The sequence below is a fragment of the Psychrobacillus sp. FSL K6-4615 genome (assembly GCF_038008225.1).
In the GTDB taxonomy this organism is placed as follows: domain Bacteria; phylum Bacillota; class Bacilli; order Bacillales_A; family Planococcaceae; genus Psychrobacillus; species Psychrobacillus psychrotolerans.
This window is the reverse complement of the sequence record NZ_JBBOYQ010000001.1, coordinates 3,114,262-3,229,604: the sequence shown is the minus strand read 5'-3', so window position 1 is coordinate 3,229,604 and position 115,343 is coordinate 3,114,262. Positions and strand designations below refer to the sequence as shown.

Below are 115,343 nucleotides of genomic sequence, written 5' to 3'. Positions count from 1 at the left end.
TATTGCAAAAAGATTTGCTATAAGTACAAGTCATCTTTCTCGTATTTTTAGAGAGCATACAGGAGTGACGCTTGTAGAATACTTAAATGTTCGAAAAGTAGAGGAATGCCAATACTTTTTAAGAACAACAAATAAAGCTATTTCCGATATTTCCAGTAGTTTTCACTTTTGCAATCAAAGCTATTTCACTCGCATATTCAAAAAGTATACCGGAATAACACCGAAGCAATACCGCGATAACCAGGAATATCCTAGTTTTAAATATAATTTTCCTAATGAACAACAATCAGTTTAAATATTTTGGATTAAATTTGATAAATAGCTTCATAGTAAGGTATACTTCTTTATAGTTTGATGAGTGAAGGTGAATAGAGTGAAAAAGAAGATTAGTTTATTTTCTATTCTTGTATTTGCAGCACTAGTGCTTAGTGGATGTTCTGGAGTAGAAAACAAAGAAGGTACTTTTTATAATATTTTTGTTCGACCTTTTGAATTTCTTATACATTTCTTTGGAGAAATGTTCAATGGTAGTTATGGGCTGGCGATTATCGCTATTACCGTACTTATCCGTCTTATTCTGATGCCTTTGATGCTTAAAAATTATAAAAATCAACAAGGCATGAAACAGAAAATGGATAAATTGAAACCAGAAATGGACGATATCCAAAAGAGATTAAAGGAAACAAAAGATAAAGAACAGCAAATGGCTCTACAACAAGAAATGATGGGATTATACCGTAAGCATGGAGTAAATCCGCTGAACATGGGTTGTCTACCGATGATTATTCAGATGCCTATTGTAATGGGATTGTATTTTGCGATTCTCTATTCTGCGGATATTAAAGCGCATCCATTTTTATGGTTTAACTTAGGATCTCCTGATATTGCAATGACACTTATTGCTGGAGCGGTTTATTTCATTCAAGCAAAAGTTTCATTATGGACAGTACCTGAGCAGCAACAGAAACAAATGAAAATGATGATTTATATTTCGCCAATTATGATTATGTTTATTTCCTTCAGTTCTATGGCGGCACTGCCAGTTTATTGGGCTGTCGGTGGACTATTGCTAATATTCCAAACGTATTTGGGGCGTAAATTCTACTCGAATCATCCAGAAAAAGCAGAGGAATCTGTATAACACAAAAACGAAGCGATTGTTGCTTCGTTTTTTTCTTGAGAGGTAAGGTGTTTATGAATAGAAATTGGATATTTGGACTACTGATTGCAGCAGTTAGTATTTCTGCGTTGGTATTTATCATTAAAGGAAATATTAATATGGCTGTATTGTTTATGACAGCAATCTTTGCTCTAAGTAATGGTTTCCGAGCAATAAGTTTTAAAGAAAAAGGATTTGCCAAAGAGGCGAAATGGATGAAAGGTATGTCCATTTTGTTTGCAGTATTATTTTTTGTCGTGTTAATTTTGCTAATTTTTTAATAAAAGAGAGCGTATTTACCTATCATGGGTAGATACGCTTTTACTTATTTAGGAGGATTCATTTATCGTTCAGGATGGTTATAATTATTTTGGCGAAGTTGAATTTCAATAAGAGAATAGTTATTAGAAAAATGGTAAACTAGAAATAACGTAATAAGAAAGAAGGAAGTCCGAAGATATGCAGTCAAGATATAGCTTTTTACAAGAAAAAAAGAAGAAAAAATGGCCATATATTATTTCTGGAATCATTGCAGGAATACTTGTAGCCACAGCGGTAGTGTGGGTAGGAATGAATGAATGGAATATAGATAAAAGTATAGAGGAACTCCGTGATTTGACAGGTGTTAAGCAAATAGTCGATGTTGATAAAACAGAAGAAGCTAATGTGGATAAACCAGTTATAGAAGAACCAAAACAGGAAATTCCTATTGTGGAGGAGCCGGTAGTGGAAGAGGTAGATATGTCTGGCGCAAAAGGCTATATTGGTAACGAAGTTTTACCCCAGGAGCCTACAATAGTAAAAGGTGTATTAATTGCTAGTAAAAAGTATCCCCTGCCATCTACTTATGCACCTGGTGAAAGCAAAGAGGCTAGAACAGCATTTCAAGAAATGGCTGCTGAGGCAATTTTATCTGGGTATGACCTTGTAGCTTTCAGTACGTATCGATCTTTTGACTATCAAACTCAGTTATATGAACGTTATGTAACAAATGACGGACAAGAGGCTGCGGATCGTTATAGTGCACGCCCGGGCTATTCCGAACATCAAACAGGGCTAGCTTTTGACATCGGAGAGCAGCATTTTGAACAACATTTCGCTAGAGAAAGCTTCGGAGAAACAGAAGCAGGCAAATGGGTTGCAGCCAATGCCCATAAGTATGGATTTATTATGCGTTATCCGAATGGCTCAGAAAAAATTACAGGTTATATGTATGAGCCGTGGCATTTTAGGTACATCGGAAAAGAACTTGCGCCTCAAGTATACGAAGCAAACGTGACTTTAGAAGAATTCCTAAATCTTTAGTAGACAGGATTAGAATACAAAAAGAGGTTTCCAGAAATGAACTAACCTATTTCTAAAAGATGTAAGAGGGCTACGGACAGTAAAAAGCCATAAGAATACCGAGAAAAAAGAGGCTAGTTGTGACGTCAGTCACGACTAGCCTCTTAAAAAAATCAAACGGTAATCTTATAGCAATAAATCTGTCCAAAGCCCTTCGAAAACAATATTAAAGTATCGGTGAAATTAGACGAGCTAATGACTCTTTGAATTTAATCATGGTTGATCTTTCTTCATATATTTCTGCCGTCATCTCGGTAGATAACTTCATATCCTCTTCAAATAACTCTGCTAACTGATGAGAAGTTTCGCGATCATATATAAAGGCATTTACTTCAAAATTCAATTTAAAACTACGCACATCAATATTTGCCGTTCCCACTGTAGAAGCTTCGTCATCAATTACAATCATTTTTGTATGCAAGAATCCATTCTGGTAAATATATACTTTAGCTCCAGCTCTTATTAACTCGCCAACATAGGAGTAAGTCGCCCAGTAGACAAAAATATGATCGGGTTTATTTGGAATCATAATTCGTACATCAATACCTGAGAGGCATGCAATACGTAACGTATCCATGAAACTAGCATCTGGGATGAAGTATGGAGATTGAATATAAATATACTTTTTAGCCATCATAATTAACTTAAGGTAGCCATTTTTTATTTGCTCCCATTCGGAATCGGGTCCACTAGAAACAATTTGCAAGCCAACAGAACCTTTCATCGGAATGGCTGGGAAAAATCTATCAGAATACTCGATATCATGCTCTGCGGAGGCTTGGTTCCAATCGAGAATGAATCGGGTTTGAAGAGGATGAACAGAACTACCTTCGATACGTAAATGCGTGTCGCGCCAGTATCCAAATTTCTTTTTTAGTCCAAGATATTCATCTCCAACATTAAATCCTCCGATATAACCGATTCGTCCGTCTATTACAACGATTTTTCTGTGGTTCCGGTAATTCATCCGGGGATTGATAAGTGGAAAGATAGAAGGGAAAAATGCCTCTACACGACCACCTAACTCAATCAGTTCGTTAAAATGTCTTTTTCTTAAGGAACGTGATCCAGTATCATCGTATAAAACTCTTACTTTAACCCCTTGTTTTGCTTTGGCTAACACTGCCTGGTAAATCTCCTGCCCTAAGGAATCTAATCGGAATATATAGTATTGAATATGGATATGATCCTTTGCATTTCCGATATCGTGAAGGAGAGCATCAAACTTTTCTCGTCCATCAGTGAAAATTTCGACTTTATTGTCTTGAGTTAAGACTGCTTGGTTATTATGTAAGTGCATAACGATTAACTCTTTATAATGCATTGCATCATCTAAACGAAAATCAAATGAGTCATCTTCGATAGCTTCCATTTGAAATTCAATGAGATTATCGATACCTATCTTGTTTTTTCCTTCCCAACGGAATAACGTTTTTTTACGTAGCTTTCGTCCAAACAATAAATAAATACCAAATCCTAAAATAGGTATAAAGAATAGGACTAGAATCCACGCCCAAGTAGCGGAAGCATCTCGACGTTCTAAAAATATTAGGGCTATTGCCAAAGAAATATTTAAAATGAGGATGCCAGAAACAATAATACCATAAAAGCTTGCTATCAAATTTTCACCCCCGGTGCATGTCTATATAATCATTTGCTATTAAATTCTAGTATAGCTGATTTGTCTCAAAGAAAGTAGGGAAGACATATATTAAATAGAAAGTAATTCCTACTTGACCGATAGGGATAAAAGTATTAATATATGATGAGCACAAAAAATGGAGGTTTTTATATGAATTTATTATTTATTATTCTAAACATAGTTGCCTTACTCCTTTTAGTTGGAGTACTAATCATAATGCAAAAGAAACATGTTTCATTCTCGAAGCGTGTATTCACGGCTCTAGGACTAGGTATTTTACTAGGTTTAGTATTGAATTTAGCCTATGGGGTAGATTCGGAAGTGTTGGCAGAAACTGTACCTTGGTATAACCTTATCGGTACTGGTTATGTAAAATTACTACAAATGATTGTAATGCCATTAGTATTCATCTCAATATTAGGGGCGTTTACAAAAATTACAATCGGTAAAAACTTTGGTAAAATGGCAGCAATTATTTTGAGTTTCTTAATCGGAACTACTGCCATTGCTGCTGTTATTGGTATTGGCTCTGCAGCAATATTCGATTTGAATGCAGAACAAATCATTCAAGGAGATGCTGAAACTGAACGTGCAGAATACTATGAAGGTCGCTCTGCAGAAGTTGCAGACAAAGCACTTCCAGACCAAATACTAGAATTATTACCTGCAAATCCATTTTTAGATTTTACAGGAGCTAGACCAACGTCCACTATTGGGGTAGTTATCTTCGCAGCGTTTTTAGGATTCGCTTATTTAGGAATAGCACGTAAAGAGAAAGAAACTGCAGCAACCATTAAAACAGGCATTGATGCGATTTACGCATTAATCATGCGAGTAGTTAAGCTAGTACTTCGTTTAACTCCATACGGAATTTTAGCAATTATTGCAAGAACCGTTGCAACATCAGATTTTAGTGCCATATACAATTTAGGTAAGTTTGTTCTCGCTTCTTATGTAGCATTGGCAGTAGTATTTGCGATACATTTATTAATCATTACTTTATCTGGATTAAATCCAATAACTTATGTTAAAAAGGCAGCAGAACCATTAATCTTTGCGTTCACTTCACGTTCAAGTGCAGGAACTCTACCTATTAACATTAATGCACAAACAACTAAAATGGGTGTATCAGAAGGAGTTGCTAACTTCTCTGGATCGTTCGGACTATCTATTGGTCAAAATGGTTGTGCAGGTATTTACCCAGCGATGCTAGCGTTCATGATTGCTCCATCAGCAGGCATCAATCCATTAGACCCGATGTTCATCTTAACTGTTGTCGGAGTAGTAGCAATTAGTTCGTTTGGTGTAGCAGGAGTTGGTGGCGGTGCAACATTTGCTGCAATTCTAGTTCTATCTGCATTAAATTTACCAGTTGCTTTAGCGGGTCTCCTAGTATCGGTTGAACCGTTAATCGATATGGGACGTACAGCAGTAAACGTTAGTGGTTCAATGACCGCTGGTGTTGCTACTGCAAAACTAACTGGTGAATTAGATAAAGATTTATACAATACACCATTAAACCAAATTGCAACAGACGAAGTTTAATATGTCTCGCAAAAAAACTGTCCTTTCATCAAAGGGCAGTTTTTTTATGGTTCTACAGAAATTTAAAGAATGAATAATACTACTGCTTTCTGTTATGTGGATCGGAGCGGGTATCAACGGCATATGCACATTTTATTTTTAAGGGACCGGGCATTTTTTGCTCGGTTTTTCTCATGTTTAGAAATATACTTTCAGATAAATTATCGAAATACTAAATATTAAAAATATTTCTACATAAACTAATCTAGTAGTTTGCTATAATCGAAATAACTAGGTTGTAAGGAGATGGAGAAATGCTTCAAGCCATAAATCTTTCTAAGAAATTTAAAACCAAAGTAGTTGTAAAAGAAGTCAATGTGGAACTGTTCGCGGGAGAGTCGGTCGGATTACTAGGTCCCAATGGGGCGGGCAAATCAACGACTATTTCTATGTTATCTTCCTTAGTTCAACCGACAAGCGGGGACGTCTTATGGAATGAAAAATCCATTGCAAAAAATCCAGACCCATTGCGTAAAGCATTAGGAGTAGTTCCACAAGAAATTGCCTTATATCCAGAGCTTTCTGCTAGGGAAAATCTCGCTTTTTTCGGTAGAGTTAATGGATTAAAAGGGCAACTTTTGGCAACGAGGATCACAGAAGTCCTAACAAAGATTGGGCTGTTGGATAGACAAAAGGATATAGTTAAAACATTTTCAGGTGGGATGAAACGACGTCTGAATATTGGTGCTGCACTTTTACATAAACCTTCGATTTTAATAATGGATGAGCCGACCGTCGGAATTGATCCACAATCGAGAGCGTATATTTTAGAAACTGTTAAGCAGTTTGTGGCAGATGGAATGACTCTTTTATATACGAGTCACTATATGGAAGAAGTAGAAATGCTGTGTGACAAAATATATATTATGGATCAAGGAAAAATAATTGCACACGGTACAAAAGAAGAGCTTAAAGAACTGGTCTCCGACAATCAAACAATTGAATTGAAAACTAATTTACTTACGGAGAACTTTGAAAAGAACTTGAAAGAGCAGTTCCCACAAGCAACTTTTCGTATAGATGAAGAGATACTAACGATTTCAATGTCCAAAAGTGAAGAGCCACTAGCTAATATTTTTGCGATTGCTGCGGCAAGTAATGTAGTGATTACCTCTGCGATTGTCAAAGTGCCATCCCTAGAAGATGTGTTCTTGCATTTGACTGGAAAAGCACTAAGGGATTAAGAGGGGAGATGAAGTGATGCTGTTTAGTTTAATTGCGAAACAAATGAAAATGCTGATTCGAAATAAGCAACCGTTAATTATTTTATTGGTCATGCCACTCGTTTTAATAACCATACTTTCAAATGCGTTAGGAAGCATAATGGACGGTGGAGAAGAAGCGGCGATTCAAGCAAATTTACTCATCCTAGATAATTCATCATGGGTTCAAGAGGAAAAAGAAATTAAGCTATTTTTAGAAGGAGAAGGGGTAACAGGCGTAGCCTTGGATGCTTTGCTCACTCAGTTTAAAAGTGGTGATCCAGTAGAATTATTAAACAGCACCGTTCTAGCTGCTGACGAAATGAAGAAGTATATTGCTGTGGAATATAAAAAGGAAGTAGATTTAAAGACCGCTCGACAGGATGAAAATATAGATGGCATCCTAACTATCCCTTCTAACTTCCGATTGAATTATATAAAATCTGCCTATTTTAATAATCCCGATTTTCCTAGTGTATCCTTATATCTAAATCAAGATAATGAAATTCGTGCATCCATAATTGATGCTGTTCTAACAGACTGGCAAAGTGGATATTCCCAATCCGCGGCACTTTTAGCGGCAAACTTATCACCTCAGGAAATTATGAGTAACGTCAGTAGTGTAGAGAAGGTAGAACAGGTTTTAGAGGCAAGTGGGCGGAAAATACCTGCAACTATTTACTACACAGTTGGAATGATGGTGATGTTCGCATTATATATCCCTGCTTTCCTAGCAGGCTTTGCACTGCAAGAAGTACAATGGAAAGTATATGACCGGATATTACTTGCAGGGGTGTCTCCTGTTTTATATACACTTTCTATTTTCTTTACAGGAACATTTGTAGCCTTTATCCAGCAAGCCATTATGCTTTCATTTGGAATGCTTGTATTAGGTATAGAATGGATCACTCTAGAGGGAATGGGCCTTATAATTATTAGTTATAGTGTATTTGTTGGTGCATTGTCTGCTTTGATAACTACTCTCCAATTTCGAACAAAAACAGAAGGTATTGCGAATGTGTTTAATGGATTGTTTATAACGGTATTTTCTTTCTTAGGTGGATCTTTCTTTAATATTCGTGATATTTCGGAAACACTCGGAAAGATTGGTGACTTTACTCCCAATGGTGCAACAATGTCTGCCATACTCTCTATACAAAAAGGGCAGGATTTATCAGTTATTTGGCCTTTTATGTTGGCTATATATGTTCTAGTAGCTGTGTGCGTGCTATTTGCCATTGTTTTCTTTCCGAGAAGAGGTGTAGCAGGATGAAGGGGATATGGATTGCTAGATTTTTAAATTTAAAACGAAAGCCTGTCGTTTTAATCATGATGACAGTAATGACCTTAGTAATGGCATACGTAGTAGGCAGCTCTAGTAATGGAAAGATGAGTGTATCGGTGGCTGTCGACGGTACTGAAACGACTCAAGCAGTACTAGAGAAGTTGAAGGAAGAGGACGGATATTCCCTTATAGAAATTACAGACGAAGAGTTGCAGCAAAAAGCGAAAAAAGATATTCGAATGGTCGGTATTGGGTTGAAGGAAAATTCCTATACTATTTATTCTGCCTCAGATTCTGATAATGTGAGAAACCTATCTTTGAGAATTGAATCGGCTTATAGCGATATTAGTTTTAAAAAGCAAGTTATACAGGTAGGTGGTGTGGAAGCTTGGGAAGACATTCAAATAAGTTTGCAAGAAGACCAAGCATTCCATATTCAAACAGAAGCAATGGATGAGTCAGAAGTATTTCGTTACGATAATGCACTTCAAAGTTTGTTTGGGTTTACGCTATTCTTTGTTTTTTATACGGTATCAATTAATGTTCAATTTATATTAGAAGACAAGCGCACGGGAGTATGGAATCGATTAAAGTTAGCATCAGTAAGTAAATTTCAACTTTATGTCGGGCATCTGTCTTTTAGTTACATTATCGGGCTTCTCCAAGTGATGCTTGTTTTATTTGTCTTCAGGTATGTGTTAGGTACCAATATGTACGGTGGATTTTGGAAAGTAGGGATTATTGCTGCTATCTATGTTTTGCTTGTACTGGCATTTTCTGTTTTTGTTATTTCATTAGTAAAAACAGTAAGTCAAAGCAGTATTATCATTTCTCTTGTAGCGGTAGCATTTGCAATGATTGGCGGGGCTTACTGGCCATTAGAAATAGTTCAGTCGGAAGCATTACTGGCGATGAAATGGATTTCTCCAATATATTATGCAATGGAGTCTATGAAACAAGTGACGGTATATGAGGGAACTTTTGGTAGTATTTGGACGTATGTAAGTATGATGGTGGTTATTGCAATAGTTCTATTGATGGTAGGGATTAGTTTATTGGAAAAAAGAACGGAACGCTATCATTCCAGTGAATAGATAGGGGAGATAGGGATGTATTGGTGTAAAATTGCACGAACAGAAAAAGAGTTTGAAGCGATAGCGCGATTAAATTATGAAACATTTGTGGAGGAGATTCCACAGCACGAGCCGGATCCTAGTGGGATGCGGGTCGATGCGTTTCACCATGAGAATGTGTATGTCATTGTTTTAAAGGATCAGGAGTTAGCAGGAATGGTAGCATTTCGAGCTGCCCGTCCTTTTTCTCTAGATTTAAAGCTTGGGCAAGTGGAGGAGTATCTGCCGAAGGATGCATTAGGTGGACTGTTATGTGAGGTTCGATTAATGGCTGTAGATAAGGCTCACCGGAATGGACGAGTGTTTTATTACTTAGCACGTGCTCTTTCCGATTATGCGTATGAAAATGGATATGGAGCAGCGCTAATATCGGGAACGGTACGGGAACAAAAGTTGTATAATCAGCTTGGTTTTGAACCTTTTGCTGATCCAGTGGGTACAGAAGAAGCTAAATTTATCCCGATGGTACTAACTAGGGATCGTTTTGACCAGTCAGTGGCCTCTCGGTTTAAACAAAAAAGATATTCATTTTATCCTGGGCCTGTACAACAGTCGGACGCCATACAACGAGCGTTTTCTGCCAGTCCATTGTCTCATCGAACGCATGAGTTCGAGGTCATGCTAGAGCGAGTGAAGAACAATCTATTATCGATGAGTGGTGCAGCATATGCCCACTTGCTTTTAGGGAGTGGGACGCTTGCAAATGAAGCGATGATAGCGCAGTTACACGTATTAGGAGAGAAAGGCTTAATCGTTAAAAATGGAGCCTTTGGAGACCGCTTGGAAAAACAAGCGGAACGTTGGCAGTTATCTTTTGATGTTGCATCTTTTGAATGGGGAAGCCCTTATAATCTATCGCTAATCGAAGAAAAACTTGCCACCGGAGCTTATAGTTGGCTCTTAATGGTCCACGGTGAAACGTCCACTGGAATGTTAAATAACCTGGAAGAAATAAAGTTATTATGTAACCGTTATAGTGTGCTGCTTTGTATGGATTGTGTGAGTTCATTTGGAGCACTTCCATTTAGCTTAGAAGGAGTATATCTTGCAACTGGTGTAAGTGGTAAAGCTATCGGGACTATGAGTGGATTAGCTTTTGTATTCGCTAACACAGAAGTAACATCGAGTAATAATATCCCTTCATATTTAGATCTGGGATTGAGCGTGAATAATGCAATACCTTTTACGATTCCTTCTCAGTTTGTACATAGCCTAGAGGTAGCTTTAAAAGCTTATGAAAATGGAGAGAGGTACAATCTGTTACATCGTCGCATGCGATTTATCGAAGACGAAGTGTCCAAGCATGGGATCGAATTGCTCTCAGATAATCACTATCCAATGATTTTCACATGGAAAGAGGTTAAGTTTCCTTACTTAGCAGAAGATGCAAGAATGTCTGGTTTTGACCTTCACTATAAAAGTGATTATTTAATCGTAAAAAATTTGCTACAAGTATCTTGTATTCAACCAGATTTTGAAGACGCATGGGTGAAGTTTATGAATTGGTTAGGGAACTATCGAAGGTATCATGACTAATAAACGCATACTGCTTTTCTCTAGGTTCCGACTAATATTATAAGATTATTGAAAAATGGGATGCTAGTTGGTTGTGACGGATATCACAACCAATTAGCATCCCTGAAATTTTACTCACTTGGTAATCACTATAATTAAAACGTCTGTCTAAAACCCTTCAAAATTATACCGTCCTTAGGAAACTGTTTTTGTAAGTTACGTAAGTAAAAAAGAAATGAAATTTCGATAATAAAAGAAGAAACATTGATTTCCCCCTAAGAACGTATCATTACTTGCTCATACGTAGTGTAAATAAAAACTTTATACGGCGTGTCGGGCATTTTTCCGACGTTGTTTATTGCGACATTTACAGCATCAACAGCCTTCTTAACCTGGTTTAGTTCTAGATAACATAATGCAATGTATGCATCCTTTTCATAGAAAATAGATAGATCGATTGGATGGTGAACGATGTCAGGAATTTTCACCTCATCAAATATCTTCAATGCTTCAAAAACTCTACCTAATCCGTATAAAGTCTTAGCTCTTTCCAGTTGGAAGTAGGGGGTAAATAATTTCGTATTAATCTTATCAAGAGAGAATTTATGGTATAGAGCATCCGCCTCCATATACATCTTTTGATAGGTATTTAAGTAATGCAAATTAGCATAGTGGATAAAAGCTTTGGAATCCTCATCATCAGCAAATTCACTATAGGCTTCTAGTTTTTTTAAATAATGCGCCATTTTCCCCGCGTCCTCTTCCATCATCGCATGAACTGCTGCTAGCCTAAATAAATTATCTATTTGTTTAAAAATTTTATGTTCACTGGAATATTGAATAGCTTCGTTCATCATTTGAATGGCATCTGTATTTCTTCCTACTGCAAAGTAAAGTACAGCTTCCAAATAGTCGAAATCCATCCGCGATAATGGATCAATCCATAGAGGGTTTGCTTCCAGTTTTTTTCGTTCTTCTAACAATACATCTAGTGCGATTTGATACTGGTGATTCATAAATGGAATGATCGCAAGATTTCTCCCTATGTCAGCTGCTTTAGTTATCAAGTGTAAGTCTTCATACATTTTTGCAACCTTTTTCAGCAGCGTGACAGATTCTTCGGGAGCAGAGTAAGCTAAGCATCGACCGTATATATCTAGTAACCGCGTTGCCTCGTAGCCTTGAGTTAGTCTTGGTATATACGGTTCTATTAGATTTTTCACCTGCTCAAGTTCATTTAGAAAGTCATAATCCTTTGTGTTGAACAGTAATTCTGCTTGATCTAATACCTCTCGTACCTCTTGTCCGCTTATTTCCTCCAGTAACTCACTTACTTCAACACCTAGCTGTGACGCGATGTAATTCAAGCTTTCCATAGAAGGATTTGCTTTGTTGTTTTCTATTAAACTGAGCATGCCTTTTGTTAATTCTGTACCTGCTAAAGCTTCAAGTGTCATTTTCTGTTGTTTACGTAATGTTCGAATGCGTTCGCCTAATGTGGACAACTTTTTCACCTCTTTACAGTAGTTTAATTATATTAAACTTTTTGTTGAAATGAAAGTATATTCATGATATTATTTGTTTAATCATATTAAACTTTTTGATAATTCACAAAACGAAGGGGTTAGAGAAATGGAAGAAGCACTAAAACTTAAGAAGGCGACATATCATTTGTGGACGTTCACAGTAAGTAAATTAGTTTCCACTTTTGGAGCACAGGTCTATGCATTTGCAATTAGTTTTTATATTTTACAGTTAACAGGATCTGCATCAAGCTTTGCACTAAATTTGATTTGTAGTATTTTACCGAGAACGATAGTTGCACCTTTTGCGGGATATGCTGCTGATAAATATTCTCGTAAAATGATTGTTATTGTGGCACAGATTGCAACAACAATCGCAATTGGTGGGCTACTCGTTGTGAGTTTGACGATGGGATTATCTTTATTCGCGATTTATAGTACGACCGTGATCTTATCGTTAACTTCTTTATTCTCTGGAGTTACTTTTAGTTCATCTATTACAGGATTAGTCGATGAGGGACGAATTCAAAAAGCAATGTCGCTCAACCAAATGTCCATTTCTTTTGCAGCCATTGGAAGCCCAGCTGTAGGTGGACTTCTTTACGGAGCAGTGTCTATGCCGGTATTCCTAATTATGTATATGGTTGCTTCCGTTATTGCGGTTCTTTTGGAATCTACGATGGACTTTAAATTGTTTGCGAAGCGAAAAGAAGTAGTTGAAGGGGAACCGAAGGAACCAATGCTAGAGAGTATGAAAGCTGGTTTACGTTACTTGATGAAGCAACCTATTTTAAAAACAATGGTTGTCATCTCTTTATTTATCAACTTTTTGTTTGGTGCCTATCAGGTAGGATACTCATTTATCCTCATTGAAAAATTAAAGATTAATGCACAACATTTTGGTTTTACAGAGGGGGCATTTGCGATTGGGATGCTTCTATTGTCTATTTACTTCTCTACACGAAAAGAATTGAAATTTCCGTTTCTCGTATCCAAATGGGGAATCGTTGTATTAGGAGTTCTTATGGGGACAGTGGCTTTGCCCTTGTTAATAACTATGTCTTCCACAATGTTAGTAGTATTTTATATTGTACTAATGTTCTTCTTTGGAGCAACAATGATGGTAACTAATACTCCGATACAGGTAATGATGCAGAAAATGATAGAGGATGATTATAAGGGGCGTGTATTTTCTATCATAGAAACCTGCGCAATGGCGCTTATGCCACTTGGAATGGTATTGTTCGGTTTCTTATACGATATATTCCCGGCAGAAGGTATTTTAATTGTCTCTAGTATGTTGTTGATATTAGTAACTCTATTCTTGGCAAGACCTTCTGTAGTTAGAGCTGCACATCCGGAGTTAGGGCAGAAAAAAGTGGCGTATTTAAAGACGGAAAGTTAGTCTGGCTTGGTTATACGAGAGCGAAATTATACTATACGAGAAAGTTCGATTTGAACGATAGTAATCTGGCTCTATCCGAGAGAGGTTAACTGTTATCCGAGAAAGCTCCTTACTTATACGGGCATACGAGACAGACCACCAGCTATCCGAGAGGAACTAACTCGTATAGACCACCATCTTGATACAAGGAAGCTCAACCACATAAAAATACAGGTGAAGGAATTGTTTTCTTCACCTGTATTAATAGTTAAATGCTATGCCGCATTCTTTAATGATTTCGTTGATTTGCGATACGCAAAGATTAAAACAATAGAGAGCACCGCAAGTACCCCAGATAGCATATAAATATTATCTGGTTGTTTTGTAAATAGCCAAGCGAATAATAATGGACCGATAATACGACCTAGGTTATCCATCGAATAAGACATCCCTGCTGCTGTCCCATAGCGTCCACCCGATTCTTTCGTTGTGAGAGAAACAATCGTTGTTCGTGCTAACGCATTTCCTGCAGTAAACACACATAAAGATAGTCCTGCCCAGAAAATACTTTGAGTGAAGACAGTCATAAACAATCCAATTGCTGTAACAATTTGTGCGTACAAAAGCCATTTTGTTTCAGTACCATTTTTAATACGTCTAACGACACCACCCTGGATTGCCGCATCGACAAATCCGCTGAACATGAACAAATAGCCTATTTGTAGCGGGGTAATCTCAATTCTTTCGATTTGGAACAATTGGAACGTGGCCTCAAGACCCGCTAGTAAAAACGTGACCATGAACGAAAATAGGAATAGATATTTAATGCGGTAGCTCCACAAACTCATAGCTCCCTTAGGAAGGAGTGCACGTTTATTTGCTTCACCTGTACGCTCTGGTTCTTTTAAAATGATCAAAGCATACACGAAAATCACCAGTAACAAGATAGCTGAAGCTGTAAATGGAAGAGCTAAATCTATATGTCCGAGAACTCCGCCAATTGCTGGACCGAATATAAAGCCTAAACCAATCGACATACCGAGGAATCCCATATACTTATTACGGTTTTCTTCCGTTGATAAGTCAGCTGCAAAACCTGTAACTGCTGCATACAATGCCCCAGAAAATAATCCTCCAACTACACGAGATAAGTAAAGCATAAAGAGCGAATCAAAAAACAAGGAAAACAACCAAAAACTTAAACTGAATCCTACCAATCCGACTAAAATAAGTGTTTTACGGCCAATACGATCGGATAGCATTCCCCAAAGTGGAGCAGTGAAGAAGGAAGCTAACGAGTAAATCGTCAATAAACCACCAACGTGAATTTCATTATAATTTTGCTCTAAAATAACCTCTGGCAGCACGGGAATAATAATTCCAAAGCCGAGATAAACTAAAAATTGGATAGACATCAATATGAGTAGAATCTTTTTCACGCATCAAACCCGCTTTCTGCAATCTTCTAATCTCTATATTACACGTTTTTAATCAGTTTGCCACGTTGTAATCGATATCCTAGTAGATAATAAAAAAAGAGCTAAATGCTACAAAGTAAGGTATAACCAAGTGGAATGTAATAAAAAAAACCGTCCTAATTAGGACAGCTTTTATGTTTAGAAATCCCTTGGCTCGGATATACTTTCCATAGCATTAGAAATTTCTTGGACATGTGGAAAAGGAAAAGCTAAGTCAGCTAAAGAGACAAATCCTACAAGGACACCATCCTCTACTACGGGAAGTCTTCGAACTTGATGGCGTGCCATAACAATGGATGCATCGGATGTAGAATCTTCTGGGGTGACAGAGATAACAGATTTAGTCATAACCTCTTCTACTTTGCTTTTCATGTCTTTGGCAACCGCCCTTGTCACAATATCTCGATCAGTAATCATTCCAACTAATTTTTTATTGCTGACTACGGGTAAACAGCCGATATCCAAAGTGCGCATCTGTTCTGCAACTTCGCTCACATAGTCCTGTGGGTTGCACGTTACTACTTGTTTACTCATTACATTTCTTATGTTCAAACCATTCACTCCTTTAAGAAATAGCATGGTTTACAAGACCATAATATATGTAATAAAAATGAAAGATTAAACTTAGGTAAAAAGTGGTATAATAAAATATATTAATTAGACAAACAAGAAACTTTTACGAAAGAAAATCGTAATTATTATAGAAGGACGAGGTGGATTCAATGGTAAAGGAAGTTGATTTGAAGAAAATTGTAAGTAATCTTTCTAAGCTTGGTGTTACTGTTACAATGACTAAATCTAGACTTGACCTACTTAAAGCTTTAGCACCACCAGCACAAACTCCTCATGCGCAAAACTAAAAAGAAGGTGACTCTACAATTTCGTTAACAAACGATTAGAGTCACCTTCTTTTTCTTAGAAGAAAATAATCTAGAATTTGGTGTCTTTTATTTAGGCACCTAGACAATGATACTGCTGATTTCCGCTTCAGGTGAACGCTTTCCGCGGGCACGGCTTCAATCTCCTCGTCACAAAGACATTGATCAAACAAAGTTTGACCAATGTCTTCCTTGTGGGGGACAAACGCCATAAAACTACCAATCAGTATCCCTAAAAATCCACTCGGTAATAATATAGCAAAATGTCTGTTCAAAGCCCTTCGGAAACGTTAGAAATATGTTTTGAACTTTTTTTTAACCTGTCCAACAAACCAAAAAACGTGCAGAGGTCGGGCGTTAATCCCTTTATCTACACGCTTTAATTGATTAATCGTCTTCATTTTTTGAAAACATATAAGTTCGATGATGAAATTTCATACTAAACACTAAACCAATGGCTAACATATTCCCCATGAGTGAACTACCACCATAACTTATAAAAGGAAGGGGTATACCAGTAATTGGTAATAACTGAATCGTCATGCCGACATTTTCAAATACATGGAATGTAATCATTGCAATGATACCTGCGCATACATACGTACTATAAGCATCCTTTAACTGAAGGGTAATTTTCGTCAAATGAAAAATAAGTAAGAAGTAAAGGCTAACCACAATACTTGCTCCTACAAAACCATACTCTTCGCCAATGACAGCAAATATAAAGTCGGTATGATTTTCTGGGACATACACAATACGTTCTCCGTAGCCTTTACCGAAAATTTCTCCAGAGCCAATTGCATTTAATGAAGTGATTAAATGCATTCCTTCATCAGATGCGTATGAGTAGGGATCCAACCATGAGTATATACGTGCAAATTGGTACGGGTTAAATCCAAAATTATCCGATAAGAAATCCTGCATATAAACCGCCATCCAAAGTAGTAAACCGCCCATTCCCAACCCACCTAAAAAGATGGGGAGAATTATTTTCCATGTAATTCCTGCGACTATGATTAAGGCTACAGTAATTGCAAGGAACACTAACGATGTCCCTAAATCTGGTTGTTGCATGATAAATGCTAAAGGAATAATTAAAGTTACACCCATTTTACCTAGCAAAATTAAATCAGTTTTAACCGTTTTAATAAGATTTTGCTCATGATGCATAGTGATTAATCGGGCCAGTCCTAGTATATAAAAAGTTTTCATAAATTCGGCAGGTTGAATATCACCTATAGGTAAGTGAAACCAACTTTTTGCGCCATTCATCGGTTTTACTAAAGCTAAACTGTCAGGGAGTACGAAAAGGATAAATAGTAAAAATACTCCAATACCATAAATATACCAAGACAATTTTTTATATTGTTCTGGTTCAAAAAACATGACAATTCCAATAATAATAGAACCAATAATATACCAAACAAGCTGTTTAGGTATAAAGTTTATGCCATATTGTCCAGTCGTTTGTGCTGATGAAATAGCAAACAAACTAATGATTAGAAATAGTAATATAATAAAAGCAAGTGTCCAATCGAAACGATCAGCAAAGCCTTTTTTGTTTTCCATGTAAGTCACCTATATTTCTTTCGAATTTCATTCATTTATTATAGCGTATATTGATATTTTTTGCTTGATGGTTTAATAGAGACGTGAGAGGTAATAAAGATGTTTCCTTGTATTAATCGTGCTATTATTAAGAACAGATAAAGGAGTGATTTTCAGTGGCAAAAAAAGAAGTGAGAGATATGGATGAGTACTTAACTCATTTGTATGTTCACGTTAATGAGGTAGAGCACTTTGCTCTGTTTAGTGGGATTACGATTCAGCAATTTATAAGGAATTTCACTGATTTGTCAGCTCTTTTATTACTAAAACATGGTTATGATGATGCTTCATTTAATATGCATACACAGCTTGAATTTATAGTTCCTGAACAATACAACCATTTTATCAAGGAATTTGCTGAAGGCCCATTTGAATTATGCTTTATGGATTTTGAAGATGAGCGGAAATTGAATATGCTCTCTCCTCAAGAACAAGCAGAGCTACTATACATAGCACATAAAAAAGAAGCTATTCGATCACCGTTTTATCATCATCTACAAAATAGATTTGTCTACCTTTCAGACGAAGGGCAGAAAATTACTAAAATTTACTTCCGTGATATGGAGGATTTAAATCATTTAGTTGCAAACGTTTTTACCGGGTTGATTGGTGAAAAGTCTAAGTCGAGTGCTTTTTGGCGTAAAAAGAATAATATCGTTCTACCTAGATTGTCTGCGGAGAAAGTAACAGAGCATAACGAATTGTTTGAAGATGGAGTGTTAATGTCCTTGTTCAAAACAGATAAACTAAATTATGGTATTGAGATTCGCATTCTCCCAGAAAATATTTTCCCAGATGAAGTTTTGGAAGATCTAAACTTACATATGGCTAAGCCATCAGACGTCTTAATAGAAGTATAAATAGAACGCTTTTGCTACGGGAAAGTGGCGAGAGCGTTTATTGTAATGAGGTGAACTAAGTGGCGTGGATCTTATTGATAATAGCAGGGTTAACAGAAATCGTCTGGGCGATTGGTTTAAAGGAGGCACATGGCTTTACGGAGCTTGTTCCTTCTATTGTAACGATTATATTTTTAATCGTAAGTTTTTTCCTGTTCGCTAAAGCGATGAAGACGATTCCGATCGGTACAGCATATGCTATATTCACGGGTATTGGAGCAGCAGGCACGGCTATTGTTGGCATTATTTGGTTTAGTGAAGAAGTAAGTGCAGGGAAACTACTCTTTTTGTTTGTCCTACTTTTTGGAATCATCGGTCTTAAACTAGTAGATGATGAAGATGAAGAGGAGGCGATCTAATGGCGTGGTTTTTAATAGTAATTGCTGGTGTATTTGAAGTTGCCTTCGTTATTAGCATGAAGTTATCGGATGGATTCAAAAACATAAAATTTACGATTCTAACAGTGATCTCTGCTGCTTTAAGTTTTTTCTTATTGTCTTTAGCATTAAAAGAAATTGCGGTTGGTACTGGTTACGCTGTATGGACAGGAATTGGTGCTGCAGGAAGTGTTCTATTAGGGATGTATTTATTTAAAGAGAAAAGAAGTAGAAAGAAGTTGTTCTTTTTAAGCTGTATAATTATGGGTGTAGTGGGTCTTAAATTGTTTGGTTAAATACTCAACTATTGAGGCTGTCCGTGATAAAATAATGAATATCCAAAACGTGGAGGAATATAACTTATGAAAATAAAAGTGGGCTTATTATACGGTGGGAAATCTGCAGAGCATGAAGTATCTTTACTTACTGCAAGAGCGGTCTCTCAAGCGATTAACTTTGATAAATATGAAGTGTATCCAATTTTCATCACAAAAACAGGTGAATGGAGAAAAGAAGGTCAGCTCACTGCAGCAGTTGAGTCAATTGAATCTCTGCAATTTGGCAGTGAAATAACAAATCCAAATACGATTACTAGTTTTCTACCGCAACAAGGGGACGATACAACTCAACTAGATGTTATTTTTCCTCTTTTGCATGGTCCGAACGGGGAAGATGGAACGGTACAAGGATTGTTAGAAGTATTAAACTTACCCTATGTTGGTAATGGTGTATTAGCATCTGCGGCAGGTATGGATAAAGTAGTGATGAAGCAGTTATTTGCACAAGCTGGCTTATCACAGGTTCCATATATCTATTTCATAAATAGAGAATGGAAAAAAAATCAGAATGATTTACTTCAAAAAATGGAAGAAAGCCTACATTGGCCTCTATTTGTAAAACCAGCCAATCTAGGTTCTAGTGTAGGGATTAGTCGAGTTACAAACCGCCAAGAACTTATCAAAGCAATAGAGTATGCCTTTAAATATGACCGTAAAATTATTGTGGAGCAAGGAATTATGGCGCGTGAAATTGAAATGAGCGTACTTGGTAATGATGAGCCTAGATGTTCCGTTGCGGGGGAAGTACTACCGACGAAGGACTTTTATGACTATGAGGCAAAATATGAGGATGGCACAACCAATTATGCAATCCCTGCCCAAGTTTCTGTAGAGCTTCAAGGGAAATTAGAGGATGCTGCTATTCGTGCTTTCAAAATCTTGGATTGTTCGGGTCTTGTACGGGCAGACTTTTTTGTAACAGATGAAGAAGAAGTCATTATCAATGAAGTAAATACAATGCCAGGATTTACACCTATAAGCATGTATCCTAAACTTTGGATGGAATCAGGTCTCTCGTATTCGTATTTAATAGAAGAACTTATCCAATTAGCGCTTGAACGTCATGAAGAAAAGCAACAGTTGGAACACTCGAAAGACGGGGAGTGACCAAGTGAAAAAGACATTAGCACATATAGCAGAGTGGTTACACATTGAAGAGAAAATTGATGAGAATCCTGTTATTACAGGAGTTTCGATCAATACAAGAACGATTCAACCAGGTGATTTGTTTATACCATTTCGCGGAGAGCAAGTAAATGGTCATCGATTTGTTCAGGATGCTTTTGCTAAAGGAGCAGCAGCATCCCTTTGGTTGAAAGACGAACCGAATCCACCCCAAAACGTTCCCCTTTTGTTTGTAGAAAGCGGAGAAGGAGCACTTCAGCAAATGGCGAAGGCTTATCGGGCTGAATTGCATTCAGTGTTCATCGGAATTACTGGATCTAATGGTAAAACATCGACTAAAGATTTGGTGGCAGGTATGCTTTCGCCATATTTCCGCGTGAAAAAGACAGAGGGTAATTTTAATAATGAGTTAGGCTTACCTTTAACAATCCTTTCTCTTGAAGAAGATACGGAATTTGCAGTGCTTGAAATGGGAATGAGCTCTTTTGGCGAAATTGAATTTTTATCCAATTTGGCAAAGCCAAAATATGTAGTTATTACGAATATTGGCGAAGCGCACATGCAGGATCTCGGCTCTCGTGAAGGTATTGCAAAAGCAAAATTTGAAATTATTGCAGGGCTAGAGGCAACTGGCCAATTATTCTATGATGGAGATGAACCATTGCTACGTCCGTTTGTTGAAGGTAATCCTCATATAATGACTAAATCATTCGGTATTCAGGAACACAATAATTTACGTATTGCTGAAGTGAACTTTACGGAACAAGGAAGCACCTTCCGTGTAGAAGGAGAGTTAAACGAAGAAATGTCTATTCCTGTATTAGGAGAGCATCAAGTGAAAAATACGCTTGCTGCACTATTAATCGGAAAAGAAGTGGGATTAACTTCCGAACAAATGCGTAAAGCGTTAAAACAAATAGTCTTAACAGATATGCGAATGCAAGTAATAGAAGGGGAAAATGGGGCAGTTTTCATCAATGATGCTTATAATGCGGCTCCGACTTCCATGCGTGCAGCAATTTCGTTCATTGAAAAATCCTCTATAAAGCCAGAAAAATGGTTAGTTTTAGGAGATATGCTCGAGCTTGGTAACAAAGAGCAGCAATACCATGAAGAGATGAGCAAATCGATTTCGAGTGAAGTCTTTAACGGAGTTTGTTTATACGGTCCACGGATGGAATGGCTGTATAACAAGTTGGCAGAACAATTTGCTGACAAACAAATTATTTGGGTTAATGATGACATAGAAAAACTTGTGGCTTTCTTAGCAAATAAAATAAATGATCAATCTATTGTTTTAGTAAAGGGCTCAAGGGGAATGCAGTTAGAAAGAGTAATTGAGCCATTTCAAAAATAATGTGATAGGTGTGGGGACGATGAAAACAGGAGTATTAGGTATTCACGGTTTTACAGGTGGACCATATGAGATACAGCCATTTGTAGACTATTTACAAACGCATACAAACTGGAACATCGTTGTCCCTACTTTACCTGGTCATGGTGAAACGTTGGAGCTAAAAAATGTAACAGCAGAATCATGGATGATGGCGGCGGAACAGTCGCTTCGCCAGTTACAAAAAGAAGTAGACCGTGTAATTATAGTGGGATTTTCCATGGGTGGTATTATTGGGATGTACTTGGCGAATCGTTATCCAATTCACAAACTTGTATTGTTGAGTGCTGCTGCAAAGTATATATATCCATCCCAACTTCTACAAGATATAAAGGATATAGCTAAAGAGGCAGTTGTTGGTAAGCTTGCAGAAAATACTTTATATAAACAATACAGTTATAAAGTGAAAGGAACTCCTATACCGGCAACATTAGAATTTATCCGTTTAGTACGTATAGTTCAACCTTATTATGGTCAAATTACAGTACCAGTCTATATAGTCCAAGGTAAAAAAGATGGTATTGTACCTTATGCCACTGCCCAGTATATCTACGATGAAATTGGTTCTTTGAAAAAAGAAATAGTCTATTCGGAATTAGGGAAACACCATATTTGCCATAGTGAAGACTGTCAAGATTGGTTTAATACCGCACTCAATTTTTTGAAGGAGGAAGAAGAGGAGGGAAATATTGCGAGTAATTAATTAATAATTATAACAGTTGCTTATTCATTGCAACTGAGTTTGTTGCATGATATACTACGTTTAGAGCAATGGATACATTTTGTGTGGAGACTCTTCAGCGTTTATTGAAGAGTACTTTTTTTTGAACATAACGGTTTGTTGAAGTAGTATGGCACGATCACTCATTAACAGACCGCTCGGCAAAAGACCGGGCTTTCCCTTTATATAAGACCCCTCTGATCTAAAACCACAGAGAATTTTAAGTAACGGAAACGTTCCTCGTATAGGCTCGAATTTGCCGCAATTTCATCTGAAAATGTAACCATTTGTCGAAAAAGGACAAAAAGGAGATTAAAATTTTGACAAACTTTTCAGAATTAAATATTAGCGCTTCTACATTAAAATCCGTACAACGTATGGGGTTTGAAGAAGCAACACCAATCCAAGAAGGTACTATTACACATGCTATGAGTGGACGCGACGTTATCGGTCAAGCACAGACTGGTACAGGTAAAACTGCTGCATTTGGTATCCCAATGATTGAAAAAATCGATATTAAAAATCCGAATATCCAAGCGTTAATCATCGCTCCAACTCGTGAACTTGCAATTCAAGTTTCGGAAGAGCTTTATAAATTAGGATATGACAAAAAGGTTCGTCTATTATCAGTATACGGTGGGCAAGAAATTAGCCGTCAAATCCGTGCACTTAAAAACAAACCACAAGTTATCGTAGGTACACCTGGTCGTATTCTTGACCATATTAACCGTCGTACGTTAAAACTTGACCAAGTTCAAACACTTATCTTAGACGAAGCAGATGAAATGCTTAACATGGGATTCATTGAAGATATTAACACAATTTTAGAAAGTGTACCTCCTGAGCGTCAAACATTATTGTTCTCAGCTACAATGCCAGGACCAATTCGTAAAATTGCAGAACGCTTCATGAAAGATCCAGTGGAAGTAAAAATCAAGTCTAAAGAAATGACTGTTGAAAATATTGAACAGTTTTACGTAAAAGCTACTGAACGTGAGAAATTTGATGTTCTTTCAAGAATTTTAAATGTACAACAACCAGAACTTGCGATTATCTTTGGTCGTACAAAACGTAGAGTAGACGAATTAGCGCATGCTCTAAGCATTCGTGGATATCTTGCAGAAGGTATTCATGGTGATTTAAGCCAAGCGAAACGTATGTCTGTATTAAAACAATTCAAGGCTGGTAAAATCGATATTCTTGTTGCAACAGATGTAGCGGCACGTGGATTAGATATCTCTGGCGTAACACATGTGTATAACTTTGATATCCCACAAGATCCTGAAAGCTATGTTCACCGTATCGGTCGTACAGGGCGTGCAGGTAAAAGTGGTATCGCAACTACATTCGTAACACCGAGAGAAATGGGTTACTTACGTATCGTTGAGAATACAACGAAAAAACGTATGGAAGCTTTAATCCCTCCAAGCTCTGATGAAGCACTAGTTGGACTTAAACGTGTTGCAGTAGAATCTTTAGCTGAAATTGTAAACAAAAATGATTTAGGCGATTATCGTCCATTAGCACAAGAAATGCTTGAAAAATTTGAAGCAGTAGATGTAATTGCTGCAGCTTTAAAATCAATGACGAAAGAACCGGATGATACTCCGATTTCTCTTTCTGAAGAACGTCCATTACCTTCTCGTGGAGAACGTGGTGGCGGCGGACGCAGTGGCGGCGGTGGTTACAAAGGTAACCGTAGCGGCGGTGGCGGACGTAGTTCATCAGGTGGTCGTAGTGGAAGCAGCGATCGCGGACCTCGTTCATCATCAGCTGGCGGTTCACGTCCAAGTTCAGGCGCACGTCGTAGCAGTGGTCCCCGTGACGGCTCTACACAACGTAGCACAAGAACTCGCTCACCACGTAGCGAAAAATAATTTAAGACAAGAACTTATAAAGGGTGAACTTACATTTCGATGTAAGTTCATCCTTTTTTCTTTTGGAAGAATTTTTAAATGGAAGTTGCCATTTATTGAAACATTTTATCCTTTGTTTCGTATACAATGATGGAAGAGGGGGTTTCATATGAGACAAGAACCAATCAATCAATTATCAGAAAGTGGATTACGTGTCTGGAGAATTTACGGGTTATTTCAAACGTTAATTGTCCTTTTAGTAGGTATTGGAGTAGGAGTTATCAATTATTTTACAGGACAATTTATATGGTTATACATAGTAGATGTAGTAGTGATATTACTCATAGGATATTTATTAATTTATTTGTTCCCCAAAATTAGATGGACTCGTTGGAGATATGAAGTGCGTGAACAAGAAATTGAATTACAGCATGGTTTGTTTATCGTGAAAAGAACTTTAGTGCCAATGGTGAGAGTACAGCATGTTGATACGGAACAGGGACCTATTTTGAGAAAGTATGATCTATCTTCTATTACTATTTCAACTGCTGCGACGAGTCATACTATTCCTGCACTCGTAACTGGGGAAGCGGATGAACTTCGAGGCAGGATTTCTGTACTTGCAAGGGTGGCGGAAGATGATGTCTAAAGAAAAGTTTACTCTACATCCTATTTCAGCGGTTATTAACTTTGTAAAAGTATTAAAAGAAATGATTATTCCATTAGTCGTAGTTATTGCCGTTAATGGATTTGGGGGAGGCTCTGGTAGTTGGACCTCCTATATTATCTATATTATTTATGCCGTACTATTAATCGCAATGTTAGTTAGTGGCATCATTGAATGGAAAAGGTTTCGTTATTGGTTTGAAGAAGAAGAGCTTCGCATCGAATATGGTCTCTTCGTAAAGAAAAAAAGGTATATCCCATTTGAACGAATCCAAAGTTTAAATTATACAGAGGGCATATTTCATCGACCATTTGGTTTAATAAAGGTGAAAGTAGAAACAGCTGGCGGGGGCGCGACAAAAGAAGCGGATGCTGAATTGACCGCAATTACCAAAGAAGCAGCAGAGCAAATAAAAAAAGAGATGAATCTAGCTAAACATAAAGAATCAACTTTATCTGATGGAAATCTTCAACAAGAAGAGCTAGCGAAAGAGCAAAGGAAGCCCTTGTTTCGTATGTCTCGAAAAGATTTATTCATTCTTGCTAGTACATCAGGCGGGGTAGGTGTATTTTTCTCAGGTTTAGCAGTGTTCGTTTCGCAATTCTCGGAATTGATCCCATACGAAACAATTTATAATGAGATTATTATGTTTATCCGTTTTGGAGCTCTACTAATTGCATTATTGGTATTCTTTGCGCTGCTAGTAGCATGGATTGTATCAGTAGCTATTACTTTTATAAATTACTATGAGTTTACTATTTTGGTTGAAGATCAGGAGATTATTATTACTAGGGGATTATTAGAAAAGAAAAAAATAACTATTCCTTTATCTCGCATTCAGGCAGTACGTATAGTGGAAAATCCTTTAAGGCAGCTTACGGGACATGCGACCGTCATCGTGGATAGTGCGGGGGGATCACTAGCAGAGAAGGATGAGAAAATTAGGTTAATCCCTCTCATTAAAAAGGATAAAATAAACCCGATTCTCGTTCAAATTTTCCCTAACTATGAATTTGAAGCTAACTTTACAAGAGTTCCGAAGCGGTCGAGAAAGTTTTTCTATCGTTTAGATTTTTTATGGATGATTCCAGTTGCGGCATGTGTAAGTTATTTCTTCTTTCCATTTGGACTATTCTCCTTCTTACTATTTCCGCTGAGTTTCCTTTGGGGAGCATGGCAGCATAAGACGGCTGGATATTGGATGGATGAAAAGCAACTTGTTGTGCAATATCGTCTATTTAGTAGAGTATCTATTTGGATGGAAAAGAAACGTATTCAAGCAATGACAGCTCGCACTACGTATTTTCAAAAAAAAGCCAATGTATCTTCTATTATGACTACTATTAAGTCAGGCGTGTCTGGATCATCAACTACTATTCCTCATATTGAAAAAGCTGATGCAGAGAGCTTAATGAAATGGTATGAACCTACTAGGATAGAGCCTATAGATAGAGAGAAGGAACAGCCTTTGTAAGGGCTGTTCTTTTTTTATGAAGTGTGAGCCCAGGAATAAGATTAATGAAAAAAGAGAGACTGATTGCGACGACAGTCACAATCAGTCTCTCAAAAAATTAACGGTTAATAAAATAGCTGTAAATCTGTCCGAAGCACTTCGGAAACGATAGAATCTGGTTTTGATCCTTAAACAGATTTAAGCTTACGCTGTCTTTTCTTCCAAGCAGCTATTCGCTTCGGATGGAAGTAAACCATTCCTAGTACAAAACCAGTTACCAGCCCAGCTATGTGAGCAGTAACATTAATCTGCGGTTGCAGGAATGTCATAATTACTCCAATTACAATAATCGGAATAATAATTTGTTTTAGCTGTGGCATGAAATTTCTCGTATAATAAACCAAAGCGCCAAAAGCTCCGAATATCCCGTAAATAGCACCACTTGCCCCAACACTTGTATAATTCCAATCGTGTATTAGATAGGTAGCGACATTACCAACTAATCCTGCTAGCATATAAATAGTTAGGAAACGAGCCTTACCAGCTAGTTGCTCCAACTCTGGCCCAAATATGTACAAAGAGAACATATTGAATAATAAATGAGCGAAGTTTGCATGCAAGAATATCGGAGTTATCAAACGCCAGTATTCACCCTCACTAATTAATAAGTTAAAGTGAACACCGTAATTAAATAATTGTGATCCAAATATAGGGACTAAAGTTAACAAATGAATAACAATATTCAATGCGAGCAAAGAAGAAACAACTGGATATAGTTTTATGTATTGTTTAAAATTTTCTGTTCTACTAAACATTATTTCACCTCAATTTATCTACTATTAGTATATCCTGTAAGGAGGATATTTGGAAAGGAGAAACATTCATGATTACTGGAATAGGATTAGATATAACTGAAATAGAAAGAATCCAATCCATTTCTGCTAAAACACGTAAGTTTGAAGAGCGGGTACTTTCCGAAAAAGAAAGAGTTCAATTAAATGAGTTATCCGGGACAAGACGAATCGAATACTTAGCAGGGAGATTTGCAGCCAAAGAAGCATTTTCTAAAGCTCGAGGAACTGGAATAGGGAAAGATTGTAGTTTTCAAGATATTGAAATTTTAAAAGAACCTTCAGGTAAGCCTGTTTTATATTTTAAAGGAATAGAAGTTAATGGATTTGTATCTATAACCCATACAAAAGATTATGTGGCTGCTCAAGTAATTCTACAATCATAACCGGTCGTCCATCTACATACAATGAATGAACGCAGTGATAATAGAAAGGATGGACTGATTGAAGAGCCGCGTGGCTAAACTATTTTTTTTAATTGTAACAATCTTAGTACTTTCCGCATGTGGAGCCGATTCGAAAGAAGATGTTGTGAAAAAACTTAGTAACAAGTGGGTGGATGCAAAGGGGTATGAGCTCGAAGCAGAGATGAGCATCATGACTGGGGAAGAACCAAGAGTATATGGTGTGGAAGTTTGGCACACTAAACCAGATTTTTACCGAGTACAGGTGTCGGATACAAATGCAGAGAATACCCAAATGATCATCCGTAACACAGAAGGTGTATTTGTCGTAACACCAGCGCTGAACAAAACGTATAAGTTCCAAAGTAAATGGCCAACTGAAAATAGCCAAGCATATTTAATCGGTTCACTAGCCAACGACATAAAAAAAGACAAAACGGCAACCTTCAAAGAAGAAGGTGACAAATATGTCTTTGAAACAAAAACTAGTAACAACCATAAAACTATGCTGCCAACTCAAAAGATTTACATCAATAAAAAGACATTACTACCAACAGATGTTTCTATCATGAATGAGAACAAAGAAGAGCAAATTCATATTACATTTAAAAAAGTATCGCTAGGAAAAACACATGCAGCAGCAGAATATAAAATAGAGCAAACGCCTACAGGTAAAGCTGAAGGCACGGAAGAAACCGTAGAGGCATCGGCAGAGATTGATAATGCTGAAATGGAAACTTATTATCCAATGTTAAAATGGGATCAAGTGCACAATATTGACGAAAAAGTGGTGGAAGTCGACGGAGCAAAAAGAGTTATTTTAACATATAGTGGAGACAAAGAGTTTACGATAATTCAACATCGAAGCGAACCGGGGGACTCCTCTATTATTCCTGTATTCTCACCTGGAGATCCGGTTGATCTAGGAGTTGCAATTGGTGCAATTACTGACCAGTCTCTTTCTTGGGAGCAAGATGGTATGTCATTCTTTATTGCATCCTCTACATTGACGAAAGAAGAAATGATTGAAGTTGCTGCATCTATGACAACTAGTGGTTTAAAGTAATTAGGGTTGACTACTTCAGTACACTAGTAGGATAATCGGTTTAAACTGATTAAAAGAGGGAACTATATGTCTCAACAGCTATACCGACCTACATTCATCAAAGTAAACTTACAAGCTATACAAAATAATATTAAACGGCTCATGGAAATACTTCCAGAACATACTGCCGTGATTGCTGTAGTTAAAGCGAATGGCTACGGTCATGGAGATATTGAAGTTGCGCAAGCAGCATTAAAAGCAGGAGCCAATCTTTTGGCGGTTGCCACGCCAGAAGAAGCATTACATTTAAGGGAAGCGGGTATTGAAGCGGAAATACTTCTAATAGGTACATCTCCGCTCTCTTTTTTAGAGGAAGCTTCTAAACAAAACATTACACTTACAGCATATTCATATGAGTGGTTACTTGCTACTAAGGATCTTCAAGTTCCGCTAAAGCTTCATATAAAAATCGATAGTGGAATGGGTAGAATTGGTTTTACAGAAGTGACAGAGCTACAGCAGGCACTTGCCTTCATAAGCAAAAGAGATTGGTTGCAAATTACGGGCGTTTTTACTCATTTTGCAACTGCTGATGAAGAGGAGCAAACACTATTCCGAAAACAAGTTTCCAGATTCGAACAATTATTAAATGTATTTGAGCAAAGACCCGCAATGGTTCATACTTCTAATAGTGCAGCGGCTTTACTATACCCTGACCAGCACTGGAATGCGGTGCGTTTTGGTATATCTATGTATGGAATAGCGCCGTCTTCTTGGGTTAATGGAGAACTTCCGTTTCCCTTAGAAAAAGCTCTTTCGTTACACACTGAGGTTGCATATGTTAAAAAGGTAACGAAGGGTTCTACCATTGGTTACGGAGCTACATATGTAGCTCCAACAAATGAGTGGATTGCAACAATACCGATTGGATATGCAGATGGGCTATTAAGGAAACTTCATAACCAGTCTGTTTTGATAAAAGGTAAAAAGATGCCAATCGTCGGGAAAATTTGTATGGATCAATGCATGATTCGTCTCGATGAAAAAGTAGAGGTTGGCGAAAAAGTTACATTACTAGGTTTACAGGAAAATGAAGAGATTCTAATAGAAGAATGGGCGGAAGCATTGGAAACTATCCCTTATGAAGTTTGCTGCACTTTCTCTAACAGAATCCCCAGAATATATAGCAAGTAGATTTTCGACAAAACTTAAAGTTATATGCATAAATTGTCTAACCATTTCTCTTAATGTCTTTTATTTAAGCTATAGAAATGGTAAGATGAAGTATATTGTCATATAGGGAAATGTTTTGTCGGAGGTGTTTGCTGTGGTAAGTGATAAAAAGAAAAAGGAAGCGATTATTCAGCTTCCAAATCAATTGGTTAATGAAGGAGTAAAAACCGTAAAACAATCATTAACTGGCGTAGAAAGTTTCGTTCGTGTCCAAGCAAATGAATATGTAAAAAATGGTCAGGCAAATCTTATAAGAGAAGCGATGAAGAAAGGCTATGTTGAGATGTCTCATATAAATCTATCCATTTGCACGGAGTGTTTACATGCAGAGTATGAAGCTCAACATACGACAGAGCGACTCGTAAGTGGAGGATGAAAATTTGATCGTAAAACGTGGAGACGTTTTTTTTGCGGATTTATCACCAGTAATCGGGTCTGAGCAAGGTGGAACCAGACCCGTTTTGGTGATACAAAATGATATCGGTAATAGATTCAGTCCAACTGTCATCGTGGCAGCTATCACAGCTCAAATTCAAAAAGCAAAGTTACCAACACATGTAGAAATAAATGCAAAAGAATATGATTTTGAACGAGATTCCGTTATTTTGTTGGAGCAGTTAAGAACAATTGATAAATCCAGACTTACGGATAAAATCACCCACCTTGATGAAGACGTGATGGAAGACGTAGATCATGCATTAGGGATTAGTTTAGGGATTGTTAAATTTTAATACATAGTAAAAACACAATGTGGAACCGACAAAAACACATTGTGTTTTTTAATAGGAATTTTTTTAACTAAGTTAGAGTTGAAGGTAAAACTAACTCACTTTGATTGGTTTGCAAAATACTATATTACAGGGTAGTGTCACTAATCAGGTAAAACATGGACAAGTATAAAAGATGTAATGTTAGATGAAATTCTGTACAATATAATTACTAATATTTAACGAGGAGATGTATGTAAAACAATGAATAGCAGAATTGCTTCGTATATTCACGATAATATTGATGAAATTTTAGAAAAGTGGAGAATAAAAATGGAGGAAGAGAAGGATGATCGTTTTTTCCAGATTATGTCTAATAGAATAGTGGATAATACAGTTCGTGAATTCGGAGAGTTAATGATTTCAAGTCTAACGGAAGATCGCGATACATATACGGCCAAGTTAAATGATTTTTCCGTTCAAATTGTACATTATGGATGGTCGATCTCTTTTGTTTTAAAAGCCTTAACCAACTTCACAGAAATTATCTATGAAAAAATGGACGATGTAGAGAACTTAGATGAAGGTAATTTCCAATCATATAGAGAAATATTAAATAATTGGATTATTCCTTTGAATCACAGTATTGTAGATGCCTATTCGGTAGTGTGGGAAAAAACGGTGAGTCTACAAAAGATTGCTCTACAAGAACTGTCTGCTTCCTTAATACCTGTCTTCGAAAAAATTTCCGTAATGCCTTTAGTAGGTACAATTGATACGGAACGAGCAAAGCTAATAATGGAAAATCTTCTACAGGGAGTTGTAAAGCATCGTGCAGAAGTTGTGTTGCTAGACATTACAGGCGTCCCAGTAGTAGATACGATGGTTGCGCATCATATTATTCAAGCAGCAGATGCCGTCCGATTAGTCGGAGCTAAATGTATGCTAGTTGGAATCCGTCCGGAAATTGCGCAAACTATTGTTACACTAGGTATAAACTTAAATGATTTTACAACAACAAGTACTTTACAAAAAGGCGTTGAACAAGCCCTGGCTTTAACAAATCGAGCAATAGTAGAGGTGGAAGCATTATGATGACAAGAATACCTATTTTAAAATTGAGAGATTGTTTAATCGTTTCCATTCAGTGGGAGTTAGATGATCAAACTGCTCTTTCTTTTCAAGAAGATTTACTTGATAAGCTTCATACAACATCTGCAAGAGGAGTAGTACTTGATCTTACACCAATAGATTTTATAGACTCATTCATCGCAAAAGTATTGGGAGATGTAATCAGTATGTCGGGTCTAATGGGTGCGAAGGTAGTAATTACAGGTATTCAACCTGCGGTAGCTATTACTCTCATAGAATTAGGCATTAGACTCGAAAATGTAGTTACGGCCCTAGACTTAGAAAATGGATTGGAAAAATTAGAACGAGAATTGGAGGACTAGTCCATGAACTTAAGGTCTTCTGTTGATATAATAACTGAGTGGGATATCGTTGCTGCAAGGCAACTTGGTAGAAATGAAGCGAAGGATGTAGGCTTCGGTACAGTTGACCAAGCAAGAATTACAACAGCGATTAGTGAACTCGCTCGGAATATATACTTATATGCTGGTAAAGGTAAAATAGAAATTAGACAAATTACTGATGGCAACCTAAAAGGTCTGCTTGTCATTGCATCTGATAAAGGACCAGGAATTGCAGATGTTCGTAAAGTCATGGAAGATGGATATACGACATCAGGTGGTTTAGGTGCCGGCCTTCCAGGAGTAAAGCGACTAATGGACGATTTCAAAATTGAAACTGTCCTAGGAGAAGGTACCACTATTAGTGCATCTAAGTTATTAAGATAGGAGGTAATTCAAAGTATGCCTCAAGAATTTAAGAGACAATACAGAGAGATTTTAGAGCAATATATACAAAGACAAACAGAACATAATTTGTATGAAGGTCAAAACTTCAGTAGACAACTTATCCAAAAGAATATTTCTCCAGAGGAAGTTATAAGTATACATAAGGCTTCTTTAGAAGAGCTTATGCCTGAATTGCCAAATAATGTTTGGCATTCTTTTGATTTATTAATAGAAGTGATGATTAGATATGGACTTGCACTAAAAGAACACCAGACCCTAATTAAAAAACAGGAAAACTTTAGAATGGAAATGGAGCTGGCTTCTAATGTTCAACAAACGTTGTTGAAAACTAAAGTGCCAGAGATGAACAGTTTAGATATAGGGATGATCTCTGTTCCTGCAAAAGAAATGAATGGGGATTACACGCATTTTCTAAATGATGATACTACAGTAGGTATTGCCGTTGCAGATGTAATCGGTAAAGGGATTCCAGCTGCCCTATGCATGTCCATGATTAAGTATGGGATGGATAGTTTAAATGGAGCAGAAACCGAACCCATTGTTGTACTAGATGTCATCAATCGAATTGTTGAGAAAAGTGTAAGTGATTCGATGTTCATCTCCATGTTTTATGGAACTTATGATACCTCTACAAGTGTATTTACATATGCCTCTGCAGGACATGAGCCACCTTTATTTTATTGTGCTAAGTCTAATAGTTTTTCAGAACTACAAGCAAAGGGATTATTGTTAGGTGTAATTCCCAATGTTAAATACGAACAACACTCTATTTCTTTAGGAAAAGACGATTTTGTCGTTATGATGACTGATGGTGTAACTGAATGCCGTTCAAAAGAGGGATTCATTGACCAAAAAACCGTGATGAATATTATTGAAAGCGTAAGAGATCAATCTGCTCAAGATATGGTGGAATATGTGTTTCATAAGCTTGAGGAATTACAGGAGTTTGAACAACGAGATGATTTCACGCTCGTTATTTTCAAAAAGAAGTAATTTGAGGTTTATTAATAACTGCTTTGTGGTATAGAGACTATAGACAATAGATAATAGACTATATATAGCGAAAACGGGGGAATAAAAATGAATATTTCAGTTGAATTACAAACGATAGCTGAATTGCATATTAAAGGATTAATTGGTGGTGAAATCGATGCTTTTACAGCGCCGATTTTAAGAGAGAAACTTGCAGAGGTAACCTTACAGGATAATATACATGTTGAATTGAATTTACAAGATGTTTCCTATATGGATAGTACGGGACTAGGTGTTTTTGTGGGCTTTTATAAGAGCGTCATAGCTGCAAATGGTCATATGGAGTTAACGGGACTTTCATCTAGATTGAAGCGCTTATTTGATATTACTGGTTTAGTGGAAATTATGGATATACAGGCTAGAGATGAAGAGGTGAAAATAGATGAAACCGTTTGATTATGTTGAAATTCGGGTGCCTGCAAAGCCTCAATATGTTAGCGTTGCTCGCCTCACAATTTCTGGTTTGGCCAATCGTATCGGATTTACGTATGATGATATCGAAGACTTAAAAATAGCTGCAAGTGAAGCGATTACAAATGCAGTCCAACATGCATATGCGGATAATGAGGAAGGCGAAGTGGTTATTGGCTGTGCATTATACGATGAAAAAATAGAAATCATGGTAGCGGATCATGGTAAAAGTTTTGACTTTGAAGAAACGAAAGCAAAAGTCGGCCCTTATCATGATTTAGAGGAAGGATCTTTCTTGAGAGAAGGAGGTCTTGGTTTATATTTGATCGAGACATTAATGGATGAGGTTAAAGTACATCACCAAGAAGGCGTTACTGTATTTATGACGAAACATGTCAGAGTAGAGCAGGTGGATGAAAATGTCGAACACGTCCCTTCCTAATAAAGAATCGAAAGAGAAAATATTGGGATGGATCAAAGAATATCAAGAGACAGAAAGTGAAGAGGCGCAAACTAACTTAGTACTGAATTACACTAGGTTGGTAGAATCCATTGCTCGAAAATATTCTAATGGTAAATCGCATCATGAGGATATCGCCCAAGTCGGCATGCTTGGTCTTCTTGGAGCTATCCGAAGATATGATCCATCATTCGGAAAAAACTTTGAAGCTTTTGCTATCCCTACCATTATCGGAGAGATAAAACGCTTTTTAAGAGATAAAACTTGGGCTGTACATGTTCCGAGAAGGATAAAAGAACTTGGACCACGAATCCGAGTAGCAGTGGAAACACTAACAGTGGAATTCCAACGTTCTCCTATTATTCCAGAAATCGCTGATTATCTAGGTGTAGAAGTAGAAGACGTTCTTGAAGCCATGGAAATGGGTAAAAGTTATCAGGCATTATCTATGGATCATTCACTTGAATCTGACTCAGACGGTAGTACCATTACGTTATTTGATGTTATTGGTAAAGCAGATGGCGAATACGAGAAAACAGATCAACGCTTACTTGTTGCTAATGCACTAAATGTATTATCAGATCGAGAGAAAGAAATCATTCAACTTACATACATGGAGCAGCTTAGTCAAAAAGAAACAGGAGATCGTCTAGGTATATCCCAAATGCATGTATCTAGGATTCAACGAAAGGCTATAAAGAAATTACAGGAGGCCATTTTATTGTCAGGTGAAGTAGTTAAATGATGAATTTTTCAGATGACAAAGTAGATTTGTTTGTATACCAAGAAGCCAAAAGTGGAAATCTAGAATCTGGAGATACTTATTATATTACAAAGACAGATGAGTTTATGCTTTGTGCTATAGCAGATGGGTTGGGAAATGGACCTGTGGCTAAAGAGTCTGCAGATATTATCCCGAAGATTCTAGAGGAATATAAAGAAGAAACATTAGATGAATTACTACTACGTTGCAACGAGTTAATGGTTAGTAAGAGAGGTGCAGCAGTAGCGATAGTTAAAATAGATTATAAACATCAAACTATATCCTATAGCTGTGTTGGTAATGTGAAGTTTTATATGTATAAACGCTCTACCGATAAAATGATTTATCCTCTACCCGTGATGGGCTACTTATCAGGCAGAAAGCAAAAGATTAATACCCAAACATATGCCTGTGAAAAAAATGATTTGTTCATGCTTCACTCAGACGGGGTTGTGATGAAAAGTCCGAAATCCACTATAAAAAATGCCTCGAATGCGGAATGTCTCTATGAAACGATTTTTAAAGAAATTGAACATGGCGACGACTCAACGTTTATAGTAGGAAGCTTACTCTAATATAGGGTAAGCTTTTTTGTTTGGCTTTTTCTAGAAGGTAACAAATATGATAAACTGAGTACTATAAAGAAAGGACGTGTTCATATTGGAAATAAAGAAAATGCTCCAACTTGTTTCAAAAGATACAGGTGTTAAATCATCGCAAGCTGAACAGGTTATAAAATTACTAGAAGAGGGAAATACGGTTCCTTTTATAGCTAGATATAGAAAAGAACAAACAGGCTCTTTAGATGAAGTCCAAATTAAAGCCGTTGAAGATCGGTATAATTACATACAGCAGTTGGAACAAAGAAAAGAAGAGATCCTTCGCTTAATTGAAGAGCAAGGTAAACTAACCGAAGAGTTAACTGCTTCTATTAATAATGCGACGGTATTGCAACGATTAGAAGATTTATATCGACCATATAAGCAAAAACGTAGAACAAAGGCTACTATTGCAAAGGAAAAAGGATTAGAACCTTTGGCGGCTCTCATCATGACTTTCCCTAAAGAATCCATTTCTAAGTTAGCAGAAGGCTATTTAAATGAAGAACTAGAAGTTCTTTCAGTAGAGGATGCGTTACTTGGAGCTAGAGATATCCTAGCTGAGCAATTTGCTGACGATGCGAAAATAAGAGAGCAAATCCGTAATATTACCCGTGCGGACGGTAAAATTATTACATCGGTCAAAAAGGCAGAGCTAGATGAAAAGAATGTGTTTGAAATGTATTATGAGTACGAAGAACCTGTTAAAAAGATAGTTCCTCATCGTATATTAGCGGTAAACCGAGGGGAAAAAGAAGATATCTTAAAAGTTGCTCTTCAAGTTCCTATGGAGAAAGCAGCTAATGTGATGAAAACACATTGGATTAAACCATCCTCTAGTGATGCAGTGGAACAAATTGAATTGGCGGTAGAAGACTCATACAAACGATTAATTCAGCCTTCTGTTGAACGAGAGATTCGAGCAGAGCTTACAGAAAAAGCAGAAGCTCAGGCTATTCACATATTCTCCGAAAACCTAAGGAACCTACTATTGCAACAACCATTAAAGGGAAAAGTAATTCTAGGTGTCGATCCAGCTTATCGTACTGGGTGTAAATTAGCGGTTGTAGATGATACAGGAAAACTGCTAGAAGTATCGGCTATTTATCCACATGCGCCTAAAATGGATGTGGAGGGTTCCAAGAAAAAAGTACTTGCTTACTTAAAAAACTATCCTATTTCTTTAATAGCTATCGGAAATGGTACCGCTTCTCGCGAAACAGAACAATTCATTGTGGACTGTTTGAAAGAGGTAGAGGGCGAGGTAGCGTATGTAATAGTAAATGAAGCGGGTGCCAGTGTGTATTCAGCATCTGAAACAGCACGTAATGAGTTTCCTGACTTACAAGTAGAGCAGAGAAGTGCGGTATCTATTGCAAGAAGATTGCAGGATCCTTTGGCGGAATTAGTGAAGATAGATCCAAAAGCAGTAGGAGTAGGACAATACCAACATGACGTTTCGCAAAAGAAATTATCCGATTCCTTATCCTTTATAGTAGAAACTGCGGTTAACCAAGTTGGAGTAAATGTAAATACTGCATCTGCTTCCCTTTTACAATACGTCTCAGGGTTGTCAAAAACAGTTGCAGAAAACGTGGTGAATATGAGAAACGAGCAAGGGAGGTTTACTTCGCGAGCACAACTTAAGAAAATTCCACGCCTTGGAGCCAAAACTTATGAACAAGCAATTGGGTTTTTACGCGTACCAGATGCAAAAAATCCGTTTGATGCAACAGGAATCCACCCTGAAAGTTATAAGGGAGCGGAGCAGGTACTGGAAATTGCAGGACTTAAGAAGACGCAAATAGGCACAAAAGAAGCAGAAGAGGCATTAAAGAAAATTTCTATAGAAGAAGTAAGTAGAGAGTTAGAAATAGGGGAGATCACATTAAAGGATATTGTAGATACATTGATCAAACCAGCGCGTGACCCTCGTGAAGCATTCCCGCAGCCAATCCTGAAAAAAGATGTACTCAAATTAGAGGACTTAAAAACAGGAATGGAGTTACAAGGAACAGTAAGAAATGTAGTAGACTTCGGTGCATTTGTAGATATTGGTGTAAAACAAGATGGCCTAGTTCATATTTCTAAACTAAAAAAAGGCTTTGTCAAACATCCCTTAGATGTTGTCTCCCTTGGAGATATAGTTACTGTCTGGGTAGAACAGTTTGATGCCAACAAAGGAAGGATTGCATTAACGATGCTTCCTCCAGAACAACAAGTGTAAAGAATAGAGTTGTCCAATGGAGATATGCCACTGGACAACCCTCTTTAAATACGGGGGAGATAATATGTCTGATGAAAAATTACACGAACTAGTAAGTCATGTATCAAACGAAGTCTTTGGGAAACAATTTCAACATAAAGCATATTTCAACAAAAGACTTAGAACAACTGGTGGAAGGTATATGTTGAGATCGCACAATATAGAAGTGAATCCGCTAGTTTTCGAAAAGTATGGAATGGATGAATTGCTAGGCGTGATCAAACATGAGCTTTGTCATTATCACTTACATATAGAAGGAAAAGGCTATCAGCATAGAGATACTGACTTTAGGGAATTACTTAAAATAACAAACTCACCTAGATTTTGTTCTACTTTAGTAGAGAGAAATGTCCGGAAAAGTAAAAAGAGATATACGTATAAATGCGTTAAATGCTCTCTTTCATATAATCGGAAAATTCGTTTAAATACAAGGAAATACCGTTGTGGCAAGTGTTTTGGAGACCTAATGTTAGTTTCTTTTGAAAATCTTAAATAAATTATCAAAAAGTAGTTGACGTTTTGCAAAACCCTCTCTATAATAGAAAAAGTCGAGTAAAACAAAACGACAAAAGTTATTCCGAAGTAGCTCAGTGGTAGAGCAATCGACTGTTAATCGATCGGTCGTAGGTTCGAGTCCTACCTTCGGAGCCATTATGGCCCCTTGGTCAAGCGGTTAAGACACCGCCCTTTCACGGCGGTAACACGGGTTCGAATCCCGTAGGGGTCATTACCATTTATATTTATTACTTTGTATTTTCAACGGTCCCGTGGTGTAGCGGTTAACATGCCTGCCTGTCACGCAGGAGATCGCCGGTTCGATCCCGGTCGGGACCGCCATGTTGGGGTATAGCCAAGCGGTAAGGCAATGGATTTTGATTCCATCATGCCCTGGTTCGAATCCAGGTACCCCAGCCATTTTTGAGCCATTAGCTCAGTTGGTAGAGCATCTGACTTTTAATCAGAGGGTCGTAGGTTCGAATCCTACATGGCTCATCAAATTGTTGTTGACATTTAAGGTGTTCGAGAGTATAATCAACCTTGTTCTGTTAAGTACTAAGCGGTCGTGGCGGAACGGCAGACGCGCTAGGTTGAGGGCCTAGTGGGGGATAACCCCGTGGAGGTTCAAGTCCTCTCGGCCGCACCAGTCACATAACAATTTAACAAAATTTAATGCGGGTGTAGTTTAGTGGTAAAACCTCAGCCTTCCAAGCTGATGATGAGAGTTCGATTCTCTTCACCCGCTCCATTATTTAATATCATTGAATATTGAACATTGAAAACTGAACATGCAAAACGTTAAGAAACATAGCTTTCAACTAACTTAGTTAGTATGATAGCAAAACAATTTTTGACATCATTTAATGATGATGCCAGCAAAACAAATTGAGCTTTTTAAGTTCTCTATTATGGAGAGTTTGATCCTGGCTCAGGACGAACGCTGGCGGCATGCCTAATACATGCAAGTCGAGCGAATGACGAAGAAGCTTGCTTCTTCTGATTTAGCGGCGGACGGGTGAGTAACACGTGGGCAACCTGCCCTGTAGATTGGGATAACTCCGGGAAACCGGGGCTAATACCGAATAATCCATTTCCTCTCATGGGGAGATGTTAAAAGACGGTTTCGGCTGTCACTACAGGATGGGCCCGCGGCGCATTAGCTAGTTGGTGAGGTAACGGCTCACCAAGGCGACGATGCGTAGCCGACCTGAGAGGGTGATCGGCCACACTGGGACTGAGACACGGCCCAGACTCCTACGGGAGGCAGCAGTAGGGAATCTTCCACAATGGACGAAAGTCTGATGGAGCAATGCCGCGTGAGTGAAGAAGGTTTTCGGATCGTAAAACTCTGTTGTGAGGGAAGAACAAGTATGAGAGTAACTGCTCGTACCTTGACGGTACCTCATTAGAAAGCCACGGCTAACTACGTGCCAGCAGCCGCGGTAATACGTAGGTGGCAAGCGTTGTCCGGAATTATTGGGCGTAAAGCGCGCGCAGGCGGTCCTTTAAGTCTGATGTGAAATCCCACGGCTCAACCGTGGAAGGTCATTGGAAACTGGGGGACTTGAGTACAGAAGAGGAAAGCGGAATTCCAAGTGTAGCGGTGAAATGCGTAGAGATTTGGAGGAACACCAGTGGCGAAGGCGGCTTTCTGGTCTGTAACTGACGCTGAGGCGCGAAAGCGTGGGGAGCAAACAGGATTAGATACCCTGGTAGTCCACGCCGTAAACGATGAGTGCTAAGTGTTAGGGGGTTTCCGCCCCTTAGTGCTGCAGCTAACGCATTAAGCACTCCGCCTGGGGAGTACGGTCGCAAGACTGAAACTCAAAGGAATTGACGGGGGCCCGCACAAGCGGTGGAGCATGTGGTTTAATTCGAAGCAACGCGAAGAACCTTACCAGGTCTTGACATCCCGCTGACCGGCCTAGAGATAGGCTTTTCCCTTCGGGGACAGCGGTGACAGGTGGTGCATGGTTGTCGTCAGCTCGTGTCGTGAGATGTTGGGTTAAGTCCCGCAACGAGCGCAACCCTTGATCTTAGTTGCCAGCATTTAGTTGGGCACTCTAAGGTGACTGCCGGTGATAAACCGGAGGAAGGTGGGGATGACGTCAAATCATCATGCCCCTTATGACCTGGGCTACACACGTGCTACAATGGACGGTACAGAGGGTCGCAACCCCGCGAGGGTGAGCAAATCCCATAAAACCGTTCTCAGTTCGGATTGTAGGCTGCAACTCGCCTACATGAAGCCGGAATCGCTAGTAATCGTGGATCAGCATGCCACGGTGAATACGTTCCCGGGCCTTGTACACACCGCCCGTCACACCACGAGAGTTTGTAACACCCGAAGTCGGTGGGGTAACCCTTACGGGAGCCAGCCGCCGAAGGTGGGACAGATGATTGGGGTGAAGTCGTAACAAGGTAGCCGTATCGGAAGGTGCGGCTGGATCACCTCCTTTCTAAGGATAATATCGGAATACGAATCTTTATTCGTATCTTAACGTTTTGCAGTTCAGTTTTGAATGTTCATTTTATATGAAGATTCAACTCTTGTTCTTTGAAAACTGGATAAAACGACATTGAAACAATAAACAACAAGAAATTCTGTTGTGATTATTTACGTAATCACGACGTGTAAGACTTTTTAACTTTTAGGTTAAGTTAATAAGGGCGCACGGTGAATGCCTTGGCACTAGGAGTCGACGAAGGACGGCACTAACACCGATATGCTTCGGGGAGCTGTAAGTGAGCTTTGATCCGGAGATTTCCGAATGGGGAAACCCACTGTTCGTAATGGAGCAGTACATTTGCGTGAATACATAGCGCATCTGAGACACACCCAGGGAACTGAAACATCTAAGTACCTGGAGGAAGAGAAAGAAAATTCGATTCCCTGAGTAGCGGCGAGCGAAACGGGAATAGCCCAAACCAAAAGGCTTGCCTTTTGGGGTTGTAGGACACTCTACATAGAGTTACAAAGGAATGAGTTAGACGAAGCGATCTGGAAAGGTCCGCAGGATAGGGTAAAAGCCCCGTAGTCTAAAATTCATTCTCTCTTGAGTGTATCCTGAGTACGGCGGAACACGTGAAATTCCGTCGGAATCTGGGAGGACCATCTCCCAAGGCTAAATACTACCTAGTGACCGATAGTGAACCAGTACCGTGAGGGAAAGGTGAAAAGCACCCCGGAAGGGGAGTGAAATAGATCCTGAAACCGTGTGCCTACAAGTAGTTAGAGCCCGTTAATGGGTGATAGCGTGCCTTTTGTAGAATGAACCGGCGAGTTACGATCCCATGCAAGGTTAAGTCGAGAAGACGGAGCCGCAGCGAAAGCGAGTCTGAATAGGGCGAATGAGTATGTGGTCGTAGACCCGAAACCAGGTGATCTACCCATGTCCAGGATGAAGGTAAGGTAACACTTACTGGAGGTCCGAACCCACGCACGTTGAAAAGTGCGGGGATGAGGTGTGGGTAGCGGAGAAATTCCAATCGAACCTGGAGATAGCTGGTTCTCTCCGAAATAGCTTTAGGGCTAGCCTCAAACGTTAGAATCTTGGAGGTAGAGCACTGTTTGGACTAGGGGCCCATCCCGGGTTACCGAATTCAGACAAACTCCGAATGCCAATGATTTATGTTTGGGAGTCAGACTGCGAGTGATAAGATCCGTAGTCAAGAGGGAAACAGCCCAGACCACCAGCTAAGGTCCCAAAGTATTTGTTAAGTGGAAAAGGATGTGGCGTTGCTTAGACAACCAGGATGTTGGCTTAGAAGCAGCCATCATTTAAAGAGTGCGTAATAGCTCACTGGTCGAGTGACGCTGCGCCGAAAATGTATCGGGGCTAAACAAATCACCGAAGCTGTGGATTGATACCTTTGGTATCAGTGGTAGGAGAGCGTTCTAAGGGCGTTGAAGTCAGACCGGAAGGACTGGTGGAGCGCTTAGAAGTGAGAATGCCGGTATGAGTAGCGAAAGACGGGTGAGAATCCCGTCCACCGTATGACTAAGGTTTCCTGAGGAAGGCTCGTCCGCTCAGGGTTAGTCGGGACCTAAGCCGAGGCCGATAGGCGTAGGCGATGGATAACAGGTTGATATTCCTGTACCACCAAACCACCGTTTGAGTAATGGGGGGACGCAGAAGGATAGGGTAAGCATGCTGTTGGTTATGCATGTCCAAGCAGTAAGGTGTGAATGTAGGCAAATCCGCATTCTTTAACATTGAGCTGTGATGGCGAGGACGTATGTCTAGAGTTCCTGATTTCACACTGCCAAGAAAAGCCTCTAGCGAGGTGAAAGGTGCCCGTACCGCAAACCGACACAGGTAGTCGAGGAGAGAATCCTAAGGTGAGCGAGAGAACTCTCGTTAAGGAACTCGGCAAAATGACCCCGTAACTTCGGGAGAAGGGGTGCTCTTTTGGGTTCATAGCCTAGAAGAGCCGCAGTGAATAGGCCCAGGCGACTGTTTAGCAAAAACACAGGTCTATGCAAAACCGTAAGGTGAAGTATATGGGCTGACGCCTGCCCGGTGCTGGAAGGTTAAGAGGAGTGCTTAGCGCAAGCGAAGGTGCGAATTGAAGCCCCAGTAAACGGCGGCCGTAACTATAACGGTCCTAAGGTAGCGAAATTCCTTGTCGGGTAAGTTCCGACCCGCACGAAAGGCGTAACGATCTGGGCACTGTCTCAACGAGAGACTCGGTGAAATTATAGTACCTGTGAAGATGCAGGTTACCCGCGACAGGACGGAAAGACCCCGTGGAGCTTTACTATAGCTTGATATTGAATTTTGGTGCAACTTGTACAGGATAGGCAGGAGCCTTAGAGCCCGGAGCGCCAGCTTCGGAGGAGGCGTCGGTGGGATACTGCCCTGGTTGTATTGAAATTCTAACCCATACCCGTAACCCGGGTAGGAGACAGTGTCAGGCGGGTAGTTTGACTGGGGCGGTCGCCTCCTAAAGTGTAACGGAGGCGCCCAAAGGTTCCCTCAGAATGGTTGGAAATCATTCGAAGAGTGTAAAGGCAGAAGGGAGCTTGACTGCGAGACCTACAAGTCGAGCAGGGTCGAAAGACGGGCTTAGTGATCCGGTGGTTCCGCATGGAAGGGCCATCGCTCAACGGATAAAAGCTACCCCGGGGATAACAGGCTTATCTCCCCCAAGAGTCCACATCGACGGGGAGGTTTGGCACCTCGATGTCGGCTCATCGCATCCTGGGGCTGTAGTCGGTCCCAAGGGTTGGGCTGTTCGCCCATTAAAGCGGTACGCGAGCTGGGTTCAGAACGTCGTGAGACAGTTCGGTCCCTATCCGTCGTGGGCGTAGGAAATTTGAGAGGAGCTGTCCTTAGTACGAGAGGACCGGGATGGACACACCGCTGGTGTACCAGTTGTTCTGCCAAGAGCATCGCTGGGTAGCTATGTGTGGACGGGATAAGTGCTGAAAGCATCTAAGCACGAAGCCCCCCTCAAGATGAGATTTCCCATTACGCAAGTAAGTAAGATCCCTCAAAGACGATGAGGTAGATAGGTTCGGGGTGGAAGCGTGGCGACACGTGCAGCTGACGAATACTAATCGATCGAGGACTTAACCAAATTTGTTTAACGTAACAATGTCGTTTATCCAGTTTTGAGTGAACAAGCACTCTATTTTATAAGGATTTCAAGATACAACGCAATGCGCTGTAAATTGGAAGCCGAAGAGTCTAGTGATGATGGCGAAGAGGTCACACCCGTTCCCATACCGAACACGGAAGTTAAGCTCTTCAGCGCCGATGGTAGTTGGGGGTTTCCCCCTGTGAGAGTAGGACGTCGCTGGGCACCAAAAAGAAGTCGTTACCGAGTTATATCGGTGACGACTTCTTTTTTTGTTTTTGAAAAAATAAGCCGAAGGCAGTTACTATATAAGAAAGTGTACGAGCAAGTTGAGAGACGAAGAGTTCGAGTGCAGCTGCCGGAGAAATCTGTCAGGAACAGAAGTTAAGATCTAGCGCCAATGGTAGTTGGAGGTTTCTACCAGTGAGAATAGGGCGTCACGGGGTTCTAAAAGATTTGTTGCAGAGTCAGACATTAAGGAATTTTTTTGTATAAGAATTTGGAATAAATATGATTAATTTGGGTTAAGACTCTAGTGTTAATTAAATGAAAAAGTAAGGGATTAAATAAACCTAATTTAAACCTTAAAGGATCTATTGGTATTTAACTATTGGGGATTAATTTTATTCAATATACGAAAGTAGAAGACTGTTTAACTCTATAAGAAGGTATGTAAGATGATCTGCAAAAAGGAAATAGAAAAAGCTACGGACGGAGAGTATACCTTTCGTTAACTGGAGATGATATAACAGTTGGAAATGAAAAGGAGGGTAGTTCCCTTAAATAAACCCCTTTTATATAGTAGGAACAGGAGTGAAACATAGCTGTTCTTGTATAAAATATAGAATTCTAAAAGAAAATACGAAAAGACCTTGCCAACTACCATTATAAGTGGTATACTTATCAAGTTGTCACTTTAACCAGTGACGTTAAACAAACAAAAATAATTTAAAAAAGTTGTTGACAATCACATCGGGATTTGATATGATATATAAGTTGTCAAAAAGACATCACAACAACATGAACATTGAAAACTGAACATGCAAAACGTTAAGAAACATAGCTTTCAACTAACTTAGTTAGTATGATAGTAAAACAATTATGGACATCATTTAATGGTGATGCCAGCAAAACAAAATGAGCTTTTAAACTAGTTCTAATTTGTTCGCTTTCAATGTGCTCTGTATACTGGAAGTGAACTATTATGGAGAGTTTGATCCTGGCTCAGGACGAACGCTGGCGGCATGCCTAATACATGCAAGTCGAGCGAATGACGAAGAAGCTTGCTTCTTCTGATTTAGCGGCGGACGGGTGAGTAACACGTGGGCAACCTGCCCTGTAGATTGGGATAACTCCGGGAAACCGGGGCTAATACCGAATAATCCATTTCCTCACATGGGGAGATGTTAAAAGACGGTTTCGGCTGTCACTACAGGATGGGCCCGCGGCGCATTAGCTAGTTGGTGAGGTAACGGCTCACCAAGGCGACGATGCGTAGCCGACCTGAGAGGGTGATCGGCCACACTGGGACTGAGACACGGCCCAGACTCCTACGGGAGGCAGCAGTAGGGAATCTTCCACAATGGACGAAAGTCTGATGGAGCAATGCCGCGTGAGTGAAGAAGGTTTTCGGATCGTAAAACTCTGTTGTGAGGGAAGAACAAGTATGAGAGTAACTGCTCGTACCTTGACGGTACCTCATTAGAAAGCCACGGCTAACTACGTGCCAGCAGCCGCGGTAATACGTAGGTGGCAAGCGTTGTCCGGAATTATTGGGCGTAAAGCGCGCGCAGGCGGTCCTTTAAGTCTGATGTGAAATCCCACGGCTCAACCGTGGAAGGTCATTGGAAACTGGGGGACTTGAGTACAGAAGAGGAAAGCGGAATTCCAAGTGTAGCGGTGAAATGCGTAGAGATTTGGAGGAACACCAGTGGCGAAGGCGGCTTTCTGGTCTGTAACTGACGCTGAGGCGCGAAAGCGTGGGGAGCAAACAGGATTAGATACCCTGGTAGTCCACGCCGTAAACGATGAGTGCTAAGTGTTAGGGGGTTTCCGCCCCTTAGTGCTGCAGCTAACGCATTAAGCACTCCGCCTGGGGAGTACGGTCGCAAGACTGAAACTCAAAGGAATTGACGGGGGCCCGCACAAGCGGTGGAGCATGTGGTTTAATTCGAAGCAACGCGAAGAACCTTACCAGGTCTTGACATCCCGCTGACCGGCCTAGAGATAGGCTTTTCCCTTCGGGGACAGCGGTGACAGGTGGTGCATGGTTGTCGTCAGCTCGTGTCGTGAGATGTTGGGTTAAGTCCCGCAACGAGCGCAACCCTTGATCTTAGTTGCCAGCATTTAGTTGGGCACTCTAAGGTGACTGCCGGTGATAAACCGGAGGAAGGTGGGGATGACGTCAAATCATCATGCCCCTTATGACCTGGGCTACACACGTGCTACAATGGACGGTACAGAGGGTCGCAACCCCGCGAGGGTGAGCAAATCCCATAAAACCGTTCTCAGTTCGGATTGTAGGCTGCAACTCGCCTACATGAAGCCGGAATCGCTAGTAATCGTGGATCAGCATGCCACGGTGAATACGTTCCCGGGCCTTGTACACACCGCCCGTCACACCACGAGAGTTTGTAACACCCGAAGTCGGTGGGGTAACCCTTACGGGAGCCAGCCGCCGAAGGTGGGACAGATGATTGGGGTGAAGTCGTAACAAGGTAGCCGTATCGGAAGGTGCGGCTGGATCACCTCCTTTCTAAGGATAATATCGGAATACGAATATTTATTCGTATCTTAACGTTTTGCAGTTCAGTTTTGAATGTTCATTTTATATGAAGATTCAACGCTTGTTCTTTGAAAACTGGATAAAACGACATTGAAACAATAAACAACAAGAAATTCTGTTGTGATTATTTACGTAATCATGACGTGTAAGACTTTTTAACTTTTAGGTTAAGTTAATAAGGGCGCACGGTGAATGCCTTGGCACTAGGAGTCGACGAAGGACGGCACTAACACCGATATGCTTCGGGGAGCTGTAAGTGAGCTTTGATCCGGAGATTTCCGAATGGGGAAACCCACTGTTCGTAATGGAGCAGTACATTTGCGTGAATACATAGCGCATCTGAGACACACCCAGGGAACTGAAACATCTAAGTACCTGGAGGAAGAGAAAGAAAATTCGATTCCCTGAGTAGCGGCGAGCGAAACGGGAATAGCCCAAACCAAAAGGCTTGCCTTTTGGGGTTGTAGGACACTCTACATAGAGTTACAAAGGAATGAGTTAGACGAAGCGATCTGGAAAGGTCCGCAGGATAGGGTAAAAGCCCCGTAGTCTAAAATTCATTCTCTCTTGAGTGTATCCTGAGTACGGCGGAACACGTGAAATTCCGTCGGAATCTGGGAGGACCATCTCCCAAGGCTAAATACTACCTAGTGACCGATAGTGAACCAGTACCGTGAGGGAAAGGTGAAAAGCACCCCGGAAGGGGAGTGAAATAGATCCTGAAACCGTGTGCCTACAAGTAGTTAGAGCCCGTTAATGGGTGATAGCGTGCCTTTTGTAGAATGAACCGGCGAGTTACGATCCCATGCAAGGTTAAGTCGAGAAGACGGAGCCGCAGCGAAAGCGAGTCTGAATAGGGCGAATGAGTATGTGGTCGTAGACCCGAAACCAGGTGATCTACCCATGTCCAGGATGAAGGTAAGGTAACACTTACTGGAGGTCCGAACCCACGCACGTTGAAAAGTGCGGGGATGAGGTGTGGGTAGCGGAGAAATTCCAATCGAACCTGGAGATAGCTGGTTCTCTCCGAAATAGCTTTAGGGCTAGCCTCAAACGTTAGAATCTTGGAGGTAGAGCACTGTTTGGACTAGGGGCCCATCCCGGGTTACCGAATTCAGACAAACTCCGAATGCCAATGATTTATGTTTGGGAGTCAGACTGCGAGTGATAAGATCCGTAGTCAAGAGGGAAACAGCCCAGACCACCAGCTAAGGTCCCAAAGTATTTGTTAAGTGGAAAAGGATGTGGCGTTGCTTAGACAACCAGGATGTTGGCTTAGAAGCAGCCATCATTTAAAGAGTGCGTAATAGCTCACTGGTCGAGTGACGCTGCGCCGAAAATGTATCGGGGCTAAACAAATCACCGAAGCTGTGGATTGATACCTTTGGTATCAGTGGTAGGAGAGCGTTCTAAGGGCGTTGAAGTCAGACCGGAAGGACTGGTGGAGCGCTTAGAAGTGAGAATGCCGGTATGAGTAGCGAAAGACGGGTGAGAATCCCGTCCACCGTATGACTAAGGTTTCCTGAGGAAGGCTCGTCCGCTCAGGGTTAGTCGGGACCTAAGCCGAGGCCGATAGGCGTAGGCGATGGATAACAGGTTGATATTCCTGTACCACCAAACCACCGTTTGAGTAATGGGGGGACGCAGAAGGATAGGGTAAGCATGCTGTTGGTTATGCATGTCCAAGCAGTAAGGTGTGAATGTAGGCAAATCCGCATTCTTTAACATTGAGCTGTGATGGCGAGGACGTATGTCTAGAGTTCCTGATTTCACACTGCCAAGAAAAGCCTCTAGCGAGGTGAAAGGTGCCCGTACCGCAAACCGACACAGGTAGTCGAGGAGAGAATCCTAAGGTGAGCGAGAGAACTCTCGTTAAGGAACTCGGCAAAATGACCCCGTAACTTCGGGAGAAGGGGTGCTCTTTTGGGTTCATAGCCTAGAAGAGCCGCAGTGAATAGGCCCAGGCGACTGTTTAGCAAAAACACAGGTCTATGCAAAACCGTAAGGTGAAGTATATGGGCTGACGCCTGCCCGGTGCTGGAAGGTTAAGAGGAGTGCTTAGCGCAAGCGAAGGTGCGAATTGAAGCCCCAGTAAACGGCGGCCGTAACTATAACGGTCCTAAGGTAGCGAAATTCCTTGTCGGGTAAGTTCCGACCCGCACGAAAGGCGTAACGATCTGGGCACTGTCTCAACGAGAGACTCGGTGAAATTATAGTACCTGTGAAGATGCAGGTTACCCGCGACAGGACGGAAAGACCCCGTGGAGCTTTACTATAGCTTGATATTGAATTTTGGTGCAACTTGTACAGGATAGGCAGGAGCCTTAGAGCCCGGAGCGCCAGCTTCGGAGGAGGCGTCGGTGGGATACTGCCCTGGTTGTATTGAAATTCTAACCCATACCCGTAACCCGGGTAGGAGACAGTGTCAGGCGGGTAGTTTGACTGGGGCGGTCGCCTCCTAAAGTGTAACGGAGGCGCCCAAAGGTTCCCTCAGAATGGTTGGAAATCATTCGAAGAGTGTAAAGGCAGAAGGGAGCTTGACTGCGAGACCTACAAGTCGAGCAGGGTCGAAAGACGGGCTTAGTGATCCGGTGGTTCCGCATGGAAGGGCCATCGCTCAACGGATAAAAGCTACCCCGGGGATAACAGGCTTATCTCCCCCAAGAGTCCACATCGACGGGGAGGTTTGGCACCTCGATGTCGGCTCATCGCATCCTGGGGCTGTAGTCGGTCCCAAGGGTTGGGCTGTTCGCCCATTAAAGCGGTACGCGAGCTGGGTTCAGAACGTCGTGAGACAGTTCGGTCCCTATCCGTCGTGGGCGTAGGAAATTTGAGAGGAGCTGTCCTTAGTACGAGAGGACCGGGATGGACACACCGCTGGTGTACCAGTTGTTCTGCCAAGAGCATCGCTGGGTAGCTATGTGTGGACGGGATAAGTGCTGAAAGCATCTAAGCACGAAGCCCCCCTCAAGATGAGATTTCCCATTACGCAAGTAAGTAAGATCCCTCAAAGACGATGAGGTAGATAGGTTCGGGGTGGAAGCGTGGCGACACGTGCAGCTGACGAATACTAATCGATCGAGGACTTAACCAAATTTTGTTTAACGTAACAATGTCGTTTATCCAGTTTTGAGTGAACAAGCACTCTAGTTTACATTAGGGTTTCAAGATACAAGCAGTGCTAGGAAACGAGTGAGAGAAGGAAGGAACGTACTAACGTACGTGACTGACAGATCGAATGAAGTTGACAACGCAATGCGCCGTATATTGGAAGCCGAATAAGTCTAGTGATGATGGCGAAGAGGTCACACCCGTTCCCATACCGAACACGGAAGTTAAGCTCTTCAGCGCCGATGGTAGTTGGGGGTTTCCCCCTGTGAGAGTAGGACGTCGCTGGGCACCAAAAAGAAGTCGTTACCGAGTTATATCGGTAACGACTTCTTTTTTTGTTTTTGAAAAAATAAGCCGAAGGCAGTTACTATATAAGAAAGTGTACGAGCAAGTTGAGAGACGATGAGTTCGAGTGCGGCTGTCGAAAAAATCTGTCGGCTATTTACTTTCGTGCTCTGGAGTATTAATGAATTAAAACGGAGAATGTAGTTTCCTTAAGCTATGTTAATTAAAGATGCAGGTTGATTCGTAGTTTGTGAAGTGTTCACGTTCAACTAACACCGCAGGTGAGTTGAACAAGGAATGATTGTAACTGAGCAGGATAAACTAACCCTAAATATAATTAAGGGTGATGAAATATTGGATAAAAGTCCTCTGTTGGTTTTAATTAGTATACTAATTTGTGGGTTGTATTATGGGACAGTAAATGCAAAACTGAACGATACTCCACCTTCTTTTGAGGAAACACTTGCTGGAGTAGGGTACAAATCGGTAGCTGATGCATTAGACGATTTTGAACATCATTTTAACCAAGAACTTGAGTTACCGACAAGAGTACCACCAATTAGCTTTACTCACTACTTTGGTAGGTTTAGTAATCTAGATGGCGAGATAAACGATACTTTGGAAGTTAAATTTATAAGTGACCAATTACCTGATAATCATTTCAAAATAGATATTCGACCTATTCAGCATAAAATCACATTTGAAAAATATAAATTAAAAGTCTTTAAGTTAAAAAATGGAACCAATGCAACATATATTAACGACCTAAAATTTGGATTTAATTTGTTAGTCTTCGAAAGTGATAATTGGCAGTATATGTTTAGTATTGATGCAGACGTATCTGATAAAGTAACACCCGAAATACTCGTTCAGATAGCAAATTCTATTGATTTCTAAATAATCCTTATTCAGCTAACGCATCCTTTAGCAAAAGATAATAGGTTGCTTTGGCAACTCTTTTTTCTTTTTGAATGAAAGCCGCAGGTTAGTTGAAGAAGTACATATAAAAAGACCAATAAGTGGTCTTTTTTAAAGGGGAGAATCAAAAGTTTTTAGTAACGTATCAATTTCTGTTTTAAAGGTAAAAAAATGAGGCCTTTTTTCATCATCAAATATGAGTAAATAAGGCTTTTCATTTTCGGGAATAATAATGATAACTTCATCAATCAAAGTATTCACCCATTTATTTTCTAATCGAAGAGATGGCGTTAAGGGGATTTTTACTATATAACCTTTGTCTGGAATAGGATTGAATTTTTTAACAATATTATCAATTTCTTTAATAATTCTTTTAGTCTCGAGTTGTATTTTAGGATTTGTTGGCATTGTTATTATCTTGTTTTTTTCAATATCAAGTAGTTCAATTTCCGTAATGCCTTGAGCACTTACTGTGAGTAGATTAAAAAGGAAAAGTATAGGAATTGACGAAAATAAAATTTTGCGAATCACATTTATCACCTCAAAATTATTCTTACCAAAGATAATTTTGTTATACCTTATGCTTATTTAACCAACGGGTGCCTTAGTGAAATATAGAGTTGGATAGTACAGCTCTTTTTTTGTTCAACTAACGCCGCAATCTAGTGGTATAAGAAAGATCTCTAGGAACACTAAAATGAGGTGTTTTTTATGAAAAAATACATTATTTTAGTGTTAGTGTTTATTTTCTTTGTTGTTCCCAAAACTCTAAGTGCAACAAAAGAAGTATATGAAGTGGTTACGAAGTTATCCAAAGATATAGTATTATACGCTAAGAAAACGAATGAAGATTTATATCGGGACTTTAAACTAGATTTCAAAGGAGAGACTTACTTTATACCTTTTGGGATAAATGTTACAAACCCAACCTATGCCCCTAAAATATTCTACCAAGACATAAACGAAGATAGAAAAAAGGAATTAATCATAACTTTAACAAAAGGTTACGGTTCTGGTGTGCGAGATGAAGAAGTTTATGCTTATAGTTATACAAATGGATTGATTGATGTCATTGTCGATAATCCTTTAGCAATTATCAATAAAAACGTAAAAACAAAATTAACTCCTGAAAAAGCCAAAATCACCTTGGGTGACAAAGTATTCATTGTCGATACTAAGTCAATAGAATCAACGCATTTATTTGAGGATATAAGTTTTGGCAGCGTTATTGATTATGAAGTAATTAACAAAAATCTTATGGTCAGAGTAAGTAGTCAAATAACACCAGCGATGTTTGTTGGAGATATTATCATTACTTATGAATACAGTGATAAAATGTATCAAGCAAAAGAAATTAAATTTATAACGGATATTAATAAAAACCCATTTTATGGTCTAGTTAAACATTAGGCCATATTCGGGTGAAAGAGAATGGAATTTATGTGCTGGATTATAGAGTTTTGGAGGATAAATATCTTAAAAGTGGTAAACCCTTATTTTAAGATATGCGAGGTTCATTATAACGAAAAGTATTTTCTCATATATGGGGTGAAATAATGCCTGCTGAATCATTAGAGGAATTGAAGGAAGATTATGAGTATAGGCGTAAAGCATTTGAAAGTCCTGTATGGAAGGTAGTTGATAAGTTAGTAGAACTGACAGAATAATGTTCCAGTATGACAATAATGTTTAATAAAAGATAATGTACTAATACAACTAACGAGTACTTTAGTAAAAACGGACTCCAAAGGAAAATGAACGTAGATATGCCTTTGTATTTTATATCAACCATCAACCTTTACTTTTAACATAGTCTTTCCTTATATAAAATCCATTTATTCCTTTTATATAGTAGGAACAGGAGGGAAAGTAGCTGTTCTTACATTAAATATAGAATTCTAAAAGAAAATTGGAAAAGACCTTGCCAATGACCATTATAAGTGGTATAGTTATCAAGTTGTCACTTTAACAAGTGACGTTAAACAAAAAAACACTTTAAAAAAAGTTGTTGACAATCACATCAGGAATTGATATGATATATAAGTTGTCAAAACGACATTACAACAACATGAACATTGAAAACTGAACATGCAAAACGTTAAGAAACATAGCTTTCAACTAACTTGTTAGGATGATAGCAAAACAATTTTGGACATCATTTAATGATGATGCCAGCAAAACAAAATGAGCTTTTAAACTAGTTCTAATTTGTTCGCTTTCAATGTGCTCTGCATACTGGAAGTGAACTATTATGGAGAGTTTGATCCTGGCTCAGGACGAACGCTGGCGGCATGCCTAATACATGCAAGTCGAGCGAATGACGAAGAAGCTTGCTTCTTCTGATTTAGCGGCGGACGGGTGAGTAACACGTGGGCAACCTGCCCTGTAGATTGGGATAACTCCGGGAAACCGGGGCTAATACCGAATAATCCATTTCCTCTCATGGGGAGATGTTAAAAGACGGCATCTCGCTGTCACTACAGGATGGGCCCGCGGCGCATTAGCTAGTTGGTGAGGTAACGGCTCACCAAGGCGACGATGCGTAGCCGACCTGAGAGGGTGATCGGCCACACTGGGACTGAGACACGGCCCAGACTCCTACGGGAGGCAGCAGTAGGGAATCTTCCACAATGGACGAAAGTCTGATGGAGCAATGCCGCGTGAGTGAAGAAGGTTTTCGGATCGTAAAACTCTGTTGTGAGGGAAGAACAAGTATGAGAGTAACTGCTCGTACCTTGACGGTACCTCATTAGAAAGCCACGGCTAACTACGTGCCAGCAGCCGCGGTAATACGTAGGTGGCAAGCGTTGTCCGGAATTATTGGGCGTAAAGCGCGCGCAGGCGGTCCTTTAAGTCTGATGTGAAATCCCACGGCTCAACCGTGGAAGGTCATTGGAAACTGGGGGACTTGAGTACAGAAGAGGAAAGCGGAATTCCAAGTGTAGCGGTGAAATGCGTAGAGATTTGGAGGAACACCAGTGGCGAAGGCGGCTTTCTGGTCTGTAACTGACGCTGAGGCGCGAAAGCGTGGGGAGCAAACAGGATTAGATACCCTGGTAGTCCACGCCGTAAACGATGAGTGCTAAGTGTTAGGGGGTTTCCGCCCCTTAGTGCTGCAGCTAACGCATTAAGCACTCCGCCTGGGGAGTACGGTCGCAAGACTGAAACTCAAAGGAATTGACGGGGGCCCGCACAAGCGGTGGAGCATGTGGTTTAATTCGAAGCAACGCGAAGAACCTTACCAGGTCTTGACATCCCGCTGACCGGCCTAGAGATAGGCTTTTCCCTTCGGGGACAGCGGTGACAGGTGGTGCATGGTTGTCGTCAGCTCGTGTCGTGAGATGTTGGGTTAAGTCCCGCAACGAGCGCAACCCTTGATCTTAGTTGCCAGCATTTAGTTGGGCACTCTAAGGTGACTGCCGGTGATAAACCGGAGGAAGGTGGGGATGACGTCAAATCATCATGCCCCTTATGACCTGGGCTACACACGTGCTACAATGGACGGTACAGAGGGTCGCAACCCCGCGAGGGTGAGCAAATCCCATAAAACCGTTCTCAGTTCGGATTGTAGGCTGCAACTCGCCTACATGAAGCCGGAATCGCTAGTAATCGTGGATCAGCATGCCACGGTGAATACGTTCCCGGGCCTTGTACACACCGCCCGTCACACCACGAGAGTTTGTAACACCCGAAGTCGGTGGGGTAACCCTTACGGGAGCCAGCCGCCGAAGGTGGGACAGATGATTGGGGTGAAGTCGTAACAAGGTAGCCGTATCGGAAGGTGCGGCTGGATCACCTCCTTTCTAAGGATAATATCGGAATACGAATATTTATTCGTATCTTAACGTTTTGCAGTTCAGTTTTGAATGTTCATTTTATATGAAGATTCAACGCTTGTTCTTTGAAAACTGGATAAAACGACATTGAAACAATAAACAACAAGAAATTCTGTTGTGATTATTTACGTAATCATGACGTGTAAGACTTTTTAACTTTTAGGTTAAGTTAATAAGGGCGCACGGTGAATGCCTTGGCACTAGGAGTCGACGAAGGACGGCACTAACACCGATATGCTTCGGGGAGCTGTAAGTGAGCTTTGATCCGGAGATTTCCGAATGGGGAAACCCACTGTTCGTAATGGAGCAGTACATTTGCGTGAATACATAGCGCATCTGAGACACACCCAGGGAACTGAAACATCTAAGTACCTGGAGGAAGAGAAAGAAAATTCGATTCCCTGAGTAGCGGCGAGCGAAACGGGAATAGCCCAAACCAAAAGGCTTGCCTTTTGGGGTTGTAGGACACTCTACATAGAGTTACAAAGGAATGAGTTAGACGAAGCGATCTGGAAAGGTCCGCAGGATAGGGTAAAAGCCCCGTAGTCTAAAATTCATTCTCTCTTGAGTGTATCCTGAGTACGGCGGAACACGTGAAATTCCGTCGGAATCTGGGAGGACCATCTCCCAAGGCTAAATACTACCTAGTGACCGATAGTGAACCAGTACCGTGAGGGAAAGGTGAAAAGCACCCCGGAAGGGGAGTGAAATAGATCCTGAAACCGTGTGCCTACAAGTAGTTAGAGCCCGTTAATGGGTGATAGCGTGCCTTTTGTAGAATGAACCGGCGAGTTACGATCCCATGCAAGGTTAAGTCGAGAAGACGGAGCCGCAGCGAAAGCGAGTCTGAATAGGGCGAATGAGTATGTGGTCGTAGACCCGAAACCAGGTGATCTACCCATGTCCAGGATGAAGGTAAGGTAACACTTACTGGAGGTCCGAACCCACGCACGTTGAAAAGTGCGGGGATGAGGTGTGGGTAGCGGAGAAATTCCAATCGAACCTGGAGATAGCTGGTTCTCTCCGAAATAGCTTTAGGGCTAGCCTCAAACGTTAGAATCTTGGAGGTAGAGCACTGTTTGGACTAGGGGCCCATCCCGGGTTACCGAATTCAGACAAACTCCGAATGCCAATGATTTATGTTTGGGAGTCAGACTGCGAGTGATAAGATCCGTAGTCAAGAGGGAAACAGCCCAGACCACCAGCTAAGGTCCCAAAGTATTTGTTAAGTGGAAAAGGATGTGGCGTTGCTTAGACAACCAGGATGTTGGCTTAGAAGCAGCCATCATTTAAAGAGTGCGTAATAGCTCACTGGTCGAGTGACGCTGCGCCGAAAATGTATCGGGGCTAAACAAATCACCGAAGCTGTGGATTGATACCTTTGGTATCAGTGGTAGGAGAGCGTTCTAAGGGCGTTGAAGTCAGACCGGAAGGACTGGTGGAGCGCTTAGAAGTGAGAATGCCGGTATGAGTAGCGAAAGACGGGTGAGAATCCCGTCCACCGTATGACTAAGGTTTCCTGAGGAAGGCTCGTCCGCTCAGGGTTAGTCGGGACCTAAGCCGAGGCCGATAGGCGTAGGCGATGGATAACAGGTTGATATTCCTGTACCACCAAACCACCGTTTGAGTAATGGGGGGACGCAGAAGGATAGGGTAAGCATGCTGTTGGTTATGCATGTCCAAGCAGTAAGGTGTGAATGTAGGCAAATCCGCATTCTTTAACATTGAGCTGTGATGGCGAGGACGTATGTCTAGAGTTCCTGATTTCACACTGCCAAGAAAAGCCTCTAGCGAGGTGAAAGGTGCCCGTACCGCAAACCGACACAGGTAGTCGAGGAGAGAATCCTAAGGTGAGCGAGAGAACTCTCGTTAAGGAACTCGGCAAAATGACCCCGTAACTTCGGGAGAAGGGGTGCTCTTTTGGGTTCATAGCCTAGAAGAGCCGCAGTGAATAGGCCCAGGCGACTGTTTAGCAAAAACACAGGTCTATGCAAAACCGTAAGGTGAAGTATATGGGCTGACGCCTGCCCGGTGCTGGAAGGTTAAGAGGAGTGCTTAGCGCAAGCGAAGGTGCGAATTGAAGCCCCAGTAAACGGCGGCCGTAACTATAACGGTCCTAAGGTAGCGAAATTCCTTGTCGGGTAAGTTCCGACCCGCACGAAAGGCGTAACGATCTGGGCACTGTCTCAACGAGAGACTCGGTGAAATTATAGTACCTGTGAAGATGCAGGTTACCCGCGACAGGACGGAAAGACCCCGTGGAGCTTTACTATAGCTTGATATTGAATTTTGGTGCAACTTGTACAGGATAGGCAGGAGCCTTAGAGCCCGGAGCGCCAGCTTCGGAGGAGGCGTCGGTGGGATACTGCCCTGGTTGTATTGAAATTCTAACCCATACCCGTAACCCGGGTAGGAGACAGTGTCAGGCGGGTAGTTTGACTGGGGCGGTCGCCTCCTAAAGTGTAACGGAGGCGCCCAAAGGTTCCCTCAGAATGGTTGGAAATCATTCGAAGAGTGTAAAGGCAGAAGGGAGCTTGACTGCGAGACCTACAAGTCGAGCAGGGTCGAAAGACGGGCTTAGTGATCCGGTGGTTCCGCATGGAAGGGCCATCGCTCAACGGATAAAAGCTACCCCGGGGATAACAGGCTTATCTCCCCCAAGAGTCCACATCGACGGGGAGGTTTGGCACCTCGATGTCGGCTCATCGCATCCTGGGGCTGTAGTCGGTCCCAAGGGTTGGGCTGTTCGCCCATTAAAGCGGTACGCGAGCTGGGTTCAGAACGTCGTGAGACAGTTCGGTCCCTATCCGTCGTGGGCGTAGGAAATTTGAGAGGAGCTGTCCTTAGTACGAGAGGACCGGGATGGACACACCGCTGGTGTACCAGTTGTTCTGCCAAGAGCATCGCTGGGTAGCTATGTGTGGACGGGATAAGTGCTGAAAGCATCTAAGCACGAAGCCCCCCTCAAGATGAGATTTCCCATTACGCAAGTAAGTAAGATCCCTCAAAGACGATGAGGTAGATAGGTTCGGGGTGGAAGCGTGGCGACACGTGCAGCTGACGAATACTAATCGATCGAGGACTTAACCAAATTTGTTTAACGTAACAATGTCGTTTATCCAGTTTTGAGTGAACAAGCACTCTATTTTATAAGGATTTCAAGATACAACGCAATGCGCTGTAAATTGGAAGCCGAAGAGTCTAGTGATGATGGCGAAGAGGTCACACCCGTTCCCATACCGAACACGGAAGTTAAGCTCTTCAGCGCCGATGGTAGTTGGGGGTTTCCCCCTGTGAGAGTAGGACGTCGCTGGGCACCAAAAAGAAGTCGTTACCGAGTTATATCGGTAACGACTTCTTTTTTGTTTTTGAAAAATTAACGTTCGTTCATTAATGCAAGTGTATTTCCTTCTGTATCTTTAAAGAATGCCATCCAGGTTTCTGTATCCTCTACCTTTGCTACCATATGTGGTTCATCGATGAAAGTAGCTCCGGCCTCCTTCATTCTCAAAACCTCGCTATTTAAATCCTCCACTTGGAAATATAACACGGAGCTGGGGTGATTGAATTCTTCTTTTTCAGCTCGACTTAACAGAAGTCGCGTATCTCCACATTGAAAAAAAGCTAGACCACCCATTTCAAATAACAGAGATAAATTAATAACATCCTTATAAAATGTAACCGCTCTTTCCACATTTTCAACATTTACTGCAACTTGTCCTAATTTCATAAATAATTTCCCTCATTTCTTATATATATCTATTCTCTATTTCATTGCAAACTCCTTTAAATACTTGCCTATGCATAGGACCCAAATATAACTAGACAATTGACAGTTAATATTATATACTACATTACAACACTAATGCACTGATTTTTAGGAGAGAGGAGATTAACCTCAGGTGATATTAAGTAACGACAGCAGTAAGCCAATATATGTGCAAATTGCAGAATGGTTGGAGAATGAAATTATTGCAGAGCGTTTTACGGCTAACGAAAAAGTATACTCTCAGTATCAGTTGGCAGAGCTTTTCAATATAAATCCAGCTACAGCAGCTAAGGGATTAACGATACTTGTAGAGGAAATGACATTATATAAGAAGAGGGGACTTGGGATGTTCGTAGCACCAGAGGCCAAAATGATGATTCTGGAAAAACGGAGAAATGAGACACTTACGAAAATGGTAACAGACATTGTTTTAGAAGCGAAAAGGTTATCAGTAACAAAAGCGGAATTAATACAACTCATCCATAAATGTGAGGAGGAGATCCAGTGAATGTGATAGATTGTCAAAAGGTAAGCAAGGGTTATCGAAGAACTAATGCTTTAGAAGATATTACTTTTCAACTGACAGATCAAAAAATTACAGGACTTATTGGTCGTAATGGTGCGGGGAAGACAACTTTGCTCAAAATATTGGCAGGCTTAACTAAGCATAAATCTGGTGAAGTAAATGTATTTGGAAAAAACCCTTATAATAATTTACTGGTTTCTGCAAACAGTATTTTAGTGGATGATCAAATGACTTTTCCAGACTCACTTACCTTAGAAGAGATATTACGAAGTGCGCCAGCTTTTTATAAAAAGTGGGATACACAACTTGCAGTTAGGTTATTTCGATACTTTAAACTGGATTCCAAGCAACAGCATTCTAATTTATCCAAAGGTTCAAGAGCTACGTTTAATATGATTTTCGGATTGTCTACACATTGTGAGTTAACGATGTTTGATGAGCCAACAAACGGAATGGATGAAGCGGTCCGGACAGACTTTTATAGAGCTTTACTAAAGGATTATATTGCATATCCTCGCTCTATTTTAATATCTAGTCACCATTTATCAGAAATAGAGCATTTACTAGAGGATATATTATTGATTCATAAAGGGGAAGTTGTTCTTCATGCAGACTTAGATGAAGTGAAGGAATATGCGGTAGCTATTCAGGGACCAGTTGCAGATGTGGAAAAATGGACAGCAGGGGAAGAAGTTCTTCATTCAAAAAGAGTTGATGAGCAAAAGCAATATGCAGTGGTTAAAAAAAATTCGGAGCTGGAAAGAGCTCGCTTAGAAGGTGCCAACATTCAGATGTTAACTGCCAGTGAGGTATGCATGTACATGACGAGTGAGAGCAAAGGAGGAATCGATGATGTTTTTAAGTAACAGTAGCCTAACGAGTGTAGTACTATCTCAGGTAAAGTTTAAGCTAAGTGCTTATAGCGGATTGATCTACTCACTAATTATTTTACAGGTGTTAGGGATACTTTTTGCTACTGGGTGGTCAAGTAGTGGAACTTCCATTAATAATATATCTATTAATTTGAATATATCATCAATCGATTCAGGATTCATTTTTGTCTCATTATTAGCTATTTCAGTTGGTAATCTAATTACAACGAGAGCATACCGCTATGATGACTTTTCGTTTGTAGCTACTCGTCTAAGTAGCAATATAGCTAATTGTATCGTTTTATTGATTTTTAGTTGTTATGCAGGGGTGACTACTTACTTTTCAGTTTATCTAATGCGTATCTTTTTAACGTTTAATAGTACTAATGAGTTTGTAGAAGGTCCTACTATTCTAGATAATCCTATGAATTCTTTATTAACTATTCTAGCGATGATTATTTTCTTATGGATGTTCAGCTCGTTAGGATATATAGCTGGCACTTTGTTTCAAAAGCATAAGCTACTGTTCTTTGGTGCATTAGTAATTATTATTATGTTGTTGCTGACAGGGACTTGGATAAGGATATCAGAAATCATTTTTGTAGAGAACAGTTCATTGCTAATATTGATTGCAAAAACTTTTGGTATAGCGATATTGATCTTTGCGACATCCACTGCAATTTCTAACCGTTTGGAGGTTAGAGTATGAGTAATACTTGGATGATATTCCTTATTGGATTAATACCTGTAGTCATTGGAATACTTATAGTTCTTTATATAACGAAGAAAGTAAAATATAAAGGGAGTCTACGTCTAAATAAAATTGTGATAATTATCTACTTCAGTTTATTAATCGGTGTTGGAGTTGTATATGAAATACTACCAAAGGAACCGAAAGTAGAACAATTATCCGAAGAACAATTACAGCAATTACAAACAGAAAACGAAGTATTTGAAGCAAAGTTACTAAAACAAGAAGAGAGCAAATTGAGTCAGAAGTTTCTTAAAGAAGAATGGACTCATGAACTAAGTGGGAATACATTAACTCTAGGATATATAGGAAATGACTCATATTCTACAAAAGTGGTAGTGGAATGGATAGACTCTACTGCTCAAAAGATTGAAGGAAAGGTATACCGGTCTCATATAAATTTATATGGATTAAAAATAGAAGATAAGATTCCCCTTCATGAAGCAGAATGGAAGGGAAATGAGTTAGTTATACATGAGCCTGTGAGCAAGAGTTTACATTCGATCAGTTATCTAATGAGTTAAACGTATTTCAGCAAACGGATACGATGGAGATTAGGATGGTAAGAGGCCGAACGTATATTCACTTAAAAGTCCCGAAGCATATAGAGATCGTGGATCCATTGGGGCTTCAAATGTATTAACTAAAGATAAAGTGCTTGCTACTCGAGCACTTTATTTTAGTTTTACATCAAATAAGAATTTCAATTGTCTCATTAAAAGTTTAGAAGGGATAAAAGGGAATAAAAAGTCTCGAACACTGGCAATTGGGCGAGATTGGATTTGAGCGATTTCTCCAATTTGACGAGAAAGCCTAATTACTTTAGCAGTTCGTGCAACTCGCTTTTCTGCATAAAATGCTAACACCTTATCCACATGTTCAAATTGTTTGAAGCCGTTACCTAAAACGATGGCATCCTCAATAGCCTGTCCTGCTCCTTGACCCATATTGGGTGTAGTGGCATGAGCAGCATCTCCAAGAAGAACTACTCTTCCAAAAACAAATTGCCGCAATGGTTTAATATCAGATAAGTCATGGTGAAGAATTCTCTCGAGAGGTGTAGTTGTAATTATGTTGTGTACAACTTTTGGAAGATGGTCAAATATATCACCGATTTCCGGAGCAGTGAGCTTTTGAAATTGTGGATTTCTAGCCGTTGTATTAATACAGGCGAACCAATATATCAAGCCATTTTTCATCGGGGCCATCCCAAATCTTCCTTGTGTCGCCCAATATTCCGAAGATGTGTATTCATCAACTCTTCCATTGTTCTCTGTTATTCCTCTCCAACATGTGTAGCCGGCGTATCGAGTAACAGAGCCAGGTAGTAGTTGTTGCCGTATAGATGAATGAATACCATCGGCAGCTATGAGTAAATTGGCGGTCACAGTTGTACCGTCTTCGAAATAGACAGTTACTTGATTATCATTTTGCTCGACAGATATGTATTTTTTATTGAAATGAAGTGTATCTGGTTTAAGTGCTTTCAGAAAAATCTTATGTAAATCAGCTCGGTGAATGGTAATATTCTCTTGTCCATAAAGCTCTTTTAGTACGGTAAGATCTATCGTATTGAGTGTATTCCCATAGGTATCTAGAAATACCTGTTGATGAAGAGCATGACCATTCGCAAATATCTCTTCTCCAACACCAATTTCCATCAGTGCTTGCAAAGCATTAGAGCCTATTCCAATACCAGCGCCGACAGGTTGAAAAGTTGGACTAGCTTCATATACCTGAACAGAAAAACCTTGTTTTTGTAGTGTTACGGCAGCACAGAGCCCTCCAATACCCCCGCCTATTATTGCTATTTTCATTTGGTAAAACCTCCTCCTCCTGTGATATTCTAATCTAAAGGGGTGATAATCATGATAAAGCTAACTATGTATAATAACAGTTATAGAAAACCATTAGAAAATTATCCGCTATCTGTGGAGCAGCTTTCATTTACGGGACATCCATTAGAATTGCTAGAACGAGCTAATATAAATGCGTCGTATACTCCCATTATTATAACGGAAGATGATCAAGTTGCTGGGTTTTTCGTGCTAGATACCGGTGAGGATAAATTTCACTACACAGATATTGAAGAGAGTATTTTACTAAGAGGATATTCCATTCACCCAGATTATCAGGGGAAGGGAATTGCGCAAGCATCAATGATACTGCTTCAATCATTTGTGGCGAAGCATTTTCCACATGTAAACAGAATCGTTCTAGGAGTGAATGAAGCAAACATTGCTGCCCAGGCTGTGTATATTAAATCAGGTTTTATAGATGAGGGCAGACGTTTTAATGGAAGATCTGGTATTCAAATTGCTATGTCAAAAAGGATTTGTTTAGAATCGATAAATGACGTGTGATAATCGTTCGATGTGGAAGGGAAATCGATCAATCCCACGGGGAAATCGATCGATGCCTTCCAAACATCGATCGATCACGCGCAATAATCGATCGATCATAACTGTTATTTTAGTCTATATAGTACATCATCATCTTCACTCGGTGTTCCTCGGCCATCCGTGTTATTGGTGATGAAATAGAGTGATTCCCCATCAGAGAATACGTCTCGTACTCGTCCGAACCCGGTAATCGATTGCTCCACCTCGCCAGTTTCCACATTCAGTATTTTAATAGATTCACCGCGGAGAGTCGCTACATATAATTTTCCTTGGTGAAAGGTAATGCCTGAAGGTGCCCAGGTTTCCTTGCTGCCAGTAGTGATAATAGGTGATTCAAGGCCTTCTTCCGTTTCATCTCCTTCAATGATTGGATAGCCGTAGTTTTTGCCTTGTTCAACCAAATTGATTTCATCATTTGCTGACTGACCATGTTCCGCTTCATAAAGTGTTCCCGCCGCATTCCAAGCGAGACCTTGTGGATTGCGGTGCCCCATAGAGAATAATTCAAAAGCACCATTATCTTTCATACGAAGAATTTTCCCATTTAGTGAAGCTGGATCCTGCGCATTAATTGGGTTTCCAGCGTCTCCGACAGTTACATATAAAGACCCGTCTGGACCAATTTCTAAACGCCCACCGTGATGTATATTGCTGGTCTCAATGCCGTCCAAATGAATGGAAATTTCCTGCCACTGCCCATCTTGGCGTTTAATAGTCACGATTTTGTTAAAGGGGTTTCCATTCATGTCATACGTATAGTAAGCATAAGCTTCACCAGTTTCAGGGAAGTCAGGTTTCAGCGCAAAGCCGAGTAGTCCTGCTTCAGATACAGAGGAAAGACTAGCCGATAGTTGAACGGGCTCATGTACAACATGGTCACCTTGTATACGTGCAATCGTTCCGACCCTTTCTGATATATAAAATGTATCGTCCTGTAAATTGATAGACCAGGGGATATTCAAATTAGTTACGATCTTTTCTGCAATGGGACCCTGGGTAGGGGATTTTTCAGTTTCCTCTGCGCAACCATATAAAACTAAGGAAATAACTAGCATCCACTTTTTCATCATAATCCCTCCATGTATTACTAGTTCCCTTAAGAGAACAATTAATCCTTCCAAGAATGATAAGTTTTTCCTATGTAAAACGATAATAACTATCGAATTTACTTATGACATTAGTCAATGTATGCTAAATACACAGAAGCGGATTTTGAAAGAAGGCAGTTAAATGGAGTTTTTAATCTTTTTTATCATAGGAATTGTAGGAAATGTAGTGGGCACATTAGTTGGAGGCGGGGGGCTTATAAGTTTACCAATGATGTTACTAATGGGTCTGCCAGTGCATTCAGCCATTGGGGCAAATAAAGTCTCTAATACAGTTAGCTCGCTTTCAAGTTTTCTAGTAATCTTCACTAAAAAAGAGGTAACGGGTAAGGAAGCACTTTCCGTATTGGTATTTTGTTTAGGAGGAGGAATAATAGGAGGGCTGATAGCATCTTTTCTAAGTGGTGAGGTACTGACGATAATTGCTATTATTTTATTGAGCTTTGCCTTTATTACTTCCTTTATGGGTAAAGGGAATTTTGGCGGCACGGAAATCTTTCAACTAAACAAAAAAACAGCTCCAGCTTTGTTGGGAATTGGTATGTACGACGGCATGTTCGGTCCAGGGAGCAGCACATTAGCGCTATATTTATATGCGAGTGAAAAAATTGCCTATATACGTGCAGTAGGACTTGCTCGAATTGGTGTGTTTTCTAGTTGCTTTGGAGCATCCATTACGTATATTTCTACTGGTAAAATAATGTGGCCGGTTACATTTGCCCTAATGCTAGGGGCGATACTTGGAGCGCAGCTTGGACTTCGACTTGCGCGAAAATTAAAGGCAAAGCATGTGAAGCCATTATTACGTGTGGTAACTATATTGCTTTTAGTGCAAATTGTTGTGGACTATTTGAGATAGGGGGAAATTAGTATGAGGATAAGCTGTGCTATTTTAGATGATTATCAGCAAGTTGCGTTAAAAAGTGCAGATTGGTCAAGTATTACAGAGAAGGTCGACGTTGTATCATTTTCTCAGCACTTTAATGATGAAGATGAATTAGTAGATTCCATTCGTGATGCGGAGATAGTAATTATTATGCGAGAGCGTACACCTTTTGGAGCAACACTCTTCAAAAAGTTACCGAAGCTTAAATTAATGATTACTACTGGAATGAGAAATTCATCGATTGACCTTGAGGCTGCTTCTGCGCATGGAGTCGCTGTGTGTGGAACTGCGAGCTCTTCTGAGCCACCAACTGAGTTAACATGGGCTTTAATACTAAACTTGGCACGTCATATTGTAAAAGAAAACGCTGAACTTCGTAGCAATGGATTATGGCAGAGTACAGTTGGGACAGATTTATACGGGAAGCGTTTAGGTCTCCTTGGGCTCGGTAAAATAGGAGGGCGAATGGCAACTATAGCAAAAGCCTTTGGAATGGATGTCATCGCCTGGAGTCAAAATTTAACGAAGGAGCAAACAGATAAGCTAGGTGTTCAATTGGCAAATTCAAAAGAAGAGTTGTTAGAGACAAGTGATTACATTTCTATTCATCTCGTATTAAGCGACAGAACTAGAGGACTTATTGGTAAGAAGGACTTAAAGCTTATGAAAAGCTCTGCTTATTTAATCAATACATCTCGAGCAGCTATAATTGACGAGCAAGCGATTATACAAGCGCTCCATGAAAATTGGATTGCCGGAGCAGCATTAGATGTATTCGACCTCGAGCCATTACCTCAAGACCATCCTTTCCGAACAATGCCAAATGTATTAGCTACTCCACATTTAGGATATGTGACAGAGAAAAACTACACTACATACTACGAAGAAGCGGTGGAAGATATACAGGCGTACTTGGATGGGAGAGTGATTCGTTCTTTACTATTATAAATAGAAAAAAGGAAAGGCTATCTAAAGAGTTCACAAGAACTCTCCGATAGCCTTTTTTATAATTATTTTAATGCTTCAAGCTGTTTGCCTAGTTCTTGTACAGCTTTTGTTTCTTCATCTGTAGTTGTTTTCAATAATAATTTTTGTCTTTCTAGTACTTCATTCAATGTTGCTAGTTCAGCGGATATGTCGGCATCTTTTTGCTCACTTTTTTCGATCAATGAGTTAATCGGATCGAATAGGTTTTCGTGACCGACTATTCTGCCTTCACCCCACATCAGTTTTTCTTTAGGCGCTTCTAGCACATAGTTTGTAAAGTAATTGAATACCTCTTTATCAAAGTCGTAGGCATACCAATTATTGTCGATAGCCCATAGGTATTCATCCACTGCAGTAGTTATATCGCCTTTCTCTATAGCTTCGATAGCGAGTATAAGATTAGTAATATTATTTTGTGCATGTTCGTGTGGGAATATTTGTGCATCTTCCCATGTTAAACGAACGAATTGATCTTCAGCGTGTTTGAATGCAGCGAGTAGACCGCTATTCAAATCACGGCTTTCCTCATATAACTTTTGTGTTGCCTCGGTATCTTCCTCAGTTAAAGCAGTAAAATAATCATCATTTACTTTAGCGACCTTTGCATTTACTTCTTCTGCAAGTGCAATAGCTTTGTCAATCTCCCCAACTAATTGGTCGGAAGAAACTTCAGCTTGTCCAAAAGTATCTGAGTCAATTACTTTTTTCATTGCCGTCAAACGGGTTGTGAAGTCTAGTGGAACGACTGCTGTTTGATCGTAATGCATGGAAAGTAAACCGTATAGATTTAAATGGAATTTGAATGCATCTGCGTTATATGTGTCCTCATTATCAAATTGTGAATGATAATGGGTACGCATGAAATCACTGTCTTGGAAATCATTACGAAGGGCTGGAACCCCAGCAATTCCAAATGAAAAATCATCTGACCATGTACGCAGTGGTGAAACGACAGAAATTCCATCCTTATAGACACCATCTACAGTTGGTACATTCTTCGCAAAATCCGTTAAATAACTATTCAATTCATAGACAGAACGAATTTCATCTTGTGTTGTGTGCTCATAGGCTGGAAGCTCAAAGTTCATATTGGCAAAAGCTTTTCCTACCCACTCCGGATGAATATTGAATATTTGGTTATAAGCCCCGGTTGACCAGTCATAGCGAGAGTTAGAAACTCCCCATTCTTCTGCAGCAAGTGCGTTGAAAATAATTGTTTTTTCTGGTTGATAGCCACTGTCTACTAACCCTTTAGCGACACCCATCATTAACCCGATTGCTGCATGGTCATCTTGGAATCCTGTAAAGTAAGAATCATAGTGAGCAGATAAAATAATATATGATTCCGGGTCTTTTCCGATAATTTTCCCGTAATAATTATAAGACTTTCCATCCATTTTGACCGTAGATTTAGCATCGAATTTTACAGTCATCGTACCATTCTCACTAGATTCTAAAGCCTTCTTCAGCTGATTTGCATCCGTTTGAGACATAGAAAATGCAGGAGCATCATCCGGTCCACAGACATCCTGAGCGTTAAGTGCATCTTCATCCGCTTCCGCATAACCTGCTTCCTGAACTGCAATTACTGCCGCAGCTCCTTTTAAATGTGCTTGGTAGGCAGGATAGTTTATCCACCATTCCTCGCGTTGGTTTATGTCAACTAAAACTAGCTTACCTTCGACATCTAGATTTGCTAAATCATCAGCAGTCCCTTTACCACCGTAGACAATTTCAAGATCCTTTACACCATTCGTATCAAAATTCACTTGGTATGCTCCTAAAACAGCCAAATGCTCTTTGCCATTTTCATCTACGAATGTTAGGTCCGCTTTTTCAAATTCCCATGTGTCTAAGGTGAATTCATCCTTTGTCACTTCAGTAAGTCCAATTTTCTTCATTTCGTCCGCAATTTTTTCTCCAGTTTTCAGCTCTGCCTCTGATCCAGCAGTCCGATAACCAAGTTTTTCATTTGTTTTAAATTCTTCTAAGCTCTTTGTGAATCCAAAGGCATAGTCGACGTCGACAGCTGATAGATAATCTTCATTTACACTGATTAAATCCTTTTCAGGTGTAACCTCTTTTTTTACTTCTGTCGACTCTTCTTTAGGCGCACAGGCCCCCAATGACATAGCGATTACCAAAGATAATGCTATTCCTCCCGTAAACTTGTTCATTTATCACATTCCTTTACAAAATTTTTAACAACTAGCTTATTAAACGATAAAACTAGCGTAATTACAAGAGTAATTTTCACTTATCACATTCCCTATATTAAAAAGAAAAAACCTAATAACTATTGGCTATTAAGATACATTTAGTGTAAAATTACACTAAATAGAGTGAAAATTCATTTTAGAGGAGCCATATATGGATAAAGAATATGTAACACAGCTTATTTCCTTGCGGATTCGAATGGTTCGACTAGAAAAAGGTTATTCACAAGAAAAAATGGCGAGCATTATAGGTATCTCTAAAAAAACGCTTGTCCAAATAGAGAAAGAGAGAGTACTAGCAGGATGGACTAGTGTAATTGCAGTATGTGCATTGTTTCATGATAGTGAGATATTGCGGTCGGTTTTAGGGGATGATCCATTAGAAGTGATTGAAACAATAGCGCTTGACGGCATAAATCGTCCGAAGGATAAATCAATGGGTGGACGTGTATGGTGGAAAGAGATTATTTCAAAGGGAGATTTCCGATTGCAACAAAACGTTATTAGTCAGCATTATCGTATTTTAGATGATAAAAATTATCGATGGTTTAGTTCGTTTGATGAAGAGGAAGCAAAAATTCGCTTAAATGAACTAACTAAAAAAGAATAATAATGGGGGAAATGGGATGAAAGTAGAGTCTAAATTTGCGGCAGTATTGGTTTCCATTTTTGCATTAATCGTATTGGTGTTCTTTGAAGGCTTCGGTGCGTTGTTTCTACTGCTTATGGGGAAAATCGATTATATTGCATTGCTTATAACTGTTGGATTGGTGCTATATCTACTGTTTGTGTTTAATTTACTTCATCTTTTTCAAACAAAAAAGCGGAAAGTTATTTTTGGTTCTATCGCAGGAGCAGCCATATTAGTCAGCGCCATTACTCCTATAAAAGATGCGTATACTCACTTGATACCTACAGTAGATGCAGAGGTGGATATAAGTAAGTACGAACCTTTTTCACAATTTGGTAAGGTTACTAAGTTAGAGGAGAAAGTGACACTTCAGCTAACTGATGATTTACCAATATTAGACGGGGCAACTGCACTTTATCCGTTATATGCGGCCATTGCAGAAGCGACATATCCAGAAAAGGTGTATCCTTCATACGATAGTGAAGTAATGGTGAGCACTACACAGTATGCCTATGAGAACCTATTTGATGGTACGGTAGATATGATTTTTGCTGCAGCACCATCTACAGCTCAAAAGGAAACTGCAGCGAAAAAAGGACTTGAGCTACAGATGATTCCTATTGGTAGAGAAGCATTTGTCTTTTTTGTCAATCAAAAAAATCCTGTAAATAACCTTACTGTAGAACAAATTACAGATATATATATGGGAAAGGTCACCAACTGGAAACAACTAGGGGGCAACAATGATGAAATCCGGGCTTTTCAACGACCAGAAGACAGTGGCTCTCAATCTGCGCTTCAGTCACTTATGAAGGGAATGCCGCTTATGCAGCCACCTTCAAAGGATATAGTTACAGGAATGGGTGGTATCATAAATGAAGTGTCCCAATATAGAAACTATAAGAATGCAATTGGCTTTACATTTCGATTTTATTCCACCGAAATGGTCGACAATGATGAGATTAAACTACTAGAAGTAGATGGAGTGGCACCGACGAAAGAAAATATACGAGCAAATACTTATCCCATTACATCAGAGTTCTATATTGTTACAGCAGGAACGGAAAATCCAAATGTAAAGCCGCTAATCGAGTGGGTGTTATCGGAGCAGGGGCAAGCACTTGTGGAAAAAGTAGGATATGTTCCATTAAAAGAATAGAAATATTAAGTCGCAGTTTATACACTGCGGCTATTTTTATATGTATATTCAAAACGTACAATGTTATTTCACCTAAACCACGCTTGATAGATTCTTTCATTAAAGTGATTCTATACACCTATTTAATTTAGATAGGGATACTGCCATAGGTGAAGTAAAGAGGATAGAGAATAAAATCCAATCAGCATTACATAATTTAGGGGAAATAAATAGAGATTGGTCCATTTGGGATGATACGTATGATTTTATGGTGGATCAAAATCCTCTATATATCGAACGAAACTTAGAACCTGAGACATTCGCTAACCTGAACATTAACTACATAATCTATATAGATAGTGAAAAAAAACCTAAATTGCAAGTAGGCTATGACTTAGATAACAAAAAAATAGTACCTCTGCAGAATGATTTTTATGAAGAATTTCTACCTGCTATTAAAAGTAGAAAATACTAGTGAAGAATTGCTTGTAATGAGCAAGAATGGATTCTCACTGGCATCGTTTGAATCCATCTATCAAAGCAATGGAGATGGACCTTCTGCAGGTACTTTAATCATTGGGAAATATCTAGATGAACGTACTATTAACCGAATCGGAAAAGAGTTGTCGTTTGATTTGACGTTTCATGAAGTGCAGGACAATGAAAAAGCGCAGGGACGGTTTGGTGTTGAAGTCACAGGCGCCGATCAAATGCAAGGTTCGGTTTTACTAAAAGACTACAAAGAACAGTCATTATTGGGGATAAGCTTTAATATGGATAGAAGCTTCTATATGGAGAAAAAGAATACAGTTAATAACATTGCAGTTTCTTTAGTAATTATAGGAATTATATTTGTTATTCTTACAATTTTTCTGTTAGATCGTTTTATAATCAGTCGGATCAGTAACCTCTCCAAGCAGCTTCATAATATTCAAGCAGAAGGAAATGTTAACTTGAGGATTCATGTTAAAAAGAATCAGCACGACGAAATTTCCAAGCTTGAAAATTCTATTAATCAAGTTCTCTCTTCACTTAAAGAGAAGCATGATGAAGTAATTCAGTTAGCATTGTATGACCATTTAACTGGGTTACCTAACCGTTATGCATTTAAGAAAGAGGTAAATAGACGAATGGATGCCTCAACAAATGAGTTAATCATTTTATTTGTTGACCTGGATGGATTTAAACAGGTGAATGATACATACGGTCATGAAATAGGTGATCAACTATTGAGAGAACTTTCGCAAAGAGTACAAATTATTGCAGCAGAAAAGAATGGATTGGTTGCTCGGTATGGTGGGGATGAATTTTTAGTATTATTCGATCAAATGAATGATCAGGAACTAGAAAGAATAGTTCAGCGACTATTAGAGGAAATAGGAAGGGAATACCAGTTTAATGCTATTAGTACACTTGTCACTGCAAGCATTGGTATTAGTATATATCCAAGAGACGGTACTACTATAGAACAAGTTTTAAAAAGTGCGGATACAGCAATGTACGAGGCAAAAAATAAAGGCGAAAATCAATATGTATGTTTCCATGAAATAAATAATAATGATTAAAAAATGAAAACGGCACAATAATTAAATTGTGCCGTTTTCGTTATTTATCTATTCACGTACAAAAAAGTCAAAACCAAGGGACGTCGCAACACCAAATATTATTGCCCAAACCCCAATACTAATGGTCGACCATATCGTAGTTTTAAATTTAGATGCTCCAAGCGTCATGCCTATAAACGCGGCAACATGTGTACCGATTAAAATAGGTCCAAGCATGAGCATTCCAGGTAACCCGTATTTATCCCAAAGTGCTTTTGCGCGTTCACTTCTTTTGGATACTTTTTGTTCTTTTCCTTCATTTCGTTTGGCTAGCCATAGTTTAAATTTATCGTAGCCAATAATAAGGGCAAGTACTGTTACCATATTTCCTATAAAACCGACGATAATAACTGCTAAAGGATTTAACCCGGAGATAACCCCCAGAGGAATGACTAGTCCTAATTCAAGCCAAGGTATGGCTGCTCCCAAAAATACTAAGAAATAATTCACGATATATACACTTCCTTCCGTCCCTTAGGTACGATGCTGTATAAGAAAAGTTTCACTTTTATAACAACCTATTTATTCAATCCTTAGAAATATCATTAATAGCCTTAGATCAGACTACTAAATAATACATATTTAGAGGGATTCTATCTTCAAAAAAAATTTTTTATCTAACTATTAATCATTTCAGTGGACAAATGCTGAAATATGTTATATAGTTAAGACAATAATTAAATTGCTTAGATAGAAACAATGAATTCACATATTACAAAAAGTAATCGTGAGTCTTCGGTAGCTTTTTGTAATATGTGAATTTTTTTATTCACCATAATGGAGGTTTTTTACATGACACAAGGTACAGTAAAATGGTTTAACGCAGAAAAAGGTTTTGGATTTATCGAGGTTGAAGGTGGAAATGACGTATTCGCTCATTTCTCAGCAATCCAAGGCGACGGATTCAAATCTTTAGACGAAGGTCAAAAAGTTGAATTTGACGTTGAAGATGGTCAACGTGGACCACAAGCAGTAAACATCGTAAAACTTTAATTCTTAGGAATTTTAAGTAAAGGTACTACTGTTAAAAAGAGATACTCTTTCGAGAGTATCTCTTTTTTTGTGTGTTTTTTTAATTAAAAGAAAAATTCAAATAGCGTTATCTTTGGTAAACTATTAATAACTCTAATTTGAAAGAATGAATTGAAACGATATTTTAAAAAGCGTCACGATAAGAAATGGAGAGGTGAAGGATGAAAAAACTACTTTTGACTGGATTTGAACCATTTTTAGCATTTACAGTAAATCCGACCATGAAAATTGTAGAGGAATTAGACAAGTCGATAATAGGAGAGTATGAAGTAACAAGCAGAGTTCTCTCAGTCGACTTTAAGAAGGCAGGAGCTCAGTTACTACGTTATATAGAAGAGATAAAACCAGATGCCGTTATATCCTTAGGTTTAGCTGGTGGGCGTTATAAGATTACACCAGAACGCATTGCGATCAATGTGAAAGACGGTGCCGCGGACAACAATGGTAATATACCAGTAGATGAGTCAATACAGCTAGACGGAGATCCGGGTTACTTTTCGACATTACCTATTCGATTAATGGTAGACGAATTAACGAAGCAAGGACTTCCTGCTGCTATTTCGAACACAGCTGGTACATACTTGTGTAATAACGTCATGTACGAGGCTTTACATTATGCTAAATTGAACAATCTAAGCATGCCGTGCGGGTTCATCCATATACCAGCATCTCATGAATTAGCAATTCAGCATGGGAAAATTCCGAGTTGGTCTCATGTAGATTTAAAACGAGGGGTAGAAATTTGTATCGGAGTGCTATAAAAGTGATACCGCCAGCTATTGCATTACTGAAAAATATTTTAGACAGTTGAAACGTATTTCCTACTAACTCGTATAAAAGGTAGGAGGGGATATACATGTGGGGTAAATTACAAGAACGTCAGACGGTTTTAAAAACGGAAATTATAAATAGGGATAAGGTAAAAAGAAAGCACCAAACACTAACGGAACATTTAGAGGTCGCATTACATAAAAAGCAAACGTATTGGTCGCGTTTAAAAAAGGAACAGAAAGATGTGGAGAATCTTGACGGGTTTTCAATCTTGAAGGTAGTTCGAACATGGACTGGCAAGCAGGACGAGATCCGAGAAAAGGAATTAAGTGAGCTAGCTACTATAGAAGCGAAGTACAGAGAAATAGATAAAACAGTGACAGATTTAGAACAGGATATAGTAGATATTGAAAGAGAGCTAGATCAAGCGCGCTGGAAATCTATTGATATGGAATGGGAAACGTTAATGAAAGAAAAAGAGGGATGGATATACGGGAACAAGCAGGTGGAAGCAGCTCGTCTCGACGAGTTATATGATCAAAAGACATTTCTTACATCAAGTAGGCGTGAAATAACAGAAGCAATATCTGCGGGGCATGAGGCTAAGATTGCCTTAAGAAGAGCCCTAAAGTCACTAGAAGGCGCAAAGGATTACTCTACTTGGGACACTTTTTTAGGTGGGGGACTAATTGCAACCTCTTTAAAGCATAGTAAACTGGATGAATCGGAAAATGCTATTCATGCTGCGCAGCGTTCTTTACAAAAGTTTCAAACAGAACTGTTAGATATCCAACAAATAAATGCCGAGAACTTATCTGTTGAAAGAGATAGTTTTGTTACATTCGCAGATTATATATTCGATGATATCTTTTCTGCGTGGTCCACTCATTCCAAAATTAATAACTCGATAGATCACATTAATGAGACAATAAGCAGTTTGGAATATACAACTGTTCAACTAGAGGAACAGTTTAAAGAAGATCAAGATATGTTATATAATATGGAGAAAGAAATTGCGAAGATAATTGAACAATAATATAGGTGAACCGAAAAGCACAAATGCCAACGCCTGTACGTATTGGCGATAAGATCTGTATAATATGACGAAATTGAGCGTTATCTATACTTATTTCTCGGGAAATAATTTGACAATTAACTTGTCTTTTAGACAAATGATTATGTTGGCATTGGCAACAGTATAATTTCATTTAACAGGGGCAAGTATAGATAAAGCGCACGTAAATTGTTCTCAGGAGGAAAACCAATGTATGATCCAACTATTTTTGAAAATCTAAAAGTAGCATTTGAAAATCATGTATACGATTTAGATAATATAGAACGTAAGATAGATATTAAAAACCGAGTCGACCTCATGGACCTTTCCGTCATCGCGAGAGCTTTTAAGATAGAGTTTACTTTAGCTGACCAGCAGGATATAACAGCGGAAATAATCTTAGATGCATCTTTAGAAGATTTGGCAGGAGAAATCCTAGAAATAGGCAATAAAAATCTAGGGTGTACATTAGAGTTGAAGTTTATTAAAAATATACAAAACCCCGATCTACAATGTGAAGAAATTGAACAAGCAATTAATAACATTTGGGAGGACGATATATCGTTGACCCAAACACTTAGCTTTGTATTTGGAACGGAATTATCAAGTTATAAAAACACTATAGAAGTAAAGTTTGATCAGAAGATTAATGAAGATCAAATAAGTGACATTTCTGTGTTTCTGGATCATGTTTTAGAGACGTTAGAAATATTATTTAAAATATAATAATCATTTCACTAGCTTTTTGTTTGGATGTGTTGTATAGTTAGGATAATAATTAAATTGCTTAGATAGAAACAATGAATTCACATATTACTAAAGGTAATCGTGAGTCTTCGGTAGCTTTTCGTAATATGTGAATTTTTTTATTCACCATAAATGGAGGTTTTTTACATGACACAAGGTACAGTAAAATGGTTTAACGCAGAAAAAGGTTTTGGATTTATCGAGGTTGAAGGTGGAAACGACGTATTCGCTCATTTCTCAGCAATCCAAGGCGACGGATTCAAATCTTTAGACGAAGGTCAAAAAGTTGAATTTGACGTTGAAGATGGTCAACGTGGACCACAAGCAGTTAACATTGTAAAACTTTAATTCTTCGGAATTAATTAAACATAGTTAGCAAAAAAGACATCCTTTCTAAGGGTGTCTTTTTTTGTGCATTTTTTTATTGTTAATGGAAGAAAATAGCTATTCCAACTAAGCCATCTATTATTCCAACTAAACGAGCGTAGTGAACTGAGATCTTATTAATATGGCTAGAATTGTATTGTTTTTACCTTAAGTTTGGCTCACTATTAACATCTAGAACGCATGTTATCAGATTTTTTTAAAGCAAAGTGATAGTATATAAAGAAAGAACTTAGAAATAGGATGTGCAAAATATGAGCAATACACATATATTTTCAAAACGTGAAGAGATGGCTAATGCAATCATTCATGGGATAGGGGCTATTTTTAGTATCGCTGCGCTTGTCATACTAATCGTATCTTCTGCCATGCAGGGAACAGCTTGGCATGTCGTAAGTTTTACGTTATTTGGTTCATCGATGGTCCTATTATATTTGTCCTCCACACTTGTCCATAGTTTTCCGGCAGGACGTGTAAAAGATTTCTTTGAGATTATGGATCACTCCGCTATCTACTTTTTTATAGCTGGAACGTATACCCCTTTTTTATTTCTTGCTATTAAAGGTGCGTTGGGTTGGACATTGTTCGGTATCGTATGGGGGCTTGCAATTGGGGGCACCGTGTTCAAAGCCTTTTTTGTGAAACGTTTTTTACATACTTCGACCTTATTATACGTCGTAATGGGTTGGTTAATGGTATTTGGATGGAAACCCCTTCTGGAGAATGTATCATCACAAGGACTTATACTGCTAGCTATAGGTGGTATCTTATATACAGTAGGAGCAGTTTTCTATGTGTGGCGGGCTTTTACTTATCATCATGCAGTTTGGCATGTATTTGTACTTGCAGCGTCTATTCTCCATTTCTTCGCAGTTATGACGTTGTTGCCGTAAAATATTAGGGGAAATTAAAATACAAGGTAGAGTTGTCGAAGTTTAATTCCGACAGCTCTTTTTTGGTTTGATCATTTTTCTAGCTGGAACGTAAAATGATTCTAGTTTATCCTCCTCTTATCATTTCACTTGTAAGTATGTACAACTTGTATAACCTTTGGACATATAAATCAGTCAATGTTTTATTAACTATCACATTTAAGGTTATACAAAGTATTGACACATGAGAAATAGAATGTTATTTTTAATTTAATAGAAGTTCGTAAACTGAAATCTTTGAGGAGGTTAAGAGGATGTATTTAAAAACTTATGTAGTAACAATTATTGTGTTTTTCTTAATAGATATCATATGGCTCGGTTTTATTTCTAAAAATTTATATCAAGAAAAGCTTGGACATTTGATGAAAGCGGATGTGAATTGGGTAGCAGCGGGTCTGTTCTATCTATTATTCATAGCCGGTTTAATATTCTTCGTGATCAATCCCGCACTTGCAAAGGATAGCTGGAAGTACGCGCTTTTAGCTGGTGGATTCTTTGGAATGATTGCTTATGCAACATATGATATGACAAATCTTGCAACCTTAAAGGATTGGCCAATTCAAGTAACCATTTTAGACATTATTTGGGGAACTGTATTATGTGGTGTCACATCGATGATTACATTCTTCGTCATAAGTTATTTCGGAGGTGCAGAAGGATGACCATACAATATATGAATAGTGAAAAGCTATACTTTGGCTTTTTAGCGGGTGCCCGTGAGGTTATTAAACAAAAGCACGACCTCAACAAAATCAATGTATTTCCAGTAGCTGATGGAGATACTGGAACTAATCTTGCATTTACAATGAATGCCATCATTGAGGAAGCAAAAGTACAAAGCTCTGCTAAAAGAACGATGGAAACCATTGCGGATGCTGCTTTAGTTGGTGCTAGGGGTAATTCTGGTATTATCTTTGCACAATTCATCAATGGTTTATATATGGGGTTAGAAGATAAAGAGGAAATCTCCATTAAAGGATTTTCTCACTCCGTAACTAGTGCAGTATCATACGCACACAAAGCAATTTCCAATCCAGTTGAAGGAACGATGATTACCGTTATGCGTGACTGGGCAAATTCCTTAGATACATTAAAGGATAAAGCAACAGATTTTACAGAAGTATTTACAAAATCAATGATTATCGCTATGCAATCATTGAAGGATACTCCAAATAAACTAAAGATTTTAAAGGACGCTTCCGTCGTCGATTCAGGAGCAAAGGGTTTTATCCATTTCTTAGAAGGATTTGGGCACTTCATTCAAACGGGGAAAAGCAATGAAACATCCGTTGGGAAAGAAGAAAATATCATCCAACTAGAACACACTCATACACACGATAACCAAGATTTAAGTCACAGGTATTGCACGGAAGCACTTGTAAAAGGAGAGAACTTGGATTTAGATCAGATTAGACAGACTCTAAGTGATCTCGGGGATTCGTTAATAGTTGCAGGAAATGAACATAAAATACGCATTCATATTCATACAAATACACCAGCAGATTTGTTTCATAGATTAAAAAACTTTGGACAGATTATTCAACAAAAAGCAGATGATATGCAAAGACAATATGAAGCAGGTCATGCAAGAAAGCATAAAATTGCACTTGTAACAGATTCCATAGCAGATCTACCAAAAGACATTATGGACAAACATCAAATACATATGATTCCATTGAATCTGATTGTGGATGATAGCAATTACTTAGATAAACTAACGATAAGCCCTTCCTATTTATATGAGTTAATGGATAAGGGAGAAAATTATCCAACATCTTCGCAGCCAACCCGTAAAGCGGCGGAGGATTTCTTGAACTTTGTTTCTACAAACTATGATTCTATTGTCGTTGTAACAGTATCGAATCGAATGAGTGGGACATTTGAAACGATTACTAAAGCTGCACAAAAGCTACAGGACGCTGGGAAAAAAATTGCAGTAATCGATTCCAAGTCGAATTCGGCAGCGCAAGGACTAATCGTTTTAAAGGCAGCGGAATCCATTGAAGCAGGTAAGTCTTTTGAAGAGGTAGTGTATCAAACGGAAAAAGCTGTACAAAACACGAAAATTTTTGTGCATGTTAAAACGCTAAAATATATGGCAAGATCTGGTCGCATCAATAAAATAACAGGGATGGCAGGCAAGTTATTAAATCTGAAACCAGTTGTTTCGATTGATGAAAATGGAGAGGGCATCATCCTTGGTAAAGCTCTAAGTGATAGTTCTAGTAAAAAGAAAATGCAAGCACTTGTAAGCAATATAGCACAAAGTAAAAATATAACAGGTTACTCTATCGTGCATGCCGATGCTGAACAACAAGCAAGGCAATATGCGAAGGAATTCAGTTTATTAATTGGAAAAGAGCCAACATATATCACTAATATTTCATCTATTGTTGCGATGAATGCAGGGGTTGGCTGCGTAGCAATTGCTTTAACAACAGAGTAAGGGGGGATGAGGAATATGAATATTTATATCGAAATATTACTAGTATTATTGGCATTTTTCTTTGTCGTATTTTTAATTGGGCAAGTTAAAAAGAATAATGGTTTAGTAGATATTGCTTGGGGACTGGGCTTTGTCATTGTTGGCGGTTATAGCTTTTTTGTAAGTGAATTTCAATCAGAACGTGCAGCAGTCGTTACAATTTTAGTGGCCTTATGGGGACTTCGTCTAGCGTACTATTTATTTCGTAGAAATTGGAGTAAAGATGAAGATTATAGATACGTGAATATGCGTAAACGTTGGGGTACGACTAAATCGAAGTACGTGAAGATGTTCTTGAATGTATATCTTCTTCAGCTTATCCTACTGTTTATCATTGCACAGCCCATCATAACGGTCAATAAATCCTCGGAAATGGGATTAGGCTGGTTAGATTATATTGGGATAGCAATATGGATTATTGGATACATTTTTGAAGTAGTAGGTGACAGTCAGCTTAAAGCGTTCATAAGCAAACCGGAGAATAAAGGCAGACTGATGAAATACGGATTGTGGAAATACACACGCCACCCAAATTACTTTGGTGAAGCAACGATGTGGTGGGGTATTTTCATTATCTCGCTATCCGTTCCAAATGGTTGGATCGGTTTTTATAGTCCGCTAATTATTACATTACTATTGCTCTTTGTATCGGGAGTTCCATTACTTGAGAAAAAATACAAAAAACATCCGGAATGGGCGGAGTATGAAAGAACAACTAGTAAATTTATCCCAATGTATTCCAAACGAATTTAAAGCTATTGACGGACTATTCTGGATGTACCTTTCTGTTCTCTGTTTTATACTTCAAATGTTATAATGAAATTTAAATGTTTAGAAGCAGAATTTAGAGAAGAGGATAGTTATGAATAAAACATCTATATATGGATTAACATTAGATCAATTAATAGAGTGGCTTCATGAACGTGGCCACAAAAAGTCTCGAGCGTTACAGGTTTGGAATTGGTTATATAGAAAGCGTGTTACGAATTTTGCAGATATGACAGATATACATGAAGAATGTATTCAATTATTGCAAGAACATTATACGATACAAACCCTTACGGAACATGTAAAGCAAGAAGCAGCCGATGGAACGATGAAGTTTTTGTTTAGGCTGCAAGATGGCAACTTGATCGAAACGGTTATGATGAGACACAAATATGGTATTTCCGTTTGTGTGACGACCCAAGTAGGCTGTAACATCGGCTGTAGCTTCTGTGCGAGTGGCTTACTTGCAAAGAGCCGCGATTTATCAAGCGGAGAAATCGTCGAACAAATTATGAATATTCAATTGCATCTAGACCAACTGGAGCAAAAAGATGAGGTTAGTCACATTGTCGTGATGGGAATTGGAGAGCCGTTTGATAACTTTACAAATCTGTTAGACTTCCTAAACGTCGTGATTGATCATAAAGGATTGGCAATAGCTGCTAGAAAGATAACTGTTTCTACGAGTGGTATTGTCAATAAAATTTATGAATTCACGGATACCAAAATTCCAGTAAATCTAGCTATATCCTTACATGCACCAAACAATGAGCTACGTACTAGAATTATGAAGATCAACCGTGCCATGCCAATTGAAAAGCTAATGGAATCTCTAAAATACTACTTATCAAAAAACAATCGAAGAATTACGATTGAATACATCCTACTGAAGGACGTAAATGATACGAAAGTAGTAGCTGAGGAGTTAGCCGATTTACTTCATGACATAAAAGATCAGTTATATGTCAACTTGATACCGTATAACCCTGTCGATGAACATAGCCAGTATCAAAGAAGCGAACAAGCATCTGTATTGTCGTTCTATGATACGCTGAAAAAAAGAGGCGTCAATTGCAAAATTCGTCAAGAACATGGAACAGACATCGATGCTGCGTGTGGTCAGTTGAGAAGTAAGCAAATGAAAAAGGAAAAAGTACGGTAATTAGCGTATTAACTTTTGATAGTATTAGCTAGGATATCACTTAATAAGCACTCAGTTGGATTTTCATCAAGCTGAGTGTTTTTTCTATGTTATTTAATTGGAAAAAGGAAAACTACATCTTTATTTGGCGAAAGATGGCATTTATTTTATGGACAGCAATTTTAATGTTACGATAATAGAATAATACTAATGTTGGGGGAGAGATTCTGTGTTTTTGGATAAGCTGAAGAAGGGTCTAAATGATAAGCAACCGCTTTTTATAGGAGAGGAAACGGCACTACGTTATGCCGTTTTAATACCCCTAGTACAAGTGGATGGCGAATGGCATGTGCTATTCGAGGTGCGCTCATTAACGATGAGAAAGCAACCAGGGGACATCAGTTTTCCAGGTGGTCGAATCGATCCAACAGACGCATCTCCAATGGAAGCGGCAATTCGAGAAACCCATGAAGAGTTAGGAGTCGATAGGGCATGCATCCAGGTCCTAGGACAGATGAGTGCATATATTGCCTCTCCATCATTTGTTGTCTACCCATTTGTGGCAACGATCGACCATCACGAAATCGAATCCTTTAACAAAGACGAGGTCGAAGCGGTATTCACGATCCCCGTTAACTGGCTTTTAAATCATGAGCCCTATATGCATACAGTTTCTGTACAGCCAATGCCCCCGATGGATTTCCCATACGACAAGATTTTCAACGGAGACAAATATCAATGGAGACCTCGTGCAATTGAGGAATGGTTTTACGAGTATGGGGAATATACAATTTGGGGTCTGACAGCTAGGGTATTGAAGCATTTTGTGGAGACGATAAAATAAACGGTTCCCTGTGTAGGACACTATTCTGAATAGTGTCCTACACAGGGAACATATAAAACACCGATTCCCAAAAGGAATCGGTGTTTTCGACACATCTATTCTTTGCTGATAAATCCAGCTTCTTGAAGGAATTCTTTAGCTACAAGTTCAACCATCTGTCCTTCATTGTCTACTTTAGCATTCATCTCTTGCATTGCTGTTTCATCAATTTTACCTGCTAATTCAAGGAGGACTTCGCCAATTTCAGGGTACTGTTCCAATACCTCTGTTCGAACGAGAGGAAGAGCATGATATGGTGGGAAATAACCTTTGTCATCTTCTAACACACGTAAATTATACATTTGTAGCTGACCATCCGTTGTATAAGAGTTAATAACGTCTACCTCTTTAGCATTGATGGAGCGATACATAATCCCGTGATCCATTCCCTTTACATCCTTGAACTGAAGATCGTATTCTTTTTGAAACCCTGGTAAACCATCAGGACGATCGATAAATTCAAAAACCGCGCCGAGTATAAAATCATCGGAAACTTTTGCGAAGTCACTAAATGTTGTTACTCCCAATGATTCAGCCTCTGCTTCATCAAGGGCTAATGTATACGTATTGTTAAATCCAAAAGATTCAAGAGCAGTAATATCATCAGCTAAAACTAACTCTTTTGTCTTTGCCAACGTTTCATCGGCATTACCGGTAGTTTCTTGATAATAGTTAATAACGATCGTACCAGTATAGTCTGGAATAACATCTATTTTTCCATTTAACATAGCAGTCCAAACGACATTAGATCCACCAAGGTTTTCTTTATAAGTTACATTAATACCTGTTTTTTCTTCTATTAATTGGCCCATAAGATTAGAGAGAATGATACTTTCCGTATTGTTTCTAGACCCTATTATTAAGGCATCCTCTTCTTTGAATATACAGCCTGATAGTGTAGTAACTAAAAGAAGTAGTGCTAAACATTTAATAAGAGTTTTTTTCGTCATATGATCACCTTATTTTAACCCTTCTGGCGTCGTCCAACGTTCTAGATAAGTAAAGAAAATTTCTAAAATTATCGCTAACAATGCCGCTGGAATAGCACCTAGTAAGATTAATCCGTCTATACCACGAGTAATCCCAAGGAAGATGAAATCTCCAAGACCACCAGCACCGATAAACGCTGCAAGTGTAGCAGTTCCGACATTAATAACAGCAGCAGTACGTACACCGGCCATAATCATTGGAATCGCAAGAGGAAGTTCTACTTTTATCAACACTTGAAGACTTGTCATACCCATACCCTTCGCAGCTTCTACTGTTGCTTTATTGACATCTTTAATACCGGTATATGTGTTTCTTATAATTGGAAGAAGAGAATACAGAAATAGAGCAGCAATTGCTGTATTTACACCAATACCGAAAATAGGAATCATAAAACCTAATAGTGCTAAACTCGGGATGGTTTGCATAATTCCCGCACCACCAAGTACTACTGTTGATAGCTTTGGAACACGTGTTATTAAAATTCCTAAACCAATTCCTAGGACAATTGCGATTAGCATAGAGAAGAAAACTAATTGTATATGAACAGAAGTTGCTTCTAGTACCTCTGTCCAGCGCATTTCTGCTTGTTGCATAAACTGTTCCCATATATTTAAATTATTCATTTATACCCTCCAATTCTGTCCACTGACTGGACAAAGCAGTGAGTAATGTCCCACGAGTCACTATTCCAACTACTTTTTTTGCTTCATTTAAGACAGGTATAACCCCGTATTTAACACTTGGCATCATCATAATTGCATCTTTTGCTGTCGCTGTTATGGTCAAGGTATGTTCAGGTACTATTAGGATTTCTTCGATTGACTGAATCGAATTCATTTTTTTTATTAATTCATAGGCAGAGATGAGCCCAATGAATGAATCATCCAGATCATTTTCAATAATTAAAGAAGTAATTTTTTGTTGACGCATCATTAATAATGCTTTTTCAGGAGAGAGATTAAGTAAAGAGGTAACAACTCTTGTTGTCATTACACTGACCACAGGCATCAGTTCTGGGTTTTGTATAATTCTATCCTTACCGATAAATTCCTCGACAAAGTTGGAAGCAGGTTCTTGTAATATTTTCTCTGGAGTATCTATTTGGAGTAAATTTCCGTCTTTCATAATCGCAATACGATCCCCAAGCTTTAACGCCTCATCCATATCATGTGTCACGAATACAATTGTTTTCTTTAGTTTTCTTTGCAAAGTTATTAATTGGTCTTGTAGCTGATCACGAGTTATAGGATCTAATGCACCAAACGGCTCATCCATGAGAAGGACACGAGGGTCAGATGCCAGTGCTCTTGCCACACCCACACGCTGTTGTTGTCCTCCCGAAAGTTCTTTGGGATAACGACTACCGTACACTTCAGGGTCAAGGTCAACCATTATGAGTAACTCTTTCACTCGAGCTTTAATCTTCTCTTTGTCCCAGCCTTTTAACTCTGGAACAATTGCAATATTTTTTTCGATTGTATAGTGTGGAAAAAGACCAATTTGTTGGATAACATATCCGATATTACGACGTAATTCTGAAGGGTTTAACTTCGTAATGTCCTTTCCATCAATAGATATAGTCCCGTTTGTGTGCGGAATCATTCGATTAATCATCTTCATTGTGGTTGATTTTCCAGAACCACTAGGTCCGATAAGAACTAAAAACTCACCTTCTGGGACTTCAAAACTCACTGAATCCACAGCTTTAAAGCCATCCGTATATACTTTGCTAACATGTTCGAATTTTATCATAAGTACCTCCTTGGTTAATAATTATTTAAATAGAAAATATTTACATTAATTTGGCGCACAAAAAAAGGACTACCTACAATTCCTTTGGGAAAGTGAGGTGTCTCTATGCCATTGCTAAGACATACAGCTAATGTTTCAAAATGTGACTTTATCAAAATGATAACTACCTTTGACGAGAGAAGTAAATAGCAATTGGTGCTGAACTTGTGATCAGCATAGAATGGTTTCACGTAGAGTGTGAATAGAAAAGTGATGGGAGAAAATCGTCTGGTTTTTTAGAATAAAATCATTTATATAAATATTTCCTTTATTAAGGGTAACACTATTTTCCTAGTTTTGCAAAGGTGCTTCCAATTAGTTACCAATTACGAAAGCAATTAGTTTTATAGAAAGTTAGATACTGTAGTAGGTAGTTCAGTTAAAGTCGTGTATTGCTTGCGATTCTAAGCGTAATTTCGGTAAGATGAAAATAAGTATAATTTCTATGTTACAGCTAGAGGAGGTTCAACGTTGAAAAGAACTGGTACAGTGCTGATGTTTATAGGAGCAGTGATGCTTGGTATTTTTATGTTTGCAGATTTAACAATGGATTTTAATTTATGGATTACAGGATTCTTACTTAGCATGGTCGTTGCAATTTCAGGAACAGTAATGTTAATCATATATTTGGCAAGAGGCACTAAAGCAGATAAAGCATCAAAAAACGATTTCGAATAGGAAATCGTTTTTTGATGTTCCCTGTGTAAGAAACAATTCTAAATTGTTTCTTACACAGGGAACAAAAAAAGGAGAGATACAATGGGGATAAAAGTGGGAATTATAGGATGTGGATCGATTACTAAATTGCGCCATGCACCAGAATATAAAGCAAATCCATTCGTGGACGAAATCGTTTTTTATGATCGAAATCCTGAGCGAGCAGAGGCATTAGCGGACATGTTTGGTGGAACAGTCGAACAGGATGTAGATAAATTATTAACAGATCCCATGATTCAAGTAATTAGTGATTGTTCTTCGAATGAATCTCATCATATATTTTCATCAAAAGCACTATTGAACGGGAAGCACGTTCTGTGTGAAAAACCAATCTCGCTTACGATTGAACATGCAAAAGAAATACTGGATGCCCAAAAGAAATCCGGGAAAAAGTTTATGGTAGATCACAATCAACGTTTTACTCGTGCGCATCAAAAGGCAAAAGAAATCATACAAAGTAAAGAGCTTGGTAAAGTGCTGACTTTCAGAACGACATTTGGACACTCAGGACCAGAACAATGGGGTATAAATAAATCTAACTCCACCTGGTTTTTTCAAAAGGAGCGTTCGGGCCTAGGTGTTGCTGGAGATTTAGGAATCCATAAGATAGATTTATTGCATTATTTGTTAGATGATGAAATGGAACAGGTAAGTGCCTTCCAGGGGGCACTAGACAAAGTGGATGAAAACAACGAACCGATAGAAGTATGCGATAACATTGTATGTAGTTTAAAAACGAAAAAAGGGCGTTTAGGAACTGCAGCATTTTCGTGGACATATTACGGAGAAGAAGATAATAGCACTATTATCTACTGTGAAAAAGGTATTGTGAAAATCTATCATAGTGATCAGCACCAATTAGAAGTGATTACGAAAGATGGAGAGAAGGTACAATACCAACTAGAGAATATCCAAACGAATAACAACCAAACAAACAGTGGGGTAATCGATGCCTTTATCTACAGCATCCGTATGGATCAGACTCCGCTTGTTACTGGAGAAGATGCACTTCTTGCTTTAAAAGTTATTTTAGGTATTATAGAAGCAACTGAAACAAATACAGTTGTGATGATATAAAGTACAAGGATGAAATTAAAAATTTTACAATAAACAAAGCCTTTTTCTGACTGAACAGAAAAAGGCTTTTTTAATATCATGACTTTCCTTCGATAGCTTTTCAGATCCACTACCCACTTTTGAAATAGGAATTTATACTAAAGAGGAGGAAGTAAATGCAGCATCTTTACTAAAAAGTGATGTTTAATTCTTGTCCGATGAATAAAATAGTTTTGTCTGCAGAACTTCTAATGCATGTTCAATATCATCTAAATCTTCTATTGAAGCATTTTCTATTCGCTTTAGAAAACGAGATTCTATAGTTGCAAAAGCTTCGTTCATCATGGCTTCTCCATCATTTGAAAGACGAATATATTGTTTTCGTCGATCTTCAGTATCATTTATCTTTTCAATTAAGTTCTTATTACTTAACTTACTGAGCTCACGACTCGTGTTTGGCATAGACATGTTTTGACAATCGTTAATTTCACTGGGAGTCACAGGTTGACTAACTGATATATATTCAAGAATATTATATTGGGTCTGCGAGATTGAATGTGACTTTGCGTTTTTTGTCAATTCCTGTGTAACTCGATGAACAGAAGATGTAAATGATACTAATTTATAAAAAAGAGCATTTTTGTCCATTTTCCTCACCTCTTATAGACAAGGTAACAAAGATATTGTCAAAAAACAATTATCATTTGATAATTAAAATTACACATGCTATTATTTAGTTATCAAATGATAATAAAGAGGTGCGTTATGAAGTTGCTGCTAATTTACACATATCCAAACCACAATAGCTTAAACTATACTTTTTTACAAAATGTAATTAGGGGAAGTAACGAAAACCCCAAGGTAAAGGACTTACAAGTTTTAGATTTATATGAAGAAAAATTTAATCCACTTCTAGTATTCAATGAACAAAAGCGTAGACGTGATATGCATACTGATCCTAGTCTTGAAAAATATAGGGAACAATTTATGTGGGCTGACCAGATTGTTTTTATCTATCCGATTTGGTGGGGAAGACCACCCGCAATGCTATTGGGATATGTAGATCAATTATTTTCTTCTAATTTTGCCTATAAAGATAAGAAAGGACTTTTCCCGGAAGGACTATTGAAAGGGAAGTCCGTGGTATGTGTGTCTACCATGAAGGGGCCAACTAACTATCCATTTCTTTGGTTAAACAATGCCCACAAAATTCTAATGAAAAGAGCCTTATTTAATTTTGTGGGTATCAAGAAAGTTAAGTTCTTTGAGTTTGGAAATATGGAAAGTCCAAAGGGAAATCAAAAGAAAAAGCTAGAAAAAGTCTATAATTATTTTAAAAAGATAGAGCACTAAGAAACCAAATCCTTTTTTAACCGAGAAAGTCTAAAGAAGTTAAAGGAGATTAGAACACTCTAATCTCCTTTAACATCTACCATAAACCACATTCATCACATTTTTCGGAAGCTACTCCAATTAAAAACTTCACTTACATCCGCAATTGTCAGTTACTCTACCATCTTGGGCTAGTGCTGAAACTGGAAAGTTCATTGCTTGCCATGCTGCAATACCCCGGTCAACTCTTTAACTTGATAATCCTTTTCTAATAAGACCTTCGCTACTTTGGCAGCGGTATTGCACCAGACATCCTAGTAATATTAAGCGATCAAGTAATTCTTGTTCTGGTATTCTATTCGCATCTTTAATGATCAAGCTTCTTACATGAACAGGACCGTTTTTTTCAACGATTAAATTTATCCATTTTAAATTTCACCTCCAGTTTTAGAGAAGTTTAAGTGTGAAAAAACTTAGTTATACTATAGGAAATTATAGTAAGTATCGAAGCTAATAATTTCGAAAAAATTATCATGGATTTTTTAGAACAGGAGATAATAGATGTGAAAGAATTCAAAGTTACGTACTTTTTTGATGAAGATCATTATATTAGAAGGTTCATCTATGCCGAGTCCCAAGAAAAAGTGGAAGAACTAATTCAAAATGAGCGGGATGGATATATTTCATTTACAGATAGCAGAGAGATATATCATGAACTAAATACGAGGAGAGTTCGAGTGACTCAAATAGCGGAATATCACCGAATAGATAAAACGAAAAAAGCATCAGGGATTGATAAAATCTGATGCTTTTATTGGGAATTGGTTCAGGAGCTTAGTAATATGGTGGTTTAGAACAAACAGTAGGAAACCTTAAAAGGACAAGACGTATGAGTGTATCTTATCTTTTCACTTCATAATGCAGCTCAGCAAATTGGTTAAAAGAATTAATACTTTTTAGAGTAAGTTCCGTCTCAAAATCCACTTCTTTAAACAAAGGAATTCCTTTTCCAATTAGCACTGGGGACACTGTAATAATCATTTCATCCACTAATTTATCGTTAATGAATGAGTGGATTAAATCTCCACCGCCCATTACCCAAATATTTTTTCCTTCTTTATTTTTTAATTGATTCGTAAAGTCGACTACATTTTCACTAAAGAATTTGACGTTCTCATTATCCTTACTAACGGTTCTAGAGAAAACATAGCATTCCTTACCTTTATAAGGGAAGCTTTCTGATTCTTGTTCGAGAAGCCAGTCGTATGTGCGTCTACCCATTATTACAGTATCTACTGTGTCATAGAATTCAGAATATCCATTATCACCTTCACCTTCCACATTAAATAACCACTCTAAAGAGTCATCCTCTGTTGCAATATACCCGTCTAAGCTTGTGGCTATGAACAATACAATTTTTCTTTTATTAATCATAATAAACTCCTTTAGTTAGATTTCTAGAGAGACCAGGATCAAACAGGTCGAAGATAAGAGAATTCTGGTCATGGCTCTTTTATAAAAGAAATATAAAGGTACCCTGTGTAAGATACAACTCAGAAACAATTCCAAGTAGTGTTGAAGTTGTGTGTTACACAGGGAGCATATTTTAGTCCCATCATACAATACTTTCTGGAAATTATCCTTTTAAACTTGTCGCTTCAAATTTTTCATCCCATAAAAGGGTGATTTTTTATGGAAGAAATAATCGAATCATTAAGTTTTAAAAGAAAAATGTTAGAAGTGAATTTTTTTTAGGGAAAAGAAATATTAAGAAGAAAAATAGGAAGGTGAATGTTTCAACCTTTTCCAATTTTATATGAAAATTAAGTGGTGAAACTGTTGAAAGTCTGCCAAACCTCTTGTTTAGCAAGTGGAGGATAAGTGGATATAAAGTTCACAATGATTAAGGGATTATTTAGATCTGGGTATAGGTAGAATAAAAACCTGTCACCATATCGAATAGCTGTTAAAGCAAGTGGTAGTTCGCGTCGGAAAACTTCCTCCCGTTTTGTTGCTGTGGTTAAGTCGTACTCTCCTTGATCGATATATAGAAATACATTGAAATATAAACAATTTTCATGTGTTACCCATTCACCTAATACTTCATCTCTCATTTTAGGATTGACTTTATCCCACGCAAACTGGGTTCCAATTGTTAAGAATAGTTCTCCAGTGAAATCAGAATGAGTTAGTGTGTATTTTCTAGAAATAATCGGCTCCGTAGCGGTGACACAATCCCTGTATTCAACAGAAAGTTTTTCTGAATTGAACTTACTCATGCCATTAACCCCAATCGTTTATTTATATGTATATGCTACTTTTTTGTTTGAGATCGGTACCAAGTCATGAATGTTCAGAATCATCTAGGAATTTTCATCACACTAAACAAGGAAGGCTAATGAGTTTTTTATTGTATGATGCAATTATTGTTGGAATGTGAACCCTTCATTGAACAGAGTGTCATATATGAACAAATTAATGGACATAAAAACAAAGTGGAGTTTTAGGAAGCAATATAAAACCAATTAAACTTTGCATCTCCATCATGTTCAAGCTTGATTGGCTGAAAATCCAGTTCCAATTGAACAGTTTTTTTTACTTTGTTCTCTAGTTGTAAAAAAGTCCAATTAAATAGTTAAATATTGTGACATAGAATAAGTTGGAAACATTTATCCTTTTACTTATTCATCCTCCACCTCTATCAAATAAATCCCTTTTTCAAATCCACCGCGTTTTTCTTTCTTAGCAATTCGAATTTTCTCCAAATTCTCATAAGTTGCTTCATGTATTGGAAGAGCAGCATGAATTAATTCCAATATGTCTGCTAGTTCCTCTAATGCATCCTGGTGGTTCATCGTTTCTTGGAATTCCTGTACTTCTTCATATAGTTTTTTCTTTATAAAGGTACCCTGTGTAAGATACAACTCAGAAACAATTCCAAGTAGTGTTGAAGTTGTGTGTTACACAGGGAGCATATTTTAGTCCCATCATACAATACTTTCTGGAAATTATCCTTTTAAACTTGTCTCTTTAAATTTTCATCCTACATGATAGGTAAAGATTAACTGGACAGCTATAAGCTTACGTAAAAAGGTGATTTTTTTATGGAAGAAATAGTTGAATCATTAAGTTTTAAAGGGAAAATGTTAGAAATGACTTTTTTAGGGAAAAGAAATACTAAGAAGAAAAATAGGAAGGTGAATGTGATGAAAAAAGAGTCTAATCATAATAAGGATACCTCTAATCCAAAAGATATAACTGTGGAGCAAGGAAAGCCTAATGAGTTAAGTGACCAACAGAAAGAAGAACTTCAAGTGAAAGATGGCCAAAATGATCCTCATGTGGATGAACGTGGCGGAAATTAATAGGAAGCAATAAAACACTTTTTGTTAGGTACAGACAATACCTAATATGAAAAGTGTTTTTTCTATGGGGGGCAAGACTCAGTTATCCAGTTGAAGTGAAAATGAATGCAATAGAAAACCAGGAGAGTGGCTAGCGCTCTCCTGGTTATAAAAGTGTCCTATATTTCATCAATCTTGAACACAAAACGATTTTCTACTTGGAACTCTCCATCCTGAAAAGTTCGCTCTACAAACGTAACGTGATTTTCTTTATCGATTAATAAAACGGTGGATGAACGAGGGCCATAGTTAGGAATCTTAATAAACATAGGAGACAACAATCTCTCCATCTCTAAACCACCTCCGGTTTCAGGTAGTTCCAAATCATCCGCCATGGTTTGATCTGAGATGATATCAAATAGTGAATCTACAGCTACTTCAACAGGACAGGATTGAACATACTCACTTAATCTCTTCTTGCCCTTAGCAACCTTAGGCCAAGGAGTATTCAATGTATGAAAGCAGCTCTTACAGCTGCTTTCTTTTCAATTCATCTAGAGTTTTTCCGTTTTTATTTTTCCAATCTACCCAACCATTAGAGGGACTTTGGTTTATGAAACTAGAAGCTGCAGATGGTGAATTAAATGGATAATCTTTTAAAAATATTATTCTATTCTCGTCTTCTTTACCTAAGACTCCATCATCCAAGAGGTTTTGAATTTTTTCGTTGTGTTTATCTAACTTTGATTCAAAACCAGGAGAAGAATGGCTGGCCATTTTCGAGCCTTTATATACTATAAAACCGTCTTCCGTCCATTTACCAAAAGCTGCAGAATCACGACGTGAACAGTAGAATAATTCTTCATCATTATCTTGTGTTGTACTACTACCATCTGACTTACTTCGATAACTTTCAAAGAGTGGATACCCAAGTGTTCCTAGTAAGAGAGTGATGGTTTCGAATACATCCAAAAGGTCTTCTTTTCTCCATTCTGGAATAAATGGATTTGTTGGTATGGTTTGATTTATAGCGTAACGACCTGCTTCCACCGCTTCATTGTAAGCTAAATGTTCTAAAAACTTCACGTCCGCTTTAGTGAACTGATTTTGATTATTGTTAGTCACTACAAGTACTGCGACATCCCAAAAGTCTTTGCCAACATTATGTTGCTTTAATCTTTCATATCCAACTTCAGCCTCTCCTATATATGCCTCAGTTCTAGAAACTTCTTCATTGTCCCCAAATAAAAAGTAAAGGGCTACGTTCTGTACTTCAGGTCTCTCTTTTATCGTTTTTAATAAACTACGGGGAATTAAAATCGCTTGTACAGTCCTATTAGTTACTTCAACAAATTTAACTCCACCAGGATTTCCATCAGGAAGAAAAATTTGAATAGTTTTACCTCTGTTTGTTTTCATTGCATTTCCTCCAGGTCTCACCAAAAATAAAAGCATTTTAATCGAATAATTACAGTTTCTCACCTTTCTTCTCAAAATACCAATGCAATCGAAACTCACAAATCTCCTTAGTCCATTCAAAAACAATCTCATTCACCGATTCCACCACATCGAAATTCAACTGAAAAAATCCATTTTCAAAAGTAATCTTCCCTTTAGAAGACCCACTCCATTTAGTCATAGGCATCCGCTCCATCAAAGAAGATACTTTCTTCATATCGGTATCAATGACATCAATCTTTCTTCTATATTCCTTCGCTGTTAAGTAATCGGCAAAGAAGGGAGCAACTTCCTCTGCTTTTACTGGTTTATGCCAATGATCTATACCTCTTGAAAGCATGTATTTCAGTAGGACCATTTTATAACTCTTGGTCATAGCCGTTTTTTCTACTTCTTCTAGCCAGTCTTTATACAGTTCAAAAGCCTCTAATTCTTGCTCATTTAATTCCCCAGATTCTTGTAGCATTCCTACATAAGAACCGAATTCTTTTTTGACATTGGTGGCGATAATTCCTGATTTTAGATGATAGTCTAGATAAGTTGGTCGTGATCCCATTTCTTCTTTCAGTCTGAAATATTCATAGATTAGTCGTTGTTTATGGGATGCTGCTTTTCTAGCCATTTCTTTGACTAGGTCGATAATTTCTGTTTCCAGATGAAAGGCACATAGCTCGGGTAAGGACGTTTGGATTGTTTTAAATTCGACTTTATCAGTTGAATACGGAGTAAACACTGTTAGTTTTGTATCTGCATTTCGGTAGTTACCTATCAAATCAATGATGATGCAGTGCGATTTTCCTTCTGCTAGGCGGAGTCCGCGACCTATTTGCTGGGTGAATATTGCAATGGATTCGGTCGGGCGTGCGAATAGAAGGGTATCTACTGTTGGAATGTCTACTCCTTCATTGAACAAATCTACTGTGAAAATGATATCGAGTTGTCCTGATTCCAGTTGTTTTCTAGCATTCATTCGTTCATTTCTTGGTGTGTTTCCATTCAATGCTATGGAACGGTAGCCAGCTTGTGTAAAATAATAACTTAGGAAGTTGGCTTGTCTAACAGTGGAGCAGAAACCGATTGTTCTTGTTTGTTTCTTGTCTATCCATGCCAGCAAAATTTTCTCAGCCATATCTTCTCTTAATTGAACCCGAGATAGTTCTTCCTCGTCATAGCCTGTTCCAATCCACCGAATTTTGGAGTAGTCTGTATCGTCGTAAACTCCGTAATAATGGAAGGGAGAGAGCCAGTTTCGCTGAATGGCATCGATAAAGTGGATGCGAATGGCGATGTTCCCATCACAGATGCTATAGACGTCTTTATTGTCTAAACGGTCAGGTGTTGCAGTAATGCCGAGTAGAAACTTTGGCTTGAAGTAGTCTAACAGTCGTTCATAGCTTGGAGCAGCTGCATGATGGAACTCGTCGATAACGATTAAGTCGAATGCATGTGGATCAAATTTTTCCAGATGGAATTTTTGAGAGAGTGTGTGTATGGATGCAAAGACGAAATCAGCATCCTTATTTTTCTCGATGGCATTATATAGTCCTGCTGTTTTTACTGGATGAACATGTAAGAAGGAGCCCTTTGCCTGGTTTAATATTTCCTCTCGGTGTGCAATAAATAACACTCGGTTGAATTGCTCCGCGAAGAAAGCAGCTAAATAAGTTTTTCCAAGGCCAGTTGCAAGGACCACCAGTGCTTTGTCGTATTCATCCTGCATTGTTTCTTGTAATGCATCTAGCGCCAATACCTGTGCTGGACGTGGAGTGAGTTTTGTCGTTTCTATTACATAGGGTTCCTCTTGTTCATAAACTGTTGAACCAGTGCTTATAGGACCAAACATAACTTCCTGCTCTTCCGTTTCGGTCCATTTTTGACTTAAAGGAACTGTAAGATTAGCTTGTTCATATGCAGTAGAATAGGTTTCAAGAGTTTCCTTATTCAATGCAATGGTATCTTCCGAATAAAACAGTTTCATAAATTCATCCGTTGCTTCCTCGAAAACTGGTCCACTCACTTCTGCAGGTGCATATAGATTCCACTCAATCCCTCTTTGTAGTGCAGAGGCAGATAGATTGGATGAGCCTACAATTAAATGATTCGTTATTTCTGAACGGAACAAATAAGCCTTCGGGTGAAAGGAGATGCCACTACTTTTATGTATTCGAATTTCTGCTCCAGGTAATTCCTGCAACAGCAATTCTAGTGCTTTGGGTTGCGTGATATATAAGTAATCACCAACCAATATTTTAACCTCGGTGTTGCTTGCTAGCGCTTCTCTTAATGAAGGTAGCACTAGCCTAACACCAGATTTCATCGCAAATGCAGTTACCCAGTAAATGCTAGATGCCTCAGTGGACAGCATGGTTAAATCTTGAATAAGATTCGACGTAATAAGCCGTAACTTATTCATCCTCCACCTCTATCAAATAAATCCCTTCTTCAAATCCACCTCGTTTTTCTTTCTTAGCATTTCGGATTTTCTCCAAATCCCCATAAGTTGCTTCATGAATAGGAAGTGCCGCATGAATTAATTCCAAAATGTCTGCTAGTTCCTCTAATGCATCTTGGTGATTCATCGTTTCTTGGAATTCCTGTACTTCTTCATATAGTTTTTTCTTTATTTCCGTTAAATGTTCGGAAGGATCTAGTGTACGAGTAGTGAATTTACTGCCTGATTTTTCGATGACTTGCGGTATTAAATCGCGTACTAGTTTGTTGTAGACTGGCATTGAGAATCCCCCTTTTTCTTTTATTATAGAGAAAACTGGGATTATTTGAAAGGTTAGAACTAGTGGGGTATCCTTCTCTGCTTTCTCATTTTTTTGAAAAAGTTTGTAAAAATATGAAAACAAAGAAAAAATATAGCGTATTTTGTATAATGGTAAGTAATAATCTAAAGGGGTGTTTTCATGCAAATACAACGTGGGCAGAAGGTTACATTAGAAAATACAACACAACTAGAATGTTTTGTACGATGGTCCACACCGAAAAAAGATATGGAGCTAGATATTTCTTCCTTTTTATTGCAAGCTGGTGATCGCTGCGAAAAGGATGAACATTTTATCTTTTATGGTCAACCACATAGTCCCGATAAATCAGTTAGCTATGCGAAAGGAACAATATTAGATGGCTCGATTACTATTCAGTTGAATACTGTTCCTGAAACAATTGAAAAAATAGCTATTGCCTTGACTATTCATGAAGGAGACGCGCAAAATTTACGTTTTCAAGAAGTAGAAAAGCTAGAGCTTCTTATAAGAGATGCTGCTACAGGCAATACTTTATATACTTATTCGTTTGGTGACGACTTGCAGCAGGAGACGGCCATAGTGGTAGGTGAGTTATATAGATATAAGGGGTATTGGAAATTTAGTGTGATTGGTAGTGGATTTAATGGAGGGCTGGAGGCATTATGCTTAAATTATGGTTTAGAGATTGAAAATAGCGAGAGTAGTATACAGAGTGATCCTACTCCACCTCCTATAGAAGCACCTAAAAAAGAAAAGCCAAACCTGGAGAAAATGAATATTAATCTGAAGAAAAAGGAATCCATATCGATAGCTAAGTCCAATAAAATTGTAGCCACTTTGGAGTGGCCGAATCGTAAAAAGGATTTAGATTTATATTGTTTTTATGTATTGAAAAATGGAGATACCGGAAAAGTGTATTACCGTTCAATGGGGAATGCGAACCAAAAGCCTTTTATTACGCTAGATGGTGATAGTAGGGGAGCAGGAAAAGAAACTATTGTCATACACGATCCCTCTAAATTAAAGTATGTATTGTTTGCGGCATATAGCGCAGTTAGCAATGGCATAGGTAGTTTCAAAAGTATGAAGGCGCAAGCTGTCGTTGATAACCAATTGGGTCAACGGATAACTAGCCCGTTATATGAAAAAAATCGTTTAGCTTACTGGGTAGCGATTGCCCATATTGACTTTACAGATGCCGATAATATTAATGTCAGTCACGTAGAGAGGTATTCAAAATCTGGTTCTGAACATTCTCCAGAGCTATATGCGGATGGCTTGTTTGAAATGGATCGTGGAGTAGTTGAGTTTAAATAATTTTTAATGCTGTATCCATTTGTGTGCGAAAGTTAGGATGATGGTGGAAAGTTGTGGGTAGGATATGCAGAGACTGTTCATATTAATGGGGATAACTTTATTCCTCCAAGGCTGTATGGCGATGAATATAGGAGAGGATGAGACGATGAACGAGCAATTATTCAAAGAAGTAGAAGGCAAAGAGATTGATAGAGTTAGAGGTTTGCTTGATAAAGGAGTAGATATCAATGCACAGGATATACAGGGGAGAACAGCAATCATGATTGCTACTTACGCAAATGACGTGGAAATGGTCAAGGTATTAATCGCTGAAGGTGCAGATGTAGATATTCAGGATAATATGCTTAATAACCCTTTTCTTTATGCAGGAGCAGAAGGATATATGGAAATCTTAAAGCTAATGATTGCAGCTGGAGCAGATCCAACGATCACTAATCGATATGGTGGAGTTGCACTCATCCCTGCTTCAGAACATGGGTATGTAGAGGTAGTGAACGAGCTTTTGACAAATACAAAGACTGACGTGAATCATGTGAATAATCTAGGGTGGACTGCTTTGCTCGAGGCTATCATTTTAAATGATGGATCTGAAAAACAGCAGCAAACGATTCGTTTATTAATCGAGCACGGAGCAGATGTAAATCTTGCAGATAAAGATGGGGTAACTCCGTTGGAACATGCTAGGGAAAAGGGATATAAAGAGATTGAAGAGATTTTGTTGGAAGCAGAGGCAAACTAATAAGCTAGGAATATTTTAAAGAGTATTATATATAATTTGGGACTCTCTAATAGCGCATGATAATATCATGGAATCAGAAAGATTCATAGAAAGAGGCTAAAACCTATGGAATGCAGAGTAATTGGTATGTGGGGAGGGTTCCCTAAAAAGAATGGCCCTTGCTCAGGGTATTTAATCCAGCACGAAGGATTTTCATTACTACTAGACTGTGGAAGTGGTGTCTTATCAGAGTTACAAAATTATATAGATTTAAATGATATAAATCATGTTATTTTAACTCACTACCATTATGATCATTTCAGTGATATTGGATCGTATTTATTCTCTAGGCTGGTAAATACACAGTTAGGTAGAGCTTCGGAAGAATTATGTGTTTATGGACCGGCAGACGATGGGATGCAAAAGCAAGTGGAGGCTGTTGCTTTTTCTCGTTTCACTTCATTTAATGAACAGAGTCAATTAGAAATCGGACCATTCACCTGTACATTTAAGCGAAATATTCATCCAGTAGAAACGTATAGCATAAAAATTGTATGTGACAGCAAAAGTATTGTGTTCACATCTGATACTAGCTTTACGCCAGGTTTAATAGATTTTGCTTCTAATAGCGATCTTCTTATTACGGAATGTAGTTTGTATGAAGGAATGGACGGGGAAGGTTCGGGACATATGACTTCCAAGGATGCCGGTATACTAGCGTATCAATCAAAAGCAAAAAGAGTGTTATTAACACATCTTCCGCACTACGGTGATTTGAACGATTTAGTAGTTAGTGCGATAAACCAAGGAAATAAACATATTGAGTTAGCAGAGTCAGGAATGTTAATAGAAATATAAAATTGGTAGAATGAATGCTCTTTGAAAAGTATTCGTTCTACCGGTTATTTGAATCTAATAGGAGTGCTTTTTTTATCCTCACCATTTTAAGACACATCATATAAACAGTTTGTAAAGGTTATAAGGTGAGGGTAACTGATAAAGAGACAAAGTTTATCGTGGAAACAATGGATACTGCGATCAAGAGTTACCCTTTTGGTCTTCCACTGAGTTAGGCCTTTGATACCTAGTATCGTCATGGAAAATAATATACTCAAAAGTATCGGGAAAAGTTAGCACATGTAGACTTCATTCCCACCGTGTGGATATGAAAAAAAGCCTGATTGGAAACAAGAAATTTGTCTCCAATCAGGCTTTTATTAAATTTTACCGTTTGCTAACCAAGGCATGAAGCCGTCTAAAAACCGCTCTGTAGCGGGCATGAAATAAGATCCAAAATGATAGTCAGGATCTAGTGTTGTGATAATCCATGTCCCATTTGTACTTACTTTGTCTACATAGAGTACTGCACCGCCGTCTTCGGTAGTGATCAGTTTTTGTGCACCTTCGACTGGCCAGAAGACACCATGTTGATGCCAAGTTGCATCTGCTAATGTTATGTAGTTAAACAAATCATAGCTTGGATCAACTAATACAAGTCCACTTTTAGCATCTTTTTCAAGCCACCACCAGAAGTTTGTTTCACGTTCTTCCCATTTTTGATGCGGTAGCCATTCCCACGGTTGTGGACCAAATGCTACAACAATTCCACCTGCACTCGCAAACTCGCTTATTTTTTCTTTTGCTTCAAATAAAAGGTTTCCGTGTAACTGCGAAGGAACTAAAAGCACTTCCACTCCTTCTAATGAAGCAGTCATAAAATCAGGAAAGTAAATTAAGTGATCTATATATTGTTTATATTTTGGCTCATTAAATGTGCGATAGTGGGAGGAATTTCCACTGTAAATAACTGCAATTTTCCTCATAAGTTGTTCCCACCTTTTTGTAGCTGCTCGTATTCATCATGAATCCACTGGAGAAGTTGTGCACTAATACGGTCTGTTGATCTATTTTGCATGCGAAGCCCAAATAAATCACGCCCAGCATGGCATAAAATTGTCCCGTTTGTAGAACAATGGTCAATATACGTCATTGGCACTTTGTCTGGGAATGTAAGTAACACATCTGCGCCGTAAGGTACTGGTGAATGTGTCACACGTGCAAAGAAGCCTGCAATACCTTTGTTGAAAGTCATATCATCCGGATGGACTCCAGCAAAAATCGGATGTTGTCTATCATTAACCACTTCATAATCTGTATGAGATTGAATAGTACGGGGGGTGAAAATAGGGCATCCTGGTAGCCACTCTTTAAATAGATGACCACAAAAGATGACAATTTTTCCCTCAGCCAAAAAATCTTCGATAATTGCCTTGTTTCTATATAAATGTTCTTGATCGGCAAAGTCGTGGACAACGATACATGTAAATGGAGCTAAATCTATTTCGGTCAAACGATATTGGTCAATTAATGTAAAGTTTTGATTGATAAATGAGTTCGTACGATTTTCTAAGCCGAATGCATGGCCGGGATCTAAATACAATATAGGATTAACTTGAGCCACAAAGAGCCCTCCAATCATTTCTATTGATACAATTGATAATAATTCTCATTCAATGAATGTTAACATAGATTAAGCGGTAAAAGCAATTGAAGAGGGACATTTTTTGTATACTAAAATAACAAAAATCTTACGAAATAATTCGGAATATTACGGCTTATGTGTAGCTTATTGACGTATAAGTTTTATTAGTATAAGTTATTAAATGTAATGAAAATCATTCTCAATTGAAGAAATGTGAGGAACAACATGAAAAGTAAATATAAGTATATATTAACTGCAGCCTCTTTAGCGTTATTACTAGCTGGATGTAGTGATTCTAATAATGAAGTAAGTAAAGATCTTGAACCTACAGCAGAAACAAAAATAATTGTAGATGAATTGAATAGAGAAGTAGAAATACCTGCAAAATTAGACCGCGTTGTTATGGGTAGTATTCTCCCTTATTTCTCGACTTGGTTTATCGCTACAAACTCAACAGAAGAGATTGTTGGGATTCATCCTAACTCATTTAACGCAGCTTCCCATTCTATTTTAAAAGACATTTCGCCAGCAATTTTGGATGCGAAAACAAACTTTATAGAAAATGGTGAAGTAAATATAGAAGAACTCTTATCATTAGACCCTCAAGTCTATTTTGAAATTGCAAGCCAAGAAAATACGGTGAAAAAATTAGAGGAAACTGGTATTGCTACAGTTGCTTTAGATACCAATACAGATTCTCTGAACCCATTAGATACGCTCAATCGTTGGTTAACCCTAACTGGAGAAATTACTGGTGTAACTGATCGTCCTGCAGAAATTATTGCTGAAGGTGAAGCAAACCAACAACTGATTAACGACACATTAGCAGAAGCAGACATTAAAGAGGAAGATAAACCACGTGTAATGGTCTTACAATATCATAGTGATGGAGAAATTTCCGTTGCAGGTACAAATATGCATGGTAACCGATGGCTAAACGCAACTGGTGGTATTGATGTTGCAGCAGATGATATTGACGGGATTAAAGCAGTTAATATGGAGCAAATCTACGAATGGAATCCGGACATTATTTACATTACAAACTTTACGGAAACGCAACCAGAAGACTTATATAACAATGTATTCGAAAGTCAGGACTGGAGCGAAGTAAAAGCAGTACAAGACAAGAAAGTCTATAAGATGCCATTAGGTATTTATCGTTGGTATCCGCCAAGTGGGGATGCACCATTGATGCTTAAATGGATGGCGCAACATAATTACCCAGAACTATTTTCGTATGATATGGATGAAGAGATTAAAGACTATTATAGCCGTTTCTATCATTATGAATTAACTGATGAACAAGTGGAAGAGATTCAAAATCCACCATCAGAAGCAGCAAAATATTAATATAAAGGTGTCCTTCAAATGAAGTCAAAGTTAATTAAAACATTACTGTGGACATTACCTCTAATAGTAGCGTTTATCTCGATTGGGATAGGGCGCTACCAAATTGATTTCATTGTTCAGCTGAAAATACTACTCTCACAGATTATTCCTATGGAACAAACGTGGACAAACATGGAAGAAACAGTTGTCATTAACGTTCGTTTACCTCGTATTCTTCTAGCAATGCTAATCGGGGGCGGGTTATCTATCGCCGGTGCAGCGTTTCAAGGGATGTTCTCGAATCCATTAGTTAGCCCAGACATTTTAGGTGTATCAGCAGGTGCTGGTTTTGGTGCATCAATAGGTATTTTACTTTTTGGAAATGGTTTAACGATGCAACTACTTGCATTAGGTATGGGGATGCTAGCTATCGGATTTACCTTTTTAATAGGTGGCGTAAAAAAGGATATGCCCATATTTATGCTTGTATTGGCAGGAGTTGTAACAAGTGCATTATTCCAAGCGCTAATTTCACTCGTGAAGTTTCTAGCAGATCCGGAAGAAAAGTTGCCTGCCATTACTTATTGGTTAATGGGTAGCCTTGGAACAGCAAGCTACGCCGATTTATATATTGGTGGTCCCCTTATTTTGATTGGTATATTGATCTTATATGTATTACGTTGGCGTCTAAATATTTTGTCGCTATCAGAAGAAGAAGCGACATCACTGGGTATTTCTGTTACAAAACTAAAATGGATGGTCATCTTAGGTGCAACATTAATCACGGCTGCAGCTGTTTCCATCGCGGGGATTATTGGCTGGATCGGTTTAATCATTCCTCATATAGCTCGTATGCTTGTCGGTAGTAATAACCAATATGTTCTGCCAGCATCTATTTCAATTGGAGCGGTTTACTTGCTCATTATTGATAACTTATCAAGAAGTTTAACTGCGGCAGAGATACCATTATCCATTTTGACGGCTATAATTGGAGCACCATTTTTCGCATACTTACTTCGTAAAACTGGAGGTGGCTGGAGTTGATCTTACAAGTCAAAGACGGCAATTATTCCTATACGAAAGCTAAAAAAGGTGAGACTCCTAATTTTTTATATACGAATGATATCAATTTTGAATTACATCCAGGAGAGATTTTATCGGTCCTTGGCCCAAATGGTGCAGGTAAAACGACCCTTTTGAAATGCATGATGGGTTTATTGAAATGGGGAAAAGGGTCAACCTTACTTGATGGTAAACCCCTTACGTCTCTAAACTCAAAAGATGTTTGGAAGAAAATCGGTTATGTACCACAGGCTTCTCAGATGACATTTAGCTATTCCATTTTGGAGTTAGTAACAATGGGACGTGCTATATATATACGTGCTTTTGCGCAACCTTCAAAAAAAGACCAGGAACTAGCACTAGAAGCGCTAGAATTAGTCGGCATTAAACACTTAGCCAATCAAGCTTGCACGGCTGTAAGCGGTGGAGAGTTACAACTCGCGTTAATAGCTAGAACACTAGTAGCAGAACCAGAAATCCTAGTATTAGATGAACCTGAATCTCATCTAGATATGCAAAAACAAAAAGTCATCTTGCAAACCATTAAAAAATTGGTAGAAGTAAAAGGACTGGCATGCATTATTAATACACATTATGCGAACCATGCATTCTATCTTGGCGATAAAGTATTAATGGTAGCGAAAGAACTACCGGTGATAACTGGTAACGTTTTTGACATCATGACAGAAGCTCATATTTTAAATTACTTCCAGATTGACGTGAAGCGACTCCGCAATGAAATAGATGGCCAGGTGTATGAAACGATGGTTCCTACTTATTTTGGCATAGAGAACAATGGTGACCTTTCAAAATAAAAACCAGATCAGAATTTCTGATCTGGTTTTTTTATGTTTACTTTAAACATATTTCAAGTTTTTCGTAGCTACCAGAGATAAGGGAGGGAATTGATGCTGTCGCTGTGTAAGAAACATTGAATTTCAGACTCCGACCTCTCATATGGGAAAACCGTGGCTTTTCGAAAGAAAAAATGGATTTGAGGTCTTGACCCAATTAGTGAAGTGACCACTTACACTAAATGTGTTTGTTTGGTATACGAAGCCGTTATATTCTCGTGCATTAACTGATTCGTATCTTAAGCAATCACCCCAAGTTAAGTCCACTTTCATAATTTCTCACTTTTAAGACAAGCTATAAAAAAGAGAAAGGTGATGGAATGGACAAAAATAATGGATTAGGTAGTTCGCAATATGAATAAACCCTTCGTACCACAGCTTGTTTATTTTGAGCCTAACGCACTGGATTATCCGCTTGGAATAGAACTAAAGGAAAAGTTCGAGAAAATGGGTATCGAAATCCGCTTTACTACTTCACACAATCAAATTCGGGATTTACCAGGTGAAACAGACGCTCAAAAATATCGCATCGCAAAATCTACATTAGTCGTAGGTATTCGGAAAACGTTAAAATTTGATACGTCCAAGCCGTCTGCTGAATATGCAATCCCACTTGCGACAGGATGTATGGGGCATTGTCATTATTGTTATTTACAAACGACGATGGGCAGTAAACCATATATTCGAACTTACGTGAACGTGGAGGAGATTTTCGAAGCAGCAGATCGTTATATTGAGGAACGTGCACCTGAGATTACTCGATTTGAAGCCGCATGTACATCCGATATTGTGGGGATTGACCATTTGACACATTCATTAAAAAGAGCCATTGAACATATTGGTCAAACAGAGCTAGGTAGGCTTCGTTTTGTAACCAAATTTCATTTTGTCGACCATTTATTAGATGCTAAACACAATGGGAATACGCGATTCCGATTTAGTATAAATGCCGACTATGTCATTAAAAATTTTGAGCCAGGCACTTCTCCTTTGGATAAAAGAATCGAGGCTGCTGGGAAAGTTGCAAGAGCAGGATACCCGCTTGGTTTTATCGTTGCTCCCATCTACCTTCATGATGGCTGGGAGGAAGGCTACCGTCACATGTTCGAACGACTAGACGAGGAATTGCCAAAAGATGCAAGAGATGATATTACCTTTGAATTCATCCAACATCGGTTCACAAAGCCTGCCAAAAAAGTAATTGAGAAAAACTATCCTAAGTCAAAATTAGAGTTGGATGAAGAAAAAAGACGCTATAAATGGGGCAAGTATGGAATTGGGAAATACATTTATCAAAAAGACGAAGAGGAGGATATAAAGTCTCATCTTTACGGCTATATGGATAAATACTTTCCGAATGCGAAGTTAGAGTATTTTACTTGAGATACTAAAAAAAGCGTAAAGCTCCAGGAGTGAAGGGGCTTTACGCTTTTTAATTGGGTCGTCTTGCGATTAGTGGAGATGAACTTGCGATTCTCCGTGTCGAACATGCGATTAGAAGGAGTTCCTTTGCTATTTTCCGGAAGTATCTTGTGATTCTCAATATCCACCTTGTGATTCGAAGCATCATACCAAATAAACGCAGAACGAATACCTCACTCCATCGCTTCATACATCTTCCTCAAAGCCTCAAATCGCTCCGTATCAAAGTCCTTCTGTCCACGCATAAATTTTTCTTTAAGATTGAAATAACATATCTCGAAATACTCATTGTTATGATGATGGATGAATGGGTTCATCACTTTCTCGAAAGGTCCATCTGCGAAGTAACGTTCCATTTTATCAACTGTGCGAATATTGATATCACGTGCCCGCATTTCATGCAATACCAGTTGAGTATAGGAAAACAAATCATCTTTTGAATAGTCATAAATATAATTGATCAAAATATGCCGGTCTTCCTTTGCATAAATACTATTCAACTCACGCCACTGTGCCAGTAGCTGGGATTTTGGCAAAACGCGAAGTAAACTTTGGTGCCATAAACGCAAAAAAATCATCTCCAGTTCAATCTGCTAAAATAATTTCATCTATGAGTTCATCCAACAGCCAGTCTTAATTTAATCAATGAACACTTTTACTTCCCTATTACAATAAAGTCAAAACAATAATAGGGGGCTATTTTATTAATAGTTCACCAAGGAATAAATTCGAGAACAGCTTTATCAAACGCTTTACTCCTATAGTACTACAAATCATTTGTAAGTATTATGTTCCTTTAAAATTAGACTCATAATCATGACTAATAGAATTACATCCGTGCAAACTAAGTATTAGTAGCTCTTGTAAGAAAGGATGTGTCCTATGGATTTTTTTCAGAGTCAGGAAACGCTTACTTCGATTGAGTGGGTATTGCGTGCCATTGTTGCATTTATCTTTTTAGTTATTGTAGCTAAAGTGATGGGTCAACGTGCCATCTCCCAATTAAGACTTTTAGATTTTGTTATGGCTTTGGTCATCGGAAATATTATTGCACACCCGTTATCTGATGAGAACCTTGGACTTAAAGGTTCTGTTATTACAACAATTGTATTGGTTTCCCTATATCTTTGTGGTATTTATCTGATCCTTAAATGGCCGTGGTTTAGAAGACTCGTAACACCTCCACCCATTAACCTTGTAAAAGATGGAGAAATCATTTATCAGGGATTAAAAAAGGCGAGAATATCTATTGATGTGTTATTGGAGGAGCTAAGAGAAGAAAAAGTAGAAGATGTAAAGAAAGTGGCATTAGCTATTTGGGAGGCTGATGGGAAAATTTCCGTATTCCTAGATCCAAAATATAATCCACTTACACCTGCAAATTATAAGTTAGCAACAGAGCCCTTTGATCTGCCAAAGATAATCATCAAGGATGGAAAATTGGAATTAAAAGAGTTAAAGCAAATCAATAAGGACGAGCAATGGGTAGCTTCAAACTTAAAAGTGCAATACCAGACAGAAATAAAAAATGTTTTGCTCGCTACTATTGATCAGAAAGAAAATTTGAAGGTTTTTTTGTATAAGTAACGGAAGGGATTTTTAGTTTCATTTTATAAAACAACGCCCAAAGACTTCTCCGGGGCGTTTGTTTATGCTGCAATCTATTTAGTGCATTGTCTTTATGAGTTCAAATAGCTTTAGTATACTCTCCGGAAATGTACGGTCTTTCATAGTACTTAAGTATACACTTCGACTTAGAAAATCACTGTGTACTTGGCGTGATATTAAGCTCTCGGATAAATGGTGGTTAACATATTGTTGGGGCAGTAGAGCAATTCCGAGCCCTTCTTCTACCAAAACTTTAATCATCTCAAATCTTTCTATTTTATATTGAATATGTGGTGTGATATTTTCTTGTTCAAATGCTTTTAATATTTGTGCACTCGTTTGAAATTCAGGCATTCCTATTATGAGGGATTCTTCCGCAAAGTCTACTAGCGTGATTTTCTCTTTTGTAGCAAAAGGATGATCTTTTTTAGTTAGCACGACGTACGGTTCGGTATACAATAATTCGCTTTTTATTTCCTGATCGACAATATGCTGGTTTGTAATAACACCATGTACATTTAAACCTAATAACGCTTGACGAACCGTTTGATTGTACAATGTATCGATTAACGTAATTTGGTTTTGTGGATATTGTTTTTGATAGGCAATAATTACTTGTGAAAACCAGTGATTTGCTGACTCAATCATGCCTAATCGAATTTCTAATTGCTCGCCTTTTGCTAACTCTTTTAACTCAGTATCCATTACTTCAAATTGAGCAAGTAAACTTTTTGAACGTTCATAGAATTGCTGGCCTAATTCGGTTAGTTGAAATTGTTTGGTTGTGCGCTCTATAAGTGGTGCATTTATTTCTAATTCTAAGGTTTTTATTGCATTGCTTAATGAAGGTTGAGATATATGTAGAGATTTTGCGGCTCTTGAAAAGCTTTGATATTTTACAGTGGCATTGAAGTAATACATCCTCCGTAAATCCATTTCGCACCTCATTTATAGTTTTAAACTATTATAATATAAAAAAATAGTATTTGTTATTATAAATACATATAAAATATAATGAAAATATGAATTTTTCAGTTTATAAGGAGACGAGCCTATTGTATAGAAAAACGGATGTGAGTATTTGGCAAGGGCGCATCGATCATGAGGTGGATTCGACCTACTTTCGTTATCATCAAATTGTTCAAGTCGAACCAACAACGGAGCATGGAATAATTGGCTTAGTAGGTTTTTCTTGTGATGAAGGTGTCCGGCGTAATAATGGACGTGTTGGTGCAAAGGATGCTCCTCTTGCTTTGCGTAAACAGTTGGCATCGTTACCATGGCGCAATCATATTCATACAAATTTTTTAATGGATTTTGGGGATATCGTTTGTGAGGGGCATGAACTAGAGCAGGCACAGCTGGAATTGGGAGATAAAGTTTCTGACATCCTAACAAATGGGAAGGCAATTGTACTTGGAGGTGGGCACGAAACGTTATATGGACAATATTTAGGGGTGCGTAAAGCAGTAGGGACAGAAGCTTCCATAGGTTTACTTAATATTGATGCGCACTTTGATATGCGTGCTTATGATGAACAAACCTCTTCTGGCACCATGTTTAAGCAAATTTTAGACGAGGATCCAAATGCACATTATTTCGTGTGTGGCATCCAACAATATGGGAACACTACGGCATTATTCAATACAGCAGCTCAATATAATGTGCATTACTTTTTAGATGAACAATTGGAATCACCTCAGTTTAACAAAGATTTAACAGATTTTATGAACGCCCATGATGTATTACTCGTTACTCTTTGTATGGATGTTTTAAATGCTGCTGAAGCTCCAGGTGTCAGTGCACCATCTCCATTTGGTTTATCCGCTATAAAAGTTCGAGACATTTTACGTCAGATGGTTTCGCATAAAAACACGGTAAGTTTTAGTATTTGTGAAGTGAATCCTTCGCTTGATATAAACAATCAAACAGCAAAATTGGGGGCTTACTTTATAAATGAAGTAATTATGAATAGCTTCGAATAAACAAAGGGGAATGTATATGGCTATAAATCAAATTACAACATTATGTCTCGCAGTAACATTATTCTTAGTCGGCACTTTTTTAGTTAAAAGGGTAGGCTTTTTAAATCGATTTTGTATTCCAGCACCCGTTGTAGGAGGCTTACTATTCGCAATTCTAGCAACGATTTTAAAGGGTTTAGACCTAATCGAGATTACGTTAGATACTTCACTACAATCTATTTTCATGATTACCTTCTTTACAACTATCGGACTTGGTGCGAGTTTCAAACTTGTTAAATTAGGTGGAAAATTATTAGTAATCTATTGGTTAGCTTGTGGATTCTTAGCCTTAATGCAAAATGTAATTGGTGTTTCTTTAGCTAAATTAATGGATCTTCATCCATTGATCGGCGTTATGGCAGGGGCTGTATCTATGGAAGGGGGACATGGTGCGGCTGCAGCTTTTGGGGAAACAATTGAAGGGTTAGGAGTACCATCCGCAGTATCAATAGGGATGGCTGCAGCTACATGTGGACTAGTAGCTGGTGGACTTGTTGGTGGTCCTGTTATCGGCTACTTGATCCGTAAATTTGACTTAAAGCCATCTTCTGAAGAAACAGAAGCATACGTTGAAAAATCACAACATCCGATTACAGACAAATCATTCATGATGCAAGTTTTCTTAATCACTTTCTGTATGGCAGTTGGTACATATGTAGGCGAATGGTTCTCTACTATAACAGGATTTGTTTTACCTGGTTATGTAGGTGCTATGTTCATAGCAGTAATCGTTCGTAATTTGGTAGATCGCATCAAGCCTGAACTAATCAATATGAGAGAAATAAATTTAATCGGTGATATTTCCCTTGGTATTTTCCTATCAATGGCATTGATGAGCATAAAGCTATGGGAAATTGCAGACTTAGCGTTACCGTTATTTATCATCGTGTTAGTACAAGTAATCTTCATCGTACTATTCGCTGTGTTCGTCCTTTTCCGGTTGCTTGGAAAAAACTACGATGCAGCAATTATGGTATCGGGTTTCCTTGGACATGGTCTAGGTGCAACGCCTAACGCAATGGCTAATATGTCTGCAGTAGTTTCGAAATTTGGTCCATCACGGAAAGCATTCCTAATCGTACCGATTGTAGGAGCATTCTTAATAGATGTTTTCGGTATGCCAATTATTATTACAACTATTAACCTCTTTAAATAGAATACTGGGCATAGAAAAGCGCAAACCCTTGAATTCCAGGGCTTGCGCTTTTTCGTCCCTGTGTAAGAAACATTCGCGTTGGTTTGAACAAACGTGAATGTTTGAACTTTCATGTTTGTTTGCTACACTGGGAACCAATCGATTAAGGCAAGGAAATAGAAAACACCTCTTCGATGAAGAGGTGTTTTTCAGTATTATAAGTAATTTTTCATCCATTCTTGGAAGTTGGCGATTACTGTATCAATAAACTCAACTGTTGCTTGGTCTGTTAATTCACCATTGTCATTGAATTTAGTATGCGCTGCTCCAACGTATACTTCGTTCATCGGAAGTAAAGGTGAATTTAAACCACTTGCGAATAGAATATCACGTAGATGCATTTGTGCTTTTACCGTACCCATAGCACCCATAGAAGCACCCATAATCATAGATGGTTTTCCAGTCATAACTTTATCTACACGACTCATCCAGTCAATAGCGTTTCCTAAAACACCTGGAATCGTAGAGTTATATTCGGGTGTTATCCAAAGAACAGCGTCGGCTGCTTTCACTTTTGCTTTAAAGTCTAATACTTCCTGTGGTGCATCTAGCTCGATATCTTGGTTATACATTGGAATCGGTTTTAAATCTAAGATCTCTAGCTCAAACTTCTCTGCATAACGTGTTTGTAGATGTTTTGCTAGTTTCAAATTCAATGAATCTTCTCGGATACTTCCTACAATTGCTACTAATTTCATGATGTGTTCCCTCCAAAGTTCTAGTTAGTGGAAATTTGTGATTTCCATTTTAAGTGTGTGTGACTGCTAGTCGTTAATAGTTACACATTATAAGAAGCAGACTCTTTATATTGTGTCATTTTTTCAACTTTAGTCCTTTGTTAGTATAGGAGGTTACTAAAAGTAAGTCAAAGAATTTGGCTCGCTGCTATATACAATACGTCTTCGCGACAAATATACTGTTGATCCTTAAAGCTAGTGGTTTATTTAAAATGCACAATAAGGAGTTAGGATATATTCACCACTCACTTATTGTGTTGTCCTATTTTACTAAGGCTTCGTGTGAAAATTTCCAAGCTTATAATGGTAAACTCATAGAAACTGTTCTTAACTTAAATCCTATGCTTTCATAAAGTTTAATAGCTTGATTTCCTGCAAATGCACTAAGACGAACTTCAGAGTATCCATTTAATCTTAGCTGGTCAATGGCTGTTCTCATTAACAGTTTGGAAACTCCATTCCCTCTAAATTCTTCTTTAACAAATAACTCATAAATAAATCCATTCATCTTATCAGTAAATTGGTCTTTACTCTCCCCTAAAAGAATCCACCCAATTATTTTACCGTTCTCTGTTGCTATTAAATAATAGCTCCCCTTTTCTAATAGTGGTTCCATAAGACTTTTTACTTTTTCAATTGTAGGTTTTACTTCACCCAATGTTCCGTCAAATACGGCTTGTGGAGAAAGTAAAAGAACCTCTTTAAGTTCGGAATCACTAGGTCTTCTTATATCCATTAATAGAGTCATTCCTTTCAAAGTTCTTTGATATATTCTAACATAATATTCCAGATATCTATTTCTACTAATTTAACTAACCTGTCATTTTAGTTCAATTTAAACCACAGGAATAACGAAAAAAGTGATACTGGCTGTGTATTATGTCCAACCAATACCACTATTAATTTACTGGTTAATAATATAGAAAACATTTGTCCAAGCTCTTCCGAAATGTCCTGAGTTTTCTTATTATGAAAGGGCTGGAATTCGAACTGTTAAAGTGGTGCCTTCTCCTAAAACACTATCAATAGTGATTCCATATTTGTTGCCGAAATAATATCGGATTTGTTCGTGTACATTTTTAAGTCCGATATGTTCTTCGGTTAACGTGTTAGATGATTCTTCTAGGTAATCTCGCAATTGCTGAACTTGTTCTGGATTAATACCCACTCCGTTATCTTGAATCTTAATAAGTAGGTCTTTGCCTGAAAAGGTAGAAGAAAGTTCTAGCGTGCCTTGTCCAAGCATCGGTTCTAAACCATGAATAATTGCATTCTCCACTAGGGGCTGTAGCGAAAAATGTACGATGTGTATGGAGTTACTATGTGGTGCTAAGTTTTCGATATACTGTATTTTGTCCCCAAATCGCATTTGTTGCACTTGTATATATAAGCGAATATGTGTGAGTTCTTCTTCCAATGTGATAGTTTCTTTTCCACTTTGTATAGTGATGCGGAATAACTGTCCCAGGAGTCCAATCATTTCTGCAATATCTCGTTGTTTGTTGATGACCGCCTTCATTTGAATTGATTCGAGGGCGTTTGCTAAAAAGTGTGGATTGACCTGACTTTTAAGAGCACGATAATGTGCTAGTTGTTGTTGGGCTTTGAGATAAGAAGCTCGTTCAATATAATTCTTTAGGTTAGTAGTCATTTTACTAATCCCTTGATATAAAACCCCGAATTCATCTTGACGTTCACTAGTTAAGTTAACATTGAATTGTCCACTTCCAATTTTTTTTACTTGCTTACTTAAAAAGATAATAGGTTTCGTCACACGTGAATATAAGATCACCATAAACAACATAGCCATAGCTATGGAGAAGAGTGCTAACCATAAAATAACCTGACGAAGGATATCTGCATGCTTCGTCATTTCTTGTTCCTCAATATATTGTATAACTGTCCATCCGGAGTATGGAGAAGTAACATAGTTAAAGAAAGAGTTAACTTCATTTACTTCGGCATAGAAGCTTCCGTTATCTGTTTGCGTATCTGATATTGCTTGCTGAACAGGTGTTTTAAATTTTTTGTTAGAGTTAACCTGATTTAAATCAGAAGCATAAATAATCTTGCCAACGTCATCCATAATAACGAAGTTTCGATTGCTATTCTCTGATAGGTTTAAGATATTGCGGAGTGAATCTAAACGGATATCGATTAGTAGAACACCTAAAGGATTCCTAGTACCACTTTTGTTAATGACCCTTGCGATAGAAATAACAGATTCACTAGAGTTAGGACGATGAAAGGGTTGGTGGGTTCCAAATAATACTCTTTTTCCTTTTTGGGCCACCGTTTGTTTATACCATTCCTCGCTTGAAAGGTTACTAACATCGTAAACAGCTCTTTTAAAGCTCGAGTAAAATACACGATTATCTAAAAAGATTTGTACACTGTCTACATTATCAATGGTCATTTCAATACTGCTGATGAAATGTTCAATGGCATTTTCGTATTCTAGACTTTGAACATAGTCCTTGTCGGAGTCCGTTTTCCCCCAGTTTTCTAATGCATTTTGAAGATTACTATCCATATGAGCTGTTAAAGCTCCAATTTCCACACTCCGCAAATATTGATCGAAATTAAATGATAAATTATTGAGAATCAGGTTCGAACTATTTTGATATTCACTTTTTGCTGATTGTATAGAGAAGATATATATAATAACGGATAAAATTAGCAACGGTATGGTAATTGTTATAATCATTAGACTGAAAATTTGATAGTTAACATGTTTAAACTGACATATTTGAAAGAGTCGTTTTAGTTGTTTCATCACATTATATCCTTAATTGTTTTCGGTATTCCGTAGGTGTCATTTGCGAAATACTTTTAAATAATTTTACGAAGTGTTTATAGCTTTTATAGCCACACATAAGTGACACGTCATTGATGGAGTATTTGGATTCTTTTAGACATTCTAGCGCATAGCGAATTCTGATTTCGCTTACAAAGGTCATATAGTTCATATTGAGTTTTGTTTTAAATAACCGACTTAAATACGATGGATTATAAAAGAAATGATCCGCAACCATATTGAGTGTTAACTCTTGGTTAATATGCTTTTTTATATAGGATTCAATTTTTTTGAACAGTTGAAGATCCTCTTGAGAAAGCGTTTCCATTCTATTCAAAATGAGAGAGGAATCCAGTATATTTTGCGTGCTCTCTATAGTTTCTGGGGATCCTAATTGCTTCTTACGGATTTTTTCTATGCACTCCACAATTACTGAAAAACTCTTGTCATACTGTAATGGTTTGAGTAAATAATCGTGTACCCCGCCGTAGTGAATAGCTTTTTGTGCATATTCAAATTCGCTATGCCCAGTTAAAATAATGAATATGGCGTCAGGTAACTTTGGTCGTAGATGACCAATCATTTCAAGTCCATCCATTACGGGCATTCGAATATCTGTAATGATTAGGTGAGGTAATTCGATTAAAGCTGTATCTACTCCATCTTTGCCATTCTCTGCTTCCACAATGGTTTCAACCCCTAATTCCTTCCAATCAAAATATTGCTTTAAGCCAGAACGTATGACAGGTTCATCTTCAACTATCATTAATTTGTACATCATATTCCCCCAAAATGATTTAATAGTAGTTGTTATAGAAGACGTTTAGACATTTTTCTATGCCATTTTTTCCTAGTGTACATGATAAAGTAGAATTTCCCAATAGGTAATTATATGAGCATTCAGATAATTTTATATATTTAGAGTGTATATGTCAGAATGGGAGTATGAATGTAAAATAAGAGGGATTGTAGATAGAGCTCTATAACCCTATGATAAAAACAGGTAATGAAAGCGCTTACCGATATTTTCAGATTCATAATAGGGGGGATACTATGCAAGGTTCAAAGAGAAGGTTCATTTTGTTTATCGCAATTGCATTTGTTGTATCAATGTTCTTGGCAGCTTGTAGTGAGGATGCCGGTGAAAAAGAAAAAGATGATTCTACAAAAGTTCCAGCTTCTAGTGACGCAAAATCAGTAGAAATAACATGGTGGAATTTTCCCAACTTCCAGGCTTTAGATGGAGAAGTAGGGAAGTATGAAGAAGGAATTATAGCAGCTTTCCAGGAGAAAAATCCGGATATTAAAGTGAATTTAGAAATGCTAACTTTTGAAGGTGGTCCGGAAAAGCTTAACGTGGCTATTGCTACAAATACAGCGCCAGACGTAATTTACGATGCTCCTGGAAGAATTATTGACTGGGGTAAAAAAGATTTACTTGCACCGTTAAATGACATGATGCCAGAAGAGGTAATGAGTGATATTTCTCCAGCTTTGTTAAAGCTATCGATGGTTGGGGAGGAAGTATTCATGTACCCATTCAATACAGGACCATTCATGATGGCAGTAAATAAAACATTGTTTGAGGAAATTGGAGAACTTGATTTATTGCCTTTAGATCGACCAGATCGTACTTGGACTGTCGAAGAATATGAAAAAGCTCTAAATGCAGTGAAAGAAAAAGCGCCAGATATTATTCCTTCTGGGTTTTATGCAAAGAGTGTTGCAGGTGATCAAGGAACACGAGGTTACATTACGAACTTAGGTGGAAGTAGATTTTTAAATGAGGATTATAGCGAAGTAGCGATTAATTCAGCTGCTGGTGTAAAAGGACTTGAGTGGGTTGTGCAAGCTTCTAAAGATGGATTAGTAGCACCGGGTGCAGCTTCACTTGAAGCAGGAGATCATAATGATTTGTTCCTACAAGGGAAAATGGCATTTGCTATTAACTATTCTGCTGTACTAAAATCACTATTTGCTCCAAATAAAACAGAAGACTTTGAAGATGTATTATTACCTTATCCAACTCCAGATGGATCAG

At 38.5% G+C, this 115,343-nt stretch carries 106 protein-coding genes, 7 tRNA genes and 9 rRNA genes (2 of these 122 only partly in view); 91 read left to right on the top strand and 31 right to left on the bottom strand.

Annotated elements, in window-relative coordinates; genetic code table 11:
* The 4 genes from MKX53_RS16160 to MKX53_RS16145 all read left to right on the top strand — a co-directional run.
* On the top strand, positions 1–295 hold the final stretch of the coding sequence (locus MKX53_RS16160) for an AraC family transcriptional regulator (RefSeq protein WP_340831647.1). 497 nt of this gene lie to the left of the window's left edge; 295 of the gene's 792 nt are visible here — the last part of the coding sequence; the start codon falls outside the window, past its left edge; its stop codon occupies positions 293–295.
* Between the two features lie 78 nt (positions 296–373).
* Positions 374–1,141 carry a membrane protein insertase YidC gene (yidC, locus tag MKX53_RS16155; RefSeq protein WP_093537550.1) on the top strand — a complete coding sequence of 256 codons (768 nt, stop codon included), beginning with the start codon at positions 374–376 and terminating at the stop codon, positions 1,139–1,141.
* A gap of 53 nt (positions 1,142–1,194) precedes the next feature.
* Positions 1,195–1,440, top strand: a complete 246-nt coding sequence (locus MKX53_RS16150) for a hypothetical protein (protein ID WP_340912567.1) — start codon at positions 1,195–1,197, stop codon at positions 1,438–1,440.
* Positions 1,441–1,618: 178 nt separating this feature from the next.
* On the top strand, positions 1,619–2,464 hold the full coding sequence (locus MKX53_RS16145; protein ID WP_340770566.1) for a M15 family metallopeptidase: 846 nt from the start codon (positions 1,619–1,621) through the stop codon (positions 2,462–2,464).
* 205 nt (positions 2,465–2,669) lie between these two features.
* Here the strand turns inward: MKX53_RS16145 and cls are convergent, their stop codons facing one another.
* Positions 2,670–4,124 (bottom strand): cardiolipin synthase, encoded by a 1,455-nt coding sequence (gene cls / locus MKX53_RS16140; RefSeq protein WP_093537553.1) that lies wholly within the window; start codon positions 4,122–4,124, stop codon positions 2,670–2,672.
* 171 nt (positions 4,125–4,295) lie between these two features.
* On the opposite strand from cls, the gene MKX53_RS16135 reads away from it, so the two are divergent.
* The 5 genes from MKX53_RS16135 to MKX53_RS16115 all read left to right on the top strand — a co-directional run bounded on the left by MKX53_RS16135 (position 4,296) and on the right by MKX53_RS16115 (position 10,885).
* Positions 4,296–5,690 (top strand): L-cystine transporter, encoded by a 1,395-nt coding sequence (locus MKX53_RS16135; RefSeq protein WP_093537554.1) that lies wholly within the window; start codon positions 4,296–4,298, stop codon positions 5,688–5,690.
* Positions 5,691–5,983: 293 nt separating this feature from the next.
* Entirely contained in the window at positions 5,984–6,913 is a 930-nt protein-coding gene (locus tag MKX53_RS16130) for an ABC transporter ATP-binding protein (protein ID WP_340912566.1), read from the top strand.
* A 16-nt stretch (positions 6,914–6,929) separates the two neighbouring features.
* The gene (locus MKX53_RS16125; RefSeq protein ID WP_340912564.1) at positions 6,930–8,204 is read left to right on the top strand and encodes an ABC transporter permease; all 1,275 of its coding nucleotides are present in this window, start codon (positions 6,930–6,932) and stop codon (positions 8,202–8,204) included.
* Positions 8,201–9,310 carry an ABC transporter permease gene (locus tag MKX53_RS16120; protein WP_340912563.1) on the top strand — a complete coding sequence of 370 codons (1,110 nt, stop codon included), beginning with the start codon at positions 8,201–8,203 and terminating at the stop codon, positions 9,308–9,310. Before MKX53_RS16125 ends, MKX53_RS16120 begins: the two co-directional genes overlap by 4 nt.
* 15 nt (positions 9,311–9,325) lie before the next feature.
* Positions 9,326–10,885, top strand: coding sequence for a GNAT family N-acetyltransferase (locus MKX53_RS16115; RefSeq protein WP_340912562.1), 1,560 nt, complete (start codon positions 9,326–9,328; stop codon positions 10,883–10,885).
* A 254-nt stretch (positions 10,886–11,139) separates the two neighbouring features.
* Here MKX53_RS16115 and MKX53_RS16110 read toward each other — a convergent pair whose 3' ends face one another.
* Positions 11,140–12,369, bottom strand: a complete 1,230-nt coding sequence (locus MKX53_RS16110; RefSeq protein ID WP_340912560.1) for a helix-turn-helix domain-containing protein — start codon at positions 12,367–12,369, stop codon at positions 11,140–11,142.
* Between the two features lie 127 nt (positions 12,370–12,496).
* Between MKX53_RS16110 and MKX53_RS16105 the strand changes: the two genes are divergently transcribed.
* Complete coding sequence (locus MKX53_RS16105; RefSeq protein WP_340912557.1) at positions 12,497–13,792, top strand: MFS transporter; 1,296 nt, start codon at positions 12,497–12,499, stop codon at positions 13,790–13,792.
* A 254-nt stretch (positions 13,793–14,046) separates the two neighbouring features.
* Here MKX53_RS16105 and MKX53_RS16100 read toward each other — a convergent pair whose 3' ends face one another.
* Both MKX53_RS16100 and MKX53_RS16095 read right to left on the bottom strand, forming a co-directional pair.
* Positions 14,047–15,210 (bottom strand): MFS transporter, encoded by a 1,164-nt coding sequence (locus MKX53_RS16100; RefSeq protein ID WP_340763648.1) that lies wholly within the window; start codon positions 15,208–15,210, stop codon positions 14,047–14,049.
* Positions 15,211–15,387: 177 nt separating this feature from the next.
* On the bottom strand, positions 15,388–15,801 hold the full coding sequence (locus tag MKX53_RS16095; protein WP_340912555.1) for a CBS domain-containing protein: 414 nt from the start codon (positions 15,799–15,801) through the stop codon (positions 15,388–15,390).
* A 170-nt stretch (positions 15,802–15,971) separates the two neighbouring features.
* Between MKX53_RS16095 and MKX53_RS16090 the strand changes: the two genes are divergently transcribed.
* Positions 15,972–16,109, top strand: coding sequence for an Lmo0850 family protein (locus MKX53_RS16090; RefSeq protein WP_340912553.1), 138 nt, complete (start codon positions 15,972–15,974; stop codon positions 16,107–16,109).
* Between the two features lie 405 nt (positions 16,110–16,514).
* On the opposite strand, the gene MKX53_RS16085 is transcribed toward MKX53_RS16090, so the two are convergent.
* Positions 16,515–17,696 carry an FtsW/RodA/SpoVE family cell cycle protein gene (locus MKX53_RS16085; protein ID WP_340831628.1) on the bottom strand — a complete coding sequence of 394 codons (1,182 nt, stop codon included), beginning with the start codon at positions 17,694–17,696 and terminating at the stop codon, positions 16,515–16,517.
* Between the two features lie 155 nt (positions 17,697–17,851).
* Between MKX53_RS16085 and MKX53_RS16080 the strand changes: the two genes are divergently transcribed.
* The 9 genes from MKX53_RS16080 to MKX53_RS16040 all read left to right on the top strand — a co-directional run bounded on the left by MKX53_RS16080 (position 17,852) and on the right by MKX53_RS16040 (position 26,585).
* Complete coding sequence (locus MKX53_RS16080) at positions 17,852–18,595, top strand: hypothetical protein (protein WP_245762717.1); 744 nt, start codon at positions 17,852–17,854, stop codon at positions 18,593–18,595.
* 59 nt (positions 18,596–18,654) lie between these two features.
* Positions 18,655–18,993: a DMT family transporter gene (locus tag MKX53_RS16075; RefSeq protein ID WP_340912552.1), complete on the top strand. Its 339-nt coding sequence runs from the start codon at positions 18,655–18,657 to the stop codon at positions 18,991–18,993.
* Positions 18,993–19,307: a DMT family transporter gene (locus MKX53_RS16070; protein ID WP_093537565.1), complete on the top strand. Its 315-nt coding sequence runs from the start codon at positions 18,993–18,995 to the stop codon at positions 19,305–19,307. The genes MKX53_RS16075 and MKX53_RS16070 overlap by 1 nt, the downstream gene beginning before the upstream one ends.
* 66 nt (positions 19,308–19,373) lie before the next feature.
* Positions 19,374–20,456: a D-alanine--D-alanine ligase gene (locus MKX53_RS16065; RefSeq protein ID WP_340912551.1), complete on the top strand. Its 1,083-nt coding sequence runs from the start codon at positions 19,374–19,376 to the stop codon at positions 20,454–20,456.
* 4 nt (positions 20,457–20,460) lie between these two features.
* Positions 20,461–21,831 (top strand): UDP-N-acetylmuramoyl-tripeptide--D-alanyl-D-alanine ligase, encoded by a 1,371-nt coding sequence (locus MKX53_RS16060; RefSeq protein ID WP_340912548.1) that lies wholly within the window; start codon positions 20,461–20,463, stop codon positions 21,829–21,831.
* Positions 21,832–21,850: 19 nt separating this feature from the next.
* Positions 21,851–22,570, top strand: coding sequence for an alpha/beta hydrolase (locus MKX53_RS16055; protein ID WP_340912546.1), 720 nt, complete (start codon positions 21,851–21,853; stop codon positions 22,568–22,570).
* 338 nt (positions 22,571–22,908) lie between these two features.
* Positions 22,909–24,465 carry a DEAD/DEAH box helicase gene (locus MKX53_RS16050; RefSeq protein WP_093537569.1) on the top strand — a complete coding sequence of 519 codons (1,557 nt, stop codon included), beginning with the start codon at positions 22,909–22,911 and terminating at the stop codon, positions 24,463–24,465.
* A 148-nt stretch (positions 24,466–24,613) separates the two neighbouring features.
* Positions 24,614–25,093, top strand: a complete 480-nt coding sequence (locus MKX53_RS16045) for a PH domain-containing protein (protein ID WP_340763643.1) — start codon at positions 24,614–24,616, stop codon at positions 25,091–25,093.
* A complete protein-coding gene (locus MKX53_RS16040; protein WP_340912543.1) occupies positions 25,083–26,585 on the top strand; it encodes a PH domain-containing protein in 1,503 nt (500 codons plus the stop codon). The genes MKX53_RS16045 and MKX53_RS16040 overlap by 11 nt, the downstream gene beginning before the upstream one ends.
* A 167-nt stretch (positions 26,586–26,752) precedes the next feature.
* Here MKX53_RS16040 and MKX53_RS16035 read toward each other — a convergent pair whose 3' ends face one another.
* On the bottom strand, positions 26,753–27,379 hold the full coding sequence (locus MKX53_RS16035) for a rhomboid family intramembrane serine protease (RefSeq protein ID WP_340912542.1): 627 nt from the start codon (positions 27,377–27,379) through the stop codon (positions 26,753–26,755).
* Between the two features lie 68 nt (positions 27,380–27,447).
* On the opposite strand from MKX53_RS16035, the gene acpS reads away from it, so the two are divergent.
* The 29 genes from acpS to MKX53_RS15890 all read left to right on the top strand — a co-directional run bounded on the left by acpS (position 27,448) and on the right by MKX53_RS15890 (position 51,374).
* Positions 27,448–27,801 (top strand): holo-ACP synthase, encoded by a 354-nt coding sequence (acpS, locus tag MKX53_RS16030; RefSeq protein WP_340912539.1) that lies wholly within the window; start codon positions 27,448–27,450, stop codon positions 27,799–27,801.
* A gap of 58 nt (positions 27,802–27,859) precedes the next feature.
* Positions 27,860–28,885: a LolA family protein gene (locus MKX53_RS16025; protein ID WP_340912537.1), complete on the top strand. Its 1,026-nt coding sequence runs from the start codon at positions 27,860–27,862 to the stop codon at positions 28,883–28,885.
* A 66-nt stretch (positions 28,886–28,951) separates the two neighbouring features.
* Positions 28,952–30,058, top strand: a complete 1,107-nt coding sequence (gene alr, locus MKX53_RS16020; RefSeq protein ID WP_340912535.1) for an alanine racemase — start codon at positions 28,952–28,954, stop codon at positions 30,056–30,058.
* Positions 30,059–30,191: 133 nt separating this feature from the next.
* Positions 30,192–30,473, top strand: coding sequence for a transcriptional regulator (locus MKX53_RS16015; protein WP_245762718.1), 282 nt, complete (start codon positions 30,192–30,194; stop codon positions 30,471–30,473).
* Positions 30,474–30,477: 4 nt separating this feature from the next.
* Positions 30,478–30,828, top strand: a complete 351-nt coding sequence (locus MKX53_RS16010) for a type II toxin-antitoxin system PemK/MazF family toxin (protein ID WP_093537576.1) — start codon at positions 30,478–30,480, stop codon at positions 30,826–30,828.
* A gap of 240 nt (positions 30,829–31,068) precedes the next feature.
* Positions 31,069–31,899 (top strand): STAS domain-containing protein, encoded by an 831-nt coding sequence (locus MKX53_RS16005; protein ID WP_340912533.1) that lies wholly within the window; start codon positions 31,069–31,071, stop codon positions 31,897–31,899.
* Positions 31,896–32,258: an STAS domain-containing protein gene (locus tag MKX53_RS16000; protein WP_093537578.1), complete on the top strand. Its 363-nt coding sequence runs from the start codon at positions 31,896–31,898 to the stop codon at positions 32,256–32,258. Before MKX53_RS16005 ends, MKX53_RS16000 begins: the two co-directional genes overlap by 4 nt.
* A 3-nt stretch (positions 32,259–32,261) precedes the next feature.
* Positions 32,262–32,663: an anti-sigma regulatory factor gene (locus MKX53_RS15995; protein ID WP_093537579.1), complete on the top strand. Its 402-nt coding sequence runs from the start codon at positions 32,262–32,264 to the stop codon at positions 32,661–32,663.
* Positions 32,664–32,678: 15 nt separating this feature from the next.
* Positions 32,679–33,677 (top strand): PP2C family protein-serine/threonine phosphatase, encoded by a 999-nt coding sequence (locus MKX53_RS15990; RefSeq protein WP_340912531.1) that lies wholly within the window; start codon positions 32,679–32,681, stop codon positions 33,675–33,677.
* Between the two features lie 87 nt (positions 33,678–33,764).
* A complete protein-coding gene (locus tag MKX53_RS15985; RefSeq protein WP_093537581.1) occupies positions 33,765–34,112 on the top strand; it encodes an anti-sigma factor antagonist in 348 nt (115 codons plus the stop codon).
* Positions 34,099–34,569, top strand: a complete 471-nt coding sequence (rsbW, locus tag MKX53_RS15980; protein ID WP_093537582.1) for an anti-sigma B factor RsbW — start codon at positions 34,099–34,101, stop codon at positions 34,567–34,569. The genes MKX53_RS15985 and rsbW overlap by 14 nt, the downstream gene beginning before the upstream one ends.
* Positions 34,547–35,332 (top strand): RNA polymerase sigma factor SigB, encoded by a 786-nt coding sequence (gene sigB / locus MKX53_RS15975; protein ID WP_340912528.1) that lies wholly within the window; start codon positions 34,547–34,549, stop codon positions 35,330–35,332. Before rsbW ends, sigB begins: the two co-directional genes overlap by 23 nt.
* Positions 35,329–35,925: a PP2C family serine/threonine-protein phosphatase gene (locus tag MKX53_RS15970; protein WP_093537584.1), complete on the top strand. Its 597-nt coding sequence runs from the start codon at positions 35,329–35,331 to the stop codon at positions 35,923–35,925. The genes sigB and MKX53_RS15970 overlap by 4 nt, the downstream gene beginning before the upstream one ends.
* An 85-nt stretch (positions 35,926–36,010) precedes the next feature.
* A complete protein-coding gene (locus MKX53_RS15965; RefSeq protein WP_340912525.1) occupies positions 36,011–38,176 on the top strand; it encodes a Tex family protein in 2,166 nt (721 codons plus the stop codon).
* 64 nt (positions 38,177–38,240) lie between these two features.
* Positions 38,241–38,711 carry a SprT family protein gene (locus tag MKX53_RS15960; RefSeq protein ID WP_340770533.1) on the top strand — a complete coding sequence of 157 codons (471 nt, stop codon included), beginning with the start codon at positions 38,241–38,243 and terminating at the stop codon, positions 38,709–38,711.
* A gap of 80 nt (positions 38,712–38,791) precedes the next feature.
* Positions 38,792–38,866, top strand: a tRNA-Asn gene (locus MKX53_RS15955).
* Between the two features lie 4 nt (positions 38,867–38,870).
* Positions 38,871–38,942 (top strand) — tRNA-Glu (locus MKX53_RS15950).
* A gap of 34 nt (positions 38,943–38,976) precedes the next feature.
* Positions 38,977–39,052 (top strand) — tRNA-Asp (locus tag MKX53_RS15945).
* Between the two features lie 3 nt (positions 39,053–39,055).
* A tRNA-Gln gene (locus MKX53_RS15940) sits at positions 39,056–39,130 on the top strand.
* Positions 39,131–39,135: 5 nt separating this feature from the next.
* Positions 39,136–39,208 (top strand) — tRNA-Lys (locus MKX53_RS15935).
* A gap of 64 nt (positions 39,209–39,272) precedes the next feature.
* Positions 39,273–39,359 (top strand) — tRNA-Leu (locus tag MKX53_RS15930).
* Positions 39,360–39,387: 28 nt separating this feature from the next.
* A tRNA-Gly gene (locus MKX53_RS15925) sits at positions 39,388–39,461 on the top strand.
* Between the two features lie 157 nt (positions 39,462–39,618).
* A 16S ribosomal RNA gene (locus MKX53_RS15920) occupies positions 39,619–41,172 on the top strand.
* Positions 41,173–41,367: 195 nt separating this feature from the next.
* Positions 41,368–44,296, top strand: a 23S ribosomal RNA gene (locus tag MKX53_RS15915).
* 109 nt (positions 44,297–44,405) lie between these two features.
* Positions 44,406–44,521, top strand: a 5S ribosomal RNA gene (gene rrf, locus MKX53_RS15910).
* Positions 44,522–45,497: 976 nt separating this feature from the next.
* Positions 45,498–47,051 (top strand): 16S ribosomal RNA (locus tag MKX53_RS15905).
* Between the two features lie 195 nt (positions 47,052–47,246).
* Positions 47,247–50,175 (top strand): 23S ribosomal RNA (locus tag MKX53_RS15900).
* 189 nt (positions 50,176–50,364) lie between these two features.
* Positions 50,365–50,480 (top strand): 5S ribosomal RNA (gene rrf, locus MKX53_RS15895).
* The 16S, 23S and 5S rRNA genes sit together here with 7 tRNA genes alongside, the layout of an rRNA operon.
* Positions 50,481–50,831: 351 nt before the next feature.
* Positions 50,832–51,374 carry a hypothetical protein gene (locus tag MKX53_RS15890; RefSeq protein WP_340912523.1) on the top strand — a complete coding sequence of 181 codons (543 nt, stop codon included), beginning with the start codon at positions 50,832–50,834 and terminating at the stop codon, positions 51,372–51,374.
* Positions 51,375–51,506: 132 nt separating this feature from the next.
* On the opposite strand, the gene MKX53_RS15885 is transcribed toward MKX53_RS15890, so the two are convergent.
* Complete coding sequence (locus MKX53_RS15885; RefSeq protein ID WP_340912521.1) at positions 51,507–51,926, bottom strand: hypothetical protein; 420 nt, start codon at positions 51,924–51,926, stop codon at positions 51,507–51,509.
* 180 nt (positions 51,927–52,106) lie between these two features.
* Between MKX53_RS15885 and MKX53_RS15880 the strand changes: the two genes are divergently transcribed.
* From MKX53_RS15880 to rrf (MKX53_RS15865), 4 genes are all read left to right on the top strand, one after another.
* Positions 52,107–52,805 carry a hypothetical protein gene (locus MKX53_RS15880; protein ID WP_340912518.1) on the top strand — a complete coding sequence of 233 codons (699 nt, stop codon included), beginning with the start codon at positions 52,107–52,109 and terminating at the stop codon, positions 52,803–52,805.
* Between the two features lie 838 nt (positions 52,806–53,643).
* Positions 53,644–55,198, top strand: a 16S ribosomal RNA gene (locus MKX53_RS15875).
* A gap of 195 nt (positions 55,199–55,393) precedes the next feature.
* A 23S ribosomal RNA gene (locus tag MKX53_RS15870) occupies positions 55,394–58,322 on the top strand.
* 109 nt (positions 58,323–58,431) lie between these two features.
* Positions 58,432–58,547, top strand: a 5S ribosomal RNA gene (rrf, locus tag MKX53_RS15865).
* Positions 58,548–58,607: 60 nt separating this feature from the next.
* Here rrf (MKX53_RS15865) and MKX53_RS15860 read toward each other — a convergent pair.
* Positions 58,608–58,961 (bottom strand): VOC family protein, encoded by a 354-nt coding sequence (locus MKX53_RS15860; protein WP_340912516.1) that lies wholly within the window; start codon positions 58,959–58,961, stop codon positions 58,608–58,610.
* Between the two features lie 172 nt (positions 58,962–59,133).
* Between MKX53_RS15860 and MKX53_RS15855 the strand changes: the two genes are divergently transcribed.
* Genes MKX53_RS15855 through MKX53_RS15840 form a run of 4 tightly spaced genes read left to right on the top strand, consistent with a single transcriptional unit; the run spans position 59,134 to position 61,673 of the window.
* Positions 59,134–59,508 carry a GntR family transcriptional regulator gene (locus MKX53_RS15855; protein ID WP_093538209.1) on the top strand — a complete coding sequence of 125 codons (375 nt, stop codon included), beginning with the start codon at positions 59,134–59,136 and terminating at the stop codon, positions 59,506–59,508.
* Positions 59,505–60,392, top strand: a complete 888-nt coding sequence (locus MKX53_RS15850; RefSeq protein WP_340912515.1) for an ABC transporter ATP-binding protein — start codon at positions 59,505–59,507, stop codon at positions 60,390–60,392. The genes MKX53_RS15855 and MKX53_RS15850 overlap by 4 nt, the downstream gene beginning before the upstream one ends.
* The gene (locus MKX53_RS15845; protein ID WP_340912513.1) at positions 60,376–61,107 is read left to right on the top strand and encodes a hypothetical protein; all 732 of its coding nucleotides are present in this window, start codon (positions 60,376–60,378) and stop codon (positions 61,105–61,107) included. Before MKX53_RS15850 ends, MKX53_RS15845 begins: the two co-directional genes overlap by 17 nt.
* Positions 61,104–61,673 carry a hypothetical protein gene (locus tag MKX53_RS15840; protein ID WP_340912510.1) on the top strand — a complete coding sequence of 190 codons (570 nt, stop codon included), beginning with the start codon at positions 61,104–61,106 and terminating at the stop codon, positions 61,671–61,673. Before MKX53_RS15845 ends, MKX53_RS15840 begins: the two co-directional genes overlap by 4 nt.
* 150 nt (positions 61,674–61,823) lie before the next feature.
* On the opposite strand, the gene MKX53_RS15835 is transcribed toward MKX53_RS15840, so the two are convergent.
* Positions 61,824–62,966 (bottom strand): FAD-dependent monooxygenase, encoded by a 1,143-nt coding sequence (locus MKX53_RS15835; protein WP_340912508.1) that lies wholly within the window; start codon positions 62,964–62,966, stop codon positions 61,824–61,826.
* Between the two features lie 51 nt (positions 62,967–63,017).
* On the opposite strand from MKX53_RS15835, the gene MKX53_RS15830 reads away from it, so the two are divergent.
* The gene (locus MKX53_RS15830) at positions 63,018–63,512 is read left to right on the top strand and encodes a GNAT family N-acetyltransferase (protein ID WP_340912506.1); all 495 of its coding nucleotides are present in this window, start codon (positions 63,018–63,020) and stop codon (positions 63,510–63,512) included.
* A gap of 104 nt (positions 63,513–63,616) precedes the next feature.
* On the opposite strand, the gene MKX53_RS15825 is transcribed toward MKX53_RS15830, so the two are convergent.
* Complete coding sequence (locus tag MKX53_RS15825; protein ID WP_340912504.1) at positions 63,617–64,621, bottom strand: PQQ-dependent sugar dehydrogenase; 1,005 nt, start codon at positions 64,619–64,621, stop codon at positions 63,617–63,619.
* Between the two features lie 160 nt (positions 64,622–64,781).
* On the opposite strand from MKX53_RS15825, the gene MKX53_RS15820 reads away from it, so the two are divergent.
* On the top strand, positions 64,782–65,516 hold the full coding sequence (locus MKX53_RS15820; RefSeq protein ID WP_093538216.1) for a sulfite exporter TauE/SafE family protein: 735 nt from the start codon (positions 64,782–64,784) through the stop codon (positions 65,514–65,516).
* Between the two features lie 12 nt (positions 65,517–65,528).
* Positions 65,529–66,491, top strand: a complete 963-nt coding sequence (locus MKX53_RS15815; RefSeq protein ID WP_340912502.1) for a D-2-hydroxyacid dehydrogenase family protein — start codon at positions 65,529–65,531, stop codon at positions 66,489–66,491.
* A 62-nt stretch (positions 66,492–66,553) separates the two neighbouring features.
* On the opposite strand, the gene MKX53_RS15810 is transcribed toward MKX53_RS15815, so the two are convergent.
* Complete coding sequence (locus MKX53_RS15810; RefSeq protein ID WP_340912499.1) at positions 66,554–68,707, bottom strand: M28 family peptidase; 2,154 nt, start codon at positions 68,705–68,707, stop codon at positions 66,554–66,556.
* A gap of 193 nt (positions 68,708–68,900) precedes the next feature.
* On the opposite strand from MKX53_RS15810, the gene MKX53_RS15805 reads away from it, so the two are divergent.
* The 4 genes from MKX53_RS15805 to MKX53_RS15795 all read left to right on the top strand — a co-directional run bounded on the left by MKX53_RS15805 (position 68,901) and on the right by MKX53_RS15795 (position 72,080).
* Complete coding sequence (locus MKX53_RS15805) at positions 68,901–69,356, top strand: helix-turn-helix transcriptional regulator (protein WP_340912497.1); 456 nt, start codon at positions 68,901–68,903, stop codon at positions 69,354–69,356.
* Between the two features lie 16 nt (positions 69,357–69,372).
* Positions 69,373–70,536 (top strand): PstS family phosphate ABC transporter substrate-binding protein, encoded by a 1,164-nt coding sequence (locus MKX53_RS15800; protein WP_340912494.1) that lies wholly within the window; start codon positions 69,373–69,375, stop codon positions 70,534–70,536.
* Positions 70,537–70,648: 112 nt separating this feature from the next.
* Complete coding sequence (locus MKX53_RS19760) at positions 70,649–70,990, top strand: CHASE4 domain-containing protein (RefSeq protein WP_424513318.1); 342 nt, start codon at positions 70,649–70,651, stop codon at positions 70,988–70,990.
* The gene (locus MKX53_RS15795) at positions 70,950–72,080 is read left to right on the top strand and encodes a sensor domain-containing diguanylate cyclase (RefSeq protein ID WP_340912492.1); all 1,131 of its coding nucleotides are present in this window, start codon (positions 70,950–70,952) and stop codon (positions 72,078–72,080) included. Before MKX53_RS19760 ends, MKX53_RS15795 begins: the two co-directional genes overlap by 41 nt.
* 48 nt (positions 72,081–72,128) lie before the next feature.
* On the opposite strand, the gene MKX53_RS15790 is transcribed toward MKX53_RS15795, so the two are convergent.
* Entirely contained in the window at positions 72,129–72,572 is a 444-nt protein-coding gene (locus MKX53_RS15790) for a small multi-drug export protein (protein ID WP_340913379.1), read from the bottom strand.
* 339 nt (positions 72,573–72,911) lie between these two features.
* On the opposite strand from MKX53_RS15790, the gene MKX53_RS15785 reads away from it, so the two are divergent.
* From MKX53_RS15785 to MKX53_RS15735, 11 genes are all read left to right on the top strand, one after another.
* Complete coding sequence (locus tag MKX53_RS15785) at positions 72,912–73,112, top strand: cold-shock protein (protein WP_090568691.1); 201 nt, start codon at positions 72,912–72,914, stop codon at positions 73,110–73,112.
* 200 nt (positions 73,113–73,312) lie between these two features.
* The gene (gene pcp, locus MKX53_RS15780) at positions 73,313–73,912 is read left to right on the top strand and encodes a pyroglutamyl-peptidase I (RefSeq protein ID WP_340912490.1); all 600 of its coding nucleotides are present in this window, start codon (positions 73,313–73,315) and stop codon (positions 73,910–73,912) included.
* A gap of 95 nt (positions 73,913–74,007) precedes the next feature.
* Positions 74,008–74,958, top strand: coding sequence for a hypothetical protein (locus MKX53_RS15775; RefSeq protein ID WP_340912487.1), 951 nt, complete (start codon positions 74,008–74,010; stop codon positions 74,956–74,958).
* A 228-nt stretch (positions 74,959–75,186) separates the two neighbouring features.
* On the top strand, positions 75,187–75,702 hold the full coding sequence (locus MKX53_RS15770) for a hypothetical protein (protein ID WP_093538225.1): 516 nt from the start codon (positions 75,187–75,189) through the stop codon (positions 75,700–75,702).
* Positions 75,703–75,870: 168 nt separating this feature from the next.
* Positions 75,871–76,071, top strand: coding sequence for a cold-shock protein (locus tag MKX53_RS15765; RefSeq protein ID WP_090568691.1), 201 nt, complete (start codon positions 75,871–75,873; stop codon positions 76,069–76,071).
* A gap of 290 nt (positions 76,072–76,361) precedes the next feature.
* Positions 76,362–77,000, top strand: coding sequence for a PAQR family membrane homeostasis protein TrhA (gene trhA, locus MKX53_RS15760; RefSeq protein WP_340912486.1), 639 nt, complete (start codon positions 76,362–76,364; stop codon positions 76,998–77,000).
* Between the two features lie 293 nt (positions 77,001–77,293).
* Positions 77,294–77,701 carry a DUF2177 family protein gene (locus tag MKX53_RS15755; RefSeq protein ID WP_340763620.1) on the top strand — a complete coding sequence of 136 codons (408 nt, stop codon included), beginning with the start codon at positions 77,294–77,296 and terminating at the stop codon, positions 77,699–77,701.
* Positions 77,698–79,485 carry a DAK2 domain-containing protein gene (locus MKX53_RS15750; RefSeq protein ID WP_175496317.1) on the top strand — a complete coding sequence of 596 codons (1,788 nt, stop codon included), beginning with the start codon at positions 77,698–77,700 and terminating at the stop codon, positions 79,483–79,485. The genes MKX53_RS15755 and MKX53_RS15750 overlap by 4 nt, the downstream gene beginning before the upstream one ends.
* Before the next feature lie 15 nt (positions 79,486–79,500).
* Positions 79,501–80,277 carry a DUF1295 domain-containing protein gene (locus tag MKX53_RS15745; RefSeq protein ID WP_340912482.1) on the top strand — a complete coding sequence of 259 codons (777 nt, stop codon included), beginning with the start codon at positions 79,501–79,503 and terminating at the stop codon, positions 80,275–80,277.
* A 109-nt stretch (positions 80,278–80,386) separates the two neighbouring features.
* Positions 80,387–81,454, top strand: coding sequence for a 23S rRNA (adenine(2503)-C(2))-methyltransferase RlmN (gene rlmN / locus MKX53_RS15740; RefSeq protein WP_340912480.1), 1,068 nt, complete (start codon positions 80,387–80,389; stop codon positions 81,452–81,454).
* Between the two features lie 208 nt (positions 81,455–81,662).
* Positions 81,663–82,277, top strand: coding sequence for an NUDIX hydrolase (locus MKX53_RS15735; RefSeq protein WP_340912478.1), 615 nt, complete (start codon positions 81,663–81,665; stop codon positions 82,275–82,277).
* 95 nt (positions 82,278–82,372) lie between these two features.
* Here MKX53_RS15735 and MKX53_RS15730 read toward each other — a convergent pair whose 3' ends face one another.
* The 3 genes from MKX53_RS15730 to MKX53_RS15720 are packed head-to-tail and all read right to left on the bottom strand — an operon-like array spanning position 82,373 to position 85,058.
* Complete coding sequence (locus tag MKX53_RS15730; protein ID WP_340912474.1) at positions 82,373–83,266, bottom strand: glycine betaine ABC transporter substrate-binding protein; 894 nt, start codon at positions 83,264–83,266, stop codon at positions 82,373–82,375.
* Positions 83,267–83,275: 9 nt separating this feature from the next.
* Positions 83,276–83,929 carry an ABC transporter permease gene (locus MKX53_RS15725; protein WP_340763615.1) on the bottom strand — a complete coding sequence of 218 codons (654 nt, stop codon included), beginning with the start codon at positions 83,927–83,929 and terminating at the stop codon, positions 83,276–83,278.
* Positions 83,922–85,058, bottom strand: coding sequence for a betaine/proline/choline family ABC transporter ATP-binding protein (locus tag MKX53_RS15720; RefSeq protein ID WP_340763614.1), 1,137 nt, complete (start codon positions 85,056–85,058; stop codon positions 83,922–83,924). The genes MKX53_RS15725 and MKX53_RS15720 overlap by 8 nt, the downstream gene beginning before the upstream one ends.
* A 510-nt stretch (positions 85,059–85,568) precedes the next feature.
* On the opposite strand from MKX53_RS15720, the gene MKX53_RS15715 reads away from it, so the two are divergent.
* Positions 85,569–85,775, top strand: a complete 207-nt coding sequence (locus MKX53_RS15715; protein ID WP_340912470.1) for a hypothetical protein — start codon at positions 85,569–85,571, stop codon at positions 85,773–85,775.
* An 81-nt stretch (positions 85,776–85,856) separates the two neighbouring features.
* Positions 85,857–86,891 carry a Gfo/Idh/MocA family protein gene (locus MKX53_RS15710; protein WP_340912467.1) on the top strand — a complete coding sequence of 345 codons (1,035 nt, stop codon included), beginning with the start codon at positions 85,857–85,859 and terminating at the stop codon, positions 86,889–86,891.
* A gap of 183 nt (positions 86,892–87,074) precedes the next feature.
* On the opposite strand, the gene MKX53_RS15705 is transcribed toward MKX53_RS15710, so the two are convergent.
* Complete coding sequence (locus tag MKX53_RS15705; RefSeq protein ID WP_093538243.1) at positions 87,075–87,518, bottom strand: MarR family winged helix-turn-helix transcriptional regulator; 444 nt, start codon at positions 87,516–87,518, stop codon at positions 87,075–87,077.
* A 117-nt stretch (positions 87,519–87,635) separates the two neighbouring features.
* Between MKX53_RS15705 and MKX53_RS15700 the strand changes: the two genes are divergently transcribed.
* Entirely contained in the window at positions 87,636–88,223 is a 588-nt protein-coding gene (locus MKX53_RS15700; protein WP_340912464.1) for an NAD(P)H-dependent oxidoreductase, read from the top strand.
* Between the two features lie 542 nt (positions 88,224–88,765).
* Positions 88,766–89,008 (top strand): hypothetical protein, encoded by a 243-nt coding sequence (locus MKX53_RS15695; protein ID WP_093538349.1) that lies wholly within the window; start codon positions 88,766–88,768, stop codon positions 89,006–89,008.
* A 94-nt stretch (positions 89,009–89,102) separates the two neighbouring features.
* Here the strand turns inward: MKX53_RS15695 and MKX53_RS15690 are convergent, their stop codons facing one another.
* The 3 genes from MKX53_RS15690 to MKX53_RS15680 all read right to left on the bottom strand — a co-directional run bounded on the left by MKX53_RS15690 (position 89,103) and on the right by MKX53_RS15680 (position 91,126).
* Complete coding sequence (locus MKX53_RS15690) at positions 89,103–89,636, bottom strand: dihydrofolate reductase family protein (protein WP_340912462.1); 534 nt, start codon at positions 89,634–89,636, stop codon at positions 89,103–89,105.
* 389 nt (positions 89,637–90,025) lie between these two features.
* Positions 90,026–90,481: a staygreen family protein gene (locus tag MKX53_RS15685; RefSeq protein WP_340912458.1), complete on the bottom strand. Its 456-nt coding sequence runs from the start codon at positions 90,479–90,481 to the stop codon at positions 90,026–90,028.
* A 402-nt stretch (positions 90,482–90,883) separates the two neighbouring features.
* Positions 90,884–91,126 carry a nucleoside triphosphate pyrophosphohydrolase gene (locus tag MKX53_RS15680; RefSeq protein WP_340912455.1) on the bottom strand — a complete coding sequence of 81 codons (243 nt, stop codon included), beginning with the start codon at positions 91,124–91,126 and terminating at the stop codon, positions 90,884–90,886.
* 180 nt (positions 91,127–91,306) lie between these two features.
* On the opposite strand from MKX53_RS15680, the gene MKX53_RS15675 reads away from it, so the two are divergent.
* Positions 91,307–91,567 carry a hypothetical protein gene (locus MKX53_RS15675; RefSeq protein WP_340912452.1) on the top strand — a complete coding sequence of 87 codons (261 nt, stop codon included), beginning with the start codon at positions 91,307–91,309 and terminating at the stop codon, positions 91,565–91,567.
* A 158-nt stretch (positions 91,568–91,725) separates the two neighbouring features.
* Here the strand turns inward: MKX53_RS15675 and MKX53_RS15670 are convergent, their stop codons facing one another.
* Genes MKX53_RS15670 through MKX53_RS15655 form a run of 4 tightly spaced genes read right to left on the bottom strand, consistent with a single transcriptional unit; the run spans position 91,726 to position 95,736 of the window.
* Positions 91,726–92,058 (bottom strand): NRDE family protein, encoded by a 333-nt coding sequence (locus MKX53_RS15670; protein ID WP_340912449.1) that lies wholly within the window; start codon positions 92,056–92,058, stop codon positions 91,726–91,728.
* A 16-nt stretch (positions 92,059–92,074) separates the two neighbouring features.
* The gene (locus tag MKX53_RS15665; RefSeq protein WP_340912447.1) at positions 92,075–92,965 is read right to left on the bottom strand and encodes a GIY-YIG nuclease family protein; all 891 of its coding nucleotides are present in this window, start codon (positions 92,963–92,965) and stop codon (positions 92,075–92,077) included.
* A 49-nt stretch (positions 92,966–93,014) separates the two neighbouring features.
* Positions 93,015–95,417: a DEAD/DEAH box helicase family protein gene (locus MKX53_RS15660; RefSeq protein ID WP_340912446.1), complete on the bottom strand. Its 2,403-nt coding sequence runs from the start codon at positions 95,415–95,417 to the stop codon at positions 93,015–93,017.
* On the bottom strand, positions 95,410–95,736 hold the full coding sequence (locus MKX53_RS15655; protein WP_340912445.1) for a nucleoside triphosphate pyrophosphohydrolase: 327 nt from the start codon (positions 95,734–95,736) through the stop codon (positions 95,410–95,412). Before MKX53_RS15655 ends, MKX53_RS15660 begins: the two co-directional genes overlap by 8 nt.
* Positions 95,737–95,916: 180 nt before the next feature.
* On the opposite strand from MKX53_RS15655, the gene MKX53_RS15650 reads away from it, so the two are divergent.
* The 3 genes from MKX53_RS15650 to MKX53_RS15640 all read left to right on the top strand — a co-directional run bounded on the left by MKX53_RS15650 (position 95,917) and on the right by MKX53_RS15640 (position 98,650).
* Positions 95,917–97,074, top strand: coding sequence for a TerD family protein (locus tag MKX53_RS15650; RefSeq protein WP_340912443.1), 1,158 nt, complete (start codon positions 95,917–95,919; stop codon positions 97,072–97,074).
* Positions 97,075–97,195: 121 nt separating this feature from the next.
* The gene (locus tag MKX53_RS15645) at positions 97,196–97,813 is read left to right on the top strand and encodes an ankyrin repeat domain-containing protein (RefSeq protein WP_340912441.1); all 618 of its coding nucleotides are present in this window, start codon (positions 97,196–97,198) and stop codon (positions 97,811–97,813) included.
* A gap of 105 nt (positions 97,814–97,918) precedes the next feature.
* On the top strand, positions 97,919–98,650 hold the full coding sequence (locus MKX53_RS15640; RefSeq protein WP_340912438.1) for an MBL fold metallo-hydrolase: 732 nt from the start codon (positions 97,919–97,921) through the stop codon (positions 98,648–98,650).
* Positions 98,651–99,009: 359 nt separating this feature from the next.
* Here the strand turns inward: MKX53_RS15640 and MKX53_RS15635 are convergent, their stop codons facing one another.
* Both MKX53_RS15635 and MKX53_RS15630 read right to left on the bottom strand, forming a co-directional pair.
* Entirely contained in the window at positions 99,010–99,615 is a 606-nt protein-coding gene (locus MKX53_RS15635) for a hypothetical protein (protein WP_340912436.1), read from the bottom strand.
* Complete coding sequence (locus tag MKX53_RS15630; protein ID WP_340912435.1) at positions 99,612–100,253, bottom strand: phosphate starvation-inducible protein PhoH; 642 nt, start codon at positions 100,251–100,253, stop codon at positions 99,612–99,614. The genes MKX53_RS15635 and MKX53_RS15630 overlap by 4 nt, the downstream gene beginning before the upstream one ends.
* A 246-nt stretch (positions 100,254–100,499) precedes the next feature.
* Between MKX53_RS15630 and MKX53_RS15625 the strand changes: the two genes are divergently transcribed.
* From MKX53_RS15625 to splB, 4 genes are all read left to right on the top strand, one after another.
* A complete protein-coding gene (locus tag MKX53_RS15625) occupies positions 100,500–101,624 on the top strand; it encodes an ABC transporter substrate-binding protein (RefSeq protein ID WP_340912434.1) in 1,125 nt (374 codons plus the stop codon).
* 18 nt (positions 101,625–101,642) lie between these two features.
* Complete coding sequence (locus MKX53_RS15620; RefSeq protein ID WP_340912432.1) at positions 101,643–102,647, top strand: FecCD family ABC transporter permease; 1,005 nt, start codon at positions 101,643–101,645, stop codon at positions 102,645–102,647.
* On the top strand, positions 102,644–103,480 hold the full coding sequence (locus MKX53_RS15615; protein ID WP_340912428.1) for an ABC transporter ATP-binding protein: 837 nt from the start codon (positions 102,644–102,646) through the stop codon (positions 103,478–103,480). The genes MKX53_RS15620 and MKX53_RS15615 overlap by 4 nt, the downstream gene beginning before the upstream one ends.
* Positions 103,481–103,873: 393 nt before the next feature.
* Positions 103,874–104,902, top strand: a complete 1,029-nt coding sequence (gene splB, locus MKX53_RS15610) for a spore photoproduct lyase (RefSeq protein ID WP_340912425.1) — start codon at positions 103,874–103,876, stop codon at positions 104,900–104,902.
* A gap of 212 nt (positions 104,903–105,114) precedes the next feature.
* On the opposite strand, the gene MKX53_RS15605 is transcribed toward splB, so the two are convergent.
* On the bottom strand, positions 105,115–105,510 hold the full coding sequence (locus MKX53_RS15605; protein ID WP_340912423.1) for a pyrimidine dimer DNA glycosylase/endonuclease V: 396 nt from the start codon (positions 105,508–105,510) through the stop codon (positions 105,115–105,117).
* Between the two features lie 313 nt (positions 105,511–105,823).
* Between MKX53_RS15605 and MKX53_RS15600 the strand changes: the two genes are divergently transcribed.
* Positions 105,824–106,528: a DUF421 domain-containing protein gene (locus tag MKX53_RS15600; RefSeq protein ID WP_340912421.1), complete on the top strand. Its 705-nt coding sequence runs from the start codon at positions 105,824–105,826 to the stop codon at positions 106,526–106,528.
* A gap of 78 nt (positions 106,529–106,606) precedes the next feature.
* Here MKX53_RS15600 and MKX53_RS15595 read toward each other — a convergent pair whose 3' ends face one another.
* Positions 106,607–107,485, bottom strand: coding sequence for a LysR family transcriptional regulator (locus MKX53_RS15595; protein ID WP_340912419.1), 879 nt, complete (start codon positions 107,483–107,485; stop codon positions 106,607–106,609).
* A 119-nt stretch (positions 107,486–107,604) separates the two neighbouring features.
* Here MKX53_RS15595 and hutG point away from each other — a divergent pair, with 119 nt between their 5' ends.
* On the top strand, positions 107,605–108,534 hold the full coding sequence (hutG, locus tag MKX53_RS15590; protein ID WP_340912417.1) for a formimidoylglutamase: 930 nt from the start codon (positions 107,605–107,607) through the stop codon (positions 108,532–108,534).
* A 10-nt stretch (positions 108,535–108,544) separates the two neighbouring features.
* Positions 108,545–109,729 carry a sodium/glutamate symporter gene (gene gltS / locus MKX53_RS15585; protein ID WP_340912415.1) on the top strand — a complete coding sequence of 395 codons (1,185 nt, stop codon included), beginning with the start codon at positions 108,545–108,547 and terminating at the stop codon, positions 109,727–109,729.
* A gap of 194 nt (positions 109,730–109,923) precedes the next feature.
* Here the strand turns inward: gltS and MKX53_RS15580 are convergent, their stop codons facing one another.
* The 4 genes from MKX53_RS15580 to MKX53_RS15565 all read right to left on the bottom strand — a co-directional run bounded on the left by MKX53_RS15580 (position 109,924) and on the right by MKX53_RS15565 (position 114,083).
* The gene (locus MKX53_RS15580) at positions 109,924–110,466 is read right to left on the bottom strand and encodes an NADPH-dependent FMN reductase (protein ID WP_340831535.1); all 543 of its coding nucleotides are present in this window, start codon (positions 110,464–110,466) and stop codon (positions 109,924–109,926) included.
* Between the two features lie 337 nt (positions 110,467–110,803).
* On the bottom strand, positions 110,804–111,241 hold the full coding sequence (locus tag MKX53_RS15575; protein ID WP_340912413.1) for a GNAT family N-acetyltransferase: 438 nt from the start codon (positions 111,239–111,241) through the stop codon (positions 110,804–110,806).
* 231 nt (positions 111,242–111,472) lie between these two features.
* Positions 111,473–113,281: a cache domain-containing sensor histidine kinase gene (locus tag MKX53_RS15570; protein WP_340912411.1), complete on the bottom strand. Its 1,809-nt coding sequence runs from the start codon at positions 113,279–113,281 to the stop codon at positions 111,473–111,475.
* A 4-nt stretch (positions 113,282–113,285) separates the two neighbouring features.
* Positions 113,286–114,083, bottom strand: a complete 798-nt coding sequence (locus MKX53_RS15565) for a response regulator transcription factor (RefSeq protein WP_340912408.1) — start codon at positions 114,081–114,083, stop codon at positions 113,286–113,288.
* Between the two features lie 272 nt (positions 114,084–114,355).
* Between MKX53_RS15565 and MKX53_RS15560 the strand changes: the two genes are divergently transcribed.
* Positions 114,356–115,343 carry the 5' portion of an ABC transporter substrate-binding protein gene (locus tag MKX53_RS15560; RefSeq protein WP_340912404.1) on the top strand. The gene runs 383 nt beyond the window's last position, so 988 of the gene's 1,371 nt are visible here — the first part of the coding sequence; its start codon is at positions 114,356–114,358; the stop codon falls past the right edge of the window.

Coding starts and splice junctions, on each gene's coding strand:
- MKX53_RS16150 (WP_340912567.1), top strand. CDS start 1,195: ATGAATAGAAATTGGATATTTGGACTACTGATTGCAGCAGTTAGTATT.
- MKX53_RS16145 (WP_340770566.1), top strand. CDS start 1,619: ATGCAGTCAAGATATAGCTTTTTACAAGAAAAAAAGAAGAAAAAATGG.
- MKX53_RS16135 (WP_093537554.1), top strand. CDS start 4,296: ATGAATTTATTATTTATTATTCTAAACATAGTTGCCTTACTCCTTTTA.
- MKX53_RS16130 (WP_340912566.1), top strand. CDS start 5,984: ATGCTTCAAGCCATAAATCTTTCTAAGAAATTTAAAACCAAAGTAGTT.
- MKX53_RS16125 (WP_340912564.1), top strand. CDS start 6,930: ATGCTGTTTAGTTTAATTGCGAAACAAATGAAAATGCTGATTCGAAAT.
- MKX53_RS16120 (WP_340912563.1), top strand. CDS start 8,201: ATGAAGGGGATATGGATTGCTAGATTTTTAAATTTAAAACGAAAGCCT.
- MKX53_RS16115 (WP_340912562.1), top strand. CDS start 9,326: ATGTATTGGTGTAAAATTGCACGAACAGAAAAAGAGTTTGAAGCGATA.
- MKX53_RS16105 (WP_340912557.1), top strand. CDS start 12,497: ATGGAAGAAGCACTAAAACTTAAGAAGGCGACATATCATTTGTGGACG.
- MKX53_RS16090 (WP_340912553.1), top strand. CDS start 15,972: ATGGTAAAGGAAGTTGATTTGAAGAAAATTGTAAGTAATCTTTCTAAG.
- MKX53_RS16085 (WP_340831628.1), bottom strand. CDS start 17,696: ATGGAAAACAAAAAAGGCTTTGCTGATCGTTTCGATTGGACACTTGCT.
- MKX53_RS16070 (WP_093537565.1), top strand. CDS start 18,993: ATGGCGTGGTTTTTAATAGTAATTGCTGGTGTATTTGAAGTTGCCTTC.
- MKX53_RS16065 (WP_340912551.1), top strand. CDS start 19,374: ATGAAAATAAAAGTGGGCTTATTATACGGTGGGAAATCTGCAGAGCAT.
- MKX53_RS16055 (WP_340912546.1), top strand. CDS start 21,851: ATGAAAACAGGAGTATTAGGTATTCACGGTTTTACAGGTGGACCATAT.
- MKX53_RS16045 (WP_340763643.1), top strand. CDS start 24,614: ATGAGACAAGAACCAATCAATCAATTATCAGAAAGTGGATTACGTGTC.
- MKX53_RS16040 (WP_340912543.1), top strand. CDS start 25,083: ATGATGTCTAAAGAAAAGTTTACTCTACATCCTATTTCAGCGGTTATT.
- MKX53_RS16035 (WP_340912542.1), bottom strand. CDS start 27,379: ATGTTTAGTAGAACAGAAAATTTTAAACAATACATAAAACTATATCCA.
- acpS (WP_340912539.1), top strand. CDS start 27,448: ATGATTACTGGAATAGGATTAGATATAACTGAAATAGAAAGAATCCAA.
- alr (WP_340912535.1), top strand. CDS start 28,952: ATGTCTCAACAGCTATACCGACCTACATTCATCAAAGTAAACTTACAA.
- MKX53_RS16005 (WP_340912533.1), top strand. CDS start 31,069: ATGAATAGCAGAATTGCTTCGTATATTCACGATAATATTGATGAAATT.
- MKX53_RS16000 (WP_093537578.1), top strand. CDS start 31,896: ATGATGACAAGAATACCTATTTTAAAATTGAGAGATTGTTTAATCGTT.
- MKX53_RS15995 (WP_093537579.1), top strand. CDS start 32,262: ATGAACTTAAGGTCTTCTGTTGATATAATAACTGAGTGGGATATCGTT.
- MKX53_RS15990 (WP_340912531.1), top strand. CDS start 32,679: ATGCCTCAAGAATTTAAGAGACAATACAGAGAGATTTTAGAGCAATAT.
- MKX53_RS15985 (WP_093537581.1), top strand. CDS start 33,765: ATGAATATTTCAGTTGAATTACAAACGATAGCTGAATTGCATATTAAA.
- rsbW (WP_093537582.1), top strand. CDS start 34,099: ATGAAACCGTTTGATTATGTTGAAATTCGGGTGCCTGCAAAGCCTCAA.
- sigB (WP_340912528.1), top strand. CDS start 34,547: ATGTCGAACACGTCCCTTCCTAATAAAGAATCGAAAGAGAAAATATTG.
- MKX53_RS15970 (WP_093537584.1), top strand. CDS start 35,329: ATGATGAATTTTTCAGATGACAAAGTAGATTTGTTTGTATACCAAGAA.
- MKX53_RS15960 (WP_340770533.1), top strand. CDS start 38,241: ATGTCTGATGAAAAATTACACGAACTAGTAAGTCATGTATCAAACGAA.
- MKX53_RS15880 (WP_340912518.1), top strand. CDS start 52,107: ATGAAAAAATACATTATTTTAGTGTTAGTGTTTATTTTCTTTGTTGTT.
- MKX53_RS15860 (WP_340912516.1), bottom strand. CDS start 58,961: ATGAAATTAGGACAAGTTGCAGTAAATGTTGAAAATGTGGAAAGAGCG.
- MKX53_RS15845 (WP_340912513.1), top strand. CDS start 60,376: ATGATGTTTTTAAGTAACAGTAGCCTAACGAGTGTAGTACTATCTCAG.
- MKX53_RS15840 (WP_340912510.1), top strand. CDS start 61,104: ATGAGTAATACTTGGATGATATTCCTTATTGGATTAATACCTGTAGTC.
- MKX53_RS15835 (WP_340912508.1), bottom strand. CDS start 62,966: ATGAAAATAGCAATAATAGGCGGGGGTATTGGAGGGCTCTGTGCTGCC.
- MKX53_RS15830 (WP_340912506.1), top strand. CDS start 63,018: ATGATAAAGCTAACTATGTATAATAACAGTTATAGAAAACCATTAGAA.
- MKX53_RS15825 (WP_340912504.1), bottom strand. CDS start 64,621: ATGATGAAAAAGTGGATGCTAGTTATTTCCTTAGTTTTATATGGTTGC.
- MKX53_RS15820 (WP_093538216.1), top strand. CDS start 64,782: ATGGAGTTTTTAATCTTTTTTATCATAGGAATTGTAGGAAATGTAGTG.
- MKX53_RS15815 (WP_340912502.1), top strand. CDS start 65,529: ATGAGGATAAGCTGTGCTATTTTAGATGATTATCAGCAAGTTGCGTTA.
- MKX53_RS15810 (WP_340912499.1), bottom strand. CDS start 68,707: ATGAACAAGTTTACGGGAGGAATAGCATTATCTTTGGTAATCGCTATG.
- MKX53_RS15805 (WP_340912497.1), top strand. CDS start 68,901: ATGGATAAAGAATATGTAACACAGCTTATTTCCTTGCGGATTCGAATG.
- MKX53_RS15800 (WP_340912494.1), top strand. CDS start 69,373: ATGAAAGTAGAGTCTAAATTTGCGGCAGTATTGGTTTCCATTTTTGCA.
- MKX53_RS15795 (WP_340912492.1), top strand. CDS start 70,950: ATGAAGAATTTCTACCTGCTATTAAAAGTAGAAAATACTAGTGAAGAA.
- MKX53_RS15785 (WP_090568691.1), top strand. CDS start 72,912: ATGACACAAGGTACAGTAAAATGGTTTAACGCAGAAAAAGGTTTTGGA.
- pcp (WP_340912490.1), top strand. CDS start 73,313: ATGAAAAAACTACTTTTGACTGGATTTGAACCATTTTTAGCATTTACA.
- MKX53_RS15775 (WP_340912487.1), top strand. CDS start 74,008: ATGTGGGGTAAATTACAAGAACGTCAGACGGTTTTAAAAACGGAAATT.
- MKX53_RS15770 (WP_093538225.1), top strand. CDS start 75,187: ATGTATGATCCAACTATTTTTGAAAATCTAAAAGTAGCATTTGAAAAT.
- MKX53_RS15765 (WP_090568691.1), top strand. CDS start 75,871: ATGACACAAGGTACAGTAAAATGGTTTAACGCAGAAAAAGGTTTTGGA.
- trhA (WP_340912486.1), top strand. CDS start 76,362: ATGAGCAATACACATATATTTTCAAAACGTGAAGAGATGGCTAATGCA.
- MKX53_RS15755 (WP_340763620.1), top strand. CDS start 77,294: ATGTATTTAAAAACTTATGTAGTAACAATTATTGTGTTTTTCTTAATA.
- MKX53_RS15750 (WP_175496317.1), top strand. CDS start 77,698: ATGACCATACAATATATGAATAGTGAAAAGCTATACTTTGGCTTTTTA.
- MKX53_RS15745 (WP_340912482.1), top strand. CDS start 79,501: ATGAATATTTATATCGAAATATTACTAGTATTATTGGCATTTTTCTTT.
- rlmN (WP_340912480.1), top strand. CDS start 80,387: ATGAATAAAACATCTATATATGGATTAACATTAGATCAATTAATAGAG.
- MKX53_RS15730 (WP_340912474.1), bottom strand. CDS start 83,266: ATGACGAAAAAAACTCTTATTAAATGTTTAGCACTACTTCTTTTAGTT.
- MKX53_RS15725 (WP_340763615.1), bottom strand. CDS start 83,929: ATGAATAATTTAAATATATGGGAACAGTTTATGCAACAAGCAGAAATG.
- MKX53_RS15720 (WP_340763614.1), bottom strand. CDS start 85,058: ATGATAAAATTCGAACATGTTAGCAAAGTATATACGGATGGCTTTAAA.
- MKX53_RS15710 (WP_340912467.1), top strand. CDS start 85,857: ATGGGGATAAAAGTGGGAATTATAGGATGTGGATCGATTACTAAATTG.
- MKX53_RS15705 (WP_093538243.1), bottom strand. CDS start 87,518: ATGGACAAAAATGCTCTTTTTTATAAATTAGTATCATTTACATCTTCT.
- MKX53_RS15700 (WP_340912464.1), top strand. CDS start 87,636: ATGAAGTTGCTGCTAATTTACACATATCCAAACCACAATAGCTTAAAC.
- MKX53_RS15690 (WP_340912462.1), bottom strand. CDS start 89,636: ATGATTAATAAAAGAAAAATTGTATTGTTCATAGCCACAAGCTTAGAC.
- MKX53_RS15685 (WP_340912458.1), bottom strand. CDS start 90,481: ATGAGTAAGTTCAATTCAGAAAAACTTTCTGTTGAATACAGGGATTGT.
- MKX53_RS15675 (WP_340912452.1), top strand. CDS start 91,307: ATGGAAGAAATAGTTGAATCATTAAGTTTTAAAGGGAAAATGTTAGAA.
- MKX53_RS15665 (WP_340912447.1), bottom strand. CDS start 92,965: ATGAAAACAAACAGAGGTAAAACTATTCAAATTTTTCTTCCTGATGGA.
- MKX53_RS15660 (WP_340912446.1), bottom strand. CDS start 95,417: ATGAATAAGTTACGGCTTATTACGTCGAATCTTATTCAAGATTTAACC.
- MKX53_RS15655 (WP_340912445.1), bottom strand. CDS start 95,736: ATGCCAGTCTACAACAAACTAGTACGCGATTTAATACCGCAAGTCATC.
- MKX53_RS15650 (WP_340912443.1), top strand. CDS start 95,917: ATGCAAATACAACGTGGGCAGAAGGTTACATTAGAAAATACAACACAA.
- MKX53_RS15645 (WP_340912441.1), top strand. CDS start 97,196: ATGAATATAGGAGAGGATGAGACGATGAACGAGCAATTATTCAAAGAA.
- MKX53_RS15640 (WP_340912438.1), top strand. CDS start 97,919: ATGGAATGCAGAGTAATTGGTATGTGGGGAGGGTTCCCTAAAAAGAAT.
- MKX53_RS15635 (WP_340912436.1), bottom strand. CDS start 99,615: ATGAGGAAAATTGCAGTTATTTACAGTGGAAATTCCTCCCACTATCGC.
- MKX53_RS15625 (WP_340912434.1), top strand. CDS start 100,500: ATGAAAAGTAAATATAAGTATATATTAACTGCAGCCTCTTTAGCGTTA.
- MKX53_RS15620 (WP_340912432.1), top strand. CDS start 101,643: ATGAAGTCAAAGTTAATTAAAACATTACTGTGGACATTACCTCTAATA.
- splB (WP_340912425.1), top strand. CDS start 103,874: ATGAATAAACCCTTCGTACCACAGCTTGTTTATTTTGAGCCTAACGCA.
- MKX53_RS15600 (WP_340912421.1), top strand. CDS start 105,824: ATGGATTTTTTTCAGAGTCAGGAAACGCTTACTTCGATTGAGTGGGTA.
- MKX53_RS15595 (WP_340912419.1), bottom strand. CDS start 107,485: ATGGATTTACGGAGGATGTATTACTTCAATGCCACTGTAAAATATCAA.
- gltS (WP_340912415.1), top strand. CDS start 108,545: ATGTATATGGCTATAAATCAAATTACAACATTATGTCTCGCAGTAACA.
- MKX53_RS15580 (WP_340831535.1), bottom strand. CDS start 110,466: ATGAAATTAGTAGCAATTGTAGGAAGTATCCGAGAAGATTCATTGAAT.
- MKX53_RS15575 (WP_340912413.1), bottom strand. CDS start 111,241: ATGGATATAAGAAGACCTAGTGATTCCGAACTTAAAGAGGTTCTTTTA.
- MKX53_RS15570 (WP_340912411.1), bottom strand. CDS start 113,281: ATGAAACAACTAAAACGACTCTTTCAAATATGTCAGTTTAAACATGTT.
- MKX53_RS15565 (WP_340912408.1), bottom strand. CDS start 114,083: ATGATGTACAAATTAATGATAGTTGAAGATGAACCTGTCATACGTTCT.